The organism is Paraburkholderia sp. GAS32, assembly GCF_050434225.1.
Classification (GTDB): domain Bacteria; phylum Pseudomonadota; class Gammaproteobacteria; order Burkholderiales; family Burkholderiaceae; genus Paraburkholderia; species Paraburkholderia madseniana.
In genome coordinates, this window is sequence record NZ_JBNPVS010000040.1 from 1 (window position 1) to 101,221 (window position 101,221).

Below are 101,221 nucleotides of genomic sequence, written 5' to 3' on the forward strand. Positions count from 1 at the left end.
TGTCAATGATGTCCCCGCACGTCTGTCAACCATGTCCCCGGTCTATACACCGGCTGCAAAGAGAAGTAGGCAAGAGAAAGCAGCTCAAACCGCTCATGCTAAGCGGGTCCCGTAGTTTGCAACGGGTAGTGGTGCATCTGGAATCCGTGTTCTCGCACATTCCGCGTTAGTGACAAAGGAGTCATCAGCTCCCACTCCGCACTGCGTGCGTCGCGGACGGGTCGGCATGGGAAACCATGGGCTTCGGTTGAGGTCTGTGGGGGCCGTCGGCTTCGCCTCGGCGACGCGCCTCTGCACTCTCCGGGGAAGCCCCGCTTCAAATGATATGTCGGTGTGCTGAATCACCGCCTCTCCCGCCCCTCCCGCTCCTCCCTGCCCCAATCCCCATCCCAGTCGCGTTCACATCTGCCGTTGGCGTTGGCGTTGCAATCGGAATTGGAATTGGAATCGGGATAGTGATGGCGGTGCAATAGCGAGCCACGCCCCGATGGCGATACGTGGGCGTCAAAACGTAGCAATCGGTTTTATGAACTACTCTTCGGCGCGCGCAGCGCCGCCGGAAGTATGACGCCCTTGTCACTGGCGTATGCAGGTGCACGAACACAGATTCCAGATGCACCACTACCTGTTGCAGACCACGGTGCCCACTTAGCATTAGCGGTTTGAGCTGCTTTCTCTTGCCTACTTCTCTTTGCAGCCGGCAAAGAGAAGTAGGTGCCGCCCCGCACAGGGGCAACGCGAATAGACCACTAACAATTCAAGGAAAGGCCAACGCCCTAAGAACACTGACAACAAGCGCCGCGCAGGCACCCCCCCCCACCGAAGGCAAAAAAACTAAAACCGGCGCCGCCAGGCAATCCCCGCCCGACCGGGCAAAAAACAAACCATACCCCGCCGAGCAGGCACACAACCCAATAGCGCCGCCAGGCAATTTGTGCTTTACTTTTCGGCAGACCCATAAAAAAGAACCGCAAAAACAGCAAACCCGCAGCACCCTAATCGGACCCCACGAGCAGGCAGCTGAAGGCAGGAAAAAACAAAGGTCCGGTTTCACCCCATAAGGAGACAACTTCATGGCGATCAGCATCAGTCTGACGGTGAACGGCGCGCCCATCAGCGCCTCAATCGACCCCAACACCCTGCTTGTCCAGTTCCTGCGCGATCAACTTCGCCTCACAGGAACGCACGTCGGCTGCGACACAGCCCAGTGCGGCGCATGCACGGTCCACCTGAACGGCCGCGCAATCAAATCCTGCAACATCCTCGCGGTCCAGGCCGAAGGCGCAAACATCACCACCATCGAAGGACTCGCCAAAGACGGCGCCCTGCACCCGATGCAAGCCGCCTTCAAACACTGCCACGGCCTGCAGTGCGGTTTCTGTACGCCCGGCATGGTGATGAGCGCGGTCTCGCTCGTCGAGCGCCAACCCAATCTCACCGGCGACGACGTGCGCGCCCAGCTCGACGGCAATCTCTGCCGCTGTACGGGCTATCACAACATCGTCAAAGCAGTGCTCGAAGGCGCCGAAGGCATGAAGTCCGCCGGCACGGTCAACACCAATGCCGCGGCCACTGCGCCAGCCACCGCCTGAGGAGCCGACGATGAACGCACCCGACACCCACCTCATCGGTACTTCCGTCGAACGTAAGGAAGACTATCGTTTCCTCACCGGCAACGGTCAGTACACCGACGACATCGTCCTGCCGCAGCAAACCTATGCGGTATTCCTGCGCTCGCCGCACGCACACGCAAAAATCAACAGCATCGACACCACCGCCGCCAAACAGTCGCCCGGCGTCGTCGCGATCTTCACCGGCGCGGACATGGCCGCGGACAACGTCGGCGGACTACCGTGCGGCTGGCTGATTCACAGCACCGACGGCAAGCCGATGAACGAGCCGCCACATCCGATCATCGCGCACACGAAAGCACGCCACGTCGGCGATCAGGTCGCGCTCGTCATCGCCGACTCGATCAAGGCCGCGAAAGATGCTGCCGAACTGATCGAGGTCGATTACGACGTGCTGCCGGCCGTAGTCGATACCGCGCACGCGTCCGATCCGGGCCAGGCCGCGGTTCATGACGAAGTGCCGGACAACGTCTGCTACAACTGGGGCCACGGCGACAAAGCCGCGACCGACGCCGCCTTCGCGAAGGCCGCGCACGTCACCACGCTCGACATCGTCAACAACCGCCTGATCCCGAATGCGATCGAACCGCGCGCGGTCAACGCAAGCTACTCGGTGCAGGACGACAGCTATACGGTCTACGTCGCGAATCAGAATCCGCACGTGGAACGCCTGTTGATGGCCGCATTCGTGCTGTCGCTGCCGGAATCGAAACTGCGCGTCATCGCGCCGGATGTCGGCGGCGGCTTCGGGTCGAAGATTTTCCTGTACGCCGAAGATGTCGCGCTGACGTGGGCATCGAAGAAAATTCGCCGTCCGATCAAATGGACGGCCGAGCGCTCGGAAGCCTTCGTATCCGACGCGCACGGCCGCGATCACGTGACCAAAGCCGAACTGGCGATGGACGCCGACGGCAAGTTCCTCGCAATGCGCATCCACACGATCGCCAACATGGGCGCGTATCTGTCGACCTTCGCGTCGAGTGTGCCGACCATCCTGTACGCGACACTGCTCGCCGGCCAGTATGCGACGCCCGCCATCTACGCCGAAGTGAAAGCGGTCTTCACCAACACCGTCCCGGTCGACGCCTACCGCGGCGCCGGCCGTCCGGAAGCGACGTACGTGGTCGAGCGTCTGGTCGAAACCGCCGCACGTGAGATGAAGCTCGATCCGGCCGAAATCCGCCGTCGCAACTTCATCCGCGAGTTTCCGTACGCGACGCCGGTCGGCCTCACCTACGATACCGGCGACTACGACACCACGCTAAACCGTGCACTCGAACTCGCGGACGTGAAAGGCTTCGCCGCGCGCAAACAGGAATCCGAAAAGAACGGCAAGCTGCGCGGCCTCGGCTACTCGTGCTACATCGAAGCCTGCGGTCTGGCGCCGTCGAACATCGCCGGTGCATTGGGCGCGCGCGCCGGGCTCTTCGAAGTCGGCCAGATTCGCGTACATCCGACAGGTTCCGTCACCGTGTTCACCGGCTCCCACAGCCACGGCCAGGGGCATGAGACAACCTTTGCGCAAGTAGTCGCGGACCGGCTCGGTATTGCGCTGGAAAGCGTGGAGATCGTGCACGGCGACACGGGCCGCATTCCGTTCGGCATGGGCACGTACGGTTCGCGCTCGATCGCGGTCGGCGGCTCGGCGATCATGAAAGCGCTCGACAAGATCGAAGCCAAGGCGAAGAAAATCGCCGCGCATCTGCTGGAAGCCGCGGCAGAAGACATCGAGTTCAAGGACGGCGTGTTTCGCGTCGCAGGCACCGACCGCACCAAAGCATTCGCCGAGATATCGCTCGCCGCCTACGTGCCGCACAACTATCCGCTCAACGTGCTCGAACCGGGTCTTGAGGAAAGCGCGTTCTACGATCCGAGCAACTTCACATATCCTGCCGGCTCCTACATCTGCGAGATCGAGGTCGATCCGGAGACGGGCGTCTGCCGCATCCAGCAGTTCACCGCGGTCGACGATTTCGGCAACGTGATCAATCCGATGATTGTCGAAGGCCAGGTGCATGGCGGGCTCGCTCAGGGTATCGGGCAGGCGATGCTGGAGCGCTGCGTGTACGACAAGGAGAGTGGCCAACTGTTGTCCGGCTCCTATATGGACTACGCGATGCCGCATGCGTCCGATCTGCCGAACTTCACCGTCGAAACCGCGAAGGGCACGCCGTGCACGCACAATCCGCTCGGCGTGAAAGGCTGCGGCGAGGCGGGTGCGATCGGTTCGCCACCGGCGGTCATCAACGCAATCCTCGACGCACTCGCGCCGCTCGGCGTGACCGACCTGCAAATGCCGGCGACGCCGCATCGCGTATGGTCCGCGATTCATGCAGCCAAACCCCACTAAGATCCTGAGCGGAGCATTCGACATGTATTCATTCGAGTATCAACGCGCGACGGATCCCAAAGCGGCCGCCGCAGCCATCGCCGCCGACAGTGACGCAAAGTTCATCGCCGGCGGACAAAGCCTGTTGCCCACCATGCGTCTGCGGCTCGCGCAGCCGTCGCAACTGATCGACGTGACGCGAATTCCCGCGCTCAAATCGATCACCGTCGATACCGGCAAGGTGACGATCGGTGCCGCCGTATGCCATGCGGACGTCGCCGATCACGGCGAGCTTCGGCGCGTGCTGCCGGCGCTCGCGGACCTCGCCGGGCACATTGGCGATCGCCAGGTGCGCGCGCTCGGCACCATCGGCGGTTCGCTCGCGAACAACGATCCGGCCGCCTGCTATCCGGCTGCCGCGATGGCCTTGGACGCGACCATCGTCACCGATCGGCGACGGATTTCGTCGAGCGATTTCTTCGTCGGCATGTATGAGACCGCGTTAGCACCCGACGAGTTGATCGTGGCCGTCGAGTTTCCAGTGCCCGAACGCGCGGCCTACGTGAAATTCGAGAATCCGGCGTCGCACTTTGCACTGGTCGGCGTGTTCGTCGCGAAGTTCGCAAACGGTGTACGCGTTGCGGTGACAGGAGCGGCGTCTTCGGTATTTCGCGTGCCGGACCTGGAAAGCGCGTTATCGGCAAATTTCACGCCCGAGGCCGCACGCGCGGTAACCGTATCCGACGCCGACCTGAACACCGACATGCACGCGAGCGCGGAGTATCGCGCGCATCTGATTCCGGTGCTGGCCGCGCGAGCGGTGACGAAGGCAAACGGTTAGCGATCCTTGCAGTTTGCGGCTGACGTGCCTCGGCGGAGCGCGTCAGCCGTGTTCGATCACGCACGCGGTGTGGCGCGACGCTCGCGCTCATCCGCTCGGTTCCGCCGACGGTATGAGTAACACGGGCGAGCGCGCCGTTTTGCTCTTCACCATGCAGAGTCAGGAGCACCATGCAGCCTGCTTCAATCGACGACACTCTTGCGCAACTCGCCGCCCAAAACTACTTCGCCAGCCGCGAACTCGCGACCGCGTTGTATCTCGCCCTGCGCATGGAGCGGCCGTTGTTCGTCGAAGGCGAGCCGGGCGTCGGCAAGACCGAACTCGCCAAAGCCGCGGCTGGGATGCTCGGCACCTCGATGCTGCGGCTGCAATGCTACGAAGGACTCGACACCGCCAGCGCGCTCTACGAATGGGACTACCCGCGCCAGATCATGGCGCTGCGTCTGGCCGAAGCTGCCGGCGAGCGGCCTGGCAACGACACGCTGTATCGCAGCGAATTCCTGTTGAAGCGTCCGCTGCTGCAGGCGCTGATGCCCGACGAAAATCATCCGGGCGCGCGGCGCGTGCTGCTTATCGACGAGATCGACCGCGCCGACGAACCGTTCGAAGCGTTTCTGCTGGAACTGCTGTCCGACTTCCAGGTATCGATTCCCGAATATGGCACGGTGCGCGCAGAGCAGCCGCCGCTCGTCGTGATGACGTCGAACCGCACGCGCGAAGTGCACGACGCGTTGAAACGCCGTTGCCTGTATCAATGGATCGGCTATCCCGAGCGCGATCGTGAACTGGAGATCGTCGCCGCGCGCGCGCCGCAGACGTCGGTTGAATTGCAACGGCGTGCGGTCGATTTCGTGCATCGACTGCGCGGCATGGATCTGTTCAAGGCGCCTGGTATCGCCGAAACGATCGACTGGTGCCGCGCTTTGGAAGCGTTGTCGGTAACGGAACTCGATCCGCAATCGGTGCAGAACACCCTGGGTGTGCTGCTCAAGTATCAGGACGATCTGGCGCGCATCGACGCCGCACAGATCGCGCAATGTCTCGCGACGCCGGGATAACGGCGATGACCGCCTCCGCCGATACTTCGAGCGCGTCGGCCGCGCCGATCGATACGCCCACACTCGCGCACAACGTCGTCCACTTTGTGCGCGTGTTGCGCGGCGCGGGCTTGCCGATGTCGCCGGCGCAAGCCGTCGACGCACTCGCCGCGTTGCACTGGATCGACCTCGGCCGGCGCGACGATGTGCGCGCCGCGCTCGCCACGCTATTGGTCTCCGCGCCGGACGAACGCGACCTCTTCAACGCCGCCTTCGATCTGTTCTGGCGCGACCCGGATTGGGAAGGCAAGCTGCGCGCGCTGCTGCTGCCGAAAGTCCGCGATGGGTTGCCGCCACCCAAACGCAACAACCGTCTCGCCGACGCGCTTGCCGTGCGCACGCCACCCTCGCCGCACAGCAAGGCGCCACAGGAAACCGAACAACACGAACTACGCGCGCACGTCACGTTCAGTGCTGAAGAGCGGCTACGTCATCGCGATTTCGAAACGCTTTCCGCTGACGAATGGCGGACTTTGCGGCATCTGATCCGCGGCCAGCGTCTGCCGCTTGCCACCGAGCCGACGCGCCGCCTGAAGGCCGCGTCGCACGGCACGCATGCCGATTTGCGCGCGAGCGCACGGCAAGCGGTACGCGCCGGTGGCGACTGGACGGTGTGGAAGTATCGCGCGGTAGTGGAACGCAAACCGCCGCTCGTGTTGCTGCTGGATATCTCCGGCTCGATGAGCAGCTATTCGCGCGCCGTCCTGTACTTCTGCCACGCGCTTCTGCAATCGCGTGAGCGCCTGCAGGTGTTTCTTTTCGGCACCCGCCTGACCAACGCGACGCGCGCGCTGCGCGAGCGCGATCCCGACGTGGCGATCGCGACGCTCACCGATCAGGTGGTCGACTGGTCGGGTGGCACGCGGATCGGCGCGGCGCTTGCCGAATTCAACCGGCGCTGGGCACGTCGCGTGCTGACCGGCAGAGCCACGGTGCTGCTCGTCACCGACGGCCTGGATCACGAAGCGATCGACGTGCTCGACACCGAAATGGCCCGCCTGCGCCGCTTCGCACACCGTATCGTGTGGCTCAACCCGCTGCTGCGTTTCAGCGGTTTTTCACCGAAAGCGCGCGGCGTGCAGGCGATCCTGCCGTACGTCGACGCACATCGCCCGGTTCACAATCTGGACAGTCTGACGGCGTTCGGCCGCGACCTCGCGCAACTCACGCGCGCGCCTCGTTTGAGCGTCTGCGCCACGACAACTGCAGGAGCAACGCCATGGAATTAAATGAGACCCATATGCTGCCGGTTTCCCAGCAGCGCGCGTGGGATGCGCTAAACGATACCGAAATCCTGCGCGCGTGCATTCCCGGCTGCGAAAGCATCGACCCGGATGGCGAAAACGCGTATGCGGTGGTGTTGAGCGCTTCGGTCGGTCCGGTGAAGGCGCGCTTCAAAGGGCGTATGCTGCTGACCGACATCGAGGCGCCGAACAGCTACACCATCGTTTTCGAAGGTCAGGGTGGTGCGGCGGGCTTCGGCAAGGGCAATACGCGCGTCACGCTCGAACCAGAGGGCGACGCCGCGACGAAGCTCACATACACGGCGACTGCACAGGTCGGCGGCAAGCTCGCCCAGATCGGTTCGCGGCTGGTCGACGGCGCTGCGCGTAAACTCGCGGGCGAATTTTTCAAGCGCTTCGGCGCGCAGGTCGGCGGCGACGCTGACGGCGCGACGGCCCCGGATGACGGCGTCACTGCAGTAACTGAAACAGCGGCGCAAAATACGGAATCGGATGAGGCTGCGGACACTGAGTCCGGCAGCGACGGAACCAAAAGGAAGAAATCATGGAGAGCGTGGATCTCGAAGTTCTGAAGTCCAGTGCACGTTGGCTGGAAGAGGGACATCGCGCGCTGCTGGTGACGGTGGTGAAGACGTGGGGCTCGTCGCCGCGTCCCGAGGGCGCGATGCTCGCGGTGCGTGACGATGGACTCGTGGTGGGTTCGGTATCGGGCGGCTGCATCGAAGACGACCTGATCGACCGCGTGCGGCAAAGGGGTATTGAGCAGACACGCCCGGAGGCGGTGAAGTACGGCATTACCGCGGAAGAAGCGCATCGCTTCGGCCTGCCTTGCGGCGGCACGATCCAACTGGTGCTGGAGCCTTTGACGCCGCAAAGCGGCATTGCCGATCTGTGCCATGCGGTAGAGGACGGCCGTCTGGTGGCGCGTGAAGTCGACATGGTGACGGGCGCAGTACGGCTGGATGCGGCGCTGGCAACCGACGGCGTGCATTTCGACGGCGAGCGTCTGCTGACGATTCACGGTCCGCGTTACCGGATGCTGGTGATCGGTGCGGGGCAGTTGTCGCGCTATCTGTGCAACATCGCGGTTGGGCTCGACTATCAGGTCACCGTATGCGATCCGCGCGAGGAGTACACCGAGGAGTGGAGCATTCCCGGCACGAAGATCGTGCGGACGATGCCGGACGATACGGTGATCGACATGAAGCTCGACGAGCGGTGTGCGGTGATTGCACTGACGCATGATCCTAAGCTGGATGATCTTGCGTTGATGGAGGCGTTGAAGACGCCGGCTTTTTATGTGGGTGCTTTGGGGTCGAGAAGGAACAATCAGGCGCGGCGCGAGCGGTTGAAGGAGTTCGATCTGAACGATGCCGAGTTGGCCCGGCTGCATGGGCCGGTTGGGATTTATATTGGCAGCCGGACGCCGCCTGAGATTGCTGTTTCTATTCTTGCTGAGGTTACTGCGGCTAAGAATGGGGTTTCGTTGCCGACTTTATTGCAGGTTGAGGGCGCTAAGGCAGCGCGGGAGATTGCGGCTTCTGGTGGGGCGGCTGCTTGTAGTGTTTAGTTTTTTGCCTGCGCGGCGCTTTTTGGCCGTGTTCTTAGGGCTTTGGCCTTTCCTTGATTTGTTAGTGGTCTATTAGCGTTGCCCCTGTGCGGGGCGGCACCTACTTCTCTTTGCCGGCTATGTCTCCGGTCTATACACCGGCTGCAAAGAGAAGTAGGCAAGAGAAAGCAGCTCAAACCGCTACTGCTAAGTGGGCACCGTGGCTCGCACAGGGTAGTGGTGCATCTGGAATCCGTGTTCTCGCACATTCCGCGTGAGTGACAAAGGACTCATCAGCTCCCACTCCGCACTACGTGCGTCGCGGACGGGTCTGCATGGGAAACCACCGGCTTCGGTTGAGCGCGGTCTGAGCCATCGGCTTCGCCTCGGCGACGCGCTCCTGCACGTCGCCGGGAACCCCGCCTCAATGATATGTCGCGTACCGCAATCACCGTCCTGGTCACGATCACAGTCGCGGCTGCGATGGGCGGTTGCAGTTGCCGCTCCAATCGCAATCGCGGTGGTGGCGGCGGTGCAATGATGAGCCACGGTCGGTGGCGAGGCGTGAGCGTCACAACGTAGGGGGTGGTTTGAAGAAGTACTCGTCGGCGCGCGCAGCGCCGCCGGAAGTATGACGCCCTTGTCACTGGCGTATGCAGGTGCACGAACACAGATTCCAGATGCACCACTACCCGTTGCAAACTACGGGACCCACTTAGTAGTAGCGGTTTGAGCTGCTTTCTCTTGCCTACTTCTCTTTGCAGCCGGCAAAGAGAAGTAGGTGCCGCCCCGCACAGGGGCAACGCTAATAGACCACTAACAATTCAAGGAAAGGCCAAAGCCCCAAGAACACGGACAAAAGCGCCGCGCAGGCAAAGAAAAAACCCAACTCACATTAACCCACAAACCACAGCGGCAACCACCGAGCCGCCAATCAGCACGACACCCACCACGCGCCGCTTATTCAACTCAGTCCACAGCAAGACACCGGTCAGAGAAAGCAAAATCATCCCCCCCGCAATCGTATCGATCAACAAAACCCACCCAACACTCAACCCCACACCACGATGCAAATTATTCATCGTAGTAAGAAACGAATTCTGCGTGCGTTTCACCGCCACAAACCCATTCCCAACCCAATACTCAGCCTGCACATTCTGAGCAGGCCCAAAAATCCCGACTTGCCAGAACTCCGGCTGCATCGCGCTGCGATCCCCCCATGCCACCGGATGCGCCGGCTCGCGTTTCACCCGCCCCGGCTTGCCGTCGATCTTTAACTCGCCCTTGAGCCACTTCGCCATCTCCATCGGCGAACCCAGTTTCTTCTGCGGTACGGGAAGCTGCATCTCTTCGACCTGCGGCTCACCGGACGACACCTTCAACGGTCCACCCCGATGATTCAGCAAAAACCCCGTCGCGCCAAACATCAACCCCAACACCGCGCCCCACAGGCCGACCCAGCCGTGCACCTTGCGCAACCACTTGATGAAATTCGCCCGCCGCGAACGCTGGCGCCGCGCCGCCTGCTCGGCGTCGTCCATCAGAGGATGGCCGCGCTCCGGCCTATGTGCCGTGTATTGCGTGCCGCCACCAGCAGCAGGTTTCATATCGATTGAATCAGGCGCGTTCACATCCATGCTCCAGGCGCAGCAAGTTAAACCCTCGCCGACGGGCGGCGACGAAGCGCTCGCTCTCACCAGCGGTAAAGGAAAGTTCGAGAAGAAAAGCCGGACAGACCCGGCTTGCGGTCCAGGCCGTCCGGCTGAGAGGCTGGCTGGCAGTCACAGAGGAGGAGAAATGTGACAGAAAGCTGGCGGTGCCTTTCAATTGAGAATGGCTATCATTACACAATTAAGGCATTTGCTCAATCGCAATGCTCGGTATCCGCTTGACATCCAGGCGGCGCAAACCGACTCTAGCTGGCGATCCTGTCAACGTTGCCGTTCCGGATACCTGCCCGCCATGCGCCTCACCTCTTTGGTCTGTCTTGCCGCTCTCGGCTGGCTTGCCGGTGTTCATGGCGCGAGCGCGAGCATCGCGGCCAAACTGGACGATCCCTATACCAACGAAGGTGAAACGCAGACCTTCACCGTCAACGCCGACGGCTCCTTCTCGAAGCTCGATTCGATGACGCTGCGCGTGAACAACGAAGCAGGCGTCGCGCGAGTGGCGCAGCAATACGTCTGGTTCAACCGCAATATGGCGGACGTGCAGATCATCGAGGCCTACACGACCACCGCCGACGGCGTGCGTCACGACGTGCAGCCCGAGCAGATCCGCGACGTGCAGGAAGCCCGCTCGTTCGACGCACCGATGTTTCAGGACATCCAGGAAAAGGTGATCGTGTTCCCCGCTGTCGAACCCGGCGCGCGCGTGCACCTCACCTATCGCAAGACGCAAAAGCAGCCGATCGAGCCGGGCGAATTCAGCGACTTCACGCCGCCCGATCTCGCGCCGACCCACAACTTTCACCTCATCTACGACCTGCCCGCCGGCAAGCCGCTTTATGCCGATGCACGCGGCTTCACCGCGCTTCAACCGGTTACGCGCGACGGCCGCACACGCTACGAATACCGTTACGACAAGGCGCATTTCAGCCGGCTGGAGCGCGGCTCGATCGCGTACGTGTCGTACGGCGACCGGCTAATGGTCTCGACCTTTCCGGACTACGCCGCTTTCGCCGCGAGTTACAGGGCGTCCGCCGCCGACCCGAGCGCGCGCGACTCAGCCGTCACGCGCCTTGCGCAAAACCTCACCACACGCGACCACACCCCGCACGACAAGGCCAAAACGCTGTACGACTGGGTGCGCCGGAACGTCCGCTATGTAGCGATCTATGTTGGGCGCGACTCGGTGGTGCCGCACAGTGCAAGCGCGATCCTCGCGAACCGTTATGGCGACTGCAAGGATCACGTGGCGCTGTACGGCGCGATGCTCGACGCCGTCGGCGTTCGCAACGAGCCGGCCCTGATCAGCAGCGGCTCGATCTATACGTTGCCCAACGTGCCGGGCTACGGCGTCATCAATCACGTAATCACCTGGCTGCCGGATTTGCAGCAATACGCGGACTCGACCGCATCGAATGTCGAATTCGGCTTTTTGCCGTCGTCCGATATGAACCGGCCTACCGTCCTCGTCAATCAGGGGGTGGTCGCGCAAACGCCGGCCTCCGAGCTGATAACGCGCAGCACCGACCTGTCGATCAAGGTCGAACCGGATGGCTCGGCGAGTTTCACCTATCGGCTGGAAGCATCGGGCGCCACAGCCGAACAGGCGCGCGCGATGTTGCGCACGCAGACGCCCGCGCAACGTGAGGACTCGATCCAGGCGGAACTGCGCAGCGCCAACCTGCGCGGCACCGCGACGCTGACCACCAGCGACCTCAGCGTTGGCGACGGCCCGCTGACGATCACGATGAAAGGCACGCTCGAAAGTCTGGTGGTGCCGGGCGCCGCGGCATCGATTCCGGCGCTGACCAGTCTGGCCGGCGGCTTCGAGGCGGGCACCCGCTACTGGCTCGGCGAACGGCAGCGCACGCAGCCATTCATCTGCCACAACCTGGCGCTGCACGAACGCGCGCGCATTACATTGCCTGCGAATTTTCACGTGCTCGAGATGCCGGAAGCGAAGCGAACCCAGGACCGCTTCGTCGATTTCCAGTCGCAGTACACGTTCGATCCGCTCAGCAACGTGGTGACGATGACGCGCGACGGCGCCACCCATTTCGATAGCGAAGTTTGCACGCCCGACGACTTCGCGCAGATGCGTCCCGCGATCGAAGCGATCGGGCGCGACGTACGCGCCGAAGTAATCGTCAAATCGACGCTGGTGGAATCGTCGAGCGTGGCGTCGCAGGCGCCGTAGAACAGCTACCGCTCAAACCGGCCAGAGCGGCCCTTCCTCCATCGCGCCGAGCTGCTCGCGCAGTTCGAGGATGCGGTCTTCCCAATAGCGCTGCGTGTTGAACCACGGAAACGCCGCCGGAAACGCCGGGTCGTCCCAACGGCGCGCGAGCCACGCCTGGTAGTGAATCAGCCGCAACGTACGCAACGCTTCGACGAGATACAGTTCGCGCGGCTCGAAATCGCAGAAGTCTTCGTAACCGGCGAGCAGATCAGCCAGCGCACGCGAAGCCTCGACGCGATCGCCGGGCAACAGCAGCCATAAATCCTGCACTGCCGGACCCATGCGGCTATCGTCGAAGTCGACGAAATGCGGACCCGCGTCGGTCCACAACACATTGCTCGGATGACAATCGCCGTGCATTCGCAGCATGCGAATATCGCCGGCACGCTCGAAGGCGCGCTCGACGCCTTCAAGCGCGAGATTCACCACGGTCTGCCAGGCGGTGCGTACATCGTCAGGCACAAAGTCGTGCGACAGCAGGAAGTCGCGCGGCTCGTAGCCGAACGTGTTGATGTCGAGCGTCGGGCGTTCGGTGTAGTTCTGCGTCTGTCCAACCGCATGGATGCGGCCGATGAAACGCCCCAGCCATTCGAGCGTATCGCGCCGGTCCAGATCGGGCGCACGGCCGCCGCGGCGTTCGAAGATCGAGAAACGGAAACCGTCGAAGGTATGCAGCGTGCGGCCTTCGAAAACACGCGCGGGCACCGCCGGAATCTCACGCGCGGCGAGATCGGCGACAAAGGCGTGTTCTTCGAGAATGGCGGCGTCGGTCCAACGCTCGGGACGATAGAACTTGGCGACCACGGGCGGCCCGTCTTCCACGCCGACCTGGTACACGCGGTTCTCGTAGCTGTTGAGCGGCAGCATGCGGCCGTCGGTGTACACACCGACGCTGCTGAGCACGCTGTCGAGCGCGTCGAGCACGATTTCCGGCTTGAGCCGGGCGAAAGGTACGGCGCTATCGGCGCCGTCCTGTGGGTCGAAATTGTCGTCGTTCATGTCCGCATTGTGCGCCGCGCCGCCGTCAAAGACGAGGACGTCGGCTCACCTTGCGGCTTACAGCCACCTGCAACCACCATGAATCGGACTCAAACCAGCTTCAATGCACCTGTGCGCTAGACGGGCGAACCTGCTCGCCCGTATCGATCAGATCTTCAAGGAAAAAGGGTTCAGTATTGAGATGCTCCGATGTGCCGGGTTCGCCGGCATACCAGGCCACCATAGCCATGTCGCCGAGAATGCGCATGACAATCCCGCGTGCGCCCTGCGGCACCGCGATATGCACCGATCGGACAATGGAACCGATTTGCATGATGTTTCCCCGTTTCTCCCATAGCCGGCTTTATGGTTTCCGCGCCGGTCAAGGTGATGATAAAAGCGCCGCTTCGCCGATAACGTTGCGTACGCACCCAATCTGCTGCGCGTAAGACGCGTGAGAGGTTCGAGTCATTGTTCCCGTTTTGCGGGGCCATGGAAAGCGCGAACTCGGGGCTCTTCACCCGTCGTTTCGCCCTATTCCCATTACAGCGCGCCGGGCCGATGATCTGGGCGTAAAGCGTCGTAACGAGACCATCATAAACCCAGCCGGGGCGATATATCAAAATCATGCCGTCAGCGCGAAAGGAGCGTATTCAGGTCCGCTGACCTCGCGGCACGCGCACCCGTTCAGTCTCTCCAGCGTATCCTTGGCCTCTTTGAGTACTTTCCGCTCCTCAAGGAGATTTTTCGTGACCGCATCGCCGGACTCCCACCGGACTGCTGCTTCGGCTGTTCCTGTTTCGTCTGCTTCTTTTACCTCCGCTGCTGTGCCTGCCGTCCCTGACATTCCCTATCTCGAACGCGGCACGCATGCCTATTGGCGCGCCAGCATCGCACTACTGTTCGCGGGTTACGCCACCTTCTCACTGCTGTATTGCGTACAGCCATTGCTGCCTGCATTATCTACGGCGTTCAACGTAACGCCGGCACAAAGCAGCTTGTCGCTGTCACTGACGACAGCCGCGCTCGCGCTCGCCATATTTATCGCCGGTTTCGTCTCGGAAGGCTGGAGCCGTCACAAGCTGATGACGGCATCGCTCACGCTGTCGGCGCTGCTGACGATCGGCGTGTCGATCGCGCCGCACTGGCATCAATTGCTCGTGTTGCGCACGCTCGAGGGCCTCGCGCTCGGTGGCGTGCCCGCCGTCGCGATGGCGTACCTCGCGGAAGAAGTACACCCGGATGGACTCGGTCTGGCGATGGGGCTGTATGTCGGTGGCACAGCGATCGGCGGGATGGCTGGGCGTGTGATCACCGGCGTGGTCGCGGATCTGTTTTCGTGGCGCGTGGCAATCGGTACGATCGGCGTACTCGGCATTTTGTCGATGCTCGCGTTTCGCGCTTTGCTGCCGCCGTCGCACCATTTCGTACCGCGTCGCGGGCTCGGCTTTTCCCATCACCGCACCGCCCTGCTCAAACAATTCACGCGACCCGGCTTGCCGTTGCTGTTTCTGCTCGGCTTCGTGCTGATGGGCAGCTTCGTCACGCTCTACAACTACATCGGTTACCGGCTGCTCGCGCCGCCGTATCTGCTGAGTCAGACGGAGATCGGTGCGATTTTCGTCGTCTATCTGACGGGCGTGGTTGCCTCGCCGTGGTCGGGCCGCATGGCCGACACCTTCGGCCGGGCGCGCGTGCTGACCGCCAGCTTGCTGCTGATGGCATGTGGACTCGTGCTCACGATGCTGCATCCGCTGGCAGCCATTGCGACCGGCATTGCTTTCGTGACGTTCGGCTTTTTCGCCGGACACTCGGTGGCGAGCGGCTGGGTCGGACGCCTCGCCAAGGAAGCCAAAGGCCAGGCGGCCGCGCTGTATCTGCTCGCGTATTACATCGGTTCGAGCGTGGTCGGTTCTTATGGCGGGCGCGTATGGGCAAGTGATGGCTGGAACGGTGTCGCCGGACTGGTCGGCGTGCTGCTTGTCGTAGGCCTCGTTGCGGCCACGCGCCTGCGTCAACGCGAACGGATCACGGTATGAGGGAACGCTGCTAATCGGCTTTGGGGAAACATGGCCTGGACGCAGCGTGAAACGTGGCCTGCATGGGGTGTACCCCAGTCAGGCGAGAACTATCCGCAGCGCATCGAACAAGCCTGGAAAGTAAGGCCTGTGTAAGCAAACACTTCACTTTTTACGGGGTTTTTGCTGCAACGCGCCAATCGCGGCGGCCCTTGCGGTACTGGGTTCAGCAGTCTGCGAAGACGCGCTGCAGCGCCGCAAGACGTTGTTATGTTGATCTAACCGTCGCCTATACTCGAATCGACCGTTGGCAGTGCATGACTCCAGAAATCGAGCCGCTGCCCGCGTTGGAATTACATAAGGAGACGGGTATGACGACCTACTTCACGATTGGCGATTTAATCCTGGTCATTCCGATGGCGCTGGCCGGTGCCCTGTTTGTCGGCGCGCTCCCCTGCAAGACGGAATTTCGGCACAACGCGTTACGCGTGCTTGGCGCGCTAATCGGCGTGGTGTTCGCGGTCGTGCTGGTCGAAGGCTTGCCTGCGCTAGTGTAACGGGGTCCGGCGAAGGCGGTCTGTGCGCTTCGCCGATGGTTCGGTCGACTGAACGCAGTCGCTTCGGCCATTGCGCGGGAAGCGTGTGCGCTTGAACTGCGTTGAAAAAAGCCGCCTCACGGGCGGCTTTCTTCGTTTCTAAGGCGTGTCTCTAACTACGACCTGAAACGCCACGGGATCAGATCGCCTGATCCGTCGACGGTTTTTCCCACAGGTTAATGCCGCCTTCGGTCGCGTAGCGATCGATCTCCGCCAGCTCCTCCTTCGAGAACGCGAGGTTCTTCAGCGCGCCGACGTTCTCACGCACCTGCTCCGCGCGGCTTGCACCGATCAGCACCGACGTGACGCGCGGATCGCGCAGCGCCCAGGCGAGCGCCATCTGCGCGAGGCTTTGTCCGCGACGCTGCGCGATGTCGCTGAGCTTGCGCACGTGCTCGATGTTTTGCGGGCTCAAATGCTCCTGCTTCAACGAACCGCCGCCCGGCTTGTTGACGCGCGCGTCTTCCGGCACGCCGTTCAGATATTTGCCGGTGAGCAAGCCCTGCGCGAGCGGCGTGAACGCGATGGCGCCCGCGCCGACTTTCTCGAGCGTGTCCAGCAATTCCTGTTCGATCCAGCGGTTGAGCATGTTGTACGCCGGCTGATGAATCAGGAGCGGCACCTTGTACTCAGCGAGCAGCTTCGCCATTTCGAGCGTCTTGGTGGCCGAGTATGACGAAATCCCGATGTATAGTGCCTTGCCCTGCTGCACCGCGGTCGCCAATGCACCGGCGGTTTCTTCGAGCGGCGTATCGGCATCGAAACGATGCGAATAGAAGATATCGACGTAATCGAGGCCCATGCGCTGCAGGCTCTGATCGAGACTCGCGAGTACGTATTTACGCGAGCCACCGCCTTGCCCGTACGGACCCGGCCACATGTCCCAACCTGCCTTCGACGAAATCAGCAGTTCGTCGCGATACGGCTTGAAGTCATCCTTGAAAAGCCGACCGAAATTGGTTTCGGCGCTGCCGTACGGAGGGCCGTAGTTGTTGGCGAGGTCGAAGTGCGTGATGCCCAGATCGAAGGCCGTGCGCAGGATGTCGCGCTGCGTGGAGATCGGCGTGGTATCGCCGAAGTTGTGCCACAGGCCCAGCGACAGTGCCGGCAGTTTGAGACCTGACTTGCCGCAGACGCGGTATTGCATGTCCGAATAGCGTTCTGAAGCTGCTTCGTAAGCCATTGCTAGTGTCCTTGATGTTGAAGTCGCCCGGCGATCACGGGCGTGAGGAAATCACATGCTGCGGGAGGCGTGCAGGTTTTATATTCAGGTATGGGTGAGGCCAGACCGTTATGGTAGCCAATCGCCGTGATGCGTGCAGGCGCCCACTATGCGGGATGGACGACGGCTTGCGGCTCCCCTACACTTTGGCCGATCAAAGCTTAGCGGAGGGATGGGTTCATGACGAAGGCGATTTCAATCGCGCTGATTGTCGGCGGTATCGTGTTGTTGTATTTCGGCGGTCAGGCGTTCAACTCGGTCAGCAGCGAAGTGTCCCGCGTGTTCACCGGATCTCCGACCAACAAGGCGATCGTGCTGATTGTGGGCGGCGTTATCGCGACGATTGCCGGCCTGACCGGGGTGGCTATTTCCGGACGCAAGCGGTAGAGCGTTCATTGCCTGCGCGGCGCCGGACCAACGGACATCCGCGCCGCGCAAGGCAAAAAAACCTAAAAGGCAATTTCGGGCTTGGCCGCCGAGCGAGATCCCGGCAGGGGCACATTGCTCGCCCCGTGATAGGTGAACACCAAAGAAAATTTCACCTGATCGCTGAGATTCTTGCCAGCCGAATGCAGCGTGTTGCAATGAAAGAACACCACGTCGCCGGCCTTCAGTTCGGGCGAAACCGCGGTGCGAATCAAGGCCTGATTCTCTTCCAGATCGGAGCGGAAAAACTTCGCCTCGTCGAAGCGGTCGGACGTGAAGACCGCGCTGTGCGATTTCGGCACCAACCACAACGCGCCGTTATCCACCGTTTCCGACCCGACCGCGAGCCACACCGACACCAGGTCGTCACGCTCGAACGACCAATACCTCACGTCACGATGCCAGCCGGTCAAGCTGCCATAGGCAGGGTGCTTGGTCATCATGCAATTGTGATGCGCCCGCGATAGGCGCGGCTCCTCACCGAAGTACAACTCCATCCAGCCGCGAATTTCCGGCGCGGTCGCCCATTGCGCAAAATGCGGGTGGCGCCCGTACGCATCCAGCAGGCGGCGAACCGTATGCCCGCCCGGCGCGTGTTTGGATTCCGGTGCGCCCGGATACCGCAGATCCGCTTCAAACTCGATCGGCGCCGCCGCTTCCTGCAACTGGCGCTCCGCAATCTGCTTCAGTTCAGCGCAACGCTCGGGCGAAACCAGTCCCGGCACGACGACAAATCCCTGCTCCCGCAACGTTTGAATCTGCTCTTTCTTCGAGTGAAGTGACATGGTGTTCCGTTACTTTCGACTGACTGATGCTCGATTGTAAAACGGGCGCGATCGGACCGTGCGCTGTTTCACCTGTCGGGAAGCCATGACCTTACGCACTACTTTCACGCGAATGGGCGGTTTGCATGGCACGCTGTCAGGGCACGCACGCACGAAAATCGATCGCAAAGGGCGCGACCCCGCAAACACGCACGTCGCGTTCACCCCGTAAAAACCCGTATTCGCAGGGTAAAAACCGACTTTCTGACGTCATGAATCGCGTGTAGCCTGCACACATGTTGATCGTTCCTCCCGCACTTTTACGGCACGCACAGGCCGCCAGGGCCGACTCCGCCGTCCTCCGTGTCCTTTCCAGTCGAATTCCGGGCTTTCGCGCCGTCCATCGCGACACCGCCGTTGGCACATTTGGTGCTCCTTCTGGCGCACACTCCGTCGCGCGACACGTTGCCTACTTGTGAAGCCATGCATACTCTTCTGAGCACCCGTCTTACCCGCGCCGCATTGAAAGCGGCGCGTCCGGCGCGCCGCCATGTCGTGCGTGCACTGCGTCACCATGCCACCCGCACTCGCGCCTTAGGCGAACAATGGCGCGAAGCCAAAGCGGTCGACGGCATTCGCACGTGGTTCCACACCTTCTTCTCCGCACTGCGCCTGCAAGGCAGTTCGCGCCGCTTTTCGCTGCGCACGCTGCTGCGCAAACCGACGCCGCTGCGTCTCACCGCCACGCGCAATGCGCCGGTCGCTGCTCCCCAGAGCACGAGCCGCCGCCCGCGCCGGATGTCGACGAGTGGTAGCACCGGCTGGTTTGCGTTCGCGTTTGCTAGCCGCTAAATCAGCAGGTGAATGAGCCGTTGAGCGAGGCGCCAATTCAGCCTCGAACGGCCCCACGTCAGCATTCCGGCTGCAGCGAGCACATCCCGTTGCGGCGTTGACGCCGTCATCGCCCCACCGTACAGCGGATTCGAAGGCAATAAAAAAACCCCGCCCGGCTTTGCGCCGGCGGGGTTTTTTGCTGAAGCGGACTGCGTGCGCTTATTCGGCGAGCGCGACAACCGGTTCGGTGCCTGCTGCTTCGGCGAGCACCAGAGCCTTATCCGTGGCTTCCCACGTGAATTCCGGCTCTTCGCGGCCGAAGTGACCGTAGGCCGCGCTCTTCTCGTAGATCGGGCGCAGCAGGTCGAGCATCTGGATGATGCCCTTCGGACGCAGGTCGAAATGCTCCAGCACCAGACGCGTGATCGTTGCATCCGACACGCGGCCCGTGCCGAACGTGTTGACCATGACCGACGTCGGCTGGGCAACGCCGATCGCGTACGACACCTGAATCAGGCAGCGCGACGCCAAACCAGCCGCCACGATGTTCTTCGCGACATAACGGCCGGCATAAGCCGCCGAACGGTCGACCTTCGACGGATCCTTGCCCGAGAACGCACCGCCGCCGTGCGGAGCCGCGCCGCCGTACGTATCGACGATGATCTTGCGGCCCGTCAGACCGCAATCGCCTTGCGGGCCGCCAATCACGAACCGGCCGGTCGGGTTCACCAGGAACTTGATGTCGCCCTTGATCAGGTCAGCCGGCAGCGTCGGCTTGATGACTTCTTCGATCACGGCTTCGCGCAGCGTGGCCAGATCGATGTCCGGCGAGTGTTGCGTGGACAGCACGACCGTGTCGATCGCATGCGGCTTGCCGTCGACATAACGCACGGTAACCTGCGACTTCGCATCCGGACGCAGCCAGGGCAGACGGCCGTCGCGGCGCAAATTCGCCTGACGCTCCACCAGACGGTGCGACAGGTGGATCGGCAGCGGCATCAGTTCCGGCGTTTCTTCACACGCATAACCGAACATCAGGCCCTGGTCGCCGGCGCCTTGATCGAGGTTGTTGTCGTGCGCGCGGTCCACGCCCTGGGCGATGTCCGGCGATTGCTTGTCGTAAGCCACCAGCACCGCGCAGCCGCGGTAGTCGATACCGTAATCGGTGTTGTCGTAGCCGATGCGCTTGATCGTGTTGCGCGCGACCTGGATGTAATCGACGTTCGCGGTGGTGGTGATTTCACCGGCCAGCACGACGAGACCCGTGTTGCACAGCGTTTCGGCTGCGACACGCGAGTACTTGTCCTGGGTCAGGATGGCGTCGAGGATTGCGTCCGAGATCTGGTCCGCGACTTTGTCGGGATGGCCTTCGGAGACGGATTCGGAAGTGAAGAGATAGTCGTTTGCCACGTTGCAGACTCCTGTTGTGTGGTTACGGTTGAGTTTCACGTAGCCAGCTTCGGGAGCCTTGAAGCGGCGACGCTTTAGCGGATTACCTTACCGGCAGGGGGCCTATCCCATGGATCGCACCCGCCAGCTTCGCCCCGCAAGTTGTCTATTAACTCGGCGAAGCCATTATTATAGCGACTTCCTTCGATTGTCACAGAGTGATCACCCGTGGTGTATTTCGACCCGTCTTCAGGTTTCTTGAGCAAAGCGTCGCTCGACGCCCTACACGGAGGGGAGGCATGCTAAGTCGTGTTGGTGCCTACCTGGCCATTGGACTGCTGAAATTTTTGGCATTGTTGCCGTACGGTTTCGTTGCGCGACTGGGCGACGGGCTGGGCTGGCTGCTCTATCAGATCCCCAGCAACCGTAAGCGCATCGTCCACATCAATCTGAGCTTGTGTTTCCCGGAGTGGAGCGCCGAGCATCGCGAAGAGATCGCGCAGAAACACTTCCGCCACGCGATCCGCAGCTATGTCGAACGCAGCGTTCAGTGGTTCGGGTCCGCAAAGAAGCTGGAGAAGCTCGTGCAGGTGGATAGCGAGATCGATCTGCTGGATCCCGACATGCCGCCCACCCTGTTGCTCGGCGCGCATTTCGTCGGCATTGAGGCGGGCTCCGTGTTCATCAATCACGCGCTGCGCCGGCAGTGTGGCGCGCTCTATCAGCCGATGTCCAACAAGGTGCTCGACGACGTGGCGATCGCCGCGCGCGGCCGCTTCGGCGCAGACATGGCAAGCCGCGCCGACAGTGCGCGCATCGTGCTGCGCTGGTTGCGCGACCGCAAGCCGGTCATGCTCGGCGCCGATATGGACTACGGCGCACGCAATTCGACGTTCGTGCCATTCTTTGGCGTACCGACCTGCACGCTGACGGCCGTCGGGCGGCTCGCCGGGGTCGGCCATGCGCAAGTCGTACCGTTCATCGGCGAGGTGCTGCCGAACTACAAGGGCTACCGGCTGAAGGTCTTCAAGCCTTGGGACAACTATCCCACCGGCGACGACGACGCCGACGCGCGCCGCATGAACGCCTTCCTCGAAGAGCAGATTCCGCTGATCCCCGAGCAGTACTACTGGGTGCACAAGCGCTTCAAGACCCGGCCGCCGGGCGAGCCGAGCGTCTACTGAGCGGCCTTCGAAAAAAGCGCCCGAACGCTTAAATAAAACGGCGTTCGGCCCACCTGCGGGCGCGTCACTTACAATAGCGCGATGAAACTGAAATTCACCAAAATGCACGGCGCGGGTAACGACTTCGTTGTGCTCGACGGCTACACCCAACCGGTCAACTTGACGCCGGTGCAGGTGCGCGCGCTCGCGGACCGGCATTTCGGCGTCGGCGCCGACCAGTTGCTGCTGGTCGAGAAGCCCACCGTGGACGGCGTCGATTTCAGATATCGCATCTTCAATTGCGACGGCGGCGAGGTCGAGCATTGCGGCAATGGCGCGCGCTGCTTCGTCAAGTTCGTGCGCGACAACGGCCTGACCGACAAGCGCAGCGTGCGCGTGCAAGTGCAGAACGGCACCATCCTGCTGACCATGCAGGAAAACGGCGAGGTGCTGGTGGACATGGGTGCCCCCGTGTTCGAACCGGAGCGCGTACCGTTCGCCACCAAAGGCCTCGAAGGCCGCCGCGAGGGTGCGGACACGCTCTGGCCGCTCGACGTGAACGGCGTGACGCGCTGGATTTCGGTGGTGTCGATGGGCAATCCACACGCGGTGCAAGTGGTCGACGATGTTGAAGATTTTCCGGTCCTCGTCGAGGGTCCGGTGATCGAACGGCATGCACGTTTCCCGCAGCGAGTGAACGCGGGTTTCATGCAGATCGTCGGCCGTAGCGAGATCAAGCTGCGGGTCTACGAACGCGGCGCCGGCGAAACGCTGGCGTGCGGCACGGGCGCGTGCGCGGCAGTCGCTGCCGGCATTCGCCGCGGGCTGCTGGACGCGCCGGTGCAGGTGCACACGCACGGCGGCAAGCTGACCATCACGTGGGACAGCACGCAAGACGGCGCGCCGCTGCTGATGGCCGGCCCCGCAGCAACCGTTTTTGAAGGCGAGATCGAACTGGCCGATTGACCCGCGCCAGCGCACTACCCGATTCAGCGGCCGAGCGATCGGCCCAGGAAGTACCAGACACGTGGCCTCGAACAGGCCTATGAAGAAGCCGATGAAAGGCCGGACGAAACAGCGCTTTCACCGGCCGACCGAACTCATGACCGATGCGCCGCCCGAAGGCGTCGTCCCGTAGTCCTTTAGCCGAAACCATGAACGATCGCGAAGTCGCCGAATATCTGCTCGCCAACCCCGAATTCTTCGCCGAACACGCGGAAATGCTCGCGACCATCCGGCTTGCGAACCCGCACGGCAAAGCCGCGGTGTCGCTGCAGGAGCGGCAGATGGAAATGCTGCGCGACAAGAACAAGCATCTCGAACGGCGTCTGGCCGAACTGCTGCGCTACGGTCACGAAAACGACAGCATCGCCTCGAAATTCAATCGCTGGACCATCCGCGTGATGGCCGAGCGCGATCCGTACGCCTTGCCGCGCACGATCTCCAACGGCTTGCGCGATATTTTCGACGTGCCGCAAGCCGCACTGCGCGTGTGGGATGTCTCCGAGCCGTATGCGCAGGCTGAGTTCGCGCGCCATGTCGGCGAGGAAGTGCGAATCTTCGCGAATAGCCTCACCACGCCGTACTGTGGCGCGAACACCGGCTTCGAAGCGGCGCAGTGGCTGGTGCCGGCGGTGTCGGCGGTGAGCGACGACGGGTCCGCAGGCGGTACAGGCGAGTCCGCGCACGCCACTGAGTCGATTGCGCTGCTTGCACTGCGCGACCCCGAAGGCAAGGAAGAAGCGTCCACCTTCGGCCTGCTGGTTATGGGTTCGGCCGACGCCCGCCGCTTCCACGACGGCATGGCGACCGATTTCCTGACGCAGATCGGCGCGTTGGCAAGCGCGGCGCTGAGCCGTCTGCTGCCGCGCTAAAGCCGCTGGTCCGCCGATCCCGCCAAAGGCCATCGTGACCGAAGCCGACCCGATCGCCGCCTATCTGTCGAATCTCGAACATGAGCGGCGACTGTCGGCGCATACGCTGCGCGGCTACACGCACGAACTCGAAGAGCTCAAGCTGCTGGCCAAAGGCCGGCCGCTCGAAAGCCTCACCGCTGTCGATATTCGCGGCGCGGTTTCACGGGCGCATGCCGGCGGCCTGACGGCGCGCTCGATCAGCCATCGGCTGTCGTGCTGGCGAGCGTTTTACCGCTGGTTCGCGGGTCGCGTCGATCTGCCGGCTAACCCGGTCGCCACCGTGCGGGCGCCGAAGCAGGCCAAAGCACTGCCGAAAGCGCTTTCCGTCGACGACGCCACACGCCTGATGGAAAGCCCGCCCGCTGCGACGCCCGAAGGTTTGCGCGACCACGCGATGCTCGAACTGTTCTACTCGTCAGGCCTGCGTTTGTCCGAACTGGTCGGCCTCGACGCCCGCTTTGCTGACGCCGACGGCTACCGCTCCGCGGGCTGGCTCAAGCTCGACTCCGCCGAAGTCGAAGTGCTGGGCAAAGGCAACCGGCGCCGCATCGTGCCGGTCGGCCGCAAAGCGATCGACGCCTTGAACGCGTGGCTCGCGGTGCGCGATCAGATGGTGAAACACGATCCGCATCCGCTGTTTCTCTCGGCGCGCGGTAATCGGCTGTCGCCGAATGTCGTGCGTGATCGCGTGAAGCGCGCGGCGCTGGTCGCCGGCATTCCCGCCAATGTGCACCCGCACGTGCTGCGGCATTCGTTCGCCACGCACGTGCTGCAATCGAGCGGCGATCTGCGGGCCGTGCAGGAACTGCTCGGGCACGCCAGCATCACCGCCACGCAGGTCTACACCGCGCTCGATTTCCAGCATCTCGCGCACGTCTACGATCAGGCGCATCCGCGCGCCAAAAAACGCGACTGATTCCGCTCTTTGCTTTTTGCGGCTTGCGGTCTCCGCCTTCGCTTCACCTGCCGTGTGCCTCTTTGTCCACGCGGCTTACTGCTCCTGCTGACACCCTGATGAATACCGTTACGCTCAAACCGTCGAAAGAAAAATCGCTGCTGCGCCGCCATCCGTGGGTCTACGCCAACGTGATCGATCGCGTCGACGGCAATCCCGCGCCCGGCGCGACCGTGCTGGTGCGCGCGCACGACGGCCGCTTCCTCGCCCGCGCGGCCTACAGCCCGCATTCGCAGATTCGCGCACGCGTGTGGAGCTTCGACGAAATGGAGCCGATCGATCACGCGTTCTTCAAGCGCCGCGTGCAGCGCGCGCTCGCGCATCGTCAAACGATGGTGCACAACACCGGCGCGGTGCGGCTGATTTTCGGCGAAGCGGACGGCCTGCCTGGCCTGATCGTCGATCACTACGTCGCTGAGGACGCAGGCCAGCGCAGCCAGCTGGTGTGCCAGTTCATGGCGGCGGGCGTCGAAGCATGGAAGGAAGCGATCGTCGCGGCGCTGACCGACGCGACCGGCTGCCCGAACGTCTACGAGCGCTCGGACGTGTCGATTCGCCAGAAAGAAGGGCTCGAGCAGATCACCGGCGTACTGGCCGGAGAAGCCCCGTCGGAAGCGCTGATCGCGAGCGAAAACGGCGTGCGTTATCACGTCGACGTGCGCAACGGCCACAAAACCGGCTTCTACGTCGACCAGCGCGACAACCGCCTGCTGGTGCAGGAGCTGGCGAAGGATCGCGACGTGCTGAACTGCTTCTGCTACACCGGCGGCTTTTCGCTGGCGGCCTTGAAAGGCGGGGCAAAGCGCGTGGTGTCGATCGATTCGTCCGGCGACGCGCTCGCGATCGCACAGCAGAACGTGGCCGCCAACGGTTTCGACGCCGAACGCGCCACCTGGCTCGACGCCGACGCGTTCAAAACCCTGCGCCGCCTGTACGACGAAGGCGAACGCTTCGACCTGGTCGTGCTCGATCCGCCGAAATTCGCGCCGTCGCGTGAACACGTGGACCGCGCCTCGCGCGCCTATAAGGACATCAACCTGACCGGCCTGAAGCTGCTGCGCCCGGGCGGCCTGCTGTTCACCTACTCTTGCTCCGGCGCGATCGACTCCGAATTGTTCCAGAAGATCGTGTCAGGCGCGGCGGCCGATGCGCGTGTCGATGCGCGGATTCTCAAGCGCCTCGGCGCCGGGGTCGACCATCCGCTGCTCACCGCCTTCCCCGAAGGCGAATACCTGAAAGGCCTGCTGTTGCAAATTGCCTGATCGCCCATAGCTTCAGGGTTATTTCCCACGTGCCGCGAAGGGGTTCGCCCCCGCTGCCAGCGCCGGCTTGACAGATATGTTTCAATATCCGGCTAGATCGGGTCGCGCGCCGTCAGGCTGCCGCGCCCGGCAAACCGGATTCGCAGACGCATTCGCCGCAGCTTGCGCGGCTGTTGCACATTCGCGCTGTAAATTCGATTACGCACAGACTCACGTACAAGGCGACCAATATGATCCCAGTCACCATCCTGACCGGCTTTCTCGGCAGCGGCAAAACCACCCTGCTCAAGCGCATCCTGAACGAAAAGCACGGCATGAAGATCGCCGTGATCGAAAACGAGTTCGGCGAAGAGAACATCGATAACGAAATTCTCGTGCAAGACACGAGCGAGCAGATCATCCAGATGAGCAACGGCTGCATCTGCTGCACGATCCGTGGCGACCTGTCGCGCGTACTCGGCGATCTGGCGGCGAAGAAGCAGTCCGGCGAACTGGATTTCGACCGTGTCGTGATCGAAACCACCGGTCTCGCCAATCCGGGCCCGGTCGCGCAGACGTTCTTCATGGACGACCAGATCGCCAACGAATTCCTGCTCGACGCGATCATCACGCTGGTCGACGCGAAGCACGCGAACCATCAACTGGACGAGCACGAAGTGGTGCAACGCCAGGTCGGCTTCGCCGATCGCCTGTTCATCACCAAGTCGGATCTGGTCGACGAAAAGCACCTGGACGATCTGCGCCATCGCCTGCTGCACATGAACCCGCGTGCGGCGATCAAGGTCGTCAACTTCGGCGAAGCGGACATCAAGGAAATCTTCGATCTGCGCGGCTTCAACCTCAATTCGAAGCTCGAAATCGACCCGGACTTCCTCGCTGAAGACGAACATGCTCACAGCCACGCTCACGCGCATGACGAGCACGGCCACACCCATGCCGATCACGACGATCACGATCACGAAAACTGCGATCATGATCACGGCAAGTGCGACCACGAAGGCAACGATCACGCGCATCACCATCACGCGCACCATGACGACAAGATCAAATCGTTCGTCTACCGCAGCGACCGTCCGTTCGATCCGAACAAACTCGAGGACTTCCTCGGCGGCATCCTGCAGATCTACGGCGAGCGCCTGCTGCGCTACAAGGGTGTGCTGTATATGAAGGGCGTCGACCGCAAGGTGGTGTTCCAGGGTGTGCACCAGATGATGGGCAGCGATCTGGCCGCGAAATGGCAGCCGATCGAGAAGAAGACCAACAAGATGGTGTTCATCGGCATCGAACTGCCGCAAGACCTGATCACCGATGGCCTGGACGCCTGTCTGGCGTAAGCGTCACGTGTGCCGCGCCTTACTGGGTCAGGCAAATGGCACGGCACGCGGCATGCTGGAGCGCGCTAATCATGAGCGTGTGTCCGGCGGGCATCGCGGTAATCGTCTGCAGAATACCGAGAGGAGCGCCCCGAAAGCCTGCTGAAATGTCGGCTGTGTGAAAAGCACGTGAAAACCCTGCTGTATTAAAGCGTGCACGACCATCGCTTTTTGACCGTGCGCGCGTTATATTTTCGGGATATCAGTGCGCCGCCGGGGTATTTTCACCAGTTGCGGTGCTGGATTGTGATTCAGTTACAATACGTGCCCACTGGAGAATGACAACGAATTGCCCGGTCAGCGCGTATTCCGCGCCGGGCCTGAAACGGCGCCGGAAAATCTTATCCGGAACTCACGCCGACAATGCCGGCTGGCACAGCAGACAATGCTCGCTGCCGGCAAGCAATGCCTCAGGAGCATTTGAGAAACGGTTTCCAGAGGAGTTCGGCCCCGCATTGGCGTAGCGACGCCCGGCGCGTGGGCGCAAGGCGCTTCGGCGTCACCGACAGCCCATCGTCCGTGCCCGCCCAGCGCTCAGCGTCCTCGTGGCGCCTTTGCGGGCAATACGAAAGTGCGGGCACTATGTAAGAGTTTTGCCTCACATTGAAGAAGCAAGCCAGATGACGACGAAACGACTCTTGACTGAAGCCGAAATCCTGAAGATGAGCGACAAGGATTACATGAATGAGGATCAGCTCGCTTTCTTCAAGAACAAGCTCGAACAGCTGCAGGCGGACATTCTCCGCAATGCCGGCCAGACGACCGAGAACCTGCGCGAAACAGTAATCGTGCCGGACCCGGCCGACCGTGCAACGATCGAAGAAGAGCATGCGCTGGAACTGCGCACGCGCGACCGCGAGCGCAAGCTGCTGAAGAAGGTGCAGCAATCGATCGCGCGCATCGATTCGGGTGACTACGGCTGGTGCGAAGAAACCGGTGAGCCGATTGGTGTTCCGCGTCTGCTCGCACGGCCCACGGCAACCCTGTCGCTCGAAGCGCAGGAACGCCGCGAACTGCGCCAGAAGCTGTTCGGCGACTGAACGCCAACGGCGCGGCTTCGGCTCCGCGCCCTTTTAAGCTGCTTCGTCGAGAGGCGCACGGTGATCTGTGCGCCTTTTTTCTTTTGTGTGCGCCTCCGCACAATCCCCCGCTCTGAACCCCGTGTTTTTGTCTTATGCCGTTTGCCGGCTCTTGATATGACCGCGCACGCCCTAAAATAAGTCGAACATGCGTTGCACGAGCGCGCGCCGGCCGGTTGATCGTTTCAGCGTTGCGCGCCGTCCGCTTCCAGGATTCATGCGGTGGTGCATTACCTTGTGCTGCCGTGTCCTACCCGTTTTGCAAAGAGGAACGCATATGGAGCAATTTCACGGCACAACGATCGTTTCCGTGCGCCGCGGCGACAAGGTCGCGCTTGGCGGCGACGGCCAGGTGACACTGGGCAACATCGTCATGAAAGGCGGTGCGAAGAAAGTCCGGCGCATCTATAACGGCAAGGTGATGGTCGGCTTCGCCGGCGGCACGGCCGACGCCTTCTCGCTGCTCGACCGCTTCGAAGCGAAGCTGGAAAAACATCAGGGCAATCTGACCCGCGCCGCCGTCGAACTCGCCAAAGACTGGCGCACCGACCGCATGCTGCGCCGCCTTGAAGCGATGCTGATCGCGGCGGACGCCACCACCACCCTCGTCATTACCGGTAACGGCGACGTGCTCGATCCGGAAGGCGGCATCTGCGCGATCGGTTCGGGCGGCGCTTACGCGCAAGCCGCGGCCAAGGCGCTCGTTGACAACACCGAGCTGTCGCCGCGCGAGATCGTGGAGAAGTCGCTGGAGATTGCCGGCGACATGTGCATCTATACGAACCATAACCGCGTCATCGAGACGATCGAGTAAGGACCCACGATGAGCACTATGACCCCTGCCGAGATCGTCTCAGAACTCGACAAACACATCATCGGCCAAGGCCGCGCGAAGAAAGCGGTTGCCGTGGCGCTGCGCAACCGCTGGCGCCGTCAGCAGGTTGAAGACCCGCTGCGTCAGGAAATCACGCCGAAGAACATTTTGATGATCGGACCGACTGGCGTCGGTAAAACCGAAATCGCGCGACGTCTGGCGAAACTGGCCGACGCACCGTTCATCAAGATCGAAGCCACCAAATTCACCGAAGTCGGTTACGTAGGCCGCGACGTCGACAGCATCGTGCGCGATCTGATGGAGATCTCAATCAAGCAGACGCGCGAAACGGAAATGCGCAAAGTGCGGACCAAGGCTGAAGATCAGGCCGAAGACCGCATTCTGGACATTCTGTTGCCGAGCGCCCGCCCGGTCGGTTTCGGTGCGAGTTCGAGCGCGGCGGATACCGCCGACGAAGGCAGCACCACGCGCCAGACCTTCCGCAAGCGCCTGCGCGAAGGTCTGCTCGACGATAAGGAAATCGAACTCGACGTCGAACAACCGCAAGTCGGCATGGACATCATGGGGCCGCCGGGCATGGAAGACATGACCGAGCAGATCCGTTCGATGTTCGCGAACATCGGCGGCGGCAAGAAAACGCGCCGCAAGCTGAAGGTGAAGGAAGCGCTGAAGGTCCTCACCGACGAAGAAGCCGGCAAGATGCTCAACGACGAAGAGGTGAAAGCCAAAGCGGTGCAGAACGTCGAGCAGAACGGTATCGTGTTCCTCGACGAAATCGACAAGATCGCATCGCGCAATGAAGCAGGCGGTGGCGAAGTGTCGCGTCAGGGCGTGCAGCGCGATCTGCTGCCGCTCGTCGAAGGCACCACGATCAACACCAAGTACGGCATGGTGAAGACCGACCACATTCTGTTCATCGCGAGTGGCGCGTTTCATCTGGCCAAGCCGAGCGATCTGATTCCGGAACTGCAAGGCCGCTTCCCGATTCGGGTCGAACTGGATTCGCTGTCGGTGGGCGATTTCGAATCGATTCTGGTGTCGACCGACGCGAGCCTCGTGAAGCAATACCAGGCATTGCTGGCCACCGAAGACGTGCACCTCGAATTCGCCGACGACGGCATTCGCCGCATGGCCGAAATCGCGTACTCGGTCAACGAGAAGACCGAAAACATCGGCGCACGCCGTCTGTATACGGTGATCGAAAAACTGCTTGAAGATGTCTCGTTCGCAGCCGGCAATCATTCGGGCAAGACGGTGCAGATCGACGCAGCGTATGTCGATCGCGCGCTGAACGAAGTGGCGGAAGATGAGGATCTGTCGCGCTACGTGCTGTGATGCTGATGTAGACGTCGATGCCGATGCTGGCGTCGATGTCGATACTAACGCCGCGTTAAAGCCGCTCGCCTCGCACGCAGCCGATCATGTGTGAGGCGTAAAAAAACGGGCTGTCTTGTGAAAGACAGCCCGTTTTGTTTTCCGGCCCGCAAAGGCGAGCACGCCTCCGCACTTACTGCTTGACCGGCCGCTTCGCCAATTTCCGCTGCAGCGTTCGACGATGCATGTTCAACGCGCGCGCAGTAGCCGAAATATTGCCGCCGTGCTCCGCGAGCACACGTTGAATGTGCTCCCACTCCAGGCGCGCAACCGACAACGGCGTGGGATGTTCAATCGCCTCTTCGGCTTGCAGCGCGCTCGCTTCGCTTTGCAGCGCCGACAAGATCGTCTCCACATTGGCGGGCTTCGCCAGGTAGTTGTCGGCGCCGTCTTTCACAGCCTGCACCGCCGTGGCGATGCTGGCATAACCGGTCAACACCAGCATGCGCGCGTCAGGCTGCAAATCACGCAAGGGAGCGACGAGCGTGAGACCGGAATCATTACCCAGATGCAGGTCTACCGTGATCTGGCTGAACTTCTGCTGGTTCGCCAACTTGATCGCCTCATCCGCGTTGTGCGCTTCGGCCACCGTATAACCGCGCCGCGTCAAACCGCGCGCGAGGATGCCGGAGAACACCTCATCGTCGTCGATCACCAGAAAATTCATATCGCTCATGCCTGTTTCTCCGTGTTGGATGGCGTAGTGCCTTGACGGCCCGCACCTGATAATTTGCGCGCCGCAAGCGGCAGTCTCAACACTGCGCGCGTGCCACGCGGCTTGATCTCACTGACATCGGCCAGCTCGATCGATCCCTTCAGACGTGCCGCCGCTGAAAACGCCAGATACAGGCCCACGCCGTGTCCGCCCTGCGTGCTGTCGACCGGCATCGTGCCGAGCGACCCGCGCAACGCGGCCGGAATACCAGGGCCTGCGTCGCATACTTCGAACGCGATCTGGTCGCCGCGCGCCGCGAGCGTGCACGACAGCGTGACGTGATCGCGGCTCGCACGCGCGGCGTTGTCGAGCAGAATCGTAAGAATCTGACTGACGGCAACCGTATCGTCAAGACTGACACCCTCAGGCGGCACGCCGATCCGTTCGAACATCACATGCGGATGACGCAAGCGCCATTGTTCGCCAAACGACTCGAGCCATTCGCTGACCGTTTGCCGGTTGGTCGCGGTCGATGCACGGCTGCGCAGCCGTGCAAGCGCCGAAGTACACAGCGTCATTTGCTGCTCGAGCAGATCCAGGTCGGCGCTGTATGGCGCGAGCCCCTTGTCGGTTCGCGCGGCGTCGCGCAATTCTTCGGACAACATCGCAATTGTAGACAGCGGCGTGCCGATTTCGTGCGCGACAGTGGCGGCCTGCACACCGAGCGCGACGGCCCGTTCATCGTGAAGCAAACGCTGCTGCGCATCTCCGAGCGCTGCGTCACGTAGTCGCAGAGCGCGCGACATGCGTGCGACGAACCACGCAATCAGGCCAACGCTGACCATGAAGTTCACCCACATGCCGGCGCGAAAGTAGTCGAACAGGTTCGCCGGGTTGTCGAGATTGAGCGGTACGGAATCGAAGCCAAGCACGGCGTAGCAGGCCACGGCGAACGCGGCGAGCCACGCCATCAGATGCCATGGCAACACGGCGGCAGCAATGGCGAGCGATGGCAGGTACAGCGAAACGAATGGATTGGTAGTGCCACCGGAAAGAAACAGCAGCGCCGACAACGCGCCGAGATCGACCCAGATCTGGCCGAACAGTTCGAGATTGGACTCGGGCCGCTGCTGCGAGACACGCCACCATGTGAGGCCATTGAAGATCACTTCGAGAGCGATCACGAGCAACATCGCGGGCAACGGCAAGTGCACGCCGAAGAAGGTCTGCACAAACGCAATCGTCACCAGTTGGCCAATGATGGCGAGGCTGCGCAGCCAGAACAGATGACCGAGGTTGACGCGGCCGGTGTTAGTTATACGATGCATGACTTTAGTTTAACTGTTCGGACTAGTCTGACTTACCTCACGGCCTTGCGTCGGTAACATGGAATTTTGCGACAGCGTTGTGCGAGCCGGTTGCTCATCATCCGTTCTCGCGCCACCCAAACTCATCCATGCTGCCAATCTCTGATTGCGAGATCCCTGCCTCATCAGCTTTCCTGACTTTCCTGCGACATGCCGCCGCAGCCCGGCAAACCGGCACCGCAGAAGCAGAGGCCAGATGGCTCGATGCCGCTGCACAACGCCACCCGCTCGACGACGAGTCCATCGATTCGCTCGTCATCACTTTGCTCGCAGAACATCGTCATGACGACGCGATCGAACTCGCTGCCATTATTGCCCAACTCGATCCGCACCGCGCGCTTGCACACTTCCGTTTCGGCTATGCACTGCAGATGGCAAACCGGCACAGCGAGGCACTCGCGCCATATCGTCGCGCACTCGCCATGGATCCGAAACTCCCGCAACTGCGCAACAATCTCGCTGGCGCCCTCGCGCTCACTGGCGGTGACCTGAACGAGCAAATCACCCTGCTGGAAAGTGCCGTTCATCAGGATCCCAGCCACGCCGACGCCTGGACCAATCTCACTCAGGCAAGCCGCGCCAATTTGAATCTGCCACGCGCGCTCGAAGCCGGCGCAAGAGCCGTTCAATGCGCGCCGAATAGCCCGCTGGCGCATAACAACTATGCGCTGGCGCTACGTGAAGCGCAACGCTGGGACGAAGCGGAGCACGCCGCAAGAACCGCCTGCGCATTAGCACCCAACGACGCGAGCATGCGCTCCAATCTCGGCATGCTGCAACTCATGCGCGGCGACTACGCGCAAGGCTGGGACGCCCACGAAGCGCGCTGGGACGGCTCGTTTGAATTGGGCGGCAACCGCCCCGCGATGCCGGCTCCGACCTGGCACGGTGAACCGCTGGCCGGCAAAACACTGCTGGTCTGGGGCGAACAGGGCATGGGCGATGTCTTGCAGTTCAGCCGCTATATCCCGCTGCTGGCCGAGCGTGTTCATCGCGAGGGCGGCCGTCTCGTCTGGAATTCATTTCCGCAGATGGGTGCATTGCTCGCGCGCAGCCTTGGCGGTCACGTGGACGATTTCTCAGTTGGCGGTGGCGTCAAATCTTTGCCGCCGTTCGACTACGAAATCCCGTTGCTCAGCCTGCCTTTGATATTCGACACGCGCGAAGAGACGATCCCCGCTGCGATTCCATATTTGTGCGCGGACGCTGCAGCGCGTGCGTCGTGGCAACAGAGGCTTGCCGGAGAACCAAGGCTCAAAGTCGGGCTGGCATGGACCGGCAGCCTTGGCCATCAGCGCAACCCATTCCGACGCGTAGGTTGGGAGCGCTATGCAAAACATTTCGGCGGCATGCAAAACGTGGCGTTCTATTCGCTGCAACCGGGTGCCGGGGCGGACGTCGCGGCGGCCCAGGCAGCGGGCCTGCCAATGTCGGACCACACCGCCGAATTCGCCACCTTCGACGACACTGCCGCATTTGTCAGCGCGCTCGATCTCGTCATTACGGTCTGCACGTCCGTGGCGCACCTGAGCGGCGCGCTCGGCCAGCGCACATGGGTGCTGCTCGACGTCAATCCGCATTGGGTTTGGCTGCTCGACCGGCCCGACAGTCCGTGGTATCCGAGCGCGACGCTCTACCGGCAGCCGCAGTTCGGCCAATGGGATCCGGCGCTGGAGGCTGTCACACATGATCTGAACGCACTTGCGGCCCAGCACCACGTGGCATAGGCCATATCAAGCGACAACACGGCCATCAGGGCCGCGCCGCGTTCAAAGTGACCCGGCTCCCGGCCCCGGTTGCACCGCTCGCGCAATCTCCGCCGCAAGACATTCAGGACACAAACAGCGGCCGGATGGATCGAGCCGGTCAGCCGGCAGGGCCGGCATCTCACGGCACCAGCAGTCGAATGGCACCCCATGCATGGCGCAATCAAATGCATGGCCGCAGCGCGGGCAAAGCGCGCTGGCAGAGCGGGAAGCTGACGGTTTCATGGGGGCCGGATGATCTCGCTTCAGCCTGGATCAGGAAATGATGCCACGACTGGCGCGCCGCCGTGAGTCGGCCGTTCGGCCAATTCACAGGCAGCTCTGAACGGCGCTAAGCTTCACTGTCGCTCGCCGCTTCGGGCCGCTCATTGCGCAGTGCGCAAAGCCGGCGCCGCCCGTCACCGGCGCCGCTATCGAAAACCCTGTTGCAGCGCGCCAGTCCTGTACAATTCGCCGTGTTTTAACTGTTCCGTGCCTGAGCCTGCCGCCATGTCCGAGATCCCTGACCTTTCGCAGATCGCGCCCACCCTGAAGGCTGAAATCCTGGCCGAGGCGCTGCCTTACATTCGCCAGTATCACGGTAAGACCGTGGTCATCAAATACGGCGGCAACGCCATGACCGAGGAACGACTCAAGCAAGGCTTCGCGCGCGACGTCATTCTGCTGAAACTGGTCGGTATCAATCCGGTCATCGTGCACGGCGGCGGTCCGCAAATCGACCAGGCGCTGAAAAAAATCGGCAAGCAGGGCACGTTCATTCAGGGCATGCGCGTCACCGACGAAGAGACGATGGAAGTCGTCGAATGGGTGCTCGGCGGCGAAGTGCAGCAGGACATCGTCACGCTGATCAACCATTTCGGCGGCCACGCGGTCGGCCTGACGGGTAAAGACGGCGGCCTGATCCACGCGCGCAAGATGCAGATGCCGGATCGCGACAATCCGGGCCAGTACGTGGATATCGGCCAGGTCGGCGAAGTCGAGGCAATCAATCCCGCGGTCGTGAAAGCGCTGCAGGACGACGCCTTCATTCCGGTGATCTCGCCGATCGGCTTCGGTGAAGACGGCCTGTCGTACAACATCAATGCGGATCTGGTCGCGGGCAAACTGGCGGTTGTGCTGAACGCCGAAAAGCTGGTCATCATGACCAACATCCCGGGCGTGATGGATAAGGAAGGCAATCTGCTGACCGATCTGTCGGCGCGCGAAATCGACGGCCTGTTCGCAGACGGCACGATCTCCGGCGGCATGCTGCCGAAAATCTCGTCGGCGCTGGATGCTGCGAAGAGCGGCGTACGTTCGGTACACATCATCGACGGCCGCATCGAGCACTCGGTGCTGCTGGAAATTCTCACCGAACAGCCGTTCGGCACGATGATCCGCTCGCATTGATTCCTGCCTCAAACCCGGCCCACACGGTACGCCAATCAGGCGTGCCATGTGGGCCGTGCAGTTGCACTGCCGCTGCTTCAAGCGATACACAACGCGCCGCCCTCTGGCGCAAAAACGCTCTCCCTTCTTTTATCGCCTTCCGCATCGCGAAGCGTCGTCCGCGTTTGCTGCGTGAAGCGACTGTCCGCGCCTGAACGGCGTCCTCCATCATGCGCACCCCCACTTCCCGACGCCGTCGTCCGCACATCGCAGGCGGCAGTCCGGTCTGGCTGTTCGATCTCGACAACACGCTGCATCACGCCTCGCACGCGATCTTTCCGGCGATCAATCAGGGCATGACGCAGTACATCATCGACTCGCTGGGAGTCGACATCGACGAAGCCAACCGTCTGCGCACCGGTTACACGCAACGCTATGGCGCGGCGCTGCTCGGTCTGGCACGCCATCATCCCCTTGACCCGAACGACTTCCTGAAAGTCGTCCACACGTTTCCCGATCTCGGCTCGATGATCCGTCACGAACGCGGCGTCGCGCGCCTCGTCGCATCGCTGCCCGGCCGCAAGATCGTGCTGACCAATGCCCCCGAGGCCTATGCGCGCGCGGTGCTCTCGGAACTGCGCATCGAGCGTCTGTTCGAACAGGTGATTGCGATCGAACATATGCGCGATCGCCGCCACTGGCGCGCCAAACCCGACCATTCGATGCTGCGAAAGGCGATGCGCGACGCGCACGTCTCGCTCAAAGACGTGATCCTCGTGGAAGACACGCGCTCGCATCTGAAGAACTACCGGCGGCTCGGCATCCGCACCGTGTGGATCACCGGCCATCTGCCGCGCAAGCCGCACGCGGACGGCGTGCCGACGCGTCTGCCGGGCACCGGTCGGCCGCACTATGTCGATCGATGCATTCGTTCGTTAAAATCGCTACGACTGGGCAGCCGCTCGGTTCGTTTGAAGAGATAGCAGACGGGGCGACAGCCATGCAGCCGATCGACAAGCCGGACGAAGCCGTAGCCGAACACGAACCCGCCCCGTCGGGCGCCCCGCGTGCGCCGCGCCTGAAGCCGGGCGAGCGCCGCGTGCATATCCTGCAGACGCTTGCCGCGATGCTGGAGGCGCCGAAGAGCGAAAAGATCACCACGGCGGCGCTCGCCGCCCGGCTCGGCGTCTCGGAAGCGGCGCTATACCGCCATTTCGCCAGCAAGGCGCAAATGTTCGAAGGACTCATCGAGTTCATCGAGCAGACCATCTTCGGCCTGATCAACCAGATCGCCGACAAGGAAAGCAACGGCGTGCTGCAAGCCCGCGCGATCGCCCTGATGCTGCTCAACTTCCCCGCGAAGAATCCCGGCATGACGCGCGTGCTGACCTGCGAGGCGCTGGTCGGCGAGCACGAACGGCTGACCGAGCGGGTCAATCAGATGCTGGAACGAGTCGAGGCGTCGTTGAAGCAGTGTTTGCGGCTGGCCCAGATGGAGGCAAACGCAAGCACGGCGGAAAACGCCGGCTTGAGCGCCAATGCACACGCTGCCCCGCTGCCCGCCGGCTACGATCCCGCGATCCGCGCGAGCCTGCTGCTGAGCTACATCATCGGCCGCTGGCATCGGTATGTACGCAGCGGCTTTGCGCGGCCGCCCGCCGAACACGCCGACGCGCAACTGCTGCTGATTCTTCAGTAGTCAGCGCGGCAGGCGCAGCGGCAAGGCGCCGCCCGCGACGCTGCCGCGTGAAATTTTCCGCTATACTTTGCGCCTGACTGCGGCTCGCCGAACTACCTGAGACCGCTGTCCGAAGCACCCTGAACACCTATTACGCGCCGATTTGCTGACTCGATTGCGGGCGCGCGAGCCAGCGGGAACATACGATCCCGCGGTTCACTATAAATGCGGCTAAAGAGGTCGTCAGCCGCGCACACAGTTTCTCCTCCGTGCTTCGCCGACGCCAATCTAGCCGCCCTGTATTTGTTAAATGGCGGAATGAATGGAATCGATCGGTATCGTCGCTCCCCAAAAAATGCATTTCACCGAGCCGCTGCTGCTGCAGAACGGCAGCTCGCTGGCCGGTTACGACCTGATGGTCGAGACCTACGGCACGCTCAACGCCGCGCGTAGCAATGCCGTGCTGGTATGCCACGCGCTCAACGCGTCGCACCACGTGGCGGGCGTGTACGCCGACAATCTGAAGGACATCGGCTGGTGGGACAACATGGTTGGCCCGGGCAAGCCGCTCGACACCAACAGGTTCTTCGTGATCGGCGTGAACAACCTGGGTTCGTGCTTCGGCTCGACCGGGCCGATGAGCCTCGATCCGGCGACCGGCAATCCGTACGGCGCGACCTTTCCAGTCGTCACGGTTGAAGACTGGGTGAACGCCCAGGCGCGCGTCGCCGATGAGTTCGGCATCACGCGTTTCGCGGCGGTCATGGGCGGCAGCCTCGGCGGCATGCAGGCGCTCGCGTGGAGCATGATGTATCCGGAGCGCGTGGGCCATTGCATCGTGGTCGCATCCACACCGAAGCTCTCCGCGCAGAACATCGCATTCAACGAGGTAGCACGCTCGGCGATCCTGTCGGACCCCGACTTCCACGGCGGCAACTACTACGCGCACAACGTGAAGCCGAAGCGGGGCTTGCGCGTCGCGCGCATGATCGGCCACATCACGTATCTGTCGGACGACGACATGGCCGAGAAATTCGGCCGCTCGTTGCGCCGCGCGGAAGGCGCGGTGGACGCGTACAACTTCAACTTCGACGTGGAATTCGAAGTGGAGTCGTACCTGCGCTACCAAGGCGACAAGTTCGCCGACTACTTCGACGCGAACACGTACCTGCTGATCACCCGCGCGCTCGACTATTTCGATCCCGCCAAGGCCTTCGACGGCGATCTGACCGCCGCCGTCGCGCACACCACGGCGAAGTACCTGATCGCCAGTTTCTCGACCGACTGGCGTTTCGCGCCGGCCCGCTCGCGCGAACTGGTGAAGGCGCTGCTCGACCACAAGCGCACGGTGACGTACGCGGAAATCGACGCGCCGCACGGCCACGACGCCTTCCTGCTCGACGACGCGCGCTATCACAACCTGATGCGCGCCTATTACGAACGTATTGCGAACGAGGTGAACGCATGAACCAGCGAGCACTCGATTATCTGGCGCTGCGCCCGGACTTCCGCGCGATCGCCCGTTGGGTTGAACCGCGCGCCACCGTGCTCGATCTGGGTTGCGGCGACGGCTCACTGCTGTCGCTCCTGACCGAAGAACTGGACGTGCAGGGCTACGGCATCGAAATCAACGACGCCGGCGTGCTGGCGTCGACGCAGAACGGCGTCAACGTGATCCAGCAGAATCTGGAAGACGGCCTGCGCCTGTTCGAGGACGGCAGCTTCGATTTTGCGGTTCTGTCGCAGACGCTGCAAACCATTCATCAGACGGCCGCGATCCTGCGCGAGACGGTGCGGGTGGGCAAGGAATGCATCGTCTCGTTCCCGAATTTCGGCTACTGGGCGCATCGGCTGTCCGTGCTGCAGGGCCGCATGCCGGTGTCGAAGTCGCTGCCTTTCCAGTGGCACAACACGCCGAACGTGCGGGTGCTGACGATCAAGGATTTCGAGGCGCTGGCGCCGGAAGTCGGCATCGAGATCCTCGACCGCGTGGTGCTGCACGAAGGCCAGGTGGTGCGATGGGGCGTGAACTGGCGTGGTAGTCTTGCGGTCTATCGCGTCAAGAAAAGCTAACGCCACTTATCCACATGTCGAACCCGCCGCACGAGGCGCCTGCACTTACCGCTCACGAAGAACATCCCGGCTGGCGCGCGTTCCTGAATACGCGCATGCTGATCTGCGTCTTTCTCGGCTTTACGTCGGGACTGCCGCTGTTCACGCTCGTCTATCTGGTGCAGGCGTGGCTACGCTCCGAAGGCGTCAATCTGAAGGAAATCGGCCTTTTTGCGCTGATCCAGTTCCCGTACACCTGGAAATTCATCTGGGCGCCCCTGATGGACCGCTACGTGCCGCGTTTTCCGGGCTGGCGTCCGGGCAGACGGCGCGGCTGGATGCTGGTCACGCAGATTCTGGTGGCAGGTGCGATTGCCACGCTCGGTTTCGTGTCGCCGAAGGATTCGATCTGGACGGTAGCGGCTTTGACGGCGCTGGTCGCGTTGTTCGGCGCGAGCCAGGACATTGTGATCGACGCCTACCGGCGTGAGTTGCTGAGCGACACGCAGCAGGGTCTCGGCAATGCGGTGCATGTGAACGCGTACAAGATTGCCGCACTGGTGCCGGGTTCGCTGGCGCTGATTCTGTCTGACCATCTGCCGTGGACCACCGTTTTCATCGTCACCGCCGCCTTCATGCTGCCCGGCATGATCATGACGCTGGTGGTGCGCGAGCCTGAGATACACGGCGCGCCGCCGAAAAACCTGCGTGATGCGATCGTGCTGCCGTTCCGCGAATTTATCCAGCGCGACGGTTGGCGCGGCGCGCTCTTTGTACTGGCGTTCATCTTTCTGTACAAACTCGGCGACACGATGGCCACCACGCTATCGACGTCATTCTTTCTCGACATCGGTTTCTCGCGCACGCAAATCGGCGTGATCGCCAAGACTACCGCGTTCGGCGCGAGTCTCGCGGGTGGGATCGTCGGCGGGATCTGGCTGATGCGTATTGGCATCGGCCGTGGACTGTGGATTTTTGGCGTCCTGCAGATGGTGTCGACGCTCGGCTTCGCGTGGCTCGCGCATATTGGCCCAACCTCGCCTGGATTGGCTGTCGTCTATGACATCGCGGTTGGGCTGAGCCAGGGTACGACGAAACTGCTTTCGGTGTTCGGCATCGACTGGACCGTCCAACTCGATCCGCGCTCGGTGGCGCTCGCGCTCGTCTACGGCCTTGAAACCTTTGCGACCGGCCTGACGATGTCTGCCTTCGTCGCCTATATCGCCAGCACCACTGATCCGCGCTACACGGCCACGCAGTTCGCACTTTTCACGAGTTTGGCTTCCGTGCCGCGCACGTTGGCATCGGCGGCAAGCGGCTATGTGGTCGCAAAGATCGGCTGGTTCGACTATTTCATTGTGTGTACCGCGCTGGGGCTGCCCGGCATGCTGCTTCTGCTGCGCATCGCGCCCTGGAGAACCCGGTCGTGACGGTGCGTCAGTCAAAGCGCGGGGCGCGCCCGGTTTCGGACACCTTCGGGATGTCTTCGCTGAAGGCCGGACGCGCGGGGCGGCGTGCGGTGCTGGCGCTCGGTTGTGCGAGCCTGATGACGTTGGCGGCGCCGTTGAGCGCCTACGCGACAGCGATGCCTGCGGTCGGCTCCAGTGCAACAGCGGCGGCCACCACCACACCGGCTCCGGCAGCGGCGCCGACGCCGGCACCGGCGGCGAAATCGGCACCGAACACTTCAAATCCCGAAAACGCGACACCGGCTGCGGCCGGCGCGACCAGCGCCACGAACGCCGGCAGCGCACCTGCAGCCGCCACGCCGCCCGTTTCAACACAGGCGCCACCGACGCCAGTAACGGCTAAAACGCCGGCCGCCACCTCGACGCCGGCTACGGCCGCAAAAGCGCCTGCCGCAACGTCGTCGCCCGCCGCAGCCGCCAACACCCCCACGCCGCCGACTTACAGTGCGCCGAACACGCAGTTGCGCTACGGCGGCTACCTCGTGTTTCGCAACCTGATCCCGTCACCGATGCTCGAGGCGCAAGCGGCCGAAGAGTTCAGCCAGATCACGTACGGCGCGGAGCACGCAAACCGCCTGTACGGCGATACCGACGCCCACGTCGCGCGCGTGCGTTCGATCGTCGACAAGATGATTCCCTACTCGTTGAAATGGAACGAGCGGGCCAAGGGCTGGAAGTGGGATGTGGCGGTGGTGCGCTCGCCCGATATCCGCATGTACTGCCTGCCGGGCGGCAAGATCGTGGTGTATAGCGGCCTACTCGACCGCACGCGTTTGAACGACAACGAACTCGGCATGCTGATCGGTCACGAGATCGCGCACGCACTGCGCGAACATGCACGTGAGCGGCTCGGCGAACTGCAGTCGAGCCAGCTCGACTCGTCCGGCACGATCCCGCAGCTCTTCGGGCTCGCCGATCTGGGTGCCGCGCCGCTCGGCATCGGTTCGCGCTTGCTGGAGATGAAGTACGAGGGCACCGACGAAACCGAGGCCGATGTGATCGGCAGCGATATCGCCTCGCGCGCCGGCTTCGATCCGCGCGCGGCGGTCACGCTGTGGGACAAGCTGGCCACGGCGACTCGCAGCAATCGCGAGCAGGGCTATATCTACGTGCACCCGTACACGCCGGCGCGGCGTCAGGACATCATTAAGCGTTTGCCGGATATGTTGCCGCTCTATGCGAAGGCAATCGGCAAGACCGTCGATGCGCTGCCGGACTATGCCGGCATGGGCCGCCCGCGCCGCAAACCGGTCAGCGAGTGAGTTGCGCGAGCCGCAGCGCTTGGCTTGCGGCTTGCGCAGTTCCCTTGCGGCTCGGGCCGGCCGTGCTTACTTCTTGACCTTGTGATCGTAGTCGACCGTCAGCGGCGCATGGTCGCTGAACTTGATATCGCGGAACACGTCGGTGCGTTTCGCCTTGCCGGCGATGCCCTGCGTCGCGATCTGGTAATCGATCCGCCACCCCACGTTCTTCGCATACGCCTGACCGCGATTGCTCCACCACGTGTATTGCTCGGGCCGTTGATCGAGCGTGCGAAATACGTCGACGTAACCCACTTCGTCAAACAGCTTGGTGAGCCACTCGCGCTCTTCCGGCAGGCAGCCTGAATTCTTCTGGTTGCTCTTCCAGTTCTTGATGTCGATCTCTTTGTGGACGATGTTCACGTCGCCGCACACGATCACTTCCCGTTCCTGGGCCAATTCCGCGAGATGCGGCATGAACTCGTCCATGAAGCGGAACTTGGCCTGCTGGCGATCTTCACCGCTCGATCCCGACGGTACATACACAGAAATCACCGAAAGTTTGCCGAAGCGCAATTCGACATAGCGCCCTTCCGGATCGAATTCTTCGCTGCCGAATCCGATCACCACTTCATCCGGTTCATGGCGCGTGTACACGCCCGCGCCGCTATAACCCTTCTTCACCGCATGCTGGAAATAGCCGGTGTAATCGTGCGGCGCCATGAATTCGGGCGTCATGTCGTCTTGAGAACATTTGATTTCCTGCACGCACAGCACGTCGGCTTTCTGTTCGCCGAACCAGTCGAAAAAACCCTTCTTCGCCGCTGAGCGGATGCCGTTCAGGTTGGCGGTAATCACACGCAACATGTCGTTTCCTTTATGTTCAATTCGTTTCTGGAGCACATGACCGAAGGCGCAGGGTCATTCGACCTTGATGCCCTTCAGCGATTCCTTGGCAGGCGGATATTCGAGCTTTAATGCTTCGAACGTGCGTAGCAACAACTCGGCGACCATCACATTGCGATGGGTCTTCGAGTCTGCCGGGACCACGTACCACGGTGCGTATTCGGTCGACGTCACGGCCAGCGTATCGTGGTACACCGCCTGATATTTGTCCCACTGCTTGCGGGCTTCGAGATCGGAGACGTCGAATTTCCAGTGCTTGCTCGGATCGTCGATGCGCGCTTGCAAACGCTCACGCTGCTCATCTTTAGAAATATGCAGCATGCACTTGACGATGGCCGTACCGCTGTCGGCCAGCAGCTTTTCGAACTGGCGAATGTGGCCACAGCGCTGCTCAAATGCTTCGGCGTCCAGATTGCCGAGCACGGTCGGCACCAGCAGATCTTCGTAGTGGCTACGGTTGAAGATGGTCAACTCACCGGCAGCGGGCGCCTGCGCATGCACGCGCCAGAGAAAATCGTGCGCCAGCTCCACAGGCGTAGGCGCCTTGAACGGCACGATGCGCAAACCAAGCGGATCGACCTCATGAAACACCGCGCGGATCGTGCCGTCCTTGCCGCTCGTGTCCATGCCTTGCAACACCAGCAATACCCGGCGTTTCTGCTGCGCGTGCAGGCACTCCTGCTGCGTGTCGAGGATCGCGCCGATCTCCGACAAGCGCACCCGGTCGGCATCTTTCGAACCGCTCGAAAAAGGCTTCGCGGCCGGGTCGAAAGCGTCGAGTGAGAATTTGCTGCTCTTCTTGCCGTCGTCGAAATACGGTACGCGGAAATCGTCGAGTTCGGGTTGCTTCGCCATTCACACTCCGTGATCTGCGTTAAAACATTGCCCGCAAAATGAAACGGGCCGTTGCCCCACTTTCGTTTCCGGCAACAGCCCGTGATGACCGGCGCACTCGCACCGGTCACATGACTTCAACTCAGGACAGCTTCTTCTTCAGCAGTTCGTTCACCTGCGCCGGATTGGCCTTGCCCTTGGTCGCTTTCATCGCCTGACCGATCAGCGCGTTGAACGCTTTTTCCTTGCCGGCGCGGAATTCCTCAACCGACTTCTGGTTCGCGGCGAGCACTTCGTCGATGATCGCTTCCAGCGCGCCGGTATCCGAAATCTGCTTCAAACCCTTCGCTTCGATGATGCGATCGGCAGCGGCTTCGTCGGTGGCCTTCTCTTCCCAGATCGCGAGGAAAATTTCCTTGGCGATCTTGTTCGAGATCGTGCCGTCGGCGATACGTTGCAGCAACAACGAAAGTTGCGCGAACGAAACCGGGCTGTCAGCGATGTCCAGGCCTTCGCGATTCAGTTGCGACGACACCTCGCCCATCAGCCAGTTCGCCGCGACCTTCGCGTTCGACGGACCGACCTTGAGGACGACCGCTTCGTAGTAGGCAGCCATGGCCTTGCTCGACGTCAGCACGTTAGCGTCGTACGGCGTCAGGCCGTATTGCGTGACGAAGCGCTGTTGAATCGCAACCGGCAGTTCCGGCATTTCGCCCTTCACGCGCTCGACCCACGCCGCGTCGATCACCAGCGGCATCAGATCGGGATCCGGGAAATAGCGGTAGTCGTGCGCGTCTTCCTTGCTGCGCATCGACCGCGTTTCGCGCTTGTCCGGATCGTACAGACGCGTTTCCTGCACCACCGTGCCGCCGTCTTCGATCAATTCGATCTGACGGCGCACTTCGTACTGGATCGCTTCTTCGAGGAAGCGGAACGAGTTCAGGTTCTTGATCTCGGCACGCGTGCCGAATTCCGCCTGACCGACCGGCCGCACCGACACGTTCGCGTCGCAACGGAACGAGCCTTCCTGCATGTTGCCGTCGCAGATGCCGAGCCATGTGACCAGCGTGTGCAGCGTCTTGGCATACGCGACCGCTTCAGCCGCGCTGCGCATTTCCGGCTCGGTGACGATTTCGAGCAGCGGCGTGCCGGCGCGATTCAGGTCGATGCCGGTCATGCCCGCGAAGTCTTCGTGCAGCGACTTGCCCGCGTCTTCTTCGAGGTGAGCGCGCGTCAGGTTGACGACCTTCTCGTACGCTTCCTTGCCCGCCTTTTCGTTAGCCGGGACCTGGATCGTCACCTGGCCGCCCTGCACGACGGGGATTTCGTATTGGCTGATCTGATAGCCCTTCGGCAGATCGGGGTAAAAGTAATTCTTGCGCGCGAAAATGCTGCGCGGCGCGATCGTCGAGCCGATCGCGAGACCGAACTGAATCGCACGCTCCACGGCGCCGCGGTTCATCACCGGCAGCGTGCCCGGCAATGCCAGATCAACGGGGCTGGCCTGCGTGTTCGGCGCAGCGCCGAATTGCGTGGCGGTGCCCGAGAAAATCTTCGATTGGGTCGACAGTTGCGCGTGGGTCTCCAGACCGATCACGACTTCCCATTGCTTGGCCATGGTGCTCACACTCCTGCCGGTGCTTTACGGTGCCAGTCGGTCGCGCGCTGGAACGCGTCGGCCACTTGCAGCATCCGGGCTTCATTGAAATAGTTGCCGATGATCTGCAGACCCACCGGGCGCTGCGCATTCGCGCCCGCGCCGAAGCCACACGGCACGCTCATGCCCGGCAGACCGGCGAGGCTCACCGACAGCGTGTAGATGTCGGCCAGATACATCTGCACCGGATCGTCGCCCTTCGCGCCGAGGTCCCACGCTACCGACGGCGCCACCGGGCCCATGATCACGTCGCACTGCTTGAACGCTTCCTGGAAGTCCTGCGCGATGATGCGGCGGATCTTTTGCGCCTGCAGGTAGTACGCGTCGTAATAGCCGTGCGACAGCACGTACGCACCCACCAGAATGCGGCGCTTCACTTCCGGACCGAAGCCTTCCGCACGCGACTTCTTGTACATGTCGAGCAGATCGCGGTATTCCGCCGCGCGATGACCAAAGCGCACGCCGTCGAACCGCGACAGGTTCGACGAAGCTTCCGCCGGCGCGATCACGTAGTACACCGGGATCGACAGTTCAGTTTTCGGCAGCGAGACTTCCACCAGCGTGGCGCCCAAAGCTTCGTATTGCTTCAATGCAGCGTCGATCGATGCGCGCACGTCGTCGGCAAGGCCAGCGCCGAAATACTCTTTCGGCAGGCCGATGCGCAGGCCGGCAAGCGGTTTGTCCGCACCGTCTTCCTTCCACGTCTTGCCGATGTAGCGCGTGAAGTCTTCGTCTTCGCGCGTGAGGCTGGTCGAATCGCGCTCGTCGAAACCGGCCATGGCATTGAGCAGCGTGGCGCAATCCGCGGCCGTTTGGGCCATCGGACCGCCCTGATCCAGCGACGATGCGAACGCGATCATCCCGTAACGCGATACGCGGCCATACGTCGGCTTGATGCCGGTGATGCCCGAGAACGACGCCGGCTGACGAATCGAGCCGCCGGTATCCGTGCCGGTGGCAGCGGGCGCGAGGCGCGCCGCCACAGCAGCAGCCGAACCGCCCGACGAACCGCCCGGCACAGCCAGACGATCCCACGGATTCTTCACGGGGCCAAAATACGAATTCTCGTTGGACGAGCCCATCGCGAACTCGTCCATGTTGGTTTTGCCCACGCACACCATGCCGGCGTTCTGCAGACGCGCGACCACCGTCGCGTCGAACGGGCTTTCGTAGTTCGACAGCATCTTCGAACCGGCCGTGGAGCGCCAGCCCTTGGTGACGAACACGTCCTTGTGGGCGATCGGCAGGCCGACCAGCGGGCCGGCGTGGCCGGTGTGAAGCAGCGCGTCGGCCGCTTTCGCCTGCGCGAGCGTCAGGTCGGCGTCGACCTGAATGAAGGCGTTCAGGCTGTTGGCCGCGTCGATCCGCTTCAGATAGAGCTGCGCCAGTTCGACTGCGGAGCATTCCTTGGCTGCCAGTGCGGCGCGCAGTTCGGTCAAGCTTTTTTCATACATTGCGTTTTATCCTGGGCTTGATTCGCGAGTCTTGGTCGATCACTTACTCGATCACCTTCGGCACGAGGTACAGGCCGTCCTGAACGGCCGGCGCCGGGCGCTGGAAGGCTTCACGGTCGACCGTTTCGGTCACCGCGTCGTTACGCAGACGCAGCGCGACGTCTTCGATCTGCTCGATCGGATGGGCAAGCGGGGCGATGCCGGTGGTATCGACCGCCTGCATTTGCTCGACGAGGCCAAAGAAATCATTGAGCTGGGCAAGCGTGTGCTCAGCGTCGGCATCAGCCAGTTCGAGCCGCGCGAGGTGCGCGATGCGTTTAACATCGGTCAGGGTCAGAGCCATGCAGTCACCGGAAAATGTGGTGGACCGCCGCAGCGCGGGAAAAACGATGCTGCGACAGCGGGTTACGACACTGGAGGAAGACCTCGAAAAAGGGGCCAGCGGCGGCAAAAAGTGCCGTCCGTTTCCTTCAAAACATCCAAAATTATAAGGTATCATTACGCGTTCGACCCAAACCCGGACCGACTTACCAAGGCCTTTCTGAACAATTCCCAAAGATAGTTCGGATTTTTCTGACTGGGCCTTGCACCGGCCTCCGGTAGACTCCCTCGCAGCTTCAAGTTCCTGTGGCGCCGCTTCCGCCCGGTTGAAGCTGTTATTTTTTCCGCTGCCGCCCTGCGCAACCGTCGCGAGGGCTGGCCCCAAGCGAGACAGGATTTTGAATGTTCGGTTTTCTGCGCAGCTACTTCTCCAACGACCTGGCGATTGACCTTGGCACTGCCAACACGCTCATTTACATGCGTGGCAAGGGTATCGTTCTTGATGAACCGTCGGTGGTCTCGATCCGCCAGGAAGGCGGTCCCAACGGTAAGAAAACCATTCAGGCAGTCGGCAAGGAAGCCAAGCAGATGCTTGGCAAGGTGCCGGGCAACATCGAGGCGATCCGCCCGATGAAAGACGGCGTGATCGCCGACTTCACCGTCACCGAACAGATGATCAAGCAGTTCATCAAAACTGCTCACGAATCGCGCATGTTCTCGCCGTCGCCGCGCATCATCATCTGCGTGCCGTGCGGTTCGACCCAGGTCGAGCGTCGCGCCATTAAAGAAGCCGCTCACGGTGCGGGCGCTTCGCAGGTTTACCTCATTGAAGAACCCATGGCAGCGGCAATCGGCGCGGGCCTGCCGGTGTCGGAAGCAACCGGCTCGATGGTCGTCGATATCGGCGGCGGCACGACCGAAGTCGGCGTGATCTCGCTCGGCGGCATCGTGTACAAGGGTTCGGTCCGCGTAGGCGGCGACAAATTCGACGAAGCCATCGTCAACTACATCCGTCGCAACTACGGCATGCTGATCGGCGAACAAACCGCCGAAGCCATCAAGAAAGAAATCGGCTCCGCGTTCCCGGGTTCCGAAGTCAAGGAAATGGAAGTGAAGGGCCGCAATCTGTCGGAAGGCATTCCGCGCAGCTTCACGATCTCCAGCAACGAAATCCTCGAAGCCCTCACCGATCCGCTGAACCAGATCGTGTCGTCGGTGAAGATCGCGCTCGAACAAACGCCGCCGGAACTGGGCGCCGACATCGCCGAGCGCGGCATGATGCTCACCGGCGGTGGCGCACTGCTGCGCGATCTGGACCGCCTGCTCGCCGAAGAAACCGGCCTGCCGGTGCTCGTTGCCGAAGACCCGCTGACCTGTGTTGTGCGCGGCTCGGGCATGGCGCTCGAACGCATGGACAAGCTCGGCAGCATCTTCTCGTACGAGTAAGCGAGCCCGTCTCCATGTCAGTAGCGCGGATCTGGCAAACGGCCCCTTGCGGGCCGGTTTGCCGTTGGCTGGGCCTGCCAGCCTCCGCGCGCTGAACGCGCGTCCCTCGCGCGCCGCCGTCTCACCCAACCGCTCACGCCCCCGGCGCCGACCATGGAATACAGTCCGCCGCCCCTGTTCAAGCAAGGGCCGTCCGCCCTCGCACGGCTGGTGTTTTTCGTCGTGCTGGCGCTCGCCCTGCTGATCTCCGATGCACGCTTCAGAACGCTCGAAATCGTTCGCGGCGTGCTCGGCGCGGGTCTTTATCCGTTGCAACGCGCAGCCCTCGTGCCGCGCGACGTGTTCATGGGCGCTGCCGACCTGGCCGTGACCAGCGCCACGTTGCGCAGCGAGAACGACAAACTGCGCACCAAAGATCTTCAGCTCTCGCAACAAGCCAATACGGCCGCCGAACTGGCCGCCGAAAACACGCATTTGCGCGCGCTGCTGCAACTCTCGCAGCGCTCGACCACGCAATCGCTGCCGGCTGAAATCCAGTACGACACGCGCGACCCGTTCACGCAGAAGGTCGTGATTGGCCGCGGCGCCCAGCAAGGCGTCCAGAACGGTTCGCCGGTCGTCAACGAAGACGGCGTGATAGGTCAGGTGACACGCGTGTTCCCGCTGCAAGCCGAAGTGACGCTGCTCACCGACAAGGATCAGGCCGTGCCCGTGCAGATCGTGCGCACCGGCTTGCGCAGCGTGATTTACGGCACGCCGAAGGGCGATACGCTAGATCTGCGCTTCGTGCCGATCAGCGCCGATGTGCAAACCGGCGACGAACTCGTGACCAGCGGGCTCGACGGCGTTTATCCGCCGGGGCTGCCGGTCGCGAAAGTCGTGCGGGTCGACAAACAGGCCGATACGGCGTTCGCGCGCGTGATCTGCTTGCCGGTGGCGCCTGTGCGCGGCGCACGTCAGTTGCTCGTGCTGCACTATCTGAACAACGTGCCGCCGCGTCCGGCGGAAGAGCCCGATGCGGCCGCGACCGCCAAGGACGCGAAAGCGAAGAAGGGCGGCAAGCCAGCGGACAACAAGGCCGCAACGGATAAATCCGCTGCCAAGCCTGCCGAAAAGCCCGCCGTCGCCGCTGCCAAGCCCGCTGAAAAGCCGTCGGCCAAAGCCACGGCCGCTGAGAAGAAAACCGCCACCGAAAAGAAACCGGCCGCTGACAAGAGCGCGAAGCCGCAAGCCACGCCGGGGGCCCAGCCATGAACCGTCCGCAATACATCCTGCAGCCGGTCAATCCGTACTTCATCTCGTTCAGCCTCGCCGCGGCGTTCCTGCTGAACCTGATGCCGTGGGGGCGCCTCGCCGGTGTGCCGGACTTCGTAGCGCTCGTGCTGCTGTTCTGGAACGTGCACCAGCCGCGCAAAGTCGGTATGGGCATCGCGTTCTTTCTCGGCTTGTTGATGGACGTACACAACGCCAGCCTGCTCGGTGAGCACGCGCTGGCGTATACGTTGTTGTCGTATGGCGCGATTACGATCCATCGCCGGGTGCTGTGGATGTCGCTCGGCGTGCAGACTTTTGCGGTGATGCCGCTGCTGGTCGTCGCGCAACTGGTGCCGTTCGTGATCCGTCTGCTGACGGGCGCGGCGTTTCCGGGCTGGAGTTACCTGATCGACGGCTTCGTCGAAGCCGCGCTGTGGCCGGTCGCCAGCATGCTGCTGCTGATGCCGCAGCGTCGCCCGGCCGATCCGGACGATACGCGGCCGATTTAATCACGCATCGAGCCCGCCGGCCGTTCCGATGGAATCCACGCCCCCGGCCCGCTCGACGCGCATCGCTGTTCATGCCTCCCGGTTCCGGCCGGTTTGGGCGCACACTCATGATGGCCGTCACGCGGCCTTTTGCAGAATCGCATGACCGAATTCAAGGACACTCAGCAACAGCTCTCGAAGTTCCGCCTGCGCGTCGCGGCGGCGGGCGTGTTCGTGTTCGTCTGCTTCGGGCTGATCGGTTTCCGTTTCCTGGTCCTGCAGGTCTGGCACTACAGCAAGTACTCGCTGCAAGCCGACGAAAACCGCATCTCGGTCGCGCCGATCGTGCCGAACCGGGGCATCATCACCGACCGTAACGGCGTGGTGCTGGCCAAGAACTACTCGGCTTATACGCTCGAAATCACCCCGTCGAAGCTGAACGACACGCTCGAAAACGTAATCGACAACCTGGCCACCGTGGTCTCGATCGACGCACGCGACCGGCGCCGCTTCAAGAAACTGCAGGAAGATTCGAAAAACTTCGAGAGCCTGCCGATCCGCACCCGCCTCACCGACGACGAAGTCGCGCGCTTCACCGCGCAACGCTTCCGCTTTCCGGGCGTGGAAGTGCGCGCGCGCCTGTTCCGCCAATATCCGCTCGGGCCGACTGCGGCCCACGTGATCGGCTATATCGGCCGGATTTCGCAGCGCGATCAGGACCGCATCGACGACGCCAGCGATCAGAACGACAGCGATCCGGATCACTACGATCCGCGCCTCGACGCGAACAACTACAAGGGCACCGACTACATCGGCAAGATCGGCGTCGAGCAGAGCTACGAGACGGAACTGCACGGCCAGACCGGTTTTGAGGAAGTCGAAGTCACCGCCGGTGGCCGACCTGTGCGCACGCTGTCGCGTACTCAGGCAACGCCGGGCAACAACCTCGAACTGTCGATCGACATCGGCCTGCAGCAGGTCGCCGAGCAAGCCTTCGCGGGCCGCCGCGGGGCACTGGTCGCGATCGAACCGGCAACCGGCGATGTGCTCGCGTTCGTCTCGGCGCCGAGCTTCGATCCGAATTCGTTTGTCGACGGCATCGATCAGCAGACCTGGGACGAGCTCAACAACTCGCCGGACCATCCGCTGCTGAACCGTCCGCTGCACGGCACCTACCCGCCGGGCTCGACCTACAAGCCGTTCATGGCGCTCGCCGCGCTGACGCTGCATAAGCGCACGCCGGGCTGGGGCTTCCAGGATCCGGGCTCGTACACATTCGGCGGCCATACCTTCCGCAACGACGTGCGCTCGGGCCAGGGCTGGGTCGACATGAACCGCGCGATCGTGGTGTCGAACGACACGTATTTCTACATGCTCGCGCACGATCTCGGCGTCAATGCGATCGCCGGCTTCATGAAGCCGTGGGGCTTCGGCCAGATCACCGGCATCGACATTTCAGGCGAAGCGCGCGGCATCCTGCCGTCGACGGACTGGAAGCGCAAGGCGTACCGCAAGCCCGAGCAGCAGCGCTGGTATGAAGGCGAAACGATCAGTCTGGGCATCGGCCAAGGCTATAACTCGTTCACCATTCTCCAACTCGCCCACGCCACGGCCACGCTCGCGAACAACGGCGTCGTGATGAAGCCGCACCTCGTGCGCGACATCGAAAATCCGATCACCAAAGATACGCGCCCGGTCGTGCGCGATCCGAGCGACAAGATCGCGGTGAAGCAATCGGACATCGACATCATCAAGCGCGCGATGGAAGGCGTCGTGACCAACGGTACGGCGTCGAAGCTGTTCATCGGCGCACCCTATCTGGCCGCCGGCAAGACCGGTACGGCGCAGGTCTACTCGCTGCAAGGCGCGAACTACAAGGGCCACGCGATCGCCGAGCATCTGCGCGACCACGCGCTCTTCATCGCGTTCGCGCCGGCCGAGCAACCGAAGATCGCACTCGCGCTGATCGTCGAAAACGGCGGCTGGGGCGCGGAAGCGGCCGGTCCGATCGCACGTCGTGTGCTCGATTACTACCTGGTCGGCAAGAACAAGCCAGGCGCTGAAGCGGCGGCTGTCGCAGCAGCGGCCTCGGCGACGGAGGATGCGTCCGCACCAGAAGTGGGTGACGCACCGACGCCGCAGGACGCGGCGCAGCCGGTCAAGATCGCGGCGGGCTTCACGGCACTGCCGATGCCGGGTGCGGCTTCGGCCGCGGCGGCAGCTTCTGCAGCGGCGGCTGCTTCGGCTTCGGCTTCGGCTGCTGCATCGGCTTCGGCTGCTGCATCGGCATCGGCGCCTTCGGCTGCGACATCGCCGGCTAAGGCGACTGCTTCCGCATCCGGTGCAACCAGCGCGTCGGCGGCCGTCGCTGCATCCGCGTCCGCCGCCGCAAAGATTCCGGCGCCGCGTAAATCCAGCGTCCCGCACAAACCCCGCCCGAGCAGCGAGTCGGTACCGACTGCCGCCGCCCCGTCGCGGGATCACAGCATTCAGCCTACGTCGCCACGCCAGCCGGTTTCCGGCGGCATCGACGAGTAAGGAGAAAGGCATGCAATTCGACAAGCGCGCCTGGCTCGACCGCATCAAGCGGATGTTCGTGGGCTTCGACCGTGCGCTCGCCCTGATCGTGTTTCTGCTGCTGTGCGTCGGCATCATCACGCTTTACAGCGCGACGCTGGACATGCCCGGCCGCGTGGAAGACCAACTGCGCAACATCATGCTGACGTTCGTGCTGATGTGGGCGCTGGCCAATGTGCCGCCCACCACACTGATGCGCTTCGCGGTTCCGCTTTATACGTTCGGGATCGCGTTACTGGTGGCCGTGGCGCTGTTCGGCCTCACGCGCAAGGGCGCGAAGCGCTGGATCAACGTCGGCGTGGTGATCCAGCCATCGGAAATTCTGAAGATCGCCACGCCGCTGATGCTCGCCTGGTACTACCAGCGCCGCGAAGGCGTGATGCGCTGGTACGACTTTCTGGTCGGCTTCCTGATCCTGATCGTGCCGGTCGGTTTGATCGCCAAGCAGCCTGACCTGGGCACCGCCGTGCTGGTGTTCGCGGCCGGCCTCTTCGTGATTTACTTCGCGGGGTTGAGTTTCAAGCTGATCGTGCCGGTGCTGATTGCCGGCGTGATCGCGGTCGGCTCGATCGCGGCGTTCCAGGACAAGATCTGTCAGCCGGAAGTGCAGTGGCCGCTGATGCACGATTATCAGAAGCACCGTATCTGTACGCTGCTGGATCCGACGTCCGATCCGCTTGGCAAGGGTTTCCACACGATCCAGGCGGTGATTGCAATCGGCTCGGGCGGCCCGCTCGGCAAGGGCTGGCTGAAGGGTACCCAGGCGCACTTGGAGTTCATCCCCGAGAAGCACACTGACTTCATCTTCGCGGTGTTTTCCGAGGAGTTCGGGCTGGCGGGCGGGATCGTGCTGCTCACGCTTTATATGCTGCTGATCGCGCGCGGTTTGTATATCGCCGCCAATGGGGCGACGCTGTTTGGGCGGCTGCTGGCCGGATCGCTGACGATGGCGTTCTTCACCTATGCGTTCGTCAACATCGGTATGGTGAGCGGGATCTTGCCGGTGGTCGGCGTGCCCTTGCCGTTCATGAGTTACGGCGGCACTGCGCTGACTACGCTGGGGGTCGCGATCGGGCTCATCATGAGCGTCGCGCGGCAGAAGCGGTTGATGCAGAGTTAGAGCGGGGCTGGGCGTAGGTCCCAAAGGTCCCAAGGTGCAGACTGCGCAGCCGAAGGCAGCAAAACCGAGGGATGCCGAGCCAAATGAGGCAAAGTCGAAGCAGACCACAGCAGGCCCGATAAAGAAAAGGGGCGCACCGTCAGGAGCGCCCCTTTTTCATTTAATGCGGTCTCATCTACTGCGGTTTCACTTCTTTCTGATCCCGCAATTGCGCGCTCAGTTGCTGATACTTGAGCTTGGCCGCCGGATCGCCCTGTGCCGCCGCTGCCGCGTAGTACGCACGCGCCACGTTCAGGTTCTTGTCCACGCCGTCGCCGCCACGTTCGTAGAACGAGCCGGTCACGTACTGCGCGGTCATGTCGCCGCCTTGCGCGGCCTTCTTGTACCAGACAAACGCCTGCTGGTTATCGCGAGTCGTGCCACGGCCATCGAGAAACTGGTTGGCCAACGCGAGTTCCGCCTGCACGTGCCCCTGCTGCGCGGCCCTCAGGAACCACCGGTGCGCTTCGACCGGATCACGCCCGACGAACTCGCCGTCGTCGTACATCTTGCCGTACACGTACTGCGCGTGCGACATGTTGGCGTCGGCGGCTTTGCGCAACCACTTCTTGCCTTCGTCGACATTGGCTTTGGTGCCTTCACCGTTGAGCAACATCATCGCGTAGTTGAACTCGGCCAGCCGGCTGCCGTGCTCCGCCGCTTTACGGAACTCAGCAAGCGCCGCGCCCATATTGCCCGCGTTGTAATCGGCGACCGCGGTTTGCGTCTCCGGATCGCTCGACTTCGCGACGCGATTGTCCTGCGCAAACGCCGTCACATTCGCCATCAACGCCGCGGTAACCGCCAGACGCACCACGACGCACTGCACCATCCCCTTCATGTCCTCACCTCCTGCAACGCCTGGCGGGTCGCGCGCAACATCCACATGACGTCGGCGGCCAGGGCGATAAAACGAAAACCGGCATCGCGATGCTGCTTTGCGCTCGCGACATCCATAGCAAAAATTCCCGCGGCGATGCCAGCCTTGTCGGCGGCGCTGACAATGCGCGCCATCGCCGCCTGCACGTCGGCATGCTTCGAATCGCCGAGGTGGCCGAGGCTCGCGGCGAGATCGGCCGGTCCGACGAACAGGCAATCGACGCCCGGCGTAGCCGCGATCTTCTCCACTTCCTGCAGGCCGCGCGCCGACTCGATCTGCACGATGGTCGCGATCTGCGCGTTGGCGGATTGCACGTAGTCGCGCCGCATGCCATACGCAGCCGCCCGCACCGCGCCGGCCACACCGCGCTGACCGTCGAGTGCATCGGCGGTCGGATACTGCGTCAGACGCACGGCCTGTGCCGCCTCTTCCGCGGTTTCGATATTCGGGAACATCAGCGTGCGGGCGCCGGCGTCGAGCACGCGCTTGACGAGCCACGCCTCGCTGGCAGGCACGCGTACAACGGGCTCGCTCGGCAGATGCGCCGCGGCGATCGCGCGCAATTGCGACGTAACGTCACCGCTATCGTTCGGCGCATGCTCCATGTCGATCAGCAACCAGTCGAAACCGGCGTGCGCGAGCGCCTCGGCTGCAGAATCGCTACCGAGCGAAAGCCACAGCCCGAACTGCGTATCGGCTTCTTTAAGACGTTGCTTGAGGGGATTTGTGAAGGTGCTCATTGCCGCGCTCCCTGGCGATGGGACACATCGCCTGAAACGCGGGTGAGGATGGCGCAGCCGAACAGGCCAACGCCCGGGCCGTGACGGCCTGAATGCCTGCTGCGACGCAATGCGGTGACCGGCATGTCTCGCTCCATGTGGTTATCGGAGCGATCATACCGTGACAATAACGCGGGGGTTGGGCCGCGGGCTCGAGTCGCGCGGCCCTGAACTTAATCGCGGACCACGTCGGCCCAGCAATTCGGCGTCTCGAACAGACGCACCTTATGCAAACGCAGATTCACGCCGTAATGCGCGTCGTAGACGTTCGCGAGGATATCGAACGCGACGGCGGCGAGATTTTCAACGGTCGGGATGCGATCGAGCACGACCGTCTTGTGTCCCGCCATGGTTTCCAGAAAACCGCGCACCTGTGTATCGCCTTCGTAGACGAGGAACGCATGGTCCCACTTGTCGACCAGATGCTCGACCGCGAGCGACTTCACGTCGGCGAAGTCCATCACCATGCCGCGATCCGGCGCGCCTTCGGTATCGACCAGGTCGCCTTGCAGCGTGATTTCGAGCACATAGCGATGGCCGTGCAGATTACGGCACTGGCTGCGGTGATCGGGGATGCGGTGGCCCGCGTCGAATTCGAGTTTTCGTGTAATCGTCAGCACGGCAAATCAGGGAATGTTCAGATACTTGTGGGTCTGCATCGACAGGCGCCATTGCGGATGGCGTTTGCACCAGTCGATCGCGAGCTTGGTGTTGAGGTCGCGCGACGGGCCGTCCATCGGCTGGACGAGGAAATACTCGAAGTCGAGCTTCGCATACTCGGACAAACGCTGGTTGTCCTGCGGAATCACGACCTTCAGTTCGTTGCCCTTGGTGACGACGAGCGGCGCATCGGCCTTCGGGCTCACGCAGATCCAGTCGATCGTCTCGAGCACCGGCAGCGAGCCGTTGGTTTCGATGGCGATTTCGAAGCCGGCGGCATGCAGCGCATCGACGAACGGCTGATCGATCTGCAACATCGGCTCACCGCCCGTGCAGACCACGAAGCGTTCGCCCTCGCCTTCCGGCCATTGCGACGCGATCATCTGCACCAGATCTTCCGGCGTACGGTACTTGCCGCCGTTCTCACCATCGGTCCCGACGAAGTCCGTATCGCAGAAACGGCAGACCGCATCCGCACGATCTTCTTCGCGGCCCGACCACAGATTGCAACCGGCGAACCGGCAGAACACGGCCGGACGCCCGGCATTCGCACCCTCGCCCTGCAATGTGTAGAAGATTTCCTTGACCGCGTAAGTCATGCTGCTTTCTGCCTTGTGTTCCTGAAAATAATTGCCTGCGCCGCGCCCGTTCGCACGGTGCGCCAGCGTAAAACTTCGGTGAGCGTCAGACCGGCTCGGTCACCTTCTCACCGGCCAGATACGCTTCGTAACCGCGCTTGCGCAAGCGGCACGCCGGGCATTCGCCGCAGCCGAAACCCCATGCATGCAACTCGGCGCGCTCGCCGACATAGCAGGTGTGCGTTTCGACGCGCACCAGTTCGACCAGTTCGTCGCCGCCCAACTCGTGCGCGAGACGCCACGTGTCGGCCTTATCGAGCCACATCAGCGGCGTTTCGAGCAGGAAGCGCGTATCCATGCCGAGGTTCAGCGCGACCTGCAATGCCTTCATCGTGTCGTCGCGGCAATCGGGGTAGCCCGAGAAGTCCGTCTCGCACATGCCGCCAACCAGCACCTGCAAACCACGCCGATAGGCGATGGCCGCGGCGATCGTCATGAACATCAGATTGCGGCCCGGCACGAACGTATTCGGCAAACCGTTCGCCGTGGCGTGAATCTCGATTTCGCGCGTCATCGCGGTATCGCTGATCGAGCCGAGCACCGACAGATCGATCATGTGATCTTCGCCGAGGCGGTCGGCCCACGCCGGAAATGTCCGCGTCACCGCGTTACGAAACCCTTCGCGGCATTCGAGTTCGACTCGGTGCCGCTGGCCATAATCGAAGCCCAGCGTCTCGACTGTTTCATAGCGTTCGAGGGCCCAGGCGAGGCACGTGGCGGAATCCTGGCCGCCGGAAAACAGCACCAGAGCGCTACGTTTAGCGTCTTTGCGGATCACCGTGAAACTCCGTGAATGATGAGTGCCACGTCGCGCTGCGCGAGGTGCGCCATGCAAGCAACGCGGCGCGACGCGTGCCGGCACTGCTGCCGGCCCAAAGCAGTATAGGCCGCGCCTTCCGCATGCAGAGTCGCTGGGCGCTTATACCGTTAATCGTCGGGCGAAGGGTTCGGCACCTGTTGCGGCCTTGCCGTGTTGCGGCAGAGTGCGCAAAAGGCGCCGCTTCAGGATACGAAAAGACGCGTTTGGTGCGGTGGCGCGCCAGTGGAACGCCTACAGCACCCTCGCATGCAAGTCCTTGAACTGGCGCAATTTTATCACGCGACGCCCAATGCCGCCGAGCGCACCCGCCGCGGAGGCACGCTGGCCATGCCCATCAGAAACGGGACAAAAAAGGAAAAGCCCCAGGAATCTTGCGATTTCCTGGGGCTGAATCCTGGTGGCCTGGGACGGAATCGAACCATCGACACGCGGATTTTCAATCCGCTGCTCTACCAACTGAGCTACCGGGCCAACGAAGAACGAAATGATATCAAAGGGTCAGCAGCACGGCAAGCCCCCTCTCGAAAAAATCTGCCGCGCCCGAATCTGCACGCATTGCGCAGGCCCTTCACTCCCCTTTGTTCTTACCGAGATCGACACCGAGCTGCTTGAGCTTGCGATACAAGTGCGTGCGTTCGAGACCCGTCTTTTCCGCGACGCGCGTCATGCTGCCATTCTCGCGCGCGAGGTGATATTCGAAGTAAGCACGCTCGAACGCATCGCGCGCATCGCGCAACGGGATGTCGAACGAGATCGACGCCGTTTGCGCAGCCAACGCGCCGCTGCCCATGCCATCCGACGACAGCATCGGCAACGCAGCCGCCGAAGCCACGGCCGAAGCGCTGACCGGCAACGCCGGCTTGGCGACCGCGCCGCCCGGTGCACCGACCGCATTGCCGCGGGCGAGGCCCTGCTCGACTGCCTTCAGCAGCTTCTGCAACGCAATCGGCTTCTCGAGGAAATTGAGTGCGCCGATCTTGGTTGCTTCAACCGCCGTATCGATGGTTGCGTGACCGGACATCATGATCACCGGCATGGTCAGCTGCCCCTGCGCGGCCCATTCTTTGAGCAAGGTGACGCCGTCCGTATCGGGCATCCAGATGTCGAGCAGCACCAGGTCCGGCGCCTGGCGCAAGCGGAATTCGCGCGCTTCCTGCGCGTTTTCCGCGGCCTCCACGACATGCCCCTCGTCGCTCAGGATCTCCGAGAGCAATTCCCGGATCCCCATTTCATCATCTACCACCAGGATGGTTGCCATTTACGCTGCCCTTGTCTGCACTGTTGCTTTTGTCGTTCCCTGCGACGCATTGCCATGCGCCGGCCGCGACCCTGCTCCAGGTGCCGCGGCATCGTCTGCCAGTTGAAGGAAGAGGATCGATATCTGCGCGCCTTCAATCACATCGCCCGCTTTCATGCGGTTGCGAATGTCGATGCGCGCGCCGTGTTCGTCGACGATCTTCTTGACCATCGCAAGACCGAGGCCCGTACCTTTGGCCTTGGTCGTCACGTAAGGTTCGAATGCACGTGTCAGGATACGCGCGGGGAAGCCCGGTCCGTTATCCGACACTGTCAGACGCACCGCGACGTGTACTTTGCCTTCCGCGTCGGGGTCTCCGTATTCTACTGTCCTCGTCTCGAGCAACACACGCGGTTGTTCGACGTCGGCCACGGCATCCTGTGCATTCTGCAGCAGGTTGTGAATTACCTGTCGCAATTGTGTCGCGTCGCCGCGAATCGCCGGCAAATCCGCGAGCTCTACCTGAATTGCGCCCTTGCCTTCTTCGATACCGTACAGCGTGAGCACCTCGCTGACCAGTTCGTTCAGTTGCAGATGCGCGAGCACTGCAGGGGGCGTGCGTGCATAGTCGCGGAAATTGTCGACCATCTGCTTCATCGCCGCGACCTGATTGACGATAGTGGTCGCGCCGCGCTTCAGCACATCGGCATCCGAGGGCGACAGCTTGTCGGCGAGTTTCATCTGCAAACGCTCGGCGGACAACTGGATCGGCGTGAGCGGGTTCTTGATCTCGTGCGCGAGACGCCGCGCGACTTCGCCCCAGGCGATCGAACGCTGCGCGGAGATCACATCCGAAATATCGTCGAACACGACGACGTAGCCGGAGGTCTGCATGTCTTCCGCATCGCGATCGGTGGCGGACACAAGACGCGCGCCGCGCACGAGCAAGGTGAGCGGCTCGGTTTCGCCCGGCACCTGCACCGAGAACTGCTGCTGCCAGTGGCCGCGGTCGTCGTGACCGTCGCCGCTTGCGGCCTCGCGATCGGCGAAGGCCTTGCGCACCATGCCGCCGAATTCGCTCAACACGCCAATCTGCTCGAGCGCCGAACCCAGCACCTCCTGGAACTGCTGACGGAAAATCCGCTCGGCGCCGCGGTTTGCGGTGGTGAGACGGAACTGCCGGTCGAACACGAACACACCCGCGGTCAGGTTCGCGAGAATGCTTTCCAGATAGGCTTTCGAATGCTCGAGCGCGATCCGGTTGTTCTCGACCGCCGCGCGCGCTTCGGAGAGCTGCCGCGTCATCGCGTTGAACGACTGCGTGAGGAAGCCCAGTTCGTCACGCGATTTGATTTCGCGCTTTGGCGTGTAGTCGCCCTCGGTCACTTCCTTGGTGCCCTGCGCGAGCAGGAACAACGGTCGCGCAAGCTGATTGCCGAGCGCAAGCGCCAGCATCATCGCGATGAAGGTGGCAAGGAACAGCGCGAGCGTCAGCGTGCCGATGTACATCTTGCGCAAGCCGGTACGGCCAAGCGCCTTCTCCTGATATTCGCGATAAGCCCGCTGCACTGCGTCGGCGTTACGCGCGAGCGACGGCGACACCGGCTGCGTGAGCTGCAGGAAGCGCTCGGTGGGCTGCAGCAGCGACGCGTTCGAATCGGGAATGCGCTGCACGACGCGCAGCCGCAACGCGCCCTTGCTGCCGTGCGCGCGCGGATCGCCGTCGACTTCCCCTTCGATCGCCGCATAGCCGCGGCCACGCGCCTGATCGATCATCAATGGCGTGGGTAAGTCGTTCGACACGAGTGTCGCGTAATTGCCGGACGCCTGCGCGACCACGTGCATGTCCGGCGTCGCGCCCGACATGCTGCGCGTGGGTTCGACGATCGTCGCGTCCTGCACGCCGAACTGATCGCGCAAGCGCAGCAGCGTGAGCGTGGTGCCGGCGGCGTCCGCGCTCGCCAGCTGCTCGGACATCAGGCGGCCCTTGGTCTGCAGATCGGATAGCGACGCGTCGAGCATGCCGCGGCCGAGATTCAGGCCCGAGGTCAACGCGGTTTCGACGTTCACGTCGAACCACGACTCGATACTGCGCGATACGAACTGATACGAGACCACGTAAATGATGCCGCCCGGCACCACGCCGACCAGCGCCATGAAGAACGCGAGTTTCGCTAACAGCCGGGTGCCGAACTTACCTTTTCTAAGCCGCGCAATGATGATGATGACGAGCGTCGCCACCACCAGCAAAAAGATCATCGCGACCACGAGATTGGCCGCGTACAGCCACTGGTAATAGCGGTCGAAAAATTCGGTATTCGCGCTCGCCGCTGCAAGCAGCACGAGCAGCAGCACGGCCGTCACGGCGACCGTGGACACCAGCACGCGCACGACGATGCTGCTGACGCTGGTGGCTTGGCGCACTCTATTTAGCACGTTCGGTCACCGTGAAGGTAAAGCGTTTCCACTCCGACGAGAGGCTCCAGTCGCGGTTGTTCACCGCGTCGATCTGGAACGGCTTGGGCATTAGCGCGATGTCGAGTTGCATGCGCACCGACGCGTTGTACGTCTCCCCGACATGCACCTGATTGCGGTCGATCACGTGCCACGACGTGATGTGCTTGATCACCGCGAGCGCATCTTTCAGCGTCGTGAAGCCGAGCTGCAAGCCACCCGACGACACGCTCGACACACGATACTCACGCGTGAGCGGCTGGAACGACAGGCGAATGCTCTGCGATACGCTCACCGGCTGTTCGTCGAACCAGTACCAGCGCGGCCGGCTCAGCTCGAAGTCTGTCGTGAAGTACAGCGGAATGCCTTTGTTGACGGCGTCTTCGAGATTGCTGTTCAGGTCGAAGTCGAAACGCGCGTCGATGCTCCAGCCGGTGTTGTCCGATTGCAGCGACGCGCGCTGCACCGCGATCGAATCGGCGTACGCCGCGCCCGGTACGGCGAGCCACACGGCCAGCACGATCCAGAGCACGGCAGCGAGCCGAAGCGGGAAGAAGCGTTTGATGGTCACCGTTTCTGAAAGCGCGCGTAGAAAAATCCGTCGTGGTCTGAGTTCGAGCCGGCGCTGTCTTCAGCGGCATGTCCGGCATGGGACCCGGCCGATGTGCCGGCGGGCGCGCGGGCAACTGAGGGTAAAAGTTGCCCCGGCGCGTCCAATCGTACCGCATCCTGGTACTTGTTTCCAAACCACTGCGCCTGCAACTCGCCTTCTTCGGGGAAGATCGAACACGTAACGTAGAGCAACTCGCCGCCTGGCTTCACGAGTGGCCATAGCGCCTCGAGAATACGGCGCTGCTCGGCGACCAGCGCGGGAATATCCGACGCGCGACGCAGCCAGCGAATATCCGGGTGACGCCGCACGATGCCCGAGGCCGAACACGGCACGTCGGCCAGAATGCGGTCGAACGGCTGGTCGATGTCGTCGTGCCATTTTGCGGGCGCACCCGCGTCGCCGATACGCACTTCCGCTTCGAGCTTGAGCCGCTGCAAGTTTTCACCGATGCGACGCGCGCGCGATGCGTCGCTTTCGAGCGCCACGAGCTGCAAGTTGGCAAGTTCGAGCAGATGGCCGGTTTTGCCGCCAGGCGCCGCGCACGCGTCGAGCACTCGCATGCCGTCACGCACGCCGAGCAGTTGCGCAGCGAGTTGCGCGCCGGCGTCTTGCACCGACACCACTCCGTCGTTGAAGCCGGGGATCCGGTCGACGGACATCGGCGTGGTGAGCTTGACGGCGTATTCGCCGGCCCTGCTCGCGGGAATGTGATGGTCCTGCAGTACCTGCAGATAGGCGTCGACTGTCGAGCGGCGCGCGTTGACGCGCAATGTCAGCGGACCCTGCGTGTTGCCGGAGGCGAGCACGGCTTGCCATGCGTCGGGCCACGCGCGCTTCACAGCATCGATCCACCACGCCGGGTAGTTCCAGCGCGCAACTTCGTCAGCTTGCGCTGCGCTCAGCAGCGCCTCACGCTCGCGCAGGAAATTACGCAGCACGGCGTTGACGAGACCCTTTGCGAACGCGAATTCACGACGCGCGGCGATGGCGCTCACCGCCTGATCGACAACCGTGAACGGCGCATAGGCGGCGTTCTCTTCATCGTCGACGAGCAAAGCGAGCGCGCAGGCGAGCACATGACCGACGTGCGGCGGCGGCGCCTTCTTCACCAGCTTCGCGATCAGCCACTCGGCGGTCGCCAGACGCCGCATGGTGCGGTACGCGATGTCCTGCACCGCGCCGCGCGCAGCGGCGGCGCTGCCTTCAGGCGCGGAGACGAATACGGATTGCAACGCGGCCGGCAACGCCGCGCCGAGGCGCACGGCGCCGACGGCCTGGCCCGCGCAGTCGAGCACGAAACCGAGCGATTCGGGCGCGAGATGCAGCATCGTCAAACGGGATTCGCGCGGACGCGTCGATGGGGAAGCAGAACGCGAAGAAGGCTTTGGAGTCATGAAAAAGGCAAAGGCAGGCCGTGCGGTACGCGCGGCGCAAACAGCACACATTGTAGCGTGGCGCGGGGCGAAGGCCGCCGAGGGTGGCGCGTAGCCGCGCCAGCCGAGGCGCGAGCAATAGGGCGAGGCCTCGCATCGGGGGGCAAGCGACGCTGCGCCCGGAGCGAAAGTGCTCCGCATTGGCCGGATCCGGTCGTGCCGCTACTAATCTGCGGTTCCGGCCGCATAAGCAAAAAGGCGAGCCCGCAGACTCGCCTTTCGTCACGCCGGATTGCCGGATCGCCGGATCAGTGCACCGTTACTCGAAGCGCCCCGTGCGCGCCATTTCCATCAAACGCGCGATGCGTTCCTCGGTGGCCGGGTGCGTCGAGAACAGATTCGCGATGCCGCCGCCCGACAGCGGATTCATGATCATCATCTGCGCGGTGGCCGGATGCTGCTCGGCCGTGGGGAACGGAATGCCGCTCGCGTAGCGATGGATCTTGTCGAGCGCCGAGGCGAGCGCCTGCGGATCGCCGGAAATCTGCGCGCCGCCGCGGTCCGCTTCGAATTCACGCGCACGCGAAATCGCCATCTGAATCAGCGCGCCGGCGATCGGCGCGAGCAACGCGACAGCGATGCCCGCGATCGGGTTCGTCGGACGGCCGTTTTCGTCACGGCTGCCGAAGAACATCGCGAAGTTCGCCAGTGCGGAAATGGCGCCGGCCATGGTCGCCGAAACCGTGGAGATCAGAATGTCGCGGTGCTTCACGTGCGCCAGTTCGTGCGCCATCACGCCGCGCATTTCGCGCTCAGACAACACGCGCAGGATGCCCGTGGTGGCGGCGACAGCCGCATGCTCCGGATTGCGGCCGGTAGCAAACGCGTTCGGCGCGTCTTCGTTGATCAGGTAGACGCGCGGCATTGGCAGGCCGGCACGCGTGGAAAGCTCGCGCACCATGCGATAGAACTGCGGCGCACTGTTTTCGTCGACTTCCTGCGCGTTGTACATGCGCAGGACCATCTTGTCCGAGAACCAGTACGAAAAGAAATTCATCCCAAGGGCGATCACGAGCGCGATCGTCATGCCGCGCGACCCGCCGATCATCCCGCCGATCACGATGAAAAGGGCCGTGATCGCGGCCATCAACATCGCGGTTTTGACCCAATTGAACATGTCTGCTACTCCTTGCCCTAACGCGGGTTCATATCTGCGCCGCGTGATCGCGGCGGCTGATTGTAAGCGAAATGTTAGATATGGGCGCGTGAGGAAAATTCAATCATCTTGATGCGGTGGCGAGCTTGATGCCCAAGCCGACGAATGCGCTGCCGACGCCGCGATCCAGCCACCGCTTCATCAAGGGCTGGCCGGAGAAGCGCTGGGTCACGCTGCCGGCAACCCACGCGACAAAACTGTTCCAGATCATGCTCATCACGACGAACACTCCGCCGAGCGTGAGGAACGCCAGCGCTTTATGGTCGCTGCCCGTTGTGACGAATTGCGGAAAGAACGACACGAAGAACAGCACGACCTTGGGATTCAGCACATTGGTCCAGAAGCCTTGCAGGAACAACTGACGCAATGATTTCGGCGCGCCGGCCGCGCGCGCTTCACCCACCGCCTGGTCTGCCGCCGGCTTCGCGAAAATCAGGCGCAGGCCGAGATACATCAGATAAATAGCACCGACGAACTTGATAACGGTGAATGCGGTGGCCGAAGCGGCCAGCAGCGCCGTCAGGCCGAACGCGCAGGCAAGCGAATGAACGCAGCAACCGGCGGAGATGCCGAGCGCGGACATCAGCCCTGCGCCACGACCCTGTGCGACGCTGCGCCCGACGATGTAAGCCGTATCGGGACCGGGCGTCACATTCAGCAGAAAGACCGCGACGACGAAAAACTCGAAATGGGTGATGCCAAACATGGAGATCCTCTAAACGCGGGCTGTTGCATAGAGGATTCTAACGCGCTGCAGACTTGCAGCGGGGCTCTTGAACATCGGCCGAATGGACGATGTTCAAGCTATGCGCAAGGCGGTTATTTTGTTTCGGGAAGCTGGAAACGCTGACCCGCGGCCAGCGTGGCGCCGGCCAGGAATTCGCGCACCGGCAAGCGCTTGCCGCCGGGTTTTTGCAATTGCGTGAGACGCAGGGCGCCTTCGCCACAGGCAACCACGACGCCTTCCGGAGAAACGTCGGCGATCGTGCCGGGCGCTGTGTTGCCTTGCGCCTCGACCGGGACCGCCGCCCAGATCTTGATCGACGTACCGTCTTCCAGCGTGCCCACGCCGCCGGGGAACGGGTCGAACGCGCGCACCTGACGCGCAAGGACCGTGGCTGGCTTACTCCAGTCGAGTGCAGCCTCGTGCTTGCCGATCTTTTCCGCGTAAGTCACGCCGTCCGCGGGTTGCGGCGTTGCCGCCAGCTTGCCGCTACGCTCGAGTTCGATCAGTGCTTCGACGATCAGCTTCGCGCCGTCCTGTGCGAGGCGGTCGTGGAGCGTGGCCGTCGTGTCGTCGGCGGAAATCGGTGTGCGCACTTCGGAAATCATCGCGCCGGTATCGAGGCCGACGTCCATCTGCATCAGCGTGATACCGGTTTCCGTGTCGCCCGCCTCGATCGCACGGTGGATCGGCGCGGCGCCGCGCCAGCGCGGCAACAGCGACCCGTGAATGTTGATGCAACCCAGCGGCGGAATATCGAGCACTTCCTGAGGCAGGATCAGACCATATGCGGCCACCACCATCACGTCGTGCGGCGTGGCGCGCAGTTGATCGATCGCGGCGGTGGCCTCGGCCGGATATTTGCCGGCGCGGCGCAGCGAAGGCGGCTGCGCCACAGCAAGCCCGTGTTCCTGCGCGTAGCGTTTGACCGGACTCGCCTGCAATTTCATCCCGCGTCCCGCGGGCCGGTCGGGCTGAGTCAGCACGAGCGGCACCGGAAAACCGGCGCTGTGAATCGCGGCAAGCGCGGCCGCGGCGAACTCCGGCGTACCGGCAAAGATGACGCGCAACGAATGACTCATGAAGGGGGCAGTAGGCGAGGTGGACGCGCGTTACATCGCGTGGGCGAGCTTCTTCATCTTGCTCTTGATGCGCGTCTGCTTGAGCGACGACAGGTACTCGACGAACACGCGGCCCATCAGGTGATCCATTTCGTGTTGAATGCAAACGGCCAGCAAGCCTTCGCAATCCAGCTCGAAGGTCTCGCCCTTCTCGTTCAGCGCCCGCACGCGCACTTTCTCGGCGCGCTCGACGTTATCGTAAATGCCTGGTACCGAGAGGCAGCCCTCTTCCGACAACTTCTTCTCGTCGCTCGACCAGATGATTTCCGGATTGATGAAGGCGAGTAGCTCGTCGTGCGTTTCCGACACGTCGATCACGATCACGCGTTCATGCACGTCCACCTGGGTCGCCGCGAGGCCGACGCCGGGCGCGCCATACATCGTTTCGGCCATGTCGGCGACGAGCCGGCGGATGCGGTCGTTGACCGCTTCGACCGGCTTCGCAATCTTGTGCAACCGCTTGTCCGGGTAATTGAGAATGTTCAGTAAAGCCATGATCTTGAGTGTGTTTTTTCGGCGCCGCTGCCGGTGGAAGGCTAGCGTTGGCCATTCGGCCAGGTTGTGGGCACATCGCGTTACGCAGAGGATAGAGGCTGTCGAACCGGTTCGATTCAACGCGCCACGTGCGCCGAACGACGAGCCCGCGCGGGTGGGCGCGGCGCTGCAGTTATTTCGGATGATGAAAATTTTAGCATGGCGCCCGCCTGCCCGCTGGCTCCGTAAGAGGATCGACCGTCAATGCATACCTTGCCCGCAACCGATATTGAACTCGCCGCCTGGCTGCGGCTTTCGCTCGCGCCGGGGCTGAAGCCCGCTGCCCTGCGCCTACTTCTGGGCGCTTTCGGACTGCCGGAAGCGATCTTCAATCAATCGCCCGAGGCACTTGCCGGGATCGCGGGCGAGGCCGCGGCGCGCGCCGTGCTGGCGCCGTCCAGCCCAGATTTCGATGCGCAACTCGACGCGGTAATCGCATGGCGCGAGCTGCCCGGCAACCACGTGGTGACACTCGACGATCCCGCCTACCCGCCCGCGTTGCTGACCATGCCCGATCCGCCGCCACTACTATATATAAAGGGCCGGCTGGATCTGTTGCATACGAGGGCGGTCGCGCTGGTTGGCAGCCGCAGCGCGACACCGCAAGGCGCTGAGGATGCGGAGCGTTTCGCGCGCGAGCTTTCGCAGGCCGGTGTCACGATCGTATCGGGGCTCGCGCTGGGCATCGACGGTGCCGCGCATCGGGGCGGCCTGGAAGGCGTCGGTAGCACGGTGGCCGTAATCGGCACCGGCGCGGACCTCGTGTATCCGGCCGCGCATCATGCACTGGCGCGGCAGATTGCAATGCAAGGCGCGATCCTGTCGGAATGGCCGCTCGGCACACCGGCGCGCGCCGCCAATTTTCCACAGCGTAACCGCTTGATCGCCGGCCTCGTCAGCGGGGTTGTGATCGTCGAGGCCGCCATGCGCTCGGGCTCGCTGATCACGGCGCGGCTCGCCAATGAAATGGGGCGCGATATCTTCGCGTTGCCCGGCTCGATCCATGCGCCGTTGTCGCGCGGTTGCCATCGGATCATCAAGCAGGGCGCCAAGCTGGTGGAAACGCCCGATGAGGTGTTGGAGGAACTGGGCGTCTCGAGGCCCGTGGCAACGAAGGCCGCCAGCGGGCAAGCCGTTCTTTGGGACGGCGAGGCGGGCTGGCGAAATTCCTCAACGGGGCTGGCGTCGGTGGCAGATCAACCGGATTCGGCAGCCGCGCCAGCCTCAGCCGCGACTCAGCCGGAATTGACGGCTGCGCCGGCAGCATCCGCGGCCCCGCCGGCCATGAGCGCAGAGGCGTTGCAACTCCTCGACGCACTCGGTCACGCCCCCGCCACGCTTGAAATTCTTGCCACCCGCACCGAGATGGGGGACGCGGCATTGCAAAACACGCTGCTGCAGCTCGAACTCGCCGGCCAGGTGACCGCGCTGCCCGGCGGCCGCTTCACGCGAGCCACCCACGGCTGACCCCGCATCGACCAGGGTTGACCACCATTCGGGATCGGCCATGCTACATTCGCGCCAAAGCACCTGACAAAAGTACGCAAGGAACCACCATGCCCGCGCTGAATCTCGACACCGACCAAGACCGGATCGCCGAGCGCGTCAACGAACCCGACACGCTGTTCGTGGCCTGCCTGTGCGCGGAGTGGTGCGGAACCTGTCGTGAGTATCGGGACGCCTTCGACCGGCTGGCCGATAAGCATCCGGAGATCTGTTTCGCATGGATCGACATCGAAACCCATGCGGACCGCTTCGACGATCTGGATGTCGAAAATTTCCCGACCATCCTGATCGAAGACTCAGTAACGACACGTTTTTTTGGCACGGTTTTGCCGCAGGCGGCGATTGTGGAGCGGATGTTGTCCGATCTAACGGCCGTGCCGGGCGTCAGCGGCGCGCCCAAACTGCGGCCCGCGCTCGCCGTCGCGTGAATGTGGGCGCCAGCCGCTGAACCTTGCGGCACGGGCGTTGCGAGCGACACACAGCGCGTTTTCCGCAGCTTGCCCAGTTACTGAGCGCGCAATTATCATGGCGCGCTTTTTATGGCACTTGACACGCCGCGCTGGCGCCGTGTGCTATAAAGCGGTCGTTATTGGGTCGCAAAGGTCGCAAACGAGGGTCGCGCTAATAAATGCGCACTCAAGGCCATCAACCCGGATCTACCAACCTCACATCGAGTCATGTCCAAAGCACTGATCATCGCCGAAAAGCCTTCCGTCGCGAACGACATCGCGCGCGCTTTGGGCGGCTTTACCAAGCATGACGAATACTACGAAAGCGACGACTACGTCCTTTCCTCGGCAGTCGGCCACTTGCTGGAAATCGCCGCGCCCGAAGACTATGAAGTCAAACGCGGCAAGTGGAGTTTCGCCAACCTGCCCGTCATTCCGCCGCATTTCGATCTGAATCCGATCGCCAAGAGCGAGTCGCGCCTGAAGGTGCTGACCAAGCTGCTCAAGCGTAAAGACGTCGATCGCCTGATCAACGCATGTGACGCGGGGCGCGAGGGCGAGCTGATTTTCCGCCTGATCGCGCAGCACGCGAAAGCCAAGCAACCGGTACAGCGTCTGTGGCTTCAGTCGATGACCGCCGGCTCGATTCGCGACGGCTTTGCCCGTCTGCGTAGCGACGAAGAAATGCAGCCGCTCGCGGATGCGGCACGCTGCCGTTCGGAAGCGGACTGGCTGGTCGGCATCAACGGCACGCGCGCCATGACCGCGTTCAACAGCAAGGGCGGCGGCTTCTTCCTGACCACGGTTGGGCGGGTGCAGACGCCGACGCTGTCGATCGTCGTCGAGCGCGAAGAAAAGATTCGCCGCTTCGTGCCGCGCGATTACTGGGAAGTGAAGGCGGAGTTCGTCTGCGCAGCCGGTTTCTACGAAGGCCGCTGGTTCGATCCGCAATTCAAGCGCGACGAGTTCGATCCGGAAAAACGCGATTCGCGTCTGTGGGCACTGCCCGCGGCCGAAACGATCGTCGCCGCCTGCCGCGGCCAGATCGGCAAGGTAACCGAAGAATCGAAGCCGTCCACGCAACTGTCGCCGGCACTGTTCGACCTGACCAGCTTGCAGCGCGAGGCCAACGGCCGCTTCGGCTTCTCGGCGAAGAACACGCTGGGTCTCGCTCAGGCGTTGTACGAAAAGCACAAGGTGCTGACCTATCCCCGGACCGACGCGCGCGCGTTGCCGGAAGACTATATGGATACGGTCAAGGAAACGCTTGGCATGCTCAAGGAGAGCAACAACTATCTCCCGTACGCCAAGCAGGTGCTCGACAAGGGTTGGGTGAAGCCGAACAAGCGCATCTTCGATAATTCGAAGATCAGCGACCACTTCGCAATCATCCCGACGGCGCAGGCGCCGAAGAATCTGTCCGAGCCGGAACAGAAGCTCTACGACCTGGTCGTGAAGCGCTTCCTGTCGGTGTTCTTCCCGGCCGCGGAATATCGAGTAACGACGCGGATCACGGAAGTGGTCGGCCATCACTTCAAGACTGAAGGCAAGGTGCTGGTCGAACCGGGCTGGTTGCAGGTCTATGGCCGCGAAATCAGCGGCGAAGACGCGAACCTCGTGCCGGTGCAGAAGGACGAGAAGGTCAAGACGGACAAGATCGCCGCCCAGCAACTGGTGACGAAACCGCCCGCACGCTACAACGAAGCGACCTTGCTGTCGGCCATGGAAGGCGCGGGCAAGCTGGTCGAAGACGACGAATTGCGCGAAGCCATGGCGGCCAAGGGGCTCGGCACGCCGGCCACGCGCGCCGCCATCATCGAAGGGCTGCTTGGCGAAAAGTATCTGATCCGCGAAGGCCGCGATCTGATTCCGACTGCCAAAGCATTCCAGTTGATGACGCTGCTGCGCGGTCTCGGCGTGAAGGAACTGACCGCGCCGGAATTGACCGGCGAGTGGGAATACAAGCTCTCGCAGATGGAGCGTGGCAACCTGCCGCGCGACGCGTTCATGCAGGAAATCGCCCGCATGACGCAAACCATCGTCAAGCGCGCGAAGGAATACGATTCCGACACGATCCCCGGCGATTACGCGACGTTGCAGACGCCGTGTCCGAATTGCGGCGGTCAGGTGAAGGAAAACTATCGGCGCTTTGCATGCTCGAAGTGCGAGTTTTCGATCTCGAAGATTCCGGGCGGCCGTCAGTTCGAAATCCCGGAAGTTGAAGAGCTGCTGCAGAACAAGACGATCGGACCGCTGTCGGGTTTCCGCAGCAAGATGGGCCGTCCGTTCTCCGCGATCCTCAAGCTTTCGCTCGATGACGAGATCAAGAACTACAAGCTCGAATTCGACTTCGGTCAGGATTCGGGCGGCGAAGACGGCGAACCGCCTGACTTCTCCGATCAAGAGGCGGTCGGCGCGTGCCCGAAGTGCAAGGGCCGCGTGTTCGAACACGGTATGAGCTATGTCTGCGAGAACTCGGTCGCGAATCCGAAGACTTGTGATTTCCGCTCGGGCAAGGTGATTCTGCAGCAGGAAATCGCGCGTGAGCAGATGGCGAAGTTGCTCGAGGAAGGACGCACCGATCTGCTGACGAACTTCAAGTCGTCGCGCACCGGCCGCAACTTCAAGGCGTTCCTCGTCAAGCAGAACGACGGCAAGATCGGCTTCGAATTCGAGAAGAAAGAGCCGTCGGCCAAGACCGCAGCGAAAACCGCGGCGGCCAAGACTGCAGCGAAGGCAGCGCCGGAGTCTGATGACGAAGACGCACCGGTCGCAGTGAAGGCAGTGCCCGCCAAAAAGGCCGCAGCGAAGAAAGTGCCCGCTACGAAGACGGCGGCTGCGAAAAAGACCGCCGCTGCCAAGAAGGCGCCGGCTAAGAAAGCAGTAGCACGCAAGACGGGCTCGTAATTCGGGCGGAGGCTGGAGGGTATTCTGCTTCCAGCCAGCTTCGAACTTGCCGATAAAAAAGGCGCAGTCACTTCCGTGACTGCGCCTTTTTATTTGTCGGCCCGGCAGCGCTTGCCTCAAGCGCTGCCGGCGCCATCGCCCGACTAGTTACAGCGGCGACAGAGCGGTAGGCCGCGGACGATTCGTCGTCTTTGCCAAAGTCTTCGGCAGCGGCGACAACTCGCTATCCAGCAGCCGTGACAGTGGCTCAGCGCCATCGAACGCTTCCGGCGGCATGGGGTCCGCTGAATCGAGCGCGGCGGACGTAGCGGGCCTGCCAAGCCCGTCCTTGATCCACTGCTCACCGAGCAGACTATTCGGCGTCTGGCTGAAATGCTCGACCAGATGATCGATAAACGTTCGCACCTTCGCCGGCAAGTGACGGCGGCTCGGATACGCGATGTTGATCTCGACCTGCGGCAAACGGAAATCGCCGAGCAAACGCACGAGCCTGCCGCGCGTCATGTCGCGGCCGATCAGGTAGCTCGGCAGAATCGCGATGCCCATGCCGAGCAACGCGAACTGCCGCAGCATCTCCGTGTTGTTCGCCACGATGACGTTGACCGGCCGCACGCGCACTTCGCCTTCCGAACCCGTGAACACCCGCTCGTCGCCCCAATACTCGGACGGCAAGCTCAGGCACGGATGCTCGAGCAGATGTTCGGGGCGCGTGGGCGTGCCGTGCTTTTCCAGATACGCGGGCGTCGCGCATACCGTCATGCAACCGGTGGTCAAGCGCCGCGTGACAATGCTCGCGCTGCGCATCTGCCGCGTGACCACCACACCGACGTCGAAACCTTCTTCGACCAGATCAACCTGACGGTCGACCAGCGTGACATCGGGAATGACTTTCGGATAGCGCTCCGCGTAGGTTTGCAGCACGGGCGCAAGGTTATGCAACCCAAACACGACCGGTGCGACTATGCGCAGCGTGCCGACGGGTTCGTGATTGCGCGCGACCACCATCTGCTCGACGTCTTCCAGTTCGTCGAGAATCTGGCGCGCGCGCTCGAGATAAACCTGGCCGGATTCGGTCAGAGACAAGCTGCGGGTTGTGCGATTGAGCAGCCGCGTACCAAGACGGCCTTCGAGATCGGCAACGTGACGGGTGGCAACTGCGTTGGAAATATCCATCGCGCTCGCAGCGCGGGCAAAACTGCCGAGATCCGCCACTTTGACGAAAACTCGCATCGACTGCAAATGATCCATAAGACAACTCCTGCCGTGTTACTGCTTCCTGACAATTAGTGAAAACCAGTGAAGCGAACTTGGAATTCTCCTACGACTCGCGAAATCGTGCAGAAGTTGCCCGCGAAAGCCGAAATATTGTCGATATTTGTGCGACTGTGTCCCTCAATGTAGGGCACGCATCTCGATTGTTCCGATGAGAGCAACAATCTGCTGCACCGCAGCTTGCACTGTCTTTTTTGTTCGAACAGATGCAACGGTCGTCTCGGCATTGTGAAATCAGAAAAAATCCCGACGCGGCGTCGGACCGGCAAAGAAAAACCGCCCGAAGGCGGCTTCTGTGCGAAGTGACCGCTCACCTAGTCAGGCAGCGAGCTTTCCTTCGAGTGTGAGCTTGGTCTGCGTCAAAGCCGGCGGCAGGCCTTGCTGCAACGTGTCAAATAGCTCGGTATGGAGCGCGAGTTCGGCGCGCCAAGCTGCGTCGTCGACCGAGATCACCTGCTGGAATTGCTCGCGGCTGAAATCCAGGCCGCGCCAGTCGATGTCTTCATAGTGCGGCGACACGCCGAACGCGTGCTCTTCACCTTGCGCCTTGCCTTCGATGCGCCCGACCATCCAGCTCAACACGCGCATGTTCTCGCCGAAGCCCGGCCAGACGAACTTGCCGTCCGCGCCCTTGCGGAACCAGTTGACGCAGAAGATCTTCGGCAGCTTTGCGTTCAGTTTCTCGAGACGCTCGCCGGTTTTCAGCCAGTGCCCGAAGTAGTCGCTCATGTTGTAGCCGCAGAACGGCAGCATTGCGAACGGGTCGCGGCGCACCACGCCCTGCTGCCCCGCCGCCGCCGCGGTCGTTTCCGAGCCCATGGTGGCCGCCATGTAGACGCCTTCGACCCAGTTGCGCGCTTCCGTGACGAGTGGCACGGTGGTCGAACGGCGGCCGCCGAAAATGAACGCGTCAATCGCAACACCTGCCGGGTTCTCCCAGTCGGCATCGATCGACGGACATTGCGAAGCCGGCGCCGTGAACCGTGCGTTCGGGTGCGCGGCCTTGCGCCCGCTCTCCTTCGCGCTCGCCGGCGTCCAGTCCTTGCCCTGCCAGTCGATCAGGTGCGCGGGCGGCTCGTCGGTCATGCCCTCCCACCAGACGTCGCCGTCGTCGGTCAGCGCGACGTTCGTGAAGATGACGTTTTCCTTCAACGTGGCCATTGCGTTGAAGTTGGTCTTTTCGCTCGTGCCCGGCGCGACGCCGAAATACCCCGCCTCCGGGTTGATCGCGTACAGACGGCCGTCCTTACCCGGCTTGATCCACGCAATATCGTCGCCGATCGTGGAGATTTTCCAGCCATTCAGACCTTCCGGCGGAATCAGCATCGCGAAGTTGGTCTTGCCGCAAGCCGACGGAAACGCCGCCGCGACATGATGCTTATGTCCTTGCGGCGACGTCACGCCGAGAATCAGCATGTGTTCGGCGAGCCAGCCTTCGTCGCGGCCCATCGTGGAGGCGATGCGCAGCGCGAAGCACTTCTTGCCGAGCAGCGCATTGCCGCCGTAGCCTGAGCCGTAGCTCCAGATCTCGCGCGATTCGGGGAAATGGACGATGTATTTGGTCTCGTTGCACGGCCACGGCACGTCTTTCGCGCCCGCCGCAAGCGGCGCGCCGACCGAGTGCACGCACGGCACGAACTCGCCGTCTTCGCCCAGCACCTCGTACACCTTGCGACCCATGCGCGTCATGATGCGCATGTTGGTCACCACGTACGCGCTGTCGCTCAACTCGACGCCGACGTGCGCGATCGGCGAACCGAGAGGCCCCATCGAGAACGGCACCACATACATGGTGCGGCCGCGCATGGCGCCGTCGAAGAGGCCGTTGAGCGTCGAGCGCATCTCAGCCGGTTCGATCCAGTTGTTGGTTGGCCCGGCATCTTCACGACGCTGCGAGCAGATGAAGGTACGGTCTTCGACACGCGCCACGTCCGACGGATCGGACCATGCCAGATAGGAATTGGGACGTTTGGCAGGATTGAGCTTCTTGAGGGTACCGGCTTCGACCATCTGGGCACACAGGCGGTCGTACTCTTCCTGTGAACCGTCGCACCAGACGATTCGATCGGGCTTGGTCCTGGCGGCAACGCGCTGGACCCAGTCGATCAGTTTTCGGTGCTTGACCCATTCGGGCGCCCCTGCGGACGCCTCTATAGTGGGCTGTCCTTCGAATGAGGGATGATTCATCGACCTGTCTCCGTTTTGAAAGCAATAGAAAAACGGTACAAGCCCAGTGACGCTGCATGCGAGAGGCGTTCAATTCATCGCGACGACATTTCTACAAGCCGACGCGCAATTTGTGCAGGTCATCATGGGCCACACAGCCTGTTGCACGGAGGTTCCCGCCGACGGCCTTCTGCAACCGTCTGTAAAGCGACTTGCCTCAACACGCAACAAACTGTTAAAAACGATGTCAATCGGCCTTGCCGTGGCGCTGCCGTTCTACGCGGCAACTTCTACGGTAAGGCATCCAGCCAGACCGGCATGTGACCTGGGTCACATGGTGGGACAGTCAGCATAACACTCCGTTCCGCACCGCTATGGTGCGCCGCAAGACACATACCATGAAGATTGCCATCCTCGACGATTACCAGGACGCCGTCCGCAAGCTCGACTGCTTTCAACTGCTGGCCGACCATGAGGTCAAGGTTTTCAACAACACAGTCCGCGGTCTCGGCCAACTGGCGAGCCGTCTTTCCGAAGTCGACGCACTCGTCTTGATCCGCGAACGCACCCGCATCAGCTCGCAACTACTCGACAAGTTGCCGCGTTTGCGCATGATCAGCCAAACCGGCAAAGTCTCCAGCCATATCGATCTGGCAGCCTGTACCGAGCGCGGCATTGCCGTGCTGGAAGGCAGCGGCTCACCGATCGCGCCGGCCGAACTGACGTGGGCCCTCATCATGGCCGCTCAACGGCGGATTCCGCAATACGTAGCAAACCTTAAGCAAGGGGCCTGGCAGCAGTCCGGCTTGAAGACATCGGTGCTGCCGCCGAACTTCGGTTTGGGCCAGGTGTTACGCGGTCAGACGCTGGGGATTTGGGGTTACGGCAAGGTCGGCCGGCTGGTTGCCGGATACGGCAAGGCGTTCGGCATGAACGTGCTGATCTGGGGTCGCGAGCATTCGCGCGAAGCGGCGCGCGCGGACGGCTATGGCGTGGCCGAGAGCCGCGAGGCGTTGTTCGAGCAAAGCGATGTGCTGTCGTTGCACCTGCGACTGCATGACGACACGCGCGGTATCGTCAAGCAGGAAGACCTGATGCGGATGAAGCCGACCGCGTTGCTCGTGAACACGAGCCGGGCCGAACTGCTCGACGACAACGCACTCGTCGGTGCGTTGTCGCACAATCGTCCGGGGATGGTCGCGATCGACGTCTACGAAAGCGAGCCGATTCTGCAGGGCTACAGCTTGCTGCGCATGGAGAACGTGATCTGCACGCCGCACATCGGCTACGTGGAGCGCGAGAGCTATGAGTTGTATTTCACCGCGGCATTCCAGAACATTCTGGCTTTCGACGCCGGCGACACGGCCAGCGTGGCGAATCCGGAAGCGTTGCAGGGCGGGCGCCGGCGTTAAGCGTCTGCGCTAGACTCCGGCTGCAATTTTCGATGAAGCACCCGCGCTAACCGCTCGCGATTGCGTCAGGCTTCGATCTGCGCGCCAATTCCTCTGGCACGAGGCCGCGAGCCACGCAACGCATTGAGGATTGGCGACGCCGTTGCTCACCTCAGCGCACTTCGTGCGCGGCAGCTTCCAGCAGATCGGGCATGCGTTTCAGAAAGGCCTCGCCGTCGGTGCGACCGAGGTTGTACGCGTGCACCATCTGCGAAGGGCTCGTGTAGTCCCAACTCGAAATCGGCACCTTGCGCGACGGTTGCACGTAGAGCCGTTGCTGCACGCCGTGTGGCACGACGAACATCTGCGGCCGTGGATAAAGGCGCGTGACCATCACCAGCACGTTGCCGGGCGCATCGGCGTCGAGCGCGCCGACCGGCACGTTGTCGACCATCCCGCCGTCGAGCACCGGCCGGCCATTGCGCCGTAAAACCGGCGTGAACGGCGGCGTACTCGACGATTGCAGGATCAGATCGGCAAGATCCTCGACGCTCGCGCAATCCTGCGCTCGCACGAATTCCGGATGAAAGCCGAGCGTCTGACCCAATGTCGGATGCAGCGTTTTGCGCACGTACTTTTCGATGTTGTACGCGATCAGGCCTGCGGCAACTGCACTGCGCGCGCCAAGCCAGCGCGGCAGGTGCGACACGCCGATGCGGATTTCAGGCGCGTCGGCGAGCGTGGAAAATTTGTCGCGGTAGATATCGAGCAACGCCTGCCGGTAGATCCGGTAATGCGGAAACACCGATTCGCCACGCAGCAGATTGCCCCAGTAGGCATTGCGGGTGTTGTGGCGCAGCGCGTCTTCGTAATAGCGCATGACCCAGTCGGAATCGCGCGTGTAGAGCATGCACGCGGTGGCGGCGCCGGCCGAAATGCCAGCGATGACGCGCGGACGGATATCCAGCTCCGGCTGCACCACGTCCCAGAATCCCGCCTGCCACCAGCAGCGATTGCCGCCGCCAGCGAATACGACCTGATCGAACATCTTGGCTTTTTCCTCTAATACAGCTTGCTGGCCCGTTTCAGGTGTCAGTCGAGCAGCGCGTAGGTGGTGGTAGCGTGGACGGCCATGTTGCCGGCTTCGTCGAATAACTCGACTTCGCCGAACACGAGATTGCGGCCCATGCGCAGCACGCGCGCGGTGATCAGCACGTCGCCGTTGCGGACCGCGCGCATGAAACTGATGTTGAGCGAGACGGTGCTCATCGGCTTGAAGCCGCCGAGCGCGGCCGAAATCGCGACGATCATTGCCGTGTCGGCCGCCGCCATGAAGACCTGGCCGCAGATCACGCCGCCGGAATGGCGCAGTCCGCCGGAAAACGGCAGGCGCAACGTCGCACTTTCTTCGTCGACCTTGACCGGGGTCAGCGTGAGCGCGCGGACCCAGGGCGCGAGGATGCGGTCGAGCAGCTCGATAATCTCTTTGTCATCCATGGTGGTCCCCGGTCGAAAGCCGCGCGAGGCTTCGAGCGGCTGGTGTCCGCGACATGATACCGGGACGGTGAGCCGCGCGCCTTCCCGGTGCGTAACGGCCGGCAGCGCAGGTGCCGGGTCGCCGCCCTTCCAGATTTTTTAAGAAATCTGCTAAAGGGGCTTGGCAATCTCGGAAAGTTTCGGCATAATTTCGCTTCTGTTGGGGGCGTTAGCTCAGTTGGTAGAGCAGCGGACTCTTAATCCGTAGGTCGAGTGTTCGAGTCACTCACGCCCCACCAAAGCATTCAACAAAAAGCCCGGTCCTTGCGACTGGGCTTTTTGCTTTGCGGTCTGCGGTACGGGTGCCGTGCGAGCAAGCCGACTCCGCATTGCCCGACCTGCCATCGTGACCCAAGATTCGAAGCGCCGGAGCCTCGCTATGTCCAAATCAAAACTCAACCCTGCCGATCTGGCTACGCCGCTCTCCGAAGAAGAGTTCGACGAACTCGATGAGTTTCTGGTTTCCGACGTAACGTCGGAAGAGACGCTGACGATCGAGGGGCTCGACGGGTATCTGACTGCGATGGCCATCGGACCGACTACCGTACCGCCCAGTTACTGGCTGCCGGGTGTCTGGGGGCCGAGCGAGAATGACGCTCCCGCATTCGAAACAATGGATCAGGCGCAACGCATTCTTGGGCTGATCTTGCGGAACATGAACGGCATCATCATCAGCCTGGAAGATGACCCCGATGAGTTCGAACCGGTGTTCGGCTTCAGCCGCGTTGACGACAGTGAACGCGAATACATCGACGGCGAAGCGTGGGCTTTCGGCTTCATGCAGGGCCTGTCCATGGTTCGGGCGGACTGGCAAGCGCTGTTCGATAGCGAGCAGGGTCGGGAATGGTTGAATCCGCTACACCTGATGGGCTCAGAGGAGCTAACACCGGAAGAGCAGCAGTTGATCGACACGCCAGAACAGTGTGAAGCCCTCACCAAACAGATTCCCGCCAGCGTCGCCGCGATCTATCGTTTCTGGCTTCCGCACCGCCAGGCTGTGCACGAGCGAAAGCTCGCCGCCACGATGCAGCGCACCGAACCCAAGGTGGGCCGCAACGACCCGTGTCCTTGCGGCAGCGGCAAGAAATTCAAGAAATGCTGCGGCGCTGCGGCTACGCTGCACTGAGAGCAATTTCCTTCAATACACCCCACCCCGCTGCCCGATACCGTTGAGCGTCGCAAATCCTGCGCAGTCACGTATCGAGGCATCAGATGACCGTCTTACTCTCCATGGCCGCCTTTGCGCTGGCCTCGTCGATTTCTCCTGGGCCGGTCAATGTCGTCGCGCTGAGCGCCGGCGCACAGCATGGGTTCGCCGCGAGCATGCGGCACGTGACCGGTGCGACTGTCGGGTTCACGCTGCTGTTGTTGCTCATCGGTCTGGGGCTGCACGAGCTGCTCGCGCATTTCCCCAATCTGATCGACATCGTCAAATGGGCCGGCGTCGGGTTCCTGCTTTACATGGCCTACAAACTCGCCGTCGATAACGGCAAGCTCGGCGCGGACAAGCCCACCCGCGGACCATCCTTCGCCTACGGCGCGGCGATGCAATGGCTCAATCCGAAGGCGTGGCTCGCGTCGCTAGCCGGCATGGGCGCCTACGCGGCCGATGGCGATGGCCGGCTCGTCTGGCAATTCACCGTCGTGTACTTCGTGCTTTGCTATCTGTCGATTGCCAGTTGGGCGTATGCCGGCACGTTCCTGCGTCGATACTTGCAGGAGCCGAAGCGCGTGAGGTTTTTCAATCGTGTGATGGCGGTTTTGCTCGCGGCTAGCGCGTTGTATCTGCTGATAGTGTGACGCGAAACACGCGTCCGCAATTCAACTGCGATACTGCCCCGGCGTTGCGGCGACCAGCCGCTTGAAAGTCCGCTGCAAATGCGCCTGATCGGCAAAGCCCGCATCGAGCGCGACGTCCGCTATCGCACAGCCGCGCCGGAGTTGCGCGCGGCTGTACTGAATGCGTCGGTTGATCAGATACGCGTGCGGCGTCATGCCGTAACGCTGTTTGAATGCGCGGATCAAATGCGAAGCGGAAAGCTCAGCCGCCTCGCAGACATCCTCCAGCTTCAGCGCACGGGTGCAATTTTCGGCGATGAATTCCGCGGCTCGCGCGAGTTGCCCGCTCGCATCGTGATCCGGCAAGGGCGCCGGATTCAACTTCTGCTGGACTTCCGAGAAGAACGTGAGCGCAGCGCTTTCCTTGCGCATGAGCGCGCTGTCGTCGTCGACGAGAATCGCGTAGAGACGGTTCAAACCGCCGAACAACGCCGGGTCGGTCGTCATGGTCTGCGAGAAAGCGCTAAACGCGTGGTTGTCGCTGAAACCCAGGTCGTGTTGCAGACCTGTGAGCCAATCAACGTCAACATGCAGCATCCGATACGACCAGCGCTCGTCGGCAACCGGGTTGCACGCGTGCACGTCGTCCGGATTCATCATCACGACCGCACCGGCGCCGATCCATTCACTCGCGTGACGATTCACGTACACGCTACGCCCGCCGGTGACGGCGCCGATCGAGAACGTCTCGTGCGAGTGTTTGGCATAGCAGACCTCACGGCCGTCTTCGATGGAACGCGCCTCGATGAACGGCAACGCGTCATCGCGCCAGAATTTCGGCGCCGCAGCCATCACCGCTGAATCATCCCGGTCATTCGTCCCGCTCATCGTGTGCTCCTCGGTCAGGCGCTTTATTCCATCGCAACTTCGTCGCCTGTGCACGTCGGCGCGAACCACATCGTAACGGTCCAAACCGCCACGGACCAGCGTCGAAAGCATCGCACCCGCAGGAACCCCCGACATTTCACGCTTGCCAATCTCAAAACACATAGTTATATTATGACTAGATCAACAAAGACTAGCCTGCAGCCACTTTAACTATGGTCCGCCACTCTCCGCTCGCCCTCGCTGTCCTCGCCATGCTGACTGAAACCCCGATGCATCCGTACCGGATGCAGCAACTTATCAAGGCACGCGGCAAAGACGAGGTCATCAACGTCGGTCAGCGCAATAGCCTGTATCAAACCATCGACCGCCTGGTGCGCGGCGACCTGATCGCCATCCGCGAGACGGAGCGCGACGGCGCGTTCCCCGAACGCACGGTCTATGAAATCACCGAAGCCGGCCGCGACACCGGCCGCCTGTGGCTGCGCGAACAGCTTGCGCAGCGCACCCGCGATTTCCCGGCCTTTCCGGCCGCGCTCTCGCTCCTGCCGCTGCTCTCGCCCGAAGACGTGTGCCGTCAGCTCGATACCCGCATCGGCGCGCTCGAGCGGGAATTGGCCCGGCTCGATGAAGCCACCGCACAAGCCACCCAGATGGAAGTGCCGCGGCTGTTCCTGCTCGAAGGCGAACTGGTGCGCGCGCAACTCGTTGTCGAGCTGGAGTGGGTTCGCAGCGTGGTGACCGATCTGAAAGCTGGCACGCTGACCTGGAGCCAGGAATGGATCGAAGAAATCGCTCAACGTTTCACGCTGCCAGCCGGCGAATACAAGTACCGGCTTGCCCAACCTGCCGCAAAGAAGGAGGCGAAGTCATGAGTCGTGAGCCCATGGAGGTGATCGTGATCGGTGCCGGTACGGGCGGCCTCTGTCTGGCGCACGGGTTGAAGCGCGCCGGCATCAACGTAAATGTCTACGAACGCGACCGCACACGTGCGGACGGTTTGCAGGGCTATCGCGTCGGCATCAATCCGCACGGGCTCGCGTCGCTGGCAGCGTGTCTTCCGCCCGAGCTCTATGCGACCTTTCTCGCGACCTGCGCGCGTACACCCGGCCGCTTCAACATCCTGACCGAGCGCATGACCGAATTGCTCACCGTGCCGCTTGAAGACGAATCGATGAGCGGCGGCAAATCGGTCAGCCGGATGACGCTCAGGCAAGTCCTGCTGACAGGTCTCGAAGCGCAAGTGCACTTCGACAAGACATTCACGTCGTACGAGCAGAACGACGACGGCAGCGTCACCGCGCATTTCGCGGACGGCACGCACGTGAGCGCCGATCTGCTGATCGGTGCGGACGGCGCGCGTTCGAAGGTGCGCCGCCAACTCCTGCCGCACGCGAAGCTTGAAAACACCGGCATCGTCAGCATCGGCGCGAAGGTGCCGATGGACGAAACATCACGCGCGCTGCTGCCGCCCAAGGTGCTCGACGGCATTACGCTGATCAACGCGCCGAAGGGCTATGGCGGCATCATCCATGTGATGGAATTTCCGTGGCGCGCGGACGGCGGCGGAATGAAGGAAGGCATCGGCAGCAACGACGCCGAGTTGCTCTCGGGCTGGCCCGGATTGCTCTACGACAACACGCGCGACTATCTGATGTGGGGTGTCTGGGGCGCACTGCACAACTTGCCGGCCGATCCCAAATCGCTCGGACCGGCCGCGTTACTCGCGCTCGCGACGCAGATCACCGATGGCTGGCATCCTAATCTGCGCGCCCTGATTCGCGCATCGGATCCTTCCACCACCTTCAGCGTCGACGTGCGCACGTCGGTTCCTGTCGATGCATGGCCGACCACCAACGTCACGGTCCTGGGTGACGCTGTGCATCTGATGACGCCGGGACGCGGCGTCGGTGCGAACACCGCGTTGCGCGATGCCGCACTACTCGCTGCGCGTCTAGCCGACGCACAACAGGGCAAGCTGTCGGGCTACGACGCCGTCGCGGGTTACGAGGAGGAGATGCGCCGCTACGGTTTTCATGCGGTCGCGGAATCGCGCAAGCAGTTCGACGCGCGCGGCGCGCTGCATCGGCCGGTGGTCGGAAGAATGGCGTTGAGCGCCATGCGCACGAGCTTGCGCGTAGTGAACAACGTGCCAATGCTCAAGCGCCGCATGATCGACGCCGAAAACGAATTTCGCGGCGCCGATCGTCACGCGGCACCCGCCGCGCACGGTCAACAATACGGCCAACAAGTTACTTCGGCGTGATGTCGATATTGCCGAGATACTTCGCCGCCAGCGTCTTCACGGTGCCATCGGCCTGAACCTTCGCGATCGCTGCGTTCAACTGATCACGTAACGCGGTGTCGCCCTTGCGAATCCCGTAGGCGATGCCGCTGCCGAGAATCTTGTCATCGCGCACCGGCTGCCCGACGAACGCGTAGTCCTTGCCGGTTGGCTTCGACAGAAATCCCGTCTGGCCGGCCGGCGCGAGAACGACCGTCGCATCGAGTCGGCCCGCCAGCAGATCCGTATAGACCTGGTTCTGATCCTGATACGGCACGACGGTGACACCCGCCGGTTCCCAATGCGCCTTCGCGAAGGTTTCCTGAATCGACGCCTGCAACACGCCGACACGTTTGCCCTTCAACGATTCCGGCGTCGGCAGCAAACCGCTGTCGCGCTTCGCGATCAGTTGTGTCGGCACGCGATACACGACCGTCGTGAAATCGATCGCCTGACGGCGTTGCTCGGTGGCGTTCATCGCTGAGTTGATCGCGTCGAACTTGCGGCCTTGCAGCGCGGGAATCAAGCCGTCGAACGAGGTTTCGACCCATTTGCATGTCATGTGCGCAGCGACGCACACGGCATTGCCGACGTCGATGTCCAGACCTTGCAACTCACCGTTCGGCCCTTTCGATTCGAACGGCGGATACTGCGCCTCGAGTCCGAAACGCAGCGTCGAGGTATCGGCGGCGATCGCGGCTGACGATGCAGCAATCGACGCGAATGCGCAGGCCAGCGCCAATAGAGGCTTGAGCAATTTCATAACGGGTCCCTTTTCCTTCGATATTGTTGTAACGCAGCATGGTGCGCGCTGATGCGTACGACGTGACCGCGCGACGATCATACTGCTGTCAAAAATGCTGCCGGTTCATGCGGCCGTTGATCTCATTGCGTTCTTCTGCGATCCGATCAGGTCTTCATGCGCTCGCCGTGACAGCCTCGCACAAGCGGTGAATCAGATTTCACACAAACGTCGTGCGCCTTCGATCAAGGTCGCGTCGTCCTTCGAGAAGCTCAGGCGGATCAAGCCGGAATCCGTGCCGTCGGTATAAAACGCCGACAGCGGAATCGTCGCGACACGTGCATCGCGAATCAGGCGCAGCACGAAGTCGCTATCGCTTTCCTCGGAGAAACCGCGGAAACGCGCGAGCATGAAGAAGCTGCCTTCGCTCGGCAGCAACTCGAAGCGCGACTCGCGCAGCGCATGGGCGAGCAGATCGCGCTTCTTCTGATAGAACGCGGACAGGCCTAGATAGCTCTCGCGATTGGCCAGCGCATCGACAAACGCGTACTGCATCGGTGTATCGGCAGAAAACACCATGAACTGATGGACTTTGCGGATCTCGTCCATGAGCGCGGCGGGGGCAAGGCAATAGCCGACGCGCCAACCGGTCACGTGATACGACTTGCCGAACGACGACACGATCACGCTACGTTCAGCGAGTTCAGAATCGCAGGCCATGCTTTGATGTTTAGCGCCGTCGAACACCACGTGTTCGTAGACTTCGTCGGCAAGAATCACGATGTCGGTGTTACGCGTCACGGCCTTCAGACGCGCAATGTCCGCCTCGCTAAACACGGTCGCGGTCGGGTTGTGCGGCGTGTTGATGATGATCATGCGCGTCTTCGGCGTGATCGCGGCGGCGACCTCGTCCCAGTCCACGCGGAAATCGGTGAGCGACAGTTTGATCGCGATCGGCGTTGCGCCTTGCAGGCGAACGATCGGGCCGTAACTATCGAATGACGGCTCGAAGTAAATCACTTCATCGCCCGGATGCACCAAGGCGCTGATCGTCGAATACAGGCCTTCGCTGGCGCTGGCGATCACCGTGGCTTCGCTCGACGGGTCGTAACGCACGCCGTACAGCGTCTCGACCTTGTCGGCGAGTGCTTCGCGCAGGGCGCCGATGCCGGCCATTGGCGCGTACTGGTTATGACCGGCGCGCATGGCTTGCGCGACACCGTCGATCAGCTTCGCGTCGGGCGCGAAATTCGGCGCACCTTGCGACAGGTTCAGCGCATCGTGTTGCGCGGCCAGTTGGCCGATCACGGTAAAAATCGTCGTGCCTACATCAGGCAGTTTCGAGCGGGCTTGCATGGCGCTCTGCATAAGGCTTTCTCCCTTTCTCCATCCGGCAGCGGATTCGCGGACTGCCCACAGCGCGGCGGTCCCATCCGGTTCGATGATTAGGCATCAGCCAAAGAACGGTCACAATCGAAACTTTGTCATGCGCGGCATGCGTTTACGTCATGGCTCGCGCAATGCCGTGCTGGGGCAGGCTAAGGCAATGAAATCGGGGGGTTAGCGGGGGAAATGCGGCCGCGCGGGGAGCGCCGAAAACCGCAGAGGTATGACGTAATGTGATGCGGGGCGGTGATGCGAAGTTGCGATTTGTTGCTATTTGCTACGACGGCGCGCAGTAGTGCTGCAGAACAACCCGGCTGCGACCGGGCGGTCGCAGCCGTCTAAAGCAAACTAATCGACGATCAGGCGTCGTCCATCATGCGGACTTTGACCTTCTTGCCCTTCACCTTGCCCCCGCTGAGCTTGCGCAGTGCCTCGCGCGCGACGCTGCGCTCCACGGCCACATAAGTCGACATTTCGGTCACATTAATCTTGCCGATCTGCGAACCAGCGAAACCTGCTTCACCGGTCAGCGCGCCGAGCACATCGCCCGGACGGATCTTTTCCTTGCGGCCGCCGAGAATCTGCAGCGTTTCCATCGGCGGCAGCAGCCGCTCGTTGCTCGCCGGCTTGAGATCGGCCAGCTTGTGCCACTCGACCTCACGCTTTTGCGCCTGTTCGAGACTGCCCACACGGCCCATCTCGTTCATGCTGGCGAGACTCAGCGCCCAGCCTTCCTGATCGGCACGACCCGTGCGGCCGATGCGGTGCACGTGCACTTCCGGGTCCGGCGTCACGTCGACGTTGATCACCGCTTCTAGCTCTGCGATGTCGAGACCGCGCGAGGCAACGTCGGTGGCAACCAGCACCGAGCAACTGCGGTTTGCGAACTGGATCAGCACCTGATCGCGTTCACGCTGATCGAGTTCGCCGTGCAGCGCGAGCGCATGAAAACCTTGCGCGCGCAGCACGTCGAGCAGATCACGGCACTGCTGCTTGGTATTGCAGAACGCCAGCGTGCTCACCGGACGATAGTGGTTCAGCAGCAGACCGACGGCATGCAGACGCTGGTCTTCGGTCACTTCATAGAAGCGCTGACGAATCTTGGTGTTGTCGTGCCGCTCGGCGAGCTTCACTTCCTTCGGATTACGCAGGAATTGCTGGCTGAGTTTGACGATGCCTTCGGGGTACGTCGCGGAAAACAGCAGCGTTTGCCGCTCTTTCGGGCATTGCTTCACGACGGTCGCGATATCGTCGAAGAAACCCATGTCGAGCATGCGGTCGGCTTCGTCGAGCACCAGCGTGTTGAGCGACTGCAACGGCAGGCTGCCGCGCTCGAGGTGATCCATGATCCGGCCCGGCGTACCGACGACGATGTGCGCACCGTGTTCGAGGCTGGCCGTTTGCGGACGCATCGGCGTGCCGCCGCACAGCGTCAGCACCTTGATGTTTTCTTCGGCGCGCGCAAGACGGCGGATTTCCTGCGTGACCTGGTCGGCGAGTTCGCGCGTCGGGCACAGCACCATCGCCTGCACGGCGAAGTTGCGCACGTCGAGGCGGTTGAGCAGCGCCAGCGAAAACGCTGCGGTCTTGCCGCTGCCGGTTTTCGCCTGGGCGATCAGATCGTTGCCGGCCAGCGCGATCGGCAGGCTCGCGGCCTGAATCGGCGTCATCTCGACATAGCCGAGCTGCGTCAGATTGGCGAGCGTGGCGGGCGGTAGCGGTAGCTGGCTAAACGGCGCGCCGGCTTGAGTGGGAGTGTTCATAGGGTGAGGGCTCGCTATCGACGGAAGAGGCTGAGGGCCAGGGACTATTCGGCCATGGGGCCGGTGGCGGGACGGCCTTCGATCTGCTCGTACAGCACCGAGCCATCTTCCCCGTCGAAACGTTCGACGTAATTACGCGCGCCGCACATCGGGCAACGGAACAGGAGTCCCTGCCCTTCATTCTTGATGACGACGTCCGACATTTCCCACTGCTCGCCGCAGGGCTGGTTTCTACAGGTAAACACGTTGATTCTCCAACTGGATTCGATTGTTTATTGGGTGGGCCGGATAAATGGCCCAGCCGGGAATGCTGTCACTGCCATGGCCGGCGGCGCCGGCAGCATGGGCAGAGCGCTTCAACCCAGATGCGTATGCCGCGCGCGCGTTGCGCTCACGTCCATTTCGGTGAGGCCCTGGACGATGCCGCAGTCTTCAACGGCCTGCTCGCCGTGGCATTGCTCGCGCAACGTGGTCAGTTGCGCTTTCAGTTGCTTCAATTCGTCGATACGCGTGTCGACGTGCGCAATGTGCTCGTCGATCAGGGTATTGATGCCGCCGCAGCCATCTGCCGGTGCGTCTGTTAGACGCAGCAACGCACGGATTTCGTCGTGGGTCATGTCGAGCGCGCGGCAGTTGCGGATGAAGCGCAGCCGCTCGACGTGTCGGGCCGAATAGCTGCGGTAATTGGCTTCGGTGCGCTCCGCTTCGGGCAACAGGCCCTCTTTTTCGTAGAAACGGATGGTTTCGGTCGTGCAATGGGCGATTTTCGCCAGTTCGCCAATTTTCATGGTCCCTCCGGAATACGGCCTTGACCTTGTAGTGGCTTCAAGGTGTTTACTAGACCACAAATCGAACCAGGAAGCCACCCATGCCTCACGCCAACCTTGCCGAAGCCGACCGTCCGGAACGGGCCAAAGCCTGTGCCCATGGGCATGAAGGGCATGTCCATGGCCATCCGGATGAAAACGCGGAGGGTCACGGTCATAGCGAAAGCTGCGGTCACGGCCACGAAGCGGGTGCTCGTGAAGATGCCCACGAGCACGGTGAAAGCTGCGGTCATGACCATCAAGCGCATGGCACTGACCACGCGCACGAACACGCTGACGGGCACGGTCACGCCCACAGCCACGCCGAGGCAGCCTGCTGCGGAACGGCGCACGCTGCAGCCGCGCCGGTCAAGCTCCCGCAATCGGAAGCCGTCGGCAGCGACCTGCGCACCGCAATTCGCATCATGCAGATGGACTGTCCGACCGAAGAAGCGCTGATCCGCAAGAAATTCAGCCGCATGCCGTCCGTGCGCAGCATGGACTTCAACTTGATGCAGCGCGTGCTAACCGTCGTCCACGCGCCGGACGCCCTCGAAACGATCCTCGCCGCGATCCGCTCGCTCGACTTCACGCCTGAACTGGCAGACGCGAACCCGGACGCGACCGCAGCCGCCTCTCCCGCGCCGTCGAAGCCGTGGTGGCCGCTGGCGCTCGCAGGCATTGCTGCGGTGGGCTCAGAGGCCGCCAGTTGGCTTGGCGCCCCCGTCTGGCTGGCAGCGGGTCTGGCGCTCCTCGCGATCGCCTCCTGCGGCCTCACGACGTACAAGAAGGGCTGGCTCGCGATCCGCAACGGCAACCTCAACATCAACGCGCTGATGAGCATTGCCGTAACCGGCGCGCTGATCCTGCAGCAGTGGCCGGAAGCGGCGATGGTGATGGTGCTCTTCACGATTGCCGAACTGATCGAAGCGAAGTCGCTCGACCGCGCCCGCAATGCTATCCAAGGCTTGATGCAGCTCACGCCCGAACAGGCGAGCGTGCAGCAAGCGGACGGCGGCTGGCGCCTCATGGACCTCAAGGTGATCGCGCTCGGCGCCGTGGTACGCGTGAAGCCAGGTGAGCGGATCGCGCTCGATGGCGAAATCGTCGCGGGCCGCTCGAGCGTCGATCAGGCGCCGATCACCGGCGAAAGCCTGCCCGTCGACAAGACCATGGGCGACGCGGTCTTCGCCGGCACGATCAACCAAGCCGGCTCGTTCGACTATCGCGTCACAGCCGGGGCCAGCCACACGACGCTCGCGCGCATCATCCACGCGGTCGAGGAAGCACAAGGCACCAAAGCGCCGACGCAGCGTTTCGTCGATCAGTTCGCGCGCGTCTACACGCCGATCGTGTTCGCCGCCGCACTCACCGTGGCGGTGCTGCCTCCGCTGCTGTTCGGCGGACAGTGGCACGAATGGGTCTACAAGGCGCTCGTGATGCTGGTGATCGCCTGTCCATGCGCGCTGGTGATCTCGACGCCGGTGACGATCGTCAGCGGCCTCGCTGCTGCCGCCCGCAAAGGCATCCTGATCAAAGGCGGCGCCTACCTCGAACAGGGCCGCAAGCTGAGCCGGCTCGCGCTCGACAAAACCGGCACGATCACGCACGGCAAGCCGGTGCAAACCGAGTTCGAGATGCTGGCCGACGTCGACGTCGTTCGTTGCAGGACGCTCGCGGCGAGCCTTGCGGGCCGCTCGGATCATCCGGTGTCGATGGCGATCGCGGCGGCGGCGAAAAACGACGGCATCGTTAGCGCCAGCACCACGGTCGATGCGTTCGAGGCACTGGCGGGTCGCGGCGTGCGCGGCGACATCGACGGCTTGCCGTATTGGCTCGGCAATCATCGGCTGGTCGAAGAACTCGGACGCTGCTCGGCATCGCTCGAAGCGCGGCTGGATACGCTCGAGGGACAAGGCAAAACCGTCGTGATGCTGGTGGATGCCGAACGCGTGCTCGCACTGTTCGCCGTCGCCGATACGGTGAAGGACACGAGCCGCGCCGCCATCGCCGAGTTGCAGCGCCTTGGCGTGCGGGCCGCCATGCTCACCGGCGACAACCCGCACACGGCCGCCGCGATCGCGCAGCAAGTCGGTATCGACGAAGCACGCGGCAATCAGTTGCCCGAAGACAAGCTGAACGCAGTGACGCAGTGGTCGCAGGAAGGCGCGACGGTGGGCATGGTCGGTGACGGCATCAACGACGCCCCCGCCCTGGCGCGCGCCGACATCGGCTTTGCGATGGGCGCGATGGGCACCGACACCGCGATCGAAACCGCCGACGTCGCCCTGATGGACGACGATCTGCGCAAAATTCCGCAGTTCATCCGCCTGTCGAAGGCGACGCATTCGGTGCTGGTGCAGAACATCACGCTGGCGCTGGGCATCAAGAGCGTCTTCCTCGTGCTGACGATGATGGGTCTGGGCACGATGTGGATGGCCGTATTCGCCGATGTGGGCGCAAGCCTGCTAGTGGTGGCGAATGGCTTGCGGCTGTTGCGCAGTTAAGTGTGCGGCAGCAGGCCCGATTCAATTGCTGGAAATGGGAGGTTGACATGGGATTCTGGGAAAAGATGTTGGGCGGGCATCGCGGCGGCGGTCACCACGGCGGTGGACATCGGAGTGGCGGACATGGCGACTGGGGGCGCGGAGACGGCTACGGCTCGCGGGACGATGGTAGTGGCGGCAGGCCGCCGCCCGCATCGACCTTGACGACCGGCATAACCTGTCCAGGTTGCCAAGCCGTCAACGCCACAAGCGCCCGCTTCTGTCAGCAATGCGGCGCGTCACTGGCGCCGGCCGCATGCAAAGGGTGCCAAGCCTTGCTGCCAGCCGGCGCACGTTTTTGCCAGCAATGCGGCGCGGCGGCGCAGCGCTAATGAGCGAACGAACGGCGACCCGTTACCTGATGAGCGCCAAGGGCGGCCTTTAACGTATCGGAAGGCCGCATGCCGAACAGCTTCCGGTAGTCGGTCGCAAACTGGCTCAAATGCCAGAAACCCCACGCCGCGGCGACATCCTGAACTGAACGCGATTCACGCGACGCGTTGCAAAGATCGCGCCGCGCGCCATTCAGACGGATCGTGCGCAGATACGTGGCGGGCGCCATACCCAGCACGTCCTGAAAGCAGTATTGCAGCGTGCGTCGGCTCACATGCAAGCGCTCGCACAACTCCGGCACGTTGATCGCGCGCTCGCGATTGGCCAGAACATACTCGCGCGCTTCCGACACGATCGACTGACGCCGCCCACGCGTGGGCATTTCAATCTGCCCATTGGCCGGTAACGCACCGACGTCGAACAACGACGCCAGCACCGACGCCTGCAAATTGTTGCGTGCGAACGAGGACAGCGGCGCGCCGTTCGCCGCCCCGTCGTCGAGAAGCTGGCGCAGCGATCCGCACAAGCGCTCCTTGCGAGCCGTACCGATCGACACGACTTCCGTGTTCGGCAGATGGTCGGCCAGACCGACCCGCTCCACTTCGGCCGCATAGCGGCGCAGCACTTCACCCTTCACCACCACACCGAAAATCTCGTAGCCCGCCGAAGTCAGTAATTCGAATTCGATCCCGCCCGGACGAAATGCGAGCGCATCGCCCGCGATCACCTGTGTGTCGATACGACCGGAACCCTCCGGGCAAGTCGGAATGCCGAACCAATAAGCGTCCTCCTGCACCTCGCAGGTCTGTCGCAGCGTGTGGCTGGTGGTTTCGACGAACACCTGCATGTGGTCGAGGCACAACTCCGTCAAACCGCCGACGAAGCGGCCCGCGGTCAGTTGGTCGTAGGTCTGGCTCCAGCCGTGGAGGTTGCGCGCCTGCTCGTCGGCGTCGTAGGCGACACAGGTCTGCACGCAAAAGCTCGGCTGCTGCGCGTGCGTCGGTGCTGTCAGGCTGTCGCTTCGGGGTTCAATCGTCATACCGGATCTACGAAATCGAAGTATTGAGGAGATCTGGAAGGCAATTCTCATGCCGAACGGATTCTCCGCTTACCTTGCTTTGATCGCGACAGCACATGCTCACGCCCTGTTCAATTCATGAACAGGGCTGCGCACACTGATCAGAAACGAGACGTTCATCGATTGACAAGGTGAACAGCTCTGCGCCCCATGCCTGCTGGCGTGCCTGCTGCGCGTGCACAGCTCACCAGCGCGGTGCATTGGCACAATTCTGGCTCTAGTCTGTCGCGGCCAGCGAAATATCGCGCCGAATATAGCCCATTCAAACATGTGAGGAGCACAAAGATGAATCACGCAGAGATGCAGTTTCTGACTACCGAATTTCCGTACAAAAAGCAGTATGGGAATTTTATCGGTGGCGAATGGGTGAAGCCGGTAGGCGGTGAGTACTTCGACAACGTGTCGCCGATCACCGGTGAGCCGTTCACGTCGATCCCGCGTTCACGCGAAGCCGATATCGAACTCGCCCTCGACGCCGCGCATCGTGCGAAGGCAGCATGGGGCAAGACGTCGACCACCGATCGCGCGAACATCCTGAACCGTATCGCCGACCGGATGGAAGCGAATCTGCAGCGCATTGCCGTGGCTGAAACGATCGACAACGGCAAGCCGCTACGCGAAACCATGGCTGCGGATATCCCGCTAGCCATCGATCATTTCCGCTATTTCGCCGGCGCCGTGCGCGCGCAGGAAGGCTCGCTCTCCCAGATCGACGACGACACCGTCGCGTATCACTTCCATGAGCCGCTCGGCGTGGTCGGCCAGATCATTCCGTGGAACTTCCCGATCCTGATGGCCGTGTGGAAGCTCGCGCCTGCGTTGGCCGCCGGCAATTGCGTCGTGCTGAAGCCGGCCGAGCAAACGCCTGCATCGATTCTCGTGCTGCTCGAACTGATCCACGATCTGCTGCCGCCGGGCGTGCTGAACGTGGTGAACGGGTTCGGCCTCGAAGCCGGCAAGCCGCTCGCGTCGAGCAAGCGCATCGCGAAGATCGCCTTCACGGGCGAGACGACGACCGGCCGCCTGATCATGCAGTACGCAAGCCAGAACATCATTCCGGTGACGCTCGAACTCGGCGGCAAGAGTCCGAACATTTTCTTCGCCGACGTGATGAACGAGGACGACAGCTACTTCGACAAGGCGCTCGAAGGCTTCACGATGTTCGCGCTGAATCAGGGCGAAGTGTGCACGTGTCCGTCGCGTGTGCTGATCGACGAAAAGATTTACGACCGCTTCATGGAGCGCGCGTTGAAGCGTGTGGCGGCGATCACGCAAGGCCATCCGCTCGACACGAAGACGATGATCGGCGCACAAGCCTCGCAGGAGCAGCTTGAAAAAATCCTCTCGTATGTCGATCTCGGCAAGCAGGAAGGTGCGGAATGTCTCATCGGCGGTGAGCGCAATACGCTCGGCGGCGAACTGAGCAAGGGCTACTATGTGAAGCCGACCGTGTTCCGCGGCCACAACAAGATGCGCATCTTCCAGGAAGAAATCTTCGGGCCGGTCGTTTCCGTGACGACCTTCAAGAACGAAGACGAAGCGCTCGAAATCGCCAACGATACGCTCTACGGTCTGGGCGCCGGTGTATGGACACGCGACGGTACGCGCGCCTATCGCTTCGGCCGCCAAATCCAGGCGGGCCGCGTGTGGACCAACTGCTATCACGCGTATCCGGCTCATGCTGCGTTCGGTGGCTACAAGCAATCGGGCATCGGCCGTGAAAATCACAAGATGATGCTCGATCACTATCAGCAGACCAAGAACCTGCTCGTCAGCTATAGCGATAAGCCGCTCGGTTTCTTCTGAGTGTAACGACCCTGTACGAGCGAGCCGCATTACGCGGCTCGCTCTTTTTCAACGAGGGCATGTGATGGCTGATGAGAAGGAAGTAGCCCGTGTGATCGCGACGCCTGCTGCGGTCGATTTGATCGACAAGCTATGCGCCGAACACGGGGCCGTGTTGTTTCACCAATCCGGTGGTTGCTGCGACGGCAGCGCGCCGATGATGTTCCCTCAGAGTGAGTTCATGGTCGGCTCGTCCGATGTGAAACTCGGCACGATTGCCGGCGTGCCGTTTTATATGAGCGAATCGCAGTTCGAATACTGGCAGCACACGCAACTGATCATCGATGTGGTGCCGGGGAATGGCGGGATGTTTTCTTTGGAGCGGCCGAGCGGGTTACGGTTTTTGACACGCTCGCGGCTCTTCGAGGATGAAGAGAACGCGTGGTTGGAGACGCATCCGGTGGAACGGGCGGATGCTTAGCGTCTCTATGTCGTGTCTAGTTTGAGTCGTCGCCGACTGCCGGTGTTGTCGGCGTACTCGCTAGCAGCGTGTCGCTATCATCTTTCAAACCAACGCCCGTTAGACCCAAGCGCTTTGCGTGCGTCAGTAGGTAGTGCAACTTGTGCGCGGCTGATTCGTAGTTAAGACCTTCGGGACGCACGTTGGAAATGCAGTTGCGTTGCGCATCGCTGCAGCCCACTTTCGGCGCGTAAGTCAAATAGATGCCGAGACTATCGGGCGAACTCAAACCTGGTCGTTCGCCGATCAGCATCACAACCAGTTTGGCATCGAGCAGTTCTCCGATTTCGTCACCGAGCGCGACGCGGGCCTGACGTGCGACTACTACCGGGCCGATCTTCCAATCCGTGAGTTTCGTGCAAACGGCTTGCAGCAGCGGAATCGATTGCTTCGATGCAGCGAATGCGGAGAGACCATCTGCGATGACGAAGACCACTTCGGGTGAATCCACCTTGAGTTGTCCAAGCGCTGCGCGGCTCTCATCGCTCAAGCGCCTGCCGAGATCCGGACGCCGCAAATAATGCGCGCGATCGGGCGCGGCACTATGCACATCCAGTGTGCTGAAACTTTGCGCGCGCAACTGTTCGTGCAGCACGTCCGTATCGAGCGGATGATGCACCGCGTCGCGCGCCTGCGCATGCGACAGGTTGAACGCCAGCAACGGTGCAGTCGGCAAACTGTTGCCCGCGCGGCCCAACGCGATGCGTGCGTTGGTGAACTGCCGCAATGCGTTCCATGGATTCTTTTCGAGGAAGTCGCTCATGCGATGCCCATCCAGTCATTCGCGCCTGCCAGCAGAGGTTGCTGTGACGATGCACTCAGCAAAGCGCCGCGAGAGTCAGTGATCTGCATGGACTCCAGCCATTCTTCGAATTCCGGTGCGCGGCGCAGACCAAGTACGTCGCGCACGTAAAGGGCATCGTGGAAGGACGTGCTTTGATAGTTGAGCATCACGTCGTCCGCACCCGGAATGCCCATGATGAAATTGATACCCGCCACGCCGAGTAGCGTGAGCAGGTTATCCATATCGTCCTGATCGGCTTCGGCGTGATTCGTGTAGCAGATGTCGCAACCCATCGGCACGCCGAGCAGCTTGCCGCAGAAGTGGTCTTCAAGGCCCGCGCGCGTGATCTGCTTGCCGTCGTACAGATACTCCGGTCCGATGAAGCCAACCACCGTGTTCACCAGAAACGGATTGAACTTGCGCGCGACTGCATAGGCGCGCACTTCGCATGTCTGCTGATCGACACCGAAATGGGCATCGGCCGACAAAGCGCTGCCCTGCCCGGTTTCGAAATACATCAGGTTATTGCCGACAGTGCCGCGATTCAGCGACAACCCCGCTTCATACGCTTCCTGCAACAGCGCAAGCGAAATACCGAAACCCGCGTTCGCTTTCTCAGTCCCGGCAATCGACTGAAACACGAGATCGACCGGCGCGCCTTTTTCGATCGCAGCGATGGTGTTAGTGACGTGGGTCAGCACGCACGATTGCGTGGGTACCTGATAGCGTTGGCGGAAGTCGTCGATCATCAGCAACAGCTTGGTGATCGCGGCAAGATTGTCGCTGGCCGGATTGATGCCGATCATCGCGTCGCCGCAGCCGTACATCAGGCCATCGAGCATCGATGCGGCGATACCTTTGACATCGTCGGTCGGATGATTCGGTTGCAGACGCACCGACATGTGACCGGGCAAGCCGATCGTATTGCGAAAGCGCGTAATCACCGGACGCTTGCGCGCCGCCGCGATCAGATCCTGATTGCGCATCAGCTTCGAAACGGCCGCAACCATCTCCGACGTGAGGCCGGCGGTGATACGCGTGAGCGCGTCCGCATCGGTCGTGCTGCTCAACAGCCAGTTGCGGAAATCGCCGACCGTCAGATGCGAGATCTCAGCGAACGCCTGCGGCGAGTGATCGTCGATCACCAGACGCGTGACCTCGTCGCTTTCGTACGGGATCAACGCTTCGTTGAGAAACGTGCGCAGCGGCACCTGCGCGAGCGCCATCTTGGCCGCGACACGCTCTTCTTCGCTCGCCGCCGCGACGCCCGCGAGCTGGTCGCCGGAACGCAGCGGACTGGCTTTCGCCATCAAGGTTTTCAGGTCGGCAAAGCGATACGTGCGGCTGCCGATTGTCTCGGTGTGACTCATCTTTACGACTCCATCGCCGCTGCTTGCGCAGCGGCTCGATCCGTCACTCTTCGAGCAAAGCGTCCGACGGCGCTGCTTCGCGTTGATGGCGTGTCAACAGGAAGTAGACGTAGCCGAGCGCGAGGAAGATCGCGAACACGATGGCCACCAGGAAATTGAAGTAGACCATCGTAGCCAGACAAATCACCGCCGCCACCAACGCGAACGCCGGAAAGAACGGAAATAGCGGCGCGCGGAACGGGCGTTCCATGTTCGGCTCCGAGCGACGCAGCTTGAACAGCGACAACATGCTGATGATATACATCACGATAGCGCCAAATACGGACATCGTCACGATGTTCGCCGTCAGCGTCTGGCCGCCGAACTGGATCAGCTCGTCGCTATAGATCGCGGCGATGCCGACCACACCACCCGCGATGATCGCGCGATGCGGCGTCTTGAAGCGCGGATGCACCTTGGAGAGCCACTCCGGCAGATAACCGGCGCGAGCCAGCGCGAAAATCTGCCGCGAGTAGCCAAGGATGATGCCGTGAAACGACGCGACGAGCCCGAACAGACCGAGCCACACCAGCATATGCATCCAGCCGCTATGTTCACCGACGATGAATTTCATGGCCTGCGGCAGCGGATCGTTGATGTTCGACAGCTTGGTCCAGTCACCGGCGGCGCCAGCGAACACCATCACGCCGATGGCGAGCACGACCAAGGTCAGAATGCCGGCGACGTAAGCAATCGGAATCGAACGCTTGGGATTCTTGGCTTCTTCAGCAGCCATCGCCACACCTTCAATCGCGAGGAAAAACCAGATCGCGAAGGGAATCGCCGCGAACATGCCGTGGAACGAGCCCATGCTGAAGGTGTCTGCACCGGACCAACCACCCTTCGTGAAATTCGACCACTGGAACCCCGGCGACACGACGCCCATGAACACCAGCAATTCGAAGATCGCGAGCAGTGTCACACACAGCTCGAAGGCTGCGGCGATCTGCACACCGACGATATTCAGTGCCATGAAGACGAGATACGCGCCCATTGCCGCATGTTTCGGTTCGAGACCCGGAAACTGCACGTGCAGATAGGCGCCGATCGCGAGTGCGATCGCCGGCGGTGCGAACACGAATTCGACTAACGTTGCCGCGCCCGCCAGATAACCGCCGGTCGGGCCGAAAGCGTGGCGCGCGTAGGCGAACGGGCCGCCCGCATGCGGAATCGACGTGGTGAGCTCGGTGAAACTGAAAATGAAGGTGGTGTACATCGCGGCAATAAAAACCGCCGTGATGACGAAGCCGAGCGTGCCGGCGCTTGCCCAGCCGTAGCTCCAGCCGAAATACTCGCCGGAAATGACCAGACCGACCGCGATCCCCCACAGTTGCCACGTGCCGAGCGTCTGCTTCAACTCGTGATGCGTGACTTTACCGACGTGCTGACTTTTGGACTCTGATTTCATCGGGTGCTCCTGATGTTTTCGCTTGCTCGACGCCGCAAGGCGTTGCGGTGCATGGGCGGACAGGCTTCAGCCGATGGTAGTTAGCCATTATTCGAGGTGTTATCGAAATTCGGCAAAGTTCGGGCGCGATTGTGTCAGTGGGCGCTTAATTCCGTTCACGGGTGCTTTGGCGAAGTTCGCAGGATTTGGTAAATGGGGACGTGGTACTTTGGTTTGCATCCCTTCGGCAATCTTCTCTTTGTTGGCCACTTAGTCATGAACCAATCGGACAATCGGGCGCGCTACGAAACGCGGCTGGGCCGCGTGCTGGACCATATTTACGATCATCTCGACGAACCGCCGGATATCGATCGTCTCGCGCAAATCGCCTGCATGTCGCCATATCACTGGCATCGCATCTTTCAGGCGATGTATGGCGAGACGGTGGCAACGACTGTGCGGCGTTTGCGGTTGCATCGCGCCGCGGGATATCTGGCGAATGGTTCGATGCCGATCGCTGAGATTGCCGAGCGCTCGGGCTATAGCAGTTTGCAGTCTTTCACTCGCACCTTCCGCGCGGTTTTTGGCATTCCGCCGGCGCAGTATCGCAAGCAGGGTACGCATAGCCGGTTTCGTCCGGCACTTTCAGGAGACGCTCAAATGACGATGCGTGAAGTGGTGATTCGTAACGTGGAGCCGATGGAGGTTTTGTCAGTGGATCACGTTGGGCCGTATATGCAGATCGGGAAGGCGTTCGATGGGCTGTTCGGCTGGTTGGCGAAACATAATTTGCTGGCACGGCAGATGCGCATGATCGGGATTTACTACGACGATCCTGGTGTTGTTGCGGAGAATGCGTTGCGGTCGAAGGCTGGGGTGTTGTTGCCGCATCCCGTGCAGGCTTCGGTGACGGTGAGTCCGCCGGTTTCAGTGGCGCATGTGAAGGGTGGGGAGTACGCGGTGTTGCGGCACAAGGGGCCGTATAGCGATATGCGGGCGGCTTATGAGTGGTTGTATGGGACGTGGCTTGTGCAGTCGGGGCGTGAGGCTGCGGATGCGCCGGTGTTTGAGGAGTATTTGAATAGCCCGAAGGAGACTGCGCCTGCTGAGTTGTTGACGGAGATTTGTTTGCCGTTGGTTTGAGGGGTTTGGTTCTGGTTTGGTTGTTGTGCTTGCGTTGTGCATGTTTACGCAGCGGGGTTTGGGGATGCCTCTTTGGTTTTTATAGTCTTTGTATATGTATACGTAGTAATAGTTAACAAGCACCCCACCTTGCTGTGGATAACTTGAATCTTCGTTTACGGATCAAGGGACTGCGGAATCGATAACCCTGCGGAGCGCGGGCGAACAGGACGAAGGAGCCAGGGAAAACTTTTGACTGACTTGGCGAGGTCGTTGGTTTATCAAAGTTTCGCCCACAACGTGTCAGGTGGCTTGTACAAAAGTTGTCCAGAGGGGGCTGTGGATAAGTGGGGCTGTTAGCGTAGCGCTCAATCCGCTAATTCGTACGACGTGCTGCGGCCCCCTGCTGCTGATTTTTTCAAGACCCCGAATGCGACCAGTTCGCCGATATCGCGCAATGCGGTATCAGGTGAACACTTTGCAATCGCTGCCCACTTGCTGCTGGTCAACTTGCCGTCAAAACCGTCAAGCAGACGACTCAGCAGTTTGACTTGTCGCTCGTTGAACGGCGTGCTCGCCCAGCACTGCCAGAAGCGCGCCTTAGACAGCACAACGTTCAGCGTGAGTTCGGCGTGATCGATTGCGCGATGCAATGCATCGAGGAACCATGCCAGCCACTCGGTGATATCGAGTGCACCCTTTTGCGTGTGCTCGAGAATGTCGTAGTAGTCTTTCCGCTCACGCTGGATCTGTGCCGACAAACTGTAGAAGCGCTCTGGGCTGCCGTCAGCGCGCGCCAGAAGCAGATCACCGATGGCCCGTGCAATGCGGCCGTTGCCATCGTCGAAAGGATGCAGCGTAACGAACCAGAGGTGAGCGAGCCCCGCCTTGAGCACCGGTTGGTCGGCTGTATCGGTATTCAGCCAGGCTAGAAACCGGTCCACCTCCATTTCCAGCCGTGCTGCGGGCGGCGCCTCGAAGTGGACTTTCTGACGCCCAATCGGGCCGGAAACAACTTGCATCGGCCCTTTGGAATCGTCGCGCCAGTTGGCAACGCTGATCCGGGACATACCGCTGAACCCGGTCGGAAAAAGCGCAGCGTTCCATCCAAACAGGCGCTCTTTCGACACCTCGGCCGAGCAATTCAGGGTGGCGTCGAGCACCATCTCTACGACGCCTTCAACGTGGCGGTCGACCGGCGCGAGCGCGCCAATATCGACGCCGAGCTTGCGTGCTATCGACGAGCGCACCGATGCAACATTGAGTTGTTCGCCCTCTATCTCGCTGGTTTTGACGACGTCTTCGGTAAGCGCGACAAGACTGGCCTCGCTGCGCAACGTCAGGCCCACATCGGCAAGACGCCCGAACAGTAGCCCTTGAGCTCGGGACACGTGCCACGGTTTCGCCAACCTATTGCTGTATGCCGACACTACCGAGCTTGGGTCGGCAGTCGTGCTAGCTGTTGCAACGGGAAGGTCGTGATCCCTGCCGGAGCGTACTTGCCAAGCTCGTTCCGATCCTTGTCGGTGAGGTCAGCGAATGTGACCTGGACCTCGATGTCTTCGTCAGTCGCCCCGAAGGAGCAGTCCTTCTCCGTCAGCGAACCTGGTTTGCCGTTAAAGTACCAGTCGAGCGCACGAAGCACAGTTGACTTGCCAGCACCGTTCGGCCCGATGAATGTCGTAACGGAATCGAAGGGGATCGTCACGTCTTTCAACGTGCGGAAGTTTTTTATGCGAACGGATAGGATCTTCATTGTGGGTTCGACCTTCTTATGTCTTTCGGCGACGACAGATTTCCCGACACCGACTTGGTACCCGAAAAGAGCAGTCTATCGGTGGATCATTCGCTAACGTCGAGCGC

89 protein-coding genes, 2 tRNA genes and 1 pseudogene are annotated in these 101,221 nt (G+C 62.1%); 48 read left to right on the plus strand and 44 right to left on the minus strand.

Going from position 1 to position 101,221, the window contains the following annotated elements; genetic code table 11:
• Nucleotides 1–1,073: 1,073 nt before the first annotated feature.
• The 7 genes from P3T25_RS35360 (at nt 1,074) to P3T25_RS35390 (ending at nt 8,712) form a co-directional block, all read left to right on the plus strand.
• The gene (locus P3T25_RS35360) at nt 1,074–1,592 is read left to right on the plus strand and encodes a (2Fe-2S)-binding protein (protein ID WP_154559703.1); all 519 of its coding nucleotides are present in this window, start codon (nt 1,074–1,076) and stop codon (nt 1,590–1,592) included.
• A 10-nt stretch (nt 1,593–1,602) separates the two neighbouring features.
• Nucleotides 1,603–3,981 (plus strand): xanthine dehydrogenase family protein molybdopterin-binding subunit, encoded by a 2,379-nt coding sequence (locus tag P3T25_RS35365; RefSeq protein ID WP_171925197.1) that lies wholly within the window; start codon nt 1,603–1,605, stop codon nt 3,979–3,981.
• A 22-nt stretch (nt 3,982–4,003) separates the two neighbouring features.
• Nucleotides 4,004–4,801 (plus strand): FAD binding domain-containing protein, encoded by a 798-nt coding sequence (locus P3T25_RS35370; RefSeq protein ID WP_171925198.1) that lies wholly within the window; start codon nt 4,004–4,006, stop codon nt 4,799–4,801.
• A 170-nt stretch (nt 4,802–4,971) separates the two neighbouring features.
• Nucleotides 4,972–5,859, plus strand: a complete 888-nt coding sequence (locus P3T25_RS35375) for an AAA family ATPase (protein WP_054037965.1) — start codon at nt 4,972–4,974, stop codon at nt 5,857–5,859.
• Nucleotides 5,860–5,864: 5 nt separating this feature from the next.
• Complete coding sequence (locus P3T25_RS35380) at nt 5,865–7,127, plus strand: vWA domain-containing protein (protein ID WP_154559712.1); 1,263 nt, start codon at nt 5,865–5,867, stop codon at nt 7,125–7,127.
• Nucleotides 7,118–7,714, plus strand: a complete 597-nt coding sequence (locus tag P3T25_RS35385; RefSeq protein ID WP_171925199.1) for a CoxG family protein — start codon at nt 7,118–7,120, stop codon at nt 7,712–7,714. The genes P3T25_RS35380 and P3T25_RS35385 overlap by 10 nt, the downstream gene beginning before the upstream one ends.
• Complete coding sequence (locus tag P3T25_RS35390; RefSeq protein ID WP_154559698.1) at nt 7,687–8,712, plus strand: XdhC family protein; 1,026 nt, start codon at nt 7,687–7,689, stop codon at nt 8,710–8,712. Before P3T25_RS35385 ends, P3T25_RS35390 begins: the two co-directional genes overlap by 28 nt.
• 869 nt (nt 8,713–9,581) lie before the next feature.
• On the opposite strand, the gene P3T25_RS35395 is transcribed toward P3T25_RS35390, so the two are convergent.
• Complete coding sequence (locus P3T25_RS35395; RefSeq protein WP_168435639.1) at nt 9,582–10,322, minus strand: PepSY-associated TM helix domain-containing protein; 741 nt, start codon at nt 10,320–10,322, stop codon at nt 9,582–9,584.
• A 331-nt stretch (nt 10,323–10,653) separates the two neighbouring features.
• On the opposite strand from P3T25_RS35395, the gene P3T25_RS35400 reads away from it, so the two are divergent.
• A complete protein-coding gene (locus P3T25_RS35400) occupies nt 10,654–12,555 on the plus strand; it encodes a DUF3857 domain-containing transglutaminase family protein (protein WP_171925200.1) in 1,902 nt (633 codons plus the stop codon).
• Between the two features lie 12 nt (nt 12,556–12,567).
• On the opposite strand, the gene P3T25_RS35405 is transcribed toward P3T25_RS35400, so the two are convergent.
• Together P3T25_RS35405 and P3T25_RS35410 are read right to left on the minus strand one after the other, a co-directional pair.
• Nucleotides 12,568–13,596 (minus strand): serine/threonine protein kinase, encoded by a 1,029-nt coding sequence (locus P3T25_RS35405; RefSeq protein ID WP_154559695.1) that lies wholly within the window; start codon nt 13,594–13,596, stop codon nt 12,568–12,570.
• Between the two features lie 100 nt (nt 13,597–13,696).
• Nucleotides 13,697–13,909 carry a hypothetical protein gene (locus P3T25_RS35410; protein WP_035554043.1) on the minus strand — a complete coding sequence of 71 codons (213 nt, stop codon included), beginning with the start codon at nt 13,907–13,909 and terminating at the stop codon, nt 13,697–13,699.
• Nucleotides 13,910–14,324: 415 nt separating this feature from the next.
• Here P3T25_RS35410 and P3T25_RS35415 point away from each other — a divergent pair, with 415 nt between their 5' ends.
• Both P3T25_RS35415 and P3T25_RS35420 read left to right on the plus strand, forming a co-directional pair.
• A complete protein-coding gene (locus P3T25_RS35415; RefSeq protein ID WP_372342465.1) occupies nt 14,325–15,614 on the plus strand; it encodes an MFS transporter in 1,290 nt (429 codons plus the stop codon).
• Nucleotides 15,615–15,964: 350 nt separating this feature from the next.
• On the plus strand, nt 15,965–16,150 hold the full coding sequence (locus P3T25_RS35420; protein ID WP_097390922.1) for a hypothetical protein: 186 nt from the start codon (nt 15,965–15,967) through the stop codon (nt 16,148–16,150).
• A 178-nt stretch (nt 16,151–16,328) separates the two neighbouring features.
• Here P3T25_RS35420 and mgrA read toward each other — a convergent pair whose 3' ends face one another.
• Nucleotides 16,329–17,372 (minus strand): L-glyceraldehyde 3-phosphate reductase, encoded by a 1,044-nt coding sequence (mgrA, locus tag P3T25_RS35425; RefSeq protein ID WP_154559694.1) that lies wholly within the window; start codon nt 17,370–17,372, stop codon nt 16,329–16,331.
• A gap of 219 nt (nt 17,373–17,591) precedes the next feature.
• On the opposite strand from mgrA, the gene P3T25_RS35430 reads away from it, so the two are divergent.
• Nucleotides 17,592–17,798: a DUF3185 family protein gene (locus P3T25_RS35430; protein WP_266240703.1), complete on the plus strand. Its 207-nt coding sequence runs from the start codon at nt 17,592–17,594 to the stop codon at nt 17,796–17,798.
• A gap of 62 nt (nt 17,799–17,860) precedes the next feature.
• Here P3T25_RS35430 and P3T25_RS35435 read toward each other — a convergent pair whose 3' ends face one another.
• Nucleotides 17,861–18,622 carry a phytanoyl-CoA dioxygenase family protein gene (locus tag P3T25_RS35435; protein ID WP_154559692.1) on the minus strand — a complete coding sequence of 254 codons (762 nt, stop codon included), beginning with the start codon at nt 18,620–18,622 and terminating at the stop codon, nt 17,861–17,863.
• A gap of 462 nt (nt 18,623–19,084) precedes the next feature.
• Between P3T25_RS35435 and P3T25_RS35440 the strand changes: the two genes are divergently transcribed.
• The gene (locus P3T25_RS35440) at nt 19,085–19,453 is read left to right on the plus strand and encodes a hypothetical protein (RefSeq protein ID WP_154559691.1); all 369 of its coding nucleotides are present in this window, start codon (nt 19,085–19,087) and stop codon (nt 19,451–19,453) included.
• Between the two features lie 201 nt (nt 19,454–19,654).
• On the opposite strand, the gene metK is transcribed toward P3T25_RS35440, so the two are convergent.
• Entirely contained in the window at nt 19,655–20,845 is a 1,191-nt protein-coding gene (gene metK / locus P3T25_RS35445; RefSeq protein ID WP_168435638.1) for a methionine adenosyltransferase, read from the minus strand.
• A 278-nt stretch (nt 20,846–21,123) separates the two neighbouring features.
• On the opposite strand from metK, the gene P3T25_RS35450 reads away from it, so the two are divergent.
• From P3T25_RS35450 to hslU, 9 genes are all read left to right on the plus strand, one after another.
• Nucleotides 21,124–22,008: a lipid A biosynthesis lauroyl acyltransferase gene (locus tag P3T25_RS35450; RefSeq protein WP_171925203.1), complete on the plus strand. Its 885-nt coding sequence runs from the start codon at nt 21,124–21,126 to the stop codon at nt 22,006–22,008.
• A gap of 81 nt (nt 22,009–22,089) precedes the next feature.
• Nucleotides 22,090–22,953 carry a diaminopimelate epimerase gene (gene dapF, locus P3T25_RS35455; protein ID WP_171925204.1) on the plus strand — a complete coding sequence of 288 codons (864 nt, stop codon included), beginning with the start codon at nt 22,090–22,092 and terminating at the stop codon, nt 22,951–22,953.
• Between the two features lie 188 nt (nt 22,954–23,141).
• Complete coding sequence (locus tag P3T25_RS35460) at nt 23,142–23,861, plus strand: DUF484 family protein (RefSeq protein WP_171925205.1); 720 nt, start codon at nt 23,142–23,144, stop codon at nt 23,859–23,861.
• A gap of 34 nt (nt 23,862–23,895) precedes the next feature.
• Complete coding sequence (gene xerC, locus P3T25_RS35465) at nt 23,896–24,819, plus strand: tyrosine recombinase XerC (protein ID WP_171925206.1); 924 nt, start codon at nt 23,896–23,898, stop codon at nt 24,817–24,819.
• Between the two features lie 98 nt (nt 24,820–24,917).
• Nucleotides 24,918–26,120: a class I SAM-dependent rRNA methyltransferase gene (locus P3T25_RS35470; RefSeq protein ID WP_154559687.1), complete on the plus strand. Its 1,203-nt coding sequence runs from the start codon at nt 24,918–24,920 to the stop codon at nt 26,118–26,120.
• A gap of 230 nt (nt 26,121–26,350) precedes the next feature.
• Nucleotides 26,351–27,454: a CobW family GTP-binding protein gene (locus P3T25_RS35475; protein ID WP_429361745.1), complete on the plus strand. Its 1,104-nt coding sequence runs from the start codon at nt 26,351–26,353 to the stop codon at nt 27,452–27,454.
• A gap of 659 nt (nt 27,455–28,113) precedes the next feature.
• A complete protein-coding gene (dksA, locus tag P3T25_RS35480; RefSeq protein ID WP_054037155.1) occupies nt 28,114–28,533 on the plus strand; it encodes an RNA polymerase-binding protein DksA in 420 nt (139 codons plus the stop codon).
• 316 nt (nt 28,534–28,849) lie between these two features.
• A complete protein-coding gene (gene hslV / locus P3T25_RS35485; protein ID WP_028197737.1) occupies nt 28,850–29,386 on the plus strand; it encodes an ATP-dependent protease subunit HslV in 537 nt (178 codons plus the stop codon).
• A 9-nt stretch (nt 29,387–29,395) separates the two neighbouring features.
• Nucleotides 29,396–30,742, plus strand: a complete 1,347-nt coding sequence (gene hslU / locus P3T25_RS35490) for an ATP-dependent protease ATPase subunit HslU (protein WP_154559686.1) — start codon at nt 29,396–29,398, stop codon at nt 30,740–30,742.
• Between the two features lie 172 nt (nt 30,743–30,914).
• Here hslU and P3T25_RS35495 read toward each other — a convergent pair whose 3' ends face one another.
• Together P3T25_RS35495 and P3T25_RS35500 are read right to left on the minus strand one after the other, a co-directional pair.
• Nucleotides 30,915–31,457 carry a response regulator transcription factor gene (locus tag P3T25_RS35495; protein ID WP_028197735.1) on the minus strand — a complete coding sequence of 181 codons (543 nt, stop codon included), beginning with the start codon at nt 31,455–31,457 and terminating at the stop codon, nt 30,915–30,917.
• The gene (locus P3T25_RS35500) at nt 31,454–32,764 is read right to left on the minus strand and encodes an ATP-binding protein (protein ID WP_266240705.1); all 1,311 of its coding nucleotides are present in this window, start codon (nt 32,762–32,764) and stop codon (nt 31,454–31,456) included. Before P3T25_RS35500 ends, P3T25_RS35495 begins: the two co-directional genes overlap by 4 nt.
• A gap of 128 nt (nt 32,765–32,892) precedes the next feature.
• On the opposite strand from P3T25_RS35500, the gene P3T25_RS35505 reads away from it, so the two are divergent.
• Nucleotides 32,893–34,530, plus strand: coding sequence for a tetratricopeptide repeat protein (locus P3T25_RS35505; RefSeq protein WP_429361749.1), 1,638 nt, complete (start codon nt 32,893–32,895; stop codon nt 34,528–34,530).
• A 42-nt stretch (nt 34,531–34,572) separates the two neighbouring features.
• Here the strand turns inward: P3T25_RS35505 and P3T25_RS35510 are convergent, their stop codons facing one another.
• Entirely contained in the window at nt 34,573–34,794 is a 222-nt protein-coding gene (locus P3T25_RS35510) for a cysteine-rich CWC family protein (RefSeq protein WP_093634644.1), read from the minus strand.
• A gap of 264 nt (nt 34,795–35,058) precedes the next feature.
• Between P3T25_RS35510 and argB the strand changes: the two genes are divergently transcribed.
• The 7 genes from argB to P3T25_RS35545 all read left to right on the plus strand — a co-directional run bounded on the left by argB (nt 35,059) and on the right by P3T25_RS35545 (nt 42,398).
• Nucleotides 35,059–35,958 carry an acetylglutamate kinase gene (gene argB / locus P3T25_RS35515; protein WP_063494482.1) on the plus strand — a complete coding sequence of 300 codons (900 nt, stop codon included), beginning with the start codon at nt 35,059–35,061 and terminating at the stop codon, nt 35,956–35,958.
• Nucleotides 35,959–36,167: 209 nt separating this feature from the next.
• Entirely contained in the window at nt 36,168–36,920 is a 753-nt protein-coding gene (locus tag P3T25_RS35520; protein ID WP_171925211.1) for a pyrimidine 5'-nucleotidase, read from the plus strand.
• Between the two features lie 17 nt (nt 36,921–36,937).
• Nucleotides 36,938–37,636 (plus strand): nucleoid occlusion factor SlmA, encoded by a 699-nt coding sequence (slmA, locus tag P3T25_RS35525; protein ID WP_171925212.1) that lies wholly within the window; start codon nt 36,938–36,940, stop codon nt 37,634–37,636.
• A gap of 301 nt (nt 37,637–37,937) precedes the next feature.
• A complete protein-coding gene (metX, locus tag P3T25_RS35530; protein ID WP_171925213.1) occupies nt 37,938–39,083 on the plus strand; it encodes a homoserine O-succinyltransferase MetX in 1,146 nt (381 codons plus the stop codon).
• Nucleotides 39,080–39,688, plus strand: a complete 609-nt coding sequence (gene metW / locus P3T25_RS35535; protein ID WP_054037137.1) for a methionine biosynthesis protein MetW — start codon at nt 39,080–39,082, stop codon at nt 39,686–39,688. Before metX ends, metW begins: the two co-directional genes overlap by 4 nt.
• A gap of 14 nt (nt 39,689–39,702) precedes the next feature.
• On the plus strand, nt 39,703–41,097 hold the full coding sequence (locus tag P3T25_RS35540) for an AmpG family muropeptide MFS transporter (RefSeq protein WP_171925214.1): 1,395 nt from the start codon (nt 39,703–39,705) through the stop codon (nt 41,095–41,097).
• 50 nt (nt 41,098–41,147) lie between these two features.
• Entirely contained in the window at nt 41,148–42,398 is a 1,251-nt protein-coding gene (locus tag P3T25_RS35545) for a M48 family metallopeptidase (RefSeq protein ID WP_429361753.1), read from the plus strand.
• 66 nt (nt 42,399–42,464) lie between these two features.
• On the opposite strand, the gene P3T25_RS35550 is transcribed toward P3T25_RS35545, so the two are convergent.
• From P3T25_RS35550 to gatC, 5 genes are all read right to left on the minus strand, one after another.
• Nucleotides 42,465–43,244 (minus strand): exodeoxyribonuclease III, encoded by a 780-nt coding sequence (locus P3T25_RS35550; protein ID WP_154559679.1) that lies wholly within the window; start codon nt 43,242–43,244, stop codon nt 42,465–42,467.
• A gap of 54 nt (nt 43,245–43,298) precedes the next feature.
• On the minus strand, nt 43,299–44,138 hold the full coding sequence (locus P3T25_RS35555; protein WP_171925217.1) for a PPK2 family polyphosphate kinase: 840 nt from the start codon (nt 44,136–44,138) through the stop codon (nt 43,299–43,301).
• Between the two features lie 121 nt (nt 44,139–44,259).
• Nucleotides 44,260–45,735, minus strand: coding sequence for an Asp-tRNA(Asn)/Glu-tRNA(Gln) amidotransferase subunit GatB (gene gatB, locus P3T25_RS35560; protein WP_171925218.1), 1,476 nt, complete (start codon nt 45,733–45,735; stop codon nt 44,260–44,262).
• A gap of 5 nt (nt 45,736–45,740) precedes the next feature.
• Entirely contained in the window at nt 45,741–47,228 is a 1,488-nt protein-coding gene (gene gatA, locus P3T25_RS35565; RefSeq protein WP_171925219.1) for an Asp-tRNA(Asn)/Glu-tRNA(Gln) amidotransferase subunit GatA, read from the minus strand.
• 43 nt (nt 47,229–47,271) lie between these two features.
• The gene (gene gatC / locus P3T25_RS35570) at nt 47,272–47,571 is read right to left on the minus strand and encodes an Asp-tRNA(Asn)/Glu-tRNA(Gln) amidotransferase subunit GatC (protein WP_171925220.1); all 300 of its coding nucleotides are present in this window, start codon (nt 47,569–47,571) and stop codon (nt 47,272–47,274) included.
• 380 nt (nt 47,572–47,951) lie between these two features.
• Between gatC and P3T25_RS35575 the strand changes: the two genes are divergently transcribed.
• From P3T25_RS35575 to rodA, 5 genes are all read left to right on the plus strand, one after another.
• Nucleotides 47,952–48,995 (plus strand): rod shape-determining protein, encoded by a 1,044-nt coding sequence (locus P3T25_RS35575; RefSeq protein WP_004189550.1) that lies wholly within the window; start codon nt 47,952–47,954, stop codon nt 48,993–48,995.
• Between the two features lie 153 nt (nt 48,996–49,148).
• On the plus strand, nt 49,149–50,249 hold the full coding sequence (mreC, locus tag P3T25_RS35580) for a rod shape-determining protein MreC (RefSeq protein WP_171925221.1): 1,101 nt from the start codon (nt 49,149–49,151) through the stop codon (nt 50,247–50,249).
• Nucleotides 50,246–50,758: a rod shape-determining protein MreD gene (gene mreD, locus P3T25_RS35585; RefSeq protein WP_054037125.1), complete on the plus strand. Its 513-nt coding sequence runs from the start codon at nt 50,246–50,248 to the stop codon at nt 50,756–50,758. Before mreC ends, mreD begins: the two co-directional genes overlap by 4 nt.
• 141 nt (nt 50,759–50,899) lie before the next feature.
• Nucleotides 50,900–53,275, plus strand: coding sequence for a penicillin-binding protein 2 (mrdA, locus tag P3T25_RS35590; protein ID WP_429361758.1), 2,376 nt, complete (start codon nt 50,900–50,902; stop codon nt 53,273–53,275).
• Between the two features lie 10 nt (nt 53,276–53,285).
• On the plus strand, nt 53,286–54,434 hold the full coding sequence (gene rodA / locus P3T25_RS35595) for a rod shape-determining protein RodA (protein ID WP_429361760.1): 1,149 nt from the start codon (nt 53,286–53,288) through the stop codon (nt 54,432–54,434).
• A 175-nt stretch (nt 54,435–54,609) separates the two neighbouring features.
• Here rodA and P3T25_RS35600 read toward each other — a convergent pair whose 3' ends face one another.
• From P3T25_RS35600 to def, 14 genes are all read right to left on the minus strand, one after another.
• Entirely contained in the window at nt 54,610–55,314 is a 705-nt protein-coding gene (locus tag P3T25_RS35600; protein ID WP_372342461.1) for a tetratricopeptide repeat protein, read from the minus strand.
• Nucleotides 55,311–56,093: an HpcH/HpaI aldolase family protein gene (locus P3T25_RS35605; RefSeq protein WP_171925224.1), complete on the minus strand. Its 783-nt coding sequence runs from the start codon at nt 56,091–56,093 to the stop codon at nt 55,311–55,313. The genes P3T25_RS35600 and P3T25_RS35605 overlap by 4 nt, the downstream gene beginning before the upstream one ends.
• Nucleotides 56,094–56,305: 212 nt before the next feature.
• Complete coding sequence (gene queD, locus P3T25_RS35610; protein WP_093634683.1) at nt 56,306–56,749, minus strand: 6-carboxytetrahydropterin synthase QueD; 444 nt, start codon at nt 56,747–56,749, stop codon at nt 56,306–56,308.
• A 9-nt stretch (nt 56,750–56,758) separates the two neighbouring features.
• Nucleotides 56,759–57,391, minus strand: a complete 633-nt coding sequence (gene queE, locus P3T25_RS35615; RefSeq protein ID WP_154559671.1) for a 7-carboxy-7-deazaguanine synthase — start codon at nt 57,389–57,391, stop codon at nt 56,759–56,761.
• An 85-nt stretch (nt 57,392–57,476) separates the two neighbouring features.
• Nucleotides 57,477–58,208, minus strand: a complete 732-nt coding sequence (queC, locus tag P3T25_RS35620; RefSeq protein WP_054037110.1) for a 7-cyano-7-deazaguanine synthase QueC — start codon at nt 58,206–58,208, stop codon at nt 57,477–57,479.
• Nucleotides 58,209–58,645: 437 nt separating this feature from the next.
• Nucleotides 58,646–58,721, minus strand: a tRNA-Phe gene (locus P3T25_RS35625).
• Between the two features lie 97 nt (nt 58,722–58,818).
• Entirely contained in the window at nt 58,819–59,508 is a 690-nt protein-coding gene (gene esaR / locus P3T25_RS35630) for a response regulator transcription factor EsaR (RefSeq protein WP_054037109.1), read from the minus strand.
• The gene (locus P3T25_RS35635; RefSeq protein WP_171925225.1) at nt 59,509–61,923 is read right to left on the minus strand and encodes a sensor histidine kinase; all 2,415 of its coding nucleotides are present in this window, start codon (nt 61,921–61,923) and stop codon (nt 59,509–59,511) included.
• Nucleotides 61,913–62,512 carry a DUF4390 domain-containing protein gene (locus P3T25_RS35640; RefSeq protein ID WP_054037187.1) on the minus strand — a complete coding sequence of 200 codons (600 nt, stop codon included), beginning with the start codon at nt 62,510–62,512 and terminating at the stop codon, nt 61,913–61,915. Before P3T25_RS35640 ends, P3T25_RS35635 begins: the two co-directional genes overlap by 11 nt.
• Nucleotides 62,509–63,948 carry a 16S rRNA (cytosine(967)-C(5))-methyltransferase RsmB gene (gene rsmB / locus P3T25_RS35645; RefSeq protein ID WP_171925226.1) on the minus strand — a complete coding sequence of 480 codons (1,440 nt, stop codon included), beginning with the start codon at nt 63,946–63,948 and terminating at the stop codon, nt 62,509–62,511. The genes P3T25_RS35640 and rsmB overlap by 4 nt, the downstream gene beginning before the upstream one ends.
• Nucleotides 63,949–64,246: 298 nt before the next feature.
• Nucleotides 64,247–65,104, minus strand: coding sequence for a zinc metalloprotease HtpX (gene htpX / locus P3T25_RS35650; RefSeq protein WP_054037107.1), 858 nt, complete (start codon nt 65,102–65,104; stop codon nt 64,247–64,249).
• Nucleotides 65,105–65,207: 103 nt separating this feature from the next.
• Complete coding sequence (locus tag P3T25_RS35655) at nt 65,208–65,849, minus strand: LysE family translocator (protein ID WP_266240714.1); 642 nt, start codon at nt 65,847–65,849, stop codon at nt 65,208–65,210.
• Nucleotides 65,850–65,962: 113 nt separating this feature from the next.
• Nucleotides 65,963–66,949 carry a methionyl-tRNA formyltransferase gene (gene fmt, locus P3T25_RS35660; protein ID WP_171925228.1) on the minus strand — a complete coding sequence of 329 codons (987 nt, stop codon included), beginning with the start codon at nt 66,947–66,949 and terminating at the stop codon, nt 65,963–65,965.
• Between the two features lie 30 nt (nt 66,950–66,979).
• Nucleotides 66,980–67,483, minus strand: a complete 504-nt coding sequence (def, locus tag P3T25_RS35665; protein WP_154559666.1) for a peptide deformylase — start codon at nt 67,481–67,483, stop codon at nt 66,980–66,982.
• Nucleotides 67,484–67,726: 243 nt separating this feature from the next.
• Between def and dprA the strand changes: the two genes are divergently transcribed.
• From dprA to P3T25_RS35680, 3 genes are all read left to right on the plus strand, one after another.
• Nucleotides 67,727–68,989, plus strand: coding sequence for a DNA-processing protein DprA (gene dprA / locus P3T25_RS35670; RefSeq protein WP_429361766.1), 1,263 nt, complete (start codon nt 67,727–67,729; stop codon nt 68,987–68,989).
• A gap of 89 nt (nt 68,990–69,078) precedes the next feature.
• Nucleotides 69,079–69,456 (plus strand): thioredoxin family protein, encoded by a 378-nt coding sequence (locus P3T25_RS35675; RefSeq protein WP_097390883.1) that lies wholly within the window; start codon nt 69,079–69,081, stop codon nt 69,454–69,456.
• 249 nt (nt 69,457–69,705) lie between these two features.
• Nucleotides 69,706–72,384: a DNA topoisomerase III gene (locus tag P3T25_RS35680; RefSeq protein ID WP_171925230.1), complete on the plus strand. Its 2,679-nt coding sequence runs from the start codon at nt 69,706–69,708 to the stop codon at nt 72,382–72,384.
• A 147-nt stretch (nt 72,385–72,531) separates the two neighbouring features.
• On the opposite strand, the gene P3T25_RS35685 is transcribed toward P3T25_RS35680, so the two are convergent.
• Nucleotides 72,532–73,632, minus strand: a complete 1,101-nt coding sequence (locus tag P3T25_RS35685) for a LysR family transcriptional regulator (protein ID WP_097390881.1) — start codon at nt 73,630–73,632, stop codon at nt 72,532–72,534.
• A 342-nt stretch (nt 73,633–73,974) separates the two neighbouring features.
• Nucleotides 73,975–75,843, minus strand: coding sequence for a phosphoenolpyruvate carboxykinase (GTP) (locus tag P3T25_RS35690; protein WP_429361769.1), 1,869 nt, complete (start codon nt 75,841–75,843; stop codon nt 73,975–73,977).
• Between the two features lie 377 nt (nt 75,844–76,220).
• Here P3T25_RS35690 and P3T25_RS35695 point away from each other — a divergent pair, with 377 nt between their 5' ends.
• Complete coding sequence (locus P3T25_RS35695) at nt 76,221–77,234, plus strand: D-2-hydroxyacid dehydrogenase family protein (protein WP_171925232.1); 1,014 nt, start codon at nt 76,221–76,223, stop codon at nt 77,232–77,234.
• A gap of 151 nt (nt 77,235–77,385) precedes the next feature.
• Here P3T25_RS35695 and P3T25_RS35700 read toward each other — a convergent pair whose 3' ends face one another.
• Nucleotides 77,386–78,261 (minus strand): patatin-like phospholipase family protein, encoded by an 876-nt coding sequence (locus P3T25_RS35700; RefSeq protein ID WP_429361771.1) that lies wholly within the window; start codon nt 78,259–78,261, stop codon nt 77,386–77,388.
• 44 nt (nt 78,262–78,305) lie between these two features.
• A complete protein-coding gene (locus P3T25_RS35705) occupies nt 78,306–78,710 on the minus strand; it encodes a PaaI family thioesterase (RefSeq protein WP_097390878.1) in 405 nt (134 codons plus the stop codon).
• 202 nt (nt 78,711–78,912) lie between these two features.
• Between P3T25_RS35705 and P3T25_RS35710 the strand changes: the two genes are divergently transcribed.
• The 3 genes from P3T25_RS35710 to P3T25_RS35720 all read left to right on the plus strand — a co-directional run bounded on the left by P3T25_RS35710 (nt 78,913) and on the right by P3T25_RS35720 (nt 80,549).
• Nucleotides 78,913–78,988 (plus strand) — tRNA-Lys (locus P3T25_RS35710).
• Nucleotides 78,989–79,128: 140 nt separating this feature from the next.
• Nucleotides 79,129–79,875, plus strand: a complete 747-nt coding sequence (locus P3T25_RS35715) for a UPF0149 family protein (protein WP_429361774.1) — start codon at nt 79,129–79,131, stop codon at nt 79,873–79,875.
• Between the two features lie 86 nt (nt 79,876–79,961).
• Nucleotides 79,962–80,549, plus strand: a complete 588-nt coding sequence (locus P3T25_RS35720) for a LysE family translocator (protein ID WP_429361776.1) — start codon at nt 79,962–79,964, stop codon at nt 80,547–80,549.
• A 21-nt stretch (nt 80,550–80,570) separates the two neighbouring features.
• Here P3T25_RS35720 and P3T25_RS35725 read toward each other — a convergent pair whose 3' ends face one another.
• Nucleotides 80,571–81,416 carry an AraC family transcriptional regulator gene (locus tag P3T25_RS35725; protein ID WP_266240721.1) on the minus strand — a complete coding sequence of 282 codons (846 nt, stop codon included), beginning with the start codon at nt 81,414–81,416 and terminating at the stop codon, nt 80,571–80,573.
• A gap of 212 nt (nt 81,417–81,628) precedes the next feature.
• Here P3T25_RS35725 and P3T25_RS35730 point away from each other — a divergent pair, with 212 nt between their 5' ends.
• Nucleotides 81,629–82,288 (plus strand): PadR family transcriptional regulator, encoded by a 660-nt coding sequence (locus P3T25_RS35730; protein ID WP_171925237.1) that lies wholly within the window; start codon nt 81,629–81,631, stop codon nt 82,286–82,288.
• Nucleotides 82,285–83,679, plus strand: a complete 1,395-nt coding sequence (locus P3T25_RS35735) for an FAD-dependent oxidoreductase (protein WP_171925238.1) — start codon at nt 82,285–82,287, stop codon at nt 83,677–83,679. Before P3T25_RS35730 ends, P3T25_RS35735 begins: the two co-directional genes overlap by 4 nt.
• Here P3T25_RS35735 and P3T25_RS35740 read toward each other — a convergent pair.
• The 5 genes from P3T25_RS35740 to cadR form a co-directional block, all read right to left on the minus strand.
• Nucleotides 83,666–84,460 (minus strand): ABC transporter substrate-binding protein, encoded by a 795-nt coding sequence (locus tag P3T25_RS35740; RefSeq protein WP_429361779.1) that lies wholly within the window; start codon nt 84,458–84,460, stop codon nt 83,666–83,668. The two genes, P3T25_RS35735 and P3T25_RS35740, sit on opposite strands and share 14 nt — an antisense overlap.
• Before the next feature lie 192 nt (nt 84,461–84,652).
• On the minus strand, nt 84,653–85,807 hold the full coding sequence (locus P3T25_RS35745; RefSeq protein ID WP_429361781.1) for a pyridoxal phosphate-dependent aminotransferase: 1,155 nt from the start codon (nt 85,805–85,807) through the stop codon (nt 84,653–84,655).
• Between the two features lie 377 nt (nt 85,808–86,184).
• Nucleotides 86,185–87,588, minus strand: a complete 1,404-nt coding sequence (dbpA, locus tag P3T25_RS35750; protein ID WP_093634610.1) for an ATP-dependent RNA helicase DbpA — start codon at nt 87,586–87,588, stop codon at nt 86,185–86,187.
• A gap of 44 nt (nt 87,589–87,632) precedes the next feature.
• Complete coding sequence (locus tag P3T25_RS35755; RefSeq protein WP_028197690.1) at nt 87,633–87,833, minus strand: hypothetical protein; 201 nt, start codon at nt 87,831–87,833, stop codon at nt 87,633–87,635.
• Between the two features lie 111 nt (nt 87,834–87,944).
• Nucleotides 87,945–88,376, minus strand: coding sequence for a Cd(II)/Pb(II)-responsive transcriptional regulator (gene cadR / locus P3T25_RS35760; RefSeq protein WP_054037094.1), 432 nt, complete (start codon nt 88,374–88,376; stop codon nt 87,945–87,947).
• An 80-nt stretch (nt 88,377–88,456) separates the two neighbouring features.
• On the opposite strand from cadR, the gene P3T25_RS35765 reads away from it, so the two are divergent.
• Both P3T25_RS35765 and P3T25_RS35770 read left to right on the plus strand, forming a co-directional pair.
• Nucleotides 88,457–90,901: a heavy metal translocating P-type ATPase gene (locus P3T25_RS35765; RefSeq protein ID WP_429361784.1), complete on the plus strand. Its 2,445-nt coding sequence runs from the start codon at nt 88,457–88,459 to the stop codon at nt 90,899–90,901.
• Nucleotides 90,902–90,966: 65 nt separating this feature from the next.
• Entirely contained in the window at nt 90,967–91,272 is a 306-nt protein-coding gene (locus tag P3T25_RS35770; protein ID WP_429361797.1) for a double zinc ribbon domain-containing protein, read from the plus strand.
• Here the strand turns inward: P3T25_RS35770 and P3T25_RS35775 are convergent.
• The gene (locus P3T25_RS35775) at nt 91,269–92,312 is read right to left on the minus strand and encodes a helix-turn-helix domain-containing protein (RefSeq protein WP_429361786.1); all 1,044 of its coding nucleotides are present in this window, start codon (nt 92,310–92,312) and stop codon (nt 91,269–91,271) included. The two genes, P3T25_RS35770 and P3T25_RS35775, sit on opposite strands and share 4 nt — an antisense overlap.
• 324 nt (nt 92,313–92,636) lie before the next feature.
• Here P3T25_RS35775 and adh point away from each other — a divergent pair, with 324 nt between their 5' ends.
• Both adh and P3T25_RS35785 read left to right on the plus strand, forming a co-directional pair.
• Nucleotides 92,637–94,157 (plus strand): aldehyde dehydrogenase, encoded by a 1,521-nt coding sequence (gene adh / locus P3T25_RS35780; RefSeq protein ID WP_171925240.1) that lies wholly within the window; start codon nt 92,637–92,639, stop codon nt 94,155–94,157.
• A 64-nt stretch (nt 94,158–94,221) separates the two neighbouring features.
• On the plus strand, nt 94,222–94,617 hold the full coding sequence (locus P3T25_RS35785) for a DUF779 domain-containing protein (protein WP_171925241.1): 396 nt from the start codon (nt 94,222–94,224) through the stop codon (nt 94,615–94,617).
• A 16-nt stretch (nt 94,618–94,633) separates the two neighbouring features.
• On the opposite strand, the gene eutC is transcribed toward P3T25_RS35785, so the two are convergent.
• Genes eutC through eat form a run of 3 tightly spaced genes read right to left on the minus strand, consistent with a single transcriptional unit; the run spans nt 94,634 to nt 98,257 of the window.
• Nucleotides 94,634–95,419: an ethanolamine ammonia-lyase subunit EutC gene (eutC, locus tag P3T25_RS35790; protein WP_429361789.1), complete on the minus strand. Its 786-nt coding sequence runs from the start codon at nt 95,417–95,419 to the stop codon at nt 94,634–94,636.
• Entirely contained in the window at nt 95,416–96,810 is a 1,395-nt protein-coding gene (locus P3T25_RS35795) for an ethanolamine ammonia-lyase subunit EutB (protein ID WP_429361791.1), read from the minus strand. Before P3T25_RS35795 ends, eutC begins: the two co-directional genes overlap by 4 nt.
• Before the next feature lie 43 nt (nt 96,811–96,853).
• Nucleotides 96,854–98,257: an ethanolamine permease gene (gene eat / locus P3T25_RS35800; protein ID WP_171925244.1), complete on the minus strand. Its 1,404-nt coding sequence runs from the start codon at nt 98,255–98,257 to the stop codon at nt 96,854–96,856.
• Nucleotides 98,258–98,512: 255 nt separating this feature from the next.
• On the opposite strand from eat, the gene P3T25_RS35805 reads away from it, so the two are divergent.
• Nucleotides 98,513–99,379 (plus strand): AraC family transcriptional regulator, encoded by an 867-nt coding sequence (locus P3T25_RS35805; RefSeq protein WP_429361793.1) that lies wholly within the window; start codon nt 98,513–98,515, stop codon nt 99,377–99,379.
• A gap of 347 nt (nt 99,380–99,726) precedes the next feature.
• Here P3T25_RS35805 and P3T25_RS35810 read toward each other — a convergent pair whose 3' ends face one another.
• Both P3T25_RS35810 and P3T25_RS35815 read right to left on the minus strand, forming a co-directional pair.
• A complete protein-coding gene (locus P3T25_RS35810) occupies nt 99,727–100,749 on the minus strand; it encodes a Fic family protein (protein ID WP_429361795.1) in 1,023 nt (340 codons plus the stop codon).
• A gap of 80 nt (nt 100,750–100,829) precedes the next feature.
• A pseudogene (locus P3T25_RS35815) lies at nt 100,830–101,114 on the minus strand (ATP-dependent nuclease); the annotation flags it as partial.
• Nucleotides 101,115–101,221 lie beyond the last annotated feature (107 nt).

Excerpts from the sequence above, each read along its gene's own strand:
- P3T25_RS35360 (WP_154559703.1), top strand. The coding sequence starts at position 1,074 with ATGGCGATCAGCATCAGTCTGACGGTGAACGGCGCGCCCATCAGCGCC.
- P3T25_RS35365 (WP_171925197.1), top strand. The coding sequence starts at position 1,603 with ATGAACGCACCCGACACCCACCTCATCGGTACTTCCGTCGAACGTAAG.
- P3T25_RS35370 (WP_171925198.1), top strand. The coding sequence starts at position 4,004 with ATGTATTCATTCGAGTATCAACGCGCGACGGATCCCAAAGCGGCCGCC.
- P3T25_RS35375 (WP_054037965.1), top strand. The coding sequence starts at position 4,972 with ATGCAGCCTGCTTCAATCGACGACACTCTTGCGCAACTCGCCGCCCAA.
- P3T25_RS35380 (WP_154559712.1), top strand. The coding sequence starts at position 5,865 with ATGACCGCCTCCGCCGATACTTCGAGCGCGTCGGCCGCGCCGATCGAT.
- P3T25_RS35385 (WP_171925199.1), top strand. The coding sequence starts at position 7,118 with ATGGAATTAAATGAGACCCATATGCTGCCGGTTTCCCAGCAGCGCGCG.
- P3T25_RS35390 (WP_154559698.1), top strand. The coding sequence starts at position 7,687 with ATGGAGAGCGTGGATCTCGAAGTTCTGAAGTCCAGTGCACGTTGGCTG.
- P3T25_RS35400 (WP_171925200.1), top strand. The coding sequence starts at position 10,654 with ATGCGCCTCACCTCTTTGGTCTGTCTTGCCGCTCTCGGCTGGCTTGCC.
- P3T25_RS35405 (WP_154559695.1), bottom strand. The coding sequence starts at position 13,596 with ATGAACGACGACAATTTCGACCCACAGGACGGCGCCGATAGCGCCGTA.
- P3T25_RS35410 (WP_035554043.1), bottom strand. The coding sequence starts at position 13,909 with ATGCAAATCGGTTCCATTGTCCGATCGGTGCATATCGCGGTGCCGCAG.
- P3T25_RS35420 (WP_097390922.1), top strand. The coding sequence starts at position 15,965 with ATGACGACCTACTTCACGATTGGCGATTTAATCCTGGTCATTCCGATG.
- mgrA (WP_154559694.1), bottom strand. The coding sequence starts at position 17,372 with ATGGCTTACGAAGCAGCTTCAGAACGCTATTCGGACATGCAATACCGC.
- P3T25_RS35430 (WP_266240703.1), top strand. The coding sequence starts at position 17,592 with ATGACGAAGGCGATTTCAATCGCGCTGATTGTCGGCGGTATCGTGTTG.
- P3T25_RS35435 (WP_154559692.1), bottom strand. The coding sequence starts at position 18,622 with ATGTCACTTCACTCGAAGAAAGAGCAGATTCAAACGTTGCGGGAGCAG.
- P3T25_RS35440 (WP_154559691.1), top strand. The coding sequence starts at position 19,085 with ATGCATACTCTTCTGAGCACCCGTCTTACCCGCGCCGCATTGAAAGCG.
- P3T25_RS35450 (WP_171925203.1), top strand. The coding sequence starts at position 21,124 with ATGCTAAGTCGTGTTGGTGCCTACCTGGCCATTGGACTGCTGAAATTT.
- dapF (WP_171925204.1), top strand. The coding sequence starts at position 22,090 with ATGAAACTGAAATTCACCAAAATGCACGGCGCGGGTAACGACTTCGTT.
- P3T25_RS35460 (WP_171925205.1), top strand. The coding sequence starts at position 23,142 with ATGAACGATCGCGAAGTCGCCGAATATCTGCTCGCCAACCCCGAATTC.
- P3T25_RS35470 (WP_154559687.1), top strand. The coding sequence starts at position 24,918 with ATGAATACCGTTACGCTCAAACCGTCGAAAGAAAAATCGCTGCTGCGC.
- P3T25_RS35475 (WP_429361745.1), top strand. The coding sequence starts at position 26,351 with ATGATCCCAGTCACCATCCTGACCGGCTTTCTCGGCAGCGGCAAAACC.
- dksA (WP_054037155.1), top strand. The coding sequence starts at position 28,114 with ATGACGACGAAACGACTCTTGACTGAAGCCGAAATCCTGAAGATGAGC.
- hslV (WP_028197737.1), top strand. The coding sequence starts at position 28,850 with ATGGAGCAATTTCACGGCACAACGATCGTTTCCGTGCGCCGCGGCGAC.
- hslU (WP_154559686.1), top strand. The coding sequence starts at position 29,396 with ATGAGCACTATGACCCCTGCCGAGATCGTCTCAGAACTCGACAAACAC.
- P3T25_RS35495 (WP_028197735.1), bottom strand. The coding sequence starts at position 31,457 with ATGAGCGATATGAATTTTCTGGTGATCGACGACGATGAGGTGTTCTCC.
- P3T25_RS35500 (WP_266240705.1), bottom strand. The coding sequence starts at position 32,764 with ATGCATCGTATAACTAACACCGGCCGCGTCAACCTCGGTCATCTGTTC.
- P3T25_RS35505 (WP_429361749.1), top strand. The coding sequence starts at position 32,893 with ATGCTGCCAATCTCTGATTGCGAGATCCCTGCCTCATCAGCTTTCCTG.
- P3T25_RS35510 (WP_093634644.1), bottom strand. The coding sequence starts at position 34,794 with ATGAAACCGTCAGCTTCCCGCTCTGCCAGCGCGCTTTGCCCGCGCTGC.
- argB (WP_063494482.1), top strand. The coding sequence starts at position 35,059 with ATGTCCGAGATCCCTGACCTTTCGCAGATCGCGCCCACCCTGAAGGCT.
- P3T25_RS35520 (WP_171925211.1), top strand. The coding sequence starts at position 36,168 with ATGCGCACCCCCACTTCCCGACGCCGTCGTCCGCACATCGCAGGCGGC.
- slmA (WP_171925212.1), top strand. The coding sequence starts at position 36,938 with ATGCAGCCGATCGACAAGCCGGACGAAGCCGTAGCCGAACACGAACCC.
- metX (WP_171925213.1), top strand. The coding sequence starts at position 37,938 with ATGGAATCGATCGGTATCGTCGCTCCCCAAAAAATGCATTTCACCGAG.
- metW (WP_054037137.1), top strand. The coding sequence starts at position 39,080 with ATGAACCAGCGAGCACTCGATTATCTGGCGCTGCGCCCGGACTTCCGC.
- P3T25_RS35540 (WP_171925214.1), top strand. The coding sequence starts at position 39,703 with ATGTCGAACCCGCCGCACGAGGCGCCTGCACTTACCGCTCACGAAGAA.
- P3T25_RS35545 (WP_429361753.1), top strand. The coding sequence starts at position 41,148 with ATGTCTTCGCTGAAGGCCGGACGCGCGGGGCGGCGTGCGGTGCTGGCG.
- P3T25_RS35550 (WP_154559679.1), bottom strand. The coding sequence starts at position 43,244 with ATGTTGCGTGTGATTACCGCCAACCTGAACGGCATCCGCTCAGCGGCG.
- P3T25_RS35555 (WP_171925217.1), bottom strand. The coding sequence starts at position 44,138 with ATGGCGAAGCAACCCGAACTCGACGATTTCCGCGTACCGTATTTCGAC.
- gatB (WP_171925218.1), bottom strand. The coding sequence starts at position 45,735 with ATGGCCAAGCAATGGGAAGTCGTGATCGGTCTGGAGACCCACGCGCAA.
- gatA (WP_171925219.1), bottom strand. The coding sequence starts at position 47,228 with ATGTATGAAAAAAGCTTGACCGAACTGCGCGCCGCACTGGCAGCCAAG.
- gatC (WP_171925220.1), bottom strand. The coding sequence starts at position 47,571 with ATGGCTCTGACCCTGACCGATGTTAAACGCATCGCGCACCTCGCGCGG.
- P3T25_RS35575 (WP_004189550.1), top strand. The coding sequence starts at position 47,952 with ATGTTCGGTTTTCTGCGCAGCTACTTCTCCAACGACCTGGCGATTGAC.
- mreC (WP_171925221.1), top strand. The coding sequence starts at position 49,149 with ATGGAATACAGTCCGCCGCCCCTGTTCAAGCAAGGGCCGTCCGCCCTC.
- mreD (WP_054037125.1), top strand. The coding sequence starts at position 50,246 with ATGAACCGTCCGCAATACATCCTGCAGCCGGTCAATCCGTACTTCATC.
- mrdA (WP_429361758.1), top strand. The coding sequence starts at position 50,900 with ATGACCGAATTCAAGGACACTCAGCAACAGCTCTCGAAGTTCCGCCTG.
- rodA (WP_429361760.1), top strand. The coding sequence starts at position 53,286 with ATGCAATTCGACAAGCGCGCCTGGCTCGACCGCATCAAGCGGATGTTC.
- P3T25_RS35600 (WP_372342461.1), bottom strand. The coding sequence starts at position 55,314 with ATGAAGGGGATGGTGCAGTGCGTCGTGGTGCGTCTGGCGGTTACCGCG.
- P3T25_RS35605 (WP_171925224.1), bottom strand. The coding sequence starts at position 56,093 with ATGAGCACCTTCACAAATCCCCTCAAGCAACGTCTTAAAGAAGCCGAT.
- queE (WP_154559671.1), bottom strand. The coding sequence starts at position 57,391 with ATGACTTACGCGGTCAAGGAAATCTTCTACACATTGCAGGGCGAGGGT.
- esaR (WP_054037109.1), bottom strand. The coding sequence starts at position 59,508 with ATGGCAACCATCCTGGTGGTAGATGATGAAATGGGGATCCGGGAATTG.
- rsmB (WP_171925226.1), bottom strand. The coding sequence starts at position 63,948 with ATGACTCCAAAGCCTTCTTCGCGTTCTGCTTCCCCATCGACGCGTCCG.
- htpX (WP_054037107.1), bottom strand. The coding sequence starts at position 65,104 with ATGTTCAATTGGGTCAAAACCGCGATGTTGATGGCCGCGATCACGGCC.
- P3T25_RS35655 (WP_266240714.1), bottom strand. The coding sequence starts at position 65,849 with ATGTTTGGCATCACCCATTTCGAGTTTTTCGTCGTCGCGGTCTTTCTG.
- fmt (WP_171925228.1), bottom strand. The coding sequence starts at position 66,949 with ATGAGTCATTCGTTGCGCGTCATCTTTGCCGGTACGCCGGAGTTCGCC.
- def (WP_154559666.1), bottom strand. The coding sequence starts at position 67,483 with ATGGCTTTACTGAACATTCTCAATTACCCGGACAAGCGGTTGCACAAG.
- dprA (WP_429361766.1), top strand. The coding sequence starts at position 67,727 with ATGCATACCTTGCCCGCAACCGATATTGAACTCGCCGCCTGGCTGCGG.
- P3T25_RS35675 (WP_097390883.1), top strand. The coding sequence starts at position 69,079 with ATGCCCGCGCTGAATCTCGACACCGACCAAGACCGGATCGCCGAGCGC.
- P3T25_RS35680 (WP_171925230.1), top strand. The coding sequence starts at position 69,706 with ATGTCCAAAGCACTGATCATCGCCGAAAAGCCTTCCGTCGCGAACGAC.
- P3T25_RS35685 (WP_097390881.1), bottom strand. The coding sequence starts at position 73,632 with ATGGATCATTTGCAGTCGATGCGAGTTTTCGTCAAAGTGGCGGATCTC.
- P3T25_RS35690 (WP_429361769.1), bottom strand. The coding sequence starts at position 75,843 with ATGAATCATCCCTCATTCGAAGGACAGCCCACTATAGAGGCGTCCGCA.
- P3T25_RS35695 (WP_171925232.1), top strand. The coding sequence starts at position 76,221 with ATGAAGATTGCCATCCTCGACGATTACCAGGACGCCGTCCGCAAGCTC.
- P3T25_RS35700 (WP_429361771.1), bottom strand. The coding sequence starts at position 78,261 with ATGTTCGATCAGGTCGTATTCGCTGGCGGCGGCAATCGCTGCTGGTGG.
- P3T25_RS35705 (WP_097390878.1), bottom strand. The coding sequence starts at position 78,710 with ATGGATGACAAAGAGATTATCGAGCTGCTCGACCGCATCCTCGCGCCC.
- P3T25_RS35715 (WP_429361774.1), top strand. The coding sequence starts at position 79,129 with ATGTCCAAATCAAAACTCAACCCTGCCGATCTGGCTACGCCGCTCTCC.
- P3T25_RS35720 (WP_429361776.1), top strand. The coding sequence starts at position 79,962 with ATGACCGTCTTACTCTCCATGGCCGCCTTTGCGCTGGCCTCGTCGATT.
- P3T25_RS35725 (WP_266240721.1), bottom strand. The coding sequence starts at position 81,416 with ATGAGCGGGACGAATGACCGGGATGATTCAGCGGTGATGGCTGCGGCG.
- P3T25_RS35730 (WP_171925237.1), top strand. The coding sequence starts at position 81,629 with ATGGTCCGCCACTCTCCGCTCGCCCTCGCTGTCCTCGCCATGCTGACT.
- P3T25_RS35735 (WP_171925238.1), top strand. The coding sequence starts at position 82,285 with ATGAGTCGTGAGCCCATGGAGGTGATCGTGATCGGTGCCGGTACGGGC.
- P3T25_RS35740 (WP_429361779.1), bottom strand. The coding sequence starts at position 84,460 with ATGAAATTGCTCAAGCCTCTATTGGCGCTGGCCTGCGCATTCGCGTCG.
- P3T25_RS35745 (WP_429361781.1), bottom strand. The coding sequence starts at position 85,807 with ATGCAGAGCGCCATGCAAGCCCGCTCGAAACTGCCTGATGTAGGCACG.
- dbpA (WP_093634610.1), bottom strand. The coding sequence starts at position 87,588 with ATGAACACTCCCACTCAAGCCGGCGCGCCGTTTAGCCAGCTACCGCTA.
- cadR (WP_054037094.1), bottom strand. The coding sequence starts at position 88,376 with ATGAAAATTGGCGAACTGGCGAAAATCGCCCATTGCACGACCGAAACC.
- P3T25_RS35765 (WP_429361784.1), top strand. The coding sequence starts at position 88,457 with ATGCCTCACGCCAACCTTGCCGAAGCCGACCGTCCGGAACGGGCCAAA.
- P3T25_RS35770 (WP_429361797.1), top strand. The coding sequence starts at position 90,967 with ATGTTGGGCGGGCATCGCGGCGGCGGTCACCACGGCGGTGGACATCGG.
- P3T25_RS35775 (WP_429361786.1), bottom strand. The coding sequence starts at position 92,312 with ATGACGATTGAACCCCGAAGCGACAGCCTGACAGCACCGACGCACGCG.
- adh (WP_171925240.1), top strand. The coding sequence starts at position 92,637 with ATGAATCACGCAGAGATGCAGTTTCTGACTACCGAATTTCCGTACAAA.
- P3T25_RS35785 (WP_171925241.1), top strand. The coding sequence starts at position 94,222 with ATGGCTGATGAGAAGGAAGTAGCCCGTGTGATCGCGACGCCTGCTGCG.
- eutC (WP_429361789.1), bottom strand. The coding sequence starts at position 95,419 with ATGAGCGACTTCCTCGAAAAGAATCCATGGAACGCATTGCGGCAGTTC.
- P3T25_RS35795 (WP_429361791.1), bottom strand. The coding sequence starts at position 96,810 with ATGAGTCACACCGAGACAATCGGCAGCCGCACGTATCGCTTTGCCGAC.
- eat (WP_171925244.1), bottom strand. The coding sequence starts at position 98,257 with ATGAAATCAGAGTCCAAAAGTCAGCACGTCGGTAAAGTCACGCATCAC.
- P3T25_RS35805 (WP_429361793.1), top strand. The coding sequence starts at position 98,513 with ATGAACCAATCGGACAATCGGGCGCGCTACGAAACGCGGCTGGGCCGC.